This is a genomic window from Streptomyces sp. AK02-01A, from assembly GCF_033795305.1.
Taxonomy (GTDB): domain Bacteria; phylum Actinomycetota; class Actinomycetes; order Streptomycetales; family Streptomycetaceae; genus Streptomyces.
The window spans coordinates 57,672-173,014 of record NZ_JARBAE010000011.1; the positions used below are offsets into that span (position 1 = coordinate 57,672).

The 115,343-nt window shown below is 69.1% G+C and carries 100 protein-coding genes and 2 pseudogenes (2 of these 102 cut by a window edge); 46 read left to right on the top strand and 56 right to left on the bottom strand.

The features are described from left to right. Positions 1-439 carry the 3' portion of an alkyl hydroperoxide reductase gene (locus PV679_RS13605; RefSeq protein WP_319680439.1) on the top strand. Its footprint begins 95 nt before the window's first position, so 439 of the gene's 534 nt are visible here — the last part of the coding sequence; its start codon lies beyond the left edge, outside the window; its stop codon occupies positions 437-439. A gap of 63 nt (positions 440-502) precedes the next feature. Here PV679_RS13605 and PV679_RS13610 read toward each other — a convergent pair whose 3' ends face one another. The 4 genes from PV679_RS13610 to PV679_RS13625 form a co-directional block, all read right to left on the bottom strand. Further along, complete coding sequence (locus PV679_RS13610) at positions 503-1,864, bottom strand: AI-2E family transporter (protein WP_319680440.1); 1,362 nt, start codon at positions 1,862-1,864, stop codon at positions 503-505. Between the two features lie 162 nt (positions 1,865-2,026). Continuing rightward, complete coding sequence (locus tag PV679_RS13615) at positions 2,027-2,725, bottom strand: transglycosylase SLT domain-containing protein (protein WP_319680441.1); 699 nt, start codon at positions 2,723-2,725, stop codon at positions 2,027-2,029. A gap of 386 nt (positions 2,726-3,111) precedes the next feature. Then, positions 3,112-4,434: a PhoH family protein gene (locus tag PV679_RS13620; RefSeq protein WP_319680442.1), complete on the bottom strand. Its 1,323-nt coding sequence runs from the start codon at positions 4,432-4,434 to the stop codon at positions 3,112-3,114. A 499-nt stretch (positions 4,435-4,933) separates the two neighbouring features. Next, the gene (locus PV679_RS13625; RefSeq protein ID WP_319680544.1) at positions 4,934-5,695 is read right to left on the bottom strand and encodes an isoprenyl transferase; all 762 of its coding nucleotides are present in this window, start codon (positions 5,693-5,695) and stop codon (positions 4,934-4,936) included. 147 nt (positions 5,696-5,842) lie between these two features. Between PV679_RS13625 and mgrA the strand changes: the two genes are divergently transcribed. Continuing rightward, positions 5,843-6,880: an L-glyceraldehyde 3-phosphate reductase gene (gene mgrA, locus PV679_RS13630; protein ID WP_319680443.1), complete on the top strand. Its 1,038-nt coding sequence runs from the start codon at positions 5,843-5,845 to the stop codon at positions 6,878-6,880. 458 nt (positions 6,881-7,338) lie between these two features. Here the strand turns inward: mgrA and PV679_RS13635 are convergent, their stop codons facing one another. After that, on the bottom strand, positions 7,339-8,217 hold the full coding sequence (locus tag PV679_RS13635) for an A24 family peptidase (protein WP_319680444.1): 879 nt from the start codon (positions 8,215-8,217) through the stop codon (positions 7,339-7,341). 67 nt (positions 8,218-8,284) lie between these two features. On the opposite strand from PV679_RS13635, the gene PV679_RS13640 reads away from it, so the two are divergent. Beyond that, complete coding sequence (locus PV679_RS13640; RefSeq protein ID WP_319680446.1) at positions 8,285-8,653, top strand: DUF192 domain-containing protein; 369 nt, start codon at positions 8,285-8,287, stop codon at positions 8,651-8,653. Here the strand turns inward: PV679_RS13640 and PV679_RS13645 are convergent. From PV679_RS13645 to PV679_RS13730, 18 genes are all read right to left on the bottom strand, one after another. Beyond that, positions 8,646-9,416, bottom strand: coding sequence for a hypothetical protein (locus PV679_RS13645; RefSeq protein WP_319680448.1), 771 nt, complete (start codon positions 9,414-9,416; stop codon positions 8,646-8,648). The two genes, PV679_RS13640 and PV679_RS13645, sit on opposite strands and share 8 nt — an antisense overlap. Positions 9,417-9,545: 129 nt before the next feature. After that, the gene (locus tag PV679_RS13650) at positions 9,546-10,583 is read right to left on the bottom strand and encodes a phosphotransferase (protein ID WP_319680449.1); all 1,038 of its coding nucleotides are present in this window, start codon (positions 10,581-10,583) and stop codon (positions 9,546-9,548) included. Then, positions 10,580-11,494, bottom strand: coding sequence for a hypothetical protein (locus tag PV679_RS13655; RefSeq protein ID WP_319680450.1), 915 nt, complete (start codon positions 11,492-11,494; stop codon positions 10,580-10,582). The genes PV679_RS13650 and PV679_RS13655 overlap by 4 nt, the downstream gene beginning before the upstream one ends. After that, complete coding sequence (locus PV679_RS13660; protein ID WP_319680451.1) at positions 11,491-13,158, bottom strand: Hint domain-containing protein; 1,668 nt, start codon at positions 13,156-13,158, stop codon at positions 11,491-11,493. The genes PV679_RS13655 and PV679_RS13660 overlap by 4 nt, the downstream gene beginning before the upstream one ends. Before the next feature lie 170 nt (positions 13,159-13,328). Continuing rightward, on the bottom strand, positions 13,329-13,979 hold the full coding sequence (locus tag PV679_RS13665; RefSeq protein WP_416069714.1) for an OmpA family protein: 651 nt from the start codon (positions 13,977-13,979) through the stop codon (positions 13,329-13,331). After that, positions 13,979-14,575, bottom strand: a complete 597-nt coding sequence (locus PV679_RS13670) for a hypothetical protein (RefSeq protein WP_319680452.1) — start codon at positions 14,573-14,575, stop codon at positions 13,979-13,981. The genes PV679_RS13665 and PV679_RS13670 overlap by 1 nt, the downstream gene beginning before the upstream one ends. Positions 14,576-14,604: 29 nt before the next feature. Next, on the bottom strand, positions 14,605-15,240 hold the full coding sequence (locus PV679_RS13675) for a pilus assembly protein TadG-related protein (protein ID WP_319680453.1): 636 nt from the start codon (positions 15,238-15,240) through the stop codon (positions 14,605-14,607). Then, entirely contained in the window at positions 15,237-15,467 is a 231-nt protein-coding gene (locus PV679_RS13680) for a hypothetical protein (protein WP_319680454.1), read from the bottom strand. Before PV679_RS13680 ends, PV679_RS13675 begins: the two co-directional genes overlap by 4 nt. Before the next feature lie 221 nt (positions 15,468-15,688). Then, entirely contained in the window at positions 15,689-16,762 is a 1,074-nt protein-coding gene (locus tag PV679_RS13685; protein ID WP_319680455.1) for a response regulator transcription factor, read from the bottom strand. A 19-nt stretch (positions 16,763-16,781) separates the two neighbouring features. Further along, positions 16,782-18,125, bottom strand: a complete 1,344-nt coding sequence (locus PV679_RS13690) for a sensor histidine kinase (protein ID WP_416069715.1) — start codon at positions 18,123-18,125, stop codon at positions 16,782-16,784. A gap of 81 nt (positions 18,126-18,206) precedes the next feature. Beyond that, positions 18,207-19,088 carry a DUF5936 domain-containing protein gene (locus PV679_RS13695; protein ID WP_319680456.1) on the bottom strand — a complete coding sequence of 294 codons (882 nt, stop codon included), beginning with the start codon at positions 19,086-19,088 and terminating at the stop codon, positions 18,207-18,209. Between the two features lie 15 nt (positions 19,089-19,103). Beyond that, positions 19,104-20,045: a type II secretion system F family protein gene (locus tag PV679_RS13700; protein ID WP_319680457.1), complete on the bottom strand. Its 942-nt coding sequence runs from the start codon at positions 20,043-20,045 to the stop codon at positions 19,104-19,106. A gap of 61 nt (positions 20,046-20,106) precedes the next feature. After that, the gene (locus PV679_RS13705; RefSeq protein WP_319680458.1) at positions 20,107-21,447 is read right to left on the bottom strand and encodes a CpaF family protein; all 1,341 of its coding nucleotides are present in this window, start codon (positions 21,445-21,447) and stop codon (positions 20,107-20,109) included. A 68-nt stretch (positions 21,448-21,515) separates the two neighbouring features. Beyond that, positions 21,516-21,881, bottom strand: coding sequence for a TadE/TadG family type IV pilus assembly protein (locus PV679_RS13710; protein ID WP_319680459.1), 366 nt, complete (start codon positions 21,879-21,881; stop codon positions 21,516-21,518). 3 nt (positions 21,882-21,884) lie between these two features. Beyond that, the gene (locus tag PV679_RS13715; protein ID WP_319680460.1) at positions 21,885-22,292 is read right to left on the bottom strand and encodes a TadE/TadG family type IV pilus assembly protein; all 408 of its coding nucleotides are present in this window, start codon (positions 22,290-22,292) and stop codon (positions 21,885-21,887) included. 25 nt (positions 22,293-22,317) lie between these two features. Continuing rightward, positions 22,318-23,565, bottom strand: coding sequence for an AAA family ATPase (locus PV679_RS13720; RefSeq protein WP_319680461.1), 1,248 nt, complete (start codon positions 23,563-23,565; stop codon positions 22,318-22,320). A 7-nt stretch (positions 23,566-23,572) separates the two neighbouring features. Then, on the bottom strand, positions 23,573-24,280 hold the full coding sequence (gene cpaB / locus PV679_RS13725) for a Flp pilus assembly protein CpaB (protein WP_319680462.1): 708 nt from the start codon (positions 24,278-24,280) through the stop codon (positions 23,573-23,575). A 145-nt stretch (positions 24,281-24,425) separates the two neighbouring features. After that, entirely contained in the window at positions 24,426-25,307 is an 882-nt protein-coding gene (locus PV679_RS13730; protein ID WP_319680463.1) for a hypothetical protein, read from the bottom strand. 458 nt (positions 25,308-25,765) lie between these two features. On the opposite strand from PV679_RS13730, the gene PV679_RS13735 reads away from it, so the two are divergent. The 3 genes from PV679_RS13735 to PV679_RS13745 all read left to right on the top strand — a co-directional run bounded on the left by PV679_RS13735 (position 25,766) and on the right by PV679_RS13745 (position 28,216). Further along, positions 25,766-25,888, top strand: coding sequence for a hypothetical protein (locus PV679_RS13735; protein WP_319680464.1), 123 nt, complete (start codon positions 25,766-25,768; stop codon positions 25,886-25,888). Beyond that, complete coding sequence (locus tag PV679_RS13740) at positions 25,885-26,328, top strand: hypothetical protein (RefSeq protein ID WP_319680465.1); 444 nt, start codon at positions 25,885-25,887, stop codon at positions 26,326-26,328. Before PV679_RS13735 ends, PV679_RS13740 begins: the two co-directional genes overlap by 4 nt. Positions 26,329-26,503: 175 nt before the next feature. After that, the gene (locus tag PV679_RS13745; RefSeq protein WP_319680466.1) at positions 26,504-28,216 is read left to right on the top strand and encodes a glycoside hydrolase family 18 protein; all 1,713 of its coding nucleotides are present in this window, start codon (positions 26,504-26,506) and stop codon (positions 28,214-28,216) included. Between the two features lie 125 nt (positions 28,217-28,341). Here PV679_RS13745 and PV679_RS13750 read toward each other — a convergent pair whose 3' ends face one another. Then, positions 28,342-29,775, bottom strand: a complete 1,434-nt coding sequence (locus tag PV679_RS13750) for an Nramp family divalent metal transporter (RefSeq protein WP_319680467.1) — start codon at positions 29,773-29,775, stop codon at positions 28,342-28,344. A 153-nt stretch (positions 29,776-29,928) separates the two neighbouring features. Beyond that, entirely contained in the window at positions 29,929-30,801 is an 873-nt protein-coding gene (locus PV679_RS13755; protein WP_319680468.1) for a serine protease, read from the bottom strand. Positions 30,802-31,007: 206 nt separating this feature from the next. Between PV679_RS13755 and PV679_RS13760 the strand changes: the two genes are divergently transcribed. Beyond that, positions 31,008-33,065, top strand: coding sequence for a serine/threonine-protein kinase (locus PV679_RS13760; protein WP_319680469.1), 2,058 nt, complete (start codon positions 31,008-31,010; stop codon positions 33,063-33,065). Between the two features lie 82 nt (positions 33,066-33,147). Here PV679_RS13760 and PV679_RS13765 read toward each other — a convergent pair whose 3' ends face one another. The 4 genes from PV679_RS13765 to PV679_RS13780 all read right to left on the bottom strand — a co-directional run bounded on the left by PV679_RS13765 (position 33,148) and on the right by PV679_RS13780 (position 36,969). Beyond that, the gene (locus tag PV679_RS13765) at positions 33,148-34,620 is read right to left on the bottom strand and encodes a gluconate:H+ symporter (protein ID WP_319680470.1); all 1,473 of its coding nucleotides are present in this window, start codon (positions 34,618-34,620) and stop codon (positions 33,148-33,150) included. A 128-nt stretch (positions 34,621-34,748) separates the two neighbouring features. Beyond that, the gene (locus PV679_RS13770; protein WP_319680471.1) at positions 34,749-35,159 is read right to left on the bottom strand and encodes a RidA family protein; all 411 of its coding nucleotides are present in this window, start codon (positions 35,157-35,159) and stop codon (positions 34,749-34,751) included. Continuing rightward, entirely contained in the window at positions 35,156-35,917 is a 762-nt protein-coding gene (locus tag PV679_RS13775; protein WP_319680472.1) for an IclR family transcriptional regulator, read from the bottom strand. The genes PV679_RS13770 and PV679_RS13775 overlap by 4 nt, the downstream gene beginning before the upstream one ends. Beyond that, positions 35,914-36,969 carry a sugar kinase gene (locus PV679_RS13780; protein WP_319680473.1) on the bottom strand — a complete coding sequence of 352 codons (1,056 nt, stop codon included), beginning with the start codon at positions 36,967-36,969 and terminating at the stop codon, positions 35,914-35,916. Before PV679_RS13780 ends, PV679_RS13775 begins: the two co-directional genes overlap by 4 nt. A gap of 152 nt (positions 36,970-37,121) precedes the next feature. On the opposite strand from PV679_RS13780, the gene PV679_RS13785 reads away from it, so the two are divergent. After that, a complete protein-coding gene (locus tag PV679_RS13785) occupies positions 37,122-38,441 on the top strand; it encodes an alanine racemase (protein WP_319680474.1) in 1,320 nt (439 codons plus the stop codon). A gap of 10 nt (positions 38,442-38,451) precedes the next feature. Then, the gene (locus PV679_RS13790; RefSeq protein WP_319680475.1) at positions 38,452-40,092 is read left to right on the top strand and encodes a D-aminoacylase; all 1,641 of its coding nucleotides are present in this window, start codon (positions 38,452-38,454) and stop codon (positions 40,090-40,092) included. A gap of 35 nt (positions 40,093-40,127) precedes the next feature. On the opposite strand, the gene PV679_RS13795 is transcribed toward PV679_RS13790, so the two are convergent. Continuing rightward, entirely contained in the window at positions 40,128-40,475 is a 348-nt protein-coding gene (locus tag PV679_RS13795; protein WP_319680476.1) for a DoxX family protein, read from the bottom strand. A 186-nt stretch (positions 40,476-40,661) separates the two neighbouring features. Between PV679_RS13795 and PV679_RS13800 the strand changes: the two genes are divergently transcribed. The 7 genes from PV679_RS13800 (at position 40,662) to PV679_RS13830 (ending at position 48,140) form a co-directional block, all read left to right on the top strand. Further along, on the top strand, positions 40,662-41,522 hold the full coding sequence (locus PV679_RS13800) for a helix-turn-helix transcriptional regulator (RefSeq protein ID WP_319680477.1): 861 nt from the start codon (positions 40,662-40,664) through the stop codon (positions 41,520-41,522). Positions 41,523-41,718: 196 nt separating this feature from the next. Next, positions 41,719-42,930 carry a pyridoxal phosphate-dependent aminotransferase gene (locus tag PV679_RS13805; protein WP_319680478.1) on the top strand — a complete coding sequence of 404 codons (1,212 nt, stop codon included), beginning with the start codon at positions 41,719-41,721 and terminating at the stop codon, positions 42,928-42,930. An 88-nt stretch (positions 42,931-43,018) separates the two neighbouring features. Continuing rightward, complete coding sequence (locus tag PV679_RS13810; protein WP_319680479.1) at positions 43,019-43,423, top strand: hypothetical protein; 405 nt, start codon at positions 43,019-43,021, stop codon at positions 43,421-43,423. 143 nt (positions 43,424-43,566) lie between these two features. After that, on the top strand, positions 43,567-44,643 hold the full coding sequence (locus tag PV679_RS13815; RefSeq protein ID WP_319680480.1) for a hypothetical protein: 1,077 nt from the start codon (positions 43,567-43,569) through the stop codon (positions 44,641-44,643). A gap of 83 nt (positions 44,644-44,726) precedes the next feature. Continuing rightward, positions 44,727-45,923: a toxic anion resistance protein gene (locus PV679_RS13820; protein WP_319680481.1), complete on the top strand. Its 1,197-nt coding sequence runs from the start codon at positions 44,727-44,729 to the stop codon at positions 45,921-45,923. Further along, positions 45,920-47,533, top strand: coding sequence for a VWA domain-containing protein (locus PV679_RS13825; RefSeq protein WP_319680482.1), 1,614 nt, complete (start codon positions 45,920-45,922; stop codon positions 47,531-47,533). The genes PV679_RS13820 and PV679_RS13825 overlap by 4 nt, the downstream gene beginning before the upstream one ends. Then, positions 47,520-48,140 carry a hypothetical protein gene (locus tag PV679_RS13830; RefSeq protein WP_319680483.1) on the top strand — a complete coding sequence of 207 codons (621 nt, stop codon included), beginning with the start codon at positions 47,520-47,522 and terminating at the stop codon, positions 48,138-48,140. Before PV679_RS13825 ends, PV679_RS13830 begins: the two co-directional genes overlap by 14 nt. 247 nt (positions 48,141-48,387) lie before the next feature. Here PV679_RS13830 and PV679_RS13835 read toward each other — a convergent pair whose 3' ends face one another. Next, positions 48,388-48,759 (bottom strand): ATP-binding protein, encoded by a 372-nt coding sequence (locus tag PV679_RS13835; RefSeq protein WP_319680484.1) that lies wholly within the window; start codon positions 48,757-48,759, stop codon positions 48,388-48,390. 277 nt (positions 48,760-49,036) lie between these two features. Between PV679_RS13835 and PV679_RS13840 the strand changes: the two genes are divergently transcribed. The 3 genes from PV679_RS13840 to PV679_RS13850 all read left to right on the top strand — a co-directional run bounded on the left by PV679_RS13840 (position 49,037) and on the right by PV679_RS13850 (position 51,839). Then, positions 49,037-49,912, top strand: a complete 876-nt coding sequence (locus PV679_RS13840) for a helix-turn-helix domain-containing protein (RefSeq protein WP_319680485.1) — start codon at positions 49,037-49,039, stop codon at positions 49,910-49,912. Continuing rightward, positions 49,909-50,160 carry a DUF397 domain-containing protein gene (locus tag PV679_RS13845; protein ID WP_319680486.1) on the top strand — a complete coding sequence of 84 codons (252 nt, stop codon included), beginning with the start codon at positions 49,909-49,911 and terminating at the stop codon, positions 50,158-50,160. Before PV679_RS13840 ends, PV679_RS13845 begins: the two co-directional genes overlap by 4 nt. 173 nt (positions 50,161-50,333) lie before the next feature. Further along, the gene (locus tag PV679_RS13850; RefSeq protein WP_319680487.1) at positions 50,334-51,839 is read left to right on the top strand and encodes a substrate-binding domain-containing protein; all 1,506 of its coding nucleotides are present in this window, start codon (positions 50,334-50,336) and stop codon (positions 51,837-51,839) included. Between the two features lie 133 nt (positions 51,840-51,972). Here the strand turns inward: PV679_RS13850 and PV679_RS13855 are convergent, their stop codons facing one another. Then, positions 51,973-53,808, bottom strand: a complete 1,836-nt coding sequence (locus PV679_RS13855) for a phosphoenolpyruvate carboxykinase (GTP) (RefSeq protein ID WP_319680488.1) — start codon at positions 53,806-53,808, stop codon at positions 51,973-51,975. Positions 53,809-54,071: 263 nt separating this feature from the next. Between PV679_RS13855 and trhA the strand changes: the two genes are divergently transcribed. Then, complete coding sequence (gene trhA / locus PV679_RS13860) at positions 54,072-54,785, top strand: PAQR family membrane homeostasis protein TrhA (RefSeq protein WP_319680489.1); 714 nt, start codon at positions 54,072-54,074, stop codon at positions 54,783-54,785. Between the two features lie 518 nt (positions 54,786-55,303). Further along, entirely contained in the window at positions 55,304-55,954 is a 651-nt protein-coding gene (locus PV679_RS13865; RefSeq protein ID WP_319680490.1) for a TetR/AcrR family transcriptional regulator, read from the top strand. 503 nt (positions 55,955-56,457) lie between these two features. On the opposite strand, the gene PV679_RS13870 is transcribed toward PV679_RS13865, so the two are convergent. Next, positions 56,458-56,631: a hypothetical protein gene (locus PV679_RS13870; protein ID WP_319680491.1), complete on the bottom strand. Its 174-nt coding sequence runs from the start codon at positions 56,629-56,631 to the stop codon at positions 56,458-56,460. A gap of 1 nt (position 56,632) precedes the next feature. Between PV679_RS13870 and PV679_RS13875 the strand changes: the two genes are divergently transcribed. The 8 genes from PV679_RS13875 to PV679_RS13910 all read left to right on the top strand — a co-directional run bounded on the left by PV679_RS13875 (position 56,633) and on the right by PV679_RS13910 (position 64,752). Next, the gene (locus PV679_RS13875) at positions 56,633-56,938 is read left to right on the top strand and encodes a hypothetical protein (protein ID WP_319680492.1); all 306 of its coding nucleotides are present in this window, start codon (positions 56,633-56,635) and stop codon (positions 56,936-56,938) included. Between the two features lie 235 nt (positions 56,939-57,173). Beyond that, a complete protein-coding gene (locus PV679_RS13880; protein WP_319680547.1) occupies positions 57,174-58,043 on the top strand; it encodes a hypothetical protein in 870 nt (289 codons plus the stop codon). Continuing rightward, entirely contained in the window at positions 58,040-59,266 is a 1,227-nt protein-coding gene (locus PV679_RS13885) for a hypothetical protein (protein WP_319680493.1), read from the top strand. The genes PV679_RS13880 and PV679_RS13885 overlap by 4 nt, the downstream gene beginning before the upstream one ends. Continuing rightward, on the top strand, positions 59,263-59,967 hold the full coding sequence (locus tag PV679_RS13890; protein WP_319680494.1) for an ABC transporter ATP-binding protein: 705 nt from the start codon (positions 59,263-59,265) through the stop codon (positions 59,965-59,967). The genes PV679_RS13885 and PV679_RS13890 overlap by 4 nt, the downstream gene beginning before the upstream one ends. Then, on the top strand, positions 59,964-61,214 hold the full coding sequence (locus PV679_RS13895; protein WP_319680495.1) for an ABC transporter permease: 1,251 nt from the start codon (positions 59,964-59,966) through the stop codon (positions 61,212-61,214). The genes PV679_RS13890 and PV679_RS13895 overlap by 4 nt, the downstream gene beginning before the upstream one ends. Before the next feature lie 123 nt (positions 61,215-61,337). Next, a complete protein-coding gene (locus tag PV679_RS13900) occupies positions 61,338-63,563 on the top strand; it encodes a glycoside hydrolase domain-containing protein (protein WP_319680496.1) in 2,226 nt (741 codons plus the stop codon). Between the two features lie 62 nt (positions 63,564-63,625). Beyond that, on the top strand, positions 63,626-64,339 hold the full coding sequence (locus PV679_RS13905; protein WP_319680497.1) for a M15 family metallopeptidase: 714 nt from the start codon (positions 63,626-63,628) through the stop codon (positions 64,337-64,339). Between the two features lie 68 nt (positions 64,340-64,407). Next, positions 64,408-64,752, top strand: a complete 345-nt coding sequence (locus tag PV679_RS13910; protein WP_319680498.1) for a hypothetical protein — start codon at positions 64,408-64,410, stop codon at positions 64,750-64,752. Positions 64,753-64,834: 82 nt separating this feature from the next. On the opposite strand, the gene PV679_RS13915 is transcribed toward PV679_RS13910, so the two are convergent. From PV679_RS13915 to oxc, 8 genes are all read right to left on the bottom strand, one after another. Further along, on the bottom strand, positions 64,835-67,273 hold the full coding sequence (locus tag PV679_RS13915) for a galactose oxidase-like domain-containing protein (protein WP_319680499.1): 2,439 nt from the start codon (positions 67,271-67,273) through the stop codon (positions 64,835-64,837). Next, positions 67,270-68,517, bottom strand: coding sequence for a glycosyltransferase (locus PV679_RS13920; RefSeq protein WP_319680500.1), 1,248 nt, complete (start codon positions 68,515-68,517; stop codon positions 67,270-67,272). Before PV679_RS13920 ends, PV679_RS13915 begins: the two co-directional genes overlap by 4 nt. Next, entirely contained in the window at positions 68,514-70,160 is a 1,647-nt protein-coding gene (locus tag PV679_RS13925; protein WP_319680501.1) for an ArnT family glycosyltransferase, read from the bottom strand. The genes PV679_RS13920 and PV679_RS13925 overlap by 4 nt, the downstream gene beginning before the upstream one ends. Next, the gene (locus PV679_RS13930) at positions 70,157-71,413 is read right to left on the bottom strand and encodes a glycosyltransferase (RefSeq protein WP_319680502.1); all 1,257 of its coding nucleotides are present in this window, start codon (positions 71,411-71,413) and stop codon (positions 70,157-70,159) included. The genes PV679_RS13925 and PV679_RS13930 overlap by 4 nt, the downstream gene beginning before the upstream one ends. A gap of 202 nt (positions 71,414-71,615) precedes the next feature. Then, positions 71,616-73,649, bottom strand: coding sequence for a thioredoxin domain-containing protein (locus PV679_RS13935; protein ID WP_319680503.1), 2,034 nt, complete (start codon positions 73,647-73,649; stop codon positions 71,616-71,618). Between the two features lie 203 nt (positions 73,650-73,852). Further along, complete coding sequence (locus PV679_RS13940) at positions 73,853-75,442, bottom strand: AMP-binding protein (protein ID WP_319680504.1); 1,590 nt, start codon at positions 75,440-75,442, stop codon at positions 73,853-73,855. 8 nt (positions 75,443-75,450) lie between these two features. After that, positions 75,451-76,665 carry a CaiB/BaiF CoA transferase family protein gene (locus PV679_RS13945; RefSeq protein ID WP_319680505.1) on the bottom strand — a complete coding sequence of 405 codons (1,215 nt, stop codon included), beginning with the start codon at positions 76,663-76,665 and terminating at the stop codon, positions 75,451-75,453. 26 nt (positions 76,666-76,691) lie between these two features. Continuing rightward, the gene (gene oxc, locus PV679_RS13950; RefSeq protein ID WP_319680506.1) at positions 76,692-78,419 is read right to left on the bottom strand and encodes an oxalyl-CoA decarboxylase; all 1,728 of its coding nucleotides are present in this window, start codon (positions 78,417-78,419) and stop codon (positions 76,692-76,694) included. 402 nt (positions 78,420-78,821) lie between these two features. Between oxc and PV679_RS13955 the strand changes: the two genes are divergently transcribed. Both PV679_RS13955 and PV679_RS13960 read left to right on the top strand, forming a co-directional pair. Further along, the gene (locus tag PV679_RS13955; RefSeq protein WP_319680507.1) at positions 78,822-79,202 is read left to right on the top strand and encodes a YciI family protein; all 381 of its coding nucleotides are present in this window, start codon (positions 78,822-78,824) and stop codon (positions 79,200-79,202) included. Positions 79,203-79,271: 69 nt separating this feature from the next. Then, on the top strand, positions 79,272-79,865 hold the full coding sequence (locus PV679_RS13960; RefSeq protein ID WP_319680508.1) for a DoxX family protein: 594 nt from the start codon (positions 79,272-79,274) through the stop codon (positions 79,863-79,865). 292 nt (positions 79,866-80,157) lie between these two features. Here the strand turns inward: PV679_RS13960 and PV679_RS13965 are convergent, their stop codons facing one another. The 4 genes from PV679_RS13965 to PV679_RS13980 all read right to left on the bottom strand — a co-directional run bounded on the left by PV679_RS13965 (position 80,158) and on the right by PV679_RS13980 (position 84,515). Beyond that, positions 80,158-81,159, bottom strand: coding sequence for an alpha/beta fold hydrolase (locus PV679_RS13965; protein WP_319680509.1), 1,002 nt, complete (start codon positions 81,157-81,159; stop codon positions 80,158-80,160). 19 nt (positions 81,160-81,178) lie between these two features. Beyond that, on the bottom strand, positions 81,179-82,132 hold the full coding sequence (locus PV679_RS13970; RefSeq protein WP_319680510.1) for a hypothetical protein: 954 nt from the start codon (positions 82,130-82,132) through the stop codon (positions 81,179-81,181). A gap of 49 nt (positions 82,133-82,181) precedes the next feature. Beyond that, the gene (locus PV679_RS13975; protein WP_319680511.1) at positions 82,182-83,216 is read right to left on the bottom strand and encodes a cupin domain-containing protein; all 1,035 of its coding nucleotides are present in this window, start codon (positions 83,214-83,216) and stop codon (positions 82,182-82,184) included. A 738-nt stretch (positions 83,217-83,954) separates the two neighbouring features. Continuing rightward, positions 83,955-84,515, bottom strand: a complete 561-nt coding sequence (locus PV679_RS13980; protein WP_319680512.1) for a DUF308 domain-containing protein — start codon at positions 84,513-84,515, stop codon at positions 83,955-83,957. A gap of 149 nt (positions 84,516-84,664) precedes the next feature. Here PV679_RS13980 and PV679_RS13985 point away from each other — a divergent pair, with 149 nt between their 5' ends. From PV679_RS13985 to PV679_RS14000, 4 genes are all read left to right on the top strand, one after another. Then, positions 84,665-85,300, top strand: coding sequence for a TetR/AcrR family transcriptional regulator (locus PV679_RS13985; protein ID WP_319680513.1), 636 nt, complete (start codon positions 84,665-84,667; stop codon positions 85,298-85,300). A gap of 541 nt (positions 85,301-85,841) precedes the next feature. Next, entirely contained in the window at positions 85,842-88,097 is a 2,256-nt protein-coding gene (locus PV679_RS13990; protein WP_319680514.1) for a TOMM precursor leader peptide-binding protein, read from the top strand. Between the two features lie 127 nt (positions 88,098-88,224). Continuing rightward, positions 88,225-91,383 carry a lantibiotic dehydratase gene (locus tag PV679_RS13995; RefSeq protein WP_319680515.1) on the top strand — a complete coding sequence of 1,053 codons (3,159 nt, stop codon included), beginning with the start codon at positions 88,225-88,227 and terminating at the stop codon, positions 91,381-91,383. 190 nt (positions 91,384-91,573) lie between these two features. Beyond that, on the top strand, positions 91,574-92,140 hold the full coding sequence (locus tag PV679_RS14000; RefSeq protein WP_319680516.1) for a Uma2 family endonuclease: 567 nt from the start codon (positions 91,574-91,576) through the stop codon (positions 92,138-92,140). Positions 92,141-92,264: 124 nt separating this feature from the next. Here the strand turns inward: PV679_RS14000 and PV679_RS14005 are convergent, their stop codons facing one another. Continuing rightward, the gene (locus tag PV679_RS14005; RefSeq protein ID WP_319680517.1) at positions 92,265-93,851 is read right to left on the bottom strand and encodes a phosphodiester glycosidase family protein; all 1,587 of its coding nucleotides are present in this window, start codon (positions 93,849-93,851) and stop codon (positions 92,265-92,267) included. 277 nt (positions 93,852-94,128) lie between these two features. Here PV679_RS14005 and PV679_RS14010 point away from each other — a divergent pair, with 277 nt between their 5' ends. Next, the gene (locus tag PV679_RS14010) at positions 94,129-97,368 is read left to right on the top strand and encodes a tetratricopeptide repeat protein (RefSeq protein WP_319680518.1); all 3,240 of its coding nucleotides are present in this window, start codon (positions 94,129-94,131) and stop codon (positions 97,366-97,368) included. Between the two features lie 223 nt (positions 97,369-97,591). Here PV679_RS14010 and PV679_RS14015 read toward each other — a convergent pair whose 3' ends face one another. The 3 genes from PV679_RS14015 to mca all read right to left on the bottom strand — a co-directional run bounded on the left by PV679_RS14015 (position 97,592) and on the right by mca (position 101,083). Then, complete coding sequence (locus tag PV679_RS14015; RefSeq protein ID WP_319680519.1) at positions 97,592-99,640, bottom strand: cell wall-binding repeat-containing protein; 2,049 nt, start codon at positions 99,638-99,640, stop codon at positions 97,592-97,594. Positions 99,641-99,954: 314 nt separating this feature from the next. Then, positions 99,955-100,200 carry a hypothetical protein gene (locus PV679_RS14020; RefSeq protein ID WP_319680520.1) on the bottom strand — a complete coding sequence of 82 codons (246 nt, stop codon included), beginning with the start codon at positions 100,198-100,200 and terminating at the stop codon, positions 99,955-99,957. Between the two features lies 1 nt (position 100,201). Next, the gene (mca, locus tag PV679_RS14025; RefSeq protein WP_319680521.1) at positions 100,202-101,083 is read right to left on the bottom strand and encodes a mycothiol conjugate amidase Mca; all 882 of its coding nucleotides are present in this window, start codon (positions 101,081-101,083) and stop codon (positions 100,202-100,204) included. A 96-nt stretch (positions 101,084-101,179) separates the two neighbouring features. On the opposite strand from mca, the gene PV679_RS14030 reads away from it, so the two are divergent. After that, entirely contained in the window at positions 101,180-101,581 is a 402-nt protein-coding gene (locus tag PV679_RS14030) for a DUF4307 domain-containing protein (RefSeq protein WP_319680522.1), read from the top strand. Between the two features lie 218 nt (positions 101,582-101,799). After that, complete coding sequence (gene greA / locus PV679_RS14035; RefSeq protein ID WP_319680523.1) at positions 101,800-102,297, top strand: transcription elongation factor GreA; 498 nt, start codon at positions 101,800-101,802, stop codon at positions 102,295-102,297. A gap of 173 nt (positions 102,298-102,470) precedes the next feature. On the opposite strand, the pseudogene PV679_RS14040 reads toward greA, so the two are convergent. From PV679_RS14040 to PV679_RS14055, 4 genes and pseudogenes are all read right to left on the bottom strand, one after another. Beyond that, a pseudogene (locus PV679_RS14040) lies at positions 102,471-102,560 on the bottom strand (ABC transporter permease); the annotation flags it as partial. Between the two features lie 48 nt (positions 102,561-102,608). After that, positions 102,609-103,805 carry a methyltransferase domain-containing protein gene (locus PV679_RS14045; protein ID WP_319680524.1) on the bottom strand — a complete coding sequence of 399 codons (1,197 nt, stop codon included), beginning with the start codon at positions 103,803-103,805 and terminating at the stop codon, positions 102,609-102,611. A gap of 230 nt (positions 103,806-104,035) precedes the next feature. Next, entirely contained in the window at positions 104,036-104,614 is a 579-nt protein-coding gene (locus PV679_RS14050; protein WP_319680525.1) for an HD domain-containing protein, read from the bottom strand. Between the two features lie 17 nt (positions 104,615-104,631). Then, positions 104,632-105,303, bottom strand: a complete 672-nt coding sequence (locus PV679_RS14055) for a hypothetical protein (RefSeq protein WP_319680526.1) — start codon at positions 105,301-105,303, stop codon at positions 104,632-104,634. Between the two features lie 684 nt (positions 105,304-105,987). Between PV679_RS14055 and PV679_RS14060 the strand changes: the two genes are divergently transcribed. The 6 genes and pseudogenes from PV679_RS14060 to PV679_RS36190 all read left to right on the top strand — a co-directional run. Continuing rightward, complete coding sequence (locus tag PV679_RS14060; protein ID WP_319680548.1) at positions 105,988-106,389, top strand: ATP-binding protein; 402 nt, start codon at positions 105,988-105,990, stop codon at positions 106,387-106,389. A 218-nt stretch (positions 106,390-106,607) separates the two neighbouring features. Continuing rightward, positions 106,608-107,063, top strand: coding sequence for an NUDIX hydrolase (locus tag PV679_RS14065; RefSeq protein WP_319680549.1), 456 nt, complete (start codon positions 106,608-106,610; stop codon positions 107,061-107,063). 10 nt (positions 107,064-107,073) lie between these two features. After that, complete coding sequence (locus tag PV679_RS14070) at positions 107,074-108,300, top strand: hypothetical protein (RefSeq protein WP_319680527.1); 1,227 nt, start codon at positions 107,074-107,076, stop codon at positions 108,298-108,300. A 98-nt stretch (positions 108,301-108,398) separates the two neighbouring features. Further along, positions 108,399-109,733, top strand: a complete 1,335-nt coding sequence (locus PV679_RS14075; RefSeq protein WP_319680528.1) for a UDP-glucose/GDP-mannose dehydrogenase family protein — start codon at positions 108,399-108,401, stop codon at positions 109,731-109,733. 45 nt (positions 109,734-109,778) lie between these two features. Then, on the top strand, positions 109,779-110,114 hold the full coding sequence (locus PV679_RS14080; RefSeq protein WP_319680529.1) for a hypothetical protein: 336 nt from the start codon (positions 109,779-109,781) through the stop codon (positions 110,112-110,114). Between the two features lie 134 nt (positions 110,115-110,248). Beyond that, a pseudogene (locus tag PV679_RS36190) lies at positions 110,249-110,506 on the top strand (NUDIX domain-containing protein); the annotation flags it as partial. Between the two features lie 185 nt (positions 110,507-110,691). Here PV679_RS36190 and PV679_RS14085 read toward each other — a convergent pair. The 3 genes from PV679_RS14085 to ilvA all read right to left on the bottom strand — a co-directional run bounded on the left by PV679_RS14085 (position 110,692) and on the right by ilvA (position 114,087). Next, entirely contained in the window at positions 110,692-111,540 is an 849-nt protein-coding gene (locus PV679_RS14085) for an ABC transporter permease (protein ID WP_319680530.1), read from the bottom strand. After that, positions 111,537-112,601: an ATP-binding cassette domain-containing protein gene (locus PV679_RS14090; RefSeq protein WP_319680531.1), complete on the bottom strand. Its 1,065-nt coding sequence runs from the start codon at positions 112,599-112,601 to the stop codon at positions 111,537-111,539. Before PV679_RS14090 ends, PV679_RS14085 begins: the two co-directional genes overlap by 4 nt. Before the next feature lie 256 nt (positions 112,602-112,857). Further along, positions 112,858-114,087, bottom strand: a complete 1,230-nt coding sequence (gene ilvA / locus PV679_RS14095; protein ID WP_319680532.1) for a threonine ammonia-lyase — start codon at positions 114,085-114,087, stop codon at positions 112,858-112,860. A 144-nt stretch (positions 114,088-114,231) separates the two neighbouring features. Between ilvA and PV679_RS14100 the strand changes: the two genes are divergently transcribed. Both PV679_RS14100 and PV679_RS14105 read left to right on the top strand, forming a co-directional pair. After that, positions 114,232-114,840, top strand: coding sequence for a MarR family winged helix-turn-helix transcriptional regulator (locus tag PV679_RS14100; RefSeq protein WP_416069716.1), 609 nt, complete (start codon positions 114,232-114,234; stop codon positions 114,838-114,840). Positions 114,841-114,871: 31 nt separating this feature from the next. Next, positions 114,872-115,343: the 5' portion of a sigma factor-like helix-turn-helix DNA-binding protein gene (locus PV679_RS14105; RefSeq protein ID WP_319680534.1), read on the top strand. The gene runs 11 nt beyond the window's last position; the window shows 472 of its 483 coding nt (coding positions 1-472); the start codon lies at positions 114,872-114,874; the stop codon falls past the right edge of the window.

Consider the following 115,343-nt stretch of genomic DNA (forward strand, 5'->3'; position numbering starts at 1 on the left):
GCAGCGCCTCTGGGGCACGGTGCTGGCCTGCGCGATCGCCTCACGCTCGGCGACGGTACTGCGCGAGCTGGCGCCGGAGGCGAAGGCCCGGCTGAGCGCCGAGGCGTACACCGCCGCCAAGTCGGCCGCCGCGATGATGGCGATGAACAATGTCTTCTACCGGACCCGGCATCTGCTGTCGGATCCCGAGTACGGCTCGCTGCGCGCCGGACTGCGGATGAACGTCATCGGCAACCCGGGCGTGGAGAAGATCGACTTCGAGTTCTGGTCGCTCGCCGTCTCCGCCGTCAACGGCTGCGGACAGTGCCTCGACTCGCACGAGCGGGTGCTGCGCAAGGCGGGCATGGACCGCGAGACCGTCCAGGAAGCCTTCAAGATCGCCTCGGTGATCCAGGCCGTGGGCACGACGCTCGACGCCGAGGCCGTCCTCGCCGAGTGAGCGCCGGGTGTCCGAGTGGGCTCCGTGGAATGTCCGCGGAGCCCACTCGGACAGCGGACCGGCTCACTCCTGGTTCTCGCGGCCCTCCGGGTCCACGACCGCGCCGGACGGTGCCACGACCGCGGACACCGGAGCGGGCGCCGGTTCGGGCGCACTGTCGGCCGCTGCCTCGACGGGCGGCGGAGGTGAGCTCAGCACGTGCTGTCCCTGGCTGTACGCGCGGAGATAGCCGACGACGGTATTGGTCACCGCCACCAGCGGCACCGCCACCACCGCGCCGCCGATGCCCGCGACCAGTCCGCCGGCCGCCACGGAGAGGACGACGGCGAGCGGATGCACTCGTACCGCGCGGCCCAGGATGAAGGGCTGCAGTACATGGCCCTCGATCTGCTGGACGGCGAGGACGACGGCCAGGACCATCAGCGCGGTGAACACGTCCTGCGTGACCAGCGCGACAACCACGGCCAGAGCGCCCGAGATCACCGCGCCGACCAGCGGGATGAAGGCGCCGAGGAAGATGAAGACGGCCAGCGGCACCGCCAGCGGCACATCGAGGAAGTAGAGCCCCAGACCGATGAAGGTCGCATCGATCAGCGCCACGATGACCGTGCCGCGCACATAGGCGGTGAGAGTGCGCCAGGCACGCGGCCCGGCTCCCGCCACGCCTTCCCGGGCCTGCGCCGGGACCAGCTTGAGCGTCCACTCCCAGATCCGCCTGCCGTCGTACAGCAGGAAGAGCGTCGAGAACATCGCCAGCAGCATGCCTGTCAGGAACTCGACCATCACGGTCACGCCCTGCAGGCCCGCCGAGGTTATCTCCTCGGTGTTGGTGCCGACGGCGTCGCTCAGATTCTTCGCGATGTCATTGATCTGATCCTCGGTCACATGGAACGGGCTGTTGAGAAGCCAGTGCTTCAGCTCGTCGATACCGTCCGTGACCCGGTTGGAGAGATCGTCGAGATTCTCCATGACCTGCCACACCACGAACCAGCCGACCAGTCCCATGAGGACGAATCCCGCTATGGCGGTGAGGGAGGTGGCCAGTCCGCGCGGCACCCCGTAGCCCTTGAGCCGGGCGACCGTGGGCTGGAGCAGGGCCGTGATGAGCAGCCCGGCGACAAAGGCCAGGACGACCAGTTGTACGGCGCTGATCACGCGCATCAGCACCCAGAGCGTGCCGGCCAGCACAAGCAGCCGCCAGGCGGCCTCGCCCGCGACGCGGATGCCCCACGGGATGGCGGCGACGGGGTCGGGTTTGGCGGACACGGCGGGCGCGTGGGCGGGCGGCGGAGGCACACTCTTCGGCGCCGCCGGGGACCCGAGGGGCTCTTCGGCCTCCGCCTCGGCCCTGCGCTCGTCCAAGCGCTCTCCGATAAGGGTCAGTTCCGCGCCCAGCCGACCCAGCCATCCTGGCACTCTTGACATGATGTTCCCTCTTCCCCCCGGGGGGCTCTCCACTCGCTCCCCCGGGAGCCGTCCGAACCGACCGTACACGTACGAAACCCCCCGCCGTAGGGACGGCGAGGGGCTTCGCGAGGTTGAGTACCGATCAGGCCCGATGCGGGCCGGACGGGGCTTTCAGTACCTCTAGTACCAGTTGTTGGCCTGCCAGAACGACCAGGCGCCACAGGGGCTGTCGTAACGGCCGTTCATGTAGTTCAGGCCCCACTTGATCTGGGTGGCCGGATTGGTCTGCCAGTCCGCGCCGGCCGAGGCCATCTTCGAGCCGGGGAGCGCCTGGACGAGACCGTACGCGCCGGACGAGGCGTTCTGCGCCGTGTAGTTCCAGCCCGACTCGTGGCTCACGATGTTGCTGAAGCACTGGAACTGGTCGGCCGGGATCATCTGCCGGGCGATCGCCTGGACCTGGGCGATGGAGTAGGAGCTCTGCGGCGCGAAGGCGCTGGCGGAACGCACCTCGTCGCGGCTCGCGCGCTCTTCCGCTTCCTTGGCCGCGCGCTCGCGCTCGACCTTGTCGTCAGCGGCTTCCTTCTTCGCCTTGGCGTCCTTGGCGGCCTGGATGCGGGCCGCTTCCTCCGCGGACTTCTTCGCGGTCGCGTCGGCGGCGGCCGCCTGCACGTCGGCCTGCTGCGTCAGCGACGCGGTCTGGACCTGCGCCTGCTGGCCTGCGGGGATGTCTGCGAGGAGCGTCGTGTCGGCTGCGGTCGCCTCGAAGTTGTCGTTCGAGGTCTGAGGGTCGCCCGAGGCGACACCCACGACAGCGCCGACGGTGGTGACCGCAGTGGCAGATGCCACGGCGAATCCCCGGACCGAGATCCGGCTCACACGGTGTCCTTCCAGCATCGCCCGCATAGGTGACCTCGCGGGCGCGATCGTGCCCCTGTCACTGGCCTCCCCACTGCTGGGTCACGGGAGACACGGGCCCGCTGGACAACCCCCTTGCGGGGACTGCCGCGTGGTGCACGGGCGGCATGCGGCGGCAGTTGTTGAGTTGTGTGGTGCCACACCTGTGGAGGTGTACGTGTGCCGCATGCGGGGCCTGACGGAAGCAAGACTCTGCCGGACGGCGACACCGTGAGGCAATTCTTCCTTGCGTGTGAAAGCTCACACCCCGTTTGCCACACGAGATATATGGAAATGGCGGCGCAGCACAACGCCGCCCGGCTAAGCTCTTCGGCTTCACCGGGCGGCGCCAACTGTGGTGATACGGGCTAGATCTGGCCGTCCTCCAACATTTCGGTCACGAGCGCGGCGATCTGCGAACGCTCGGAGCGGGTGAGAGTGACATGCGCGAACAGCGGATGGCCCTTGAGCTTCTCGACGACGGCGACGATCCCGTCGTACCGGCCCACCCGCAAGTTGTCCCGCTGCGCGACGTCATGGGTGAGCACCACCCGGGAGTTCGCGCCGATCCGGGACAGAACGGTCAGCAGGACGTTCCGCTCCAGGGACTGGGCCTCGTCGACGATGACGAACGCGTCGTGCAGCGAGCGGCCACGGATGTGAGTGAGCGGCAGCACTTCGAGCATGCCGCGACCCAGCACCTCCTCGATCACCTCACGGCCGGCGACCGCGGAGAGCGTGTCGAAGACCGCCTGCGCCCAGGGGCTCATCTTCTCGGCCTCGGTGCCGGGCAGATAGCCGAGCTCCTGGCCGCCGACCGCGTACAGCGGCCGGAAGACCATCACCTTCTGATGCTGCCGGCGCTCCAGGACCGCCTCCAGGCCCGCGCAGAGGGCCAGCGCCGACTTGCCGGTGCCGGCCCGGCCGCCCATCGACACGATGCCGATGTCCGGGTCGAGGAGGAGGTCGAGGGCGATGCGCTGCTCGGCGCTGCGGCCGTGGATCCCGAAGGCCTCACGGTCGCCGCGGACGAGCCGGACATTTCCCTCGGCGGTGACCCGGCCCAGCGCCTTGCCGCGCTCGGACTGGAGCACCAGCCCGGTGTGCACGGGCAGCTCGCTCGCCTCGGGCACATGGACCGTCTCCTCGGTATAGAGGAGGTCCACCTGATCAGCGGCGAGCGACAGCTCGCTCATCCCTGTCCAGCCGGAGTCGGTGATGGCGAGTTCGGCGCGGTACTCCTCGGCGAGAAGTCCGACCGACGACGCCTTGATGCGCAGCGGCAGATCCTTGGAGACGACCGTGACGTCGTACCCCTCGGCCTGCAGATTGCGCGCGACCGCGAGAATCCGTGAGTCGTTGTCCCCCAATCGGAAGCCGGCTGGCAGGATGCCGGGATCAGAGTGGTTGAGCTCGACGCGCAGCGTGCCGCCCAGGTCGCCCAGCGGGATGGGGGCGTCGAGACGGCCATAGCGGATTCGGAAGTCGTCGAGCAAGCGCAGCGCCTGCCGGGCGAAGTAGCCGAGCTCCGGATGGTGCCTCTTGGCCTCCAACTCCGTGATCACCACGATCGGGAGCACGACCTCGTGCTCCTCGAAGCGGGACATGGCGTTCGGATCGGCCAGCAGGACGCTGGTGTCGAGAACATAGGTGCGCCTGTCGGGCATGCGGCGCTTTGTGCTGGTCACCACGGAAGGACGTACCCCCTCGGCTGAGGTCGGGGTGCGACGGCGTCGCGGGCGGGTGGGCCGGGCTCGGGCCCCATGCGCGGGCCGAACTCCGGCCCTCCATGTCGCCCGTACGTCTCACCGCACGGTCGTCCTGGTGCAAAGGGCCTCCCGGGCGGACGGCCCCATGCCGTCCGCTGAGATGCGACATCCGCTGACATCGCTGCCAGTACTTTTCGGACGTCGACCTGGAGGAGGTATGCCCTCGAACGCGCGCCGCCATGCCATGGCATATGACGGACGGTGGATGAATCCCGGGTGAAGAGACCGGGCGTACGGGGAGCGCGCGCCGGAGCGGAGGCCCGGATGCCTTACGGGACTAGGCCCCTTGCCGCGGGCCTTTACGGGATCCTGACGCCGGGCATCGCGCCCCGCCGTGTCGTGCGGATCACCCGAATACGCCGGGCGGCCCTCCGTCGCGCGACGCGGCCCGTCGGCCACGGAGGTCCGCCGGGTGCGGTGGTCAGGATCCGTAGCGGCGGTGACGTGCCGCGTAGTCACGCAGCGCCCGCAGGAAGTCGACCTTGCGGAAGGCCGGCCAGAAGACTTCGCAGAAGTAGTACTCCGAATGGGCGCTCTGCCACAGCATGAACCCGGAGAGACGCTGCTCGCCGCTGGTGCGGATGACCAGGTCGGGATCGGGCTGGCCGCGCGTGTAGAGATGCGAGGAGATCATGTCGGTGTCGACGATCTCGGCGAGGTCCTCGAAGGAGGTGCCCTTGCTCGCGTGGTCGATCAGCAGCGAGCGGACGGCGTCCGCGATCTCCTGCCGGCCGCCGTAGCCCACGGCGACATTGACGAGTATCCCCTTGTTGTCGATGGTGGCCTGTTCGGCCTCCTTGAGGACGGTCTGCGTGCGGCCCGGCAGCAGGTCCAGCGTGCCGACGTGGTGCACCCGCCAGCGGCCGTCGGCCGCCAGATCGCGGACCGCGTTCTCGATGATGCCCAGCAGCGGGACGAGCTCTTCCTCGGGACGGTCGAAGTTGTCCGTGGAGAGCATCCAGAGGGTGACGACCTCGACATTGGTCTCGGAGCACCAGCCGAGCAGTTCCAGGATCTTGCTGGCGCCGGCCTTGTGTCCTTGCTCGGTCGTACCGCCGGACGCCTTGGCCCAGCGACGGTTGCCGTCGAGGATGACGCCGATGTGCTTGGGCACCTGGGCGTGATCGAGGCGGCCTTCCACCCGGCGTGCATAGAGCCCGTACACCAGGTCGCGCAGGTTCACTGAGTCCACCTCTCGATTCCATGGGGACCGGCGCGTCCGCTGGCGGGATCCTGGGGCCGGCCCAGGACCCCGAAGCCGTCACAGTACTGCGCGGTCACCACGGTCACCCAACCCGGCCTGTCACAAGTACGTGATAAGGAATGAGACGTGACTGATTTTCCCTCTTACCTCGCAGCCGATGACCGGTACGACTCCATGGAGTACCGGCGCAGCGGTCGCAGTGGCCTGAAACTGCCCGCGATCTCGCTCGGCCTCTGGCACAACTTCGGTGACGACCGCACCCTCGATTCGCAGCGCGCGATCCTGCGCCGCGCCTTCGATCTCGGCGTCACGCACTTCGACCTGGCGAACAACTACGGTCCGCCGCCCGGATCCGCCGAGCTGAATTTCGGCAAGATCTTCGCCCAGGACTTCTCCGCCTACCGGGATGAACTCATCATTTCGACCAAGGCGGGCTATCTGATGCACCCCGGTCCTTACGGGGAGTGGGGTTCCCGTAAGTACCTGTTGTCCTCGCTGGACGCGTCCCTGGACCGGATGGGCCTCGACTACGTCGACATCTTCTACTCGCACCGTTTCGACCCGGAGACTCCGCTTGAGGAGACGATGGGAGCGCTGGCGTCCGCCGTGCGGCAGGGCAAGGCGCTGTACGTCGGTGTCTCGTCGTACACCGCGGAGCAGACCGCCGAGGCGGCCAGGCTGCTGAAGGAGATGGGTGTCCCGGCCCTTATCCACCAGCCCTCCTACTCGATGATCAACCGCTGGATCGAGGACGACGGTCTGCTCGACACACTGGAGTCGGCCGGAATGGGCTGCATCTCCTTTGTGCCGCTCGCGCAGGGGCTGCTGACGAACAAGTACCTGAAGGGAATTCCGGAGGGTTCGCGGGCCACCCAGGGCAAGTCCCTGAACCCGGATCTGCTCTCGGACGAGGTCACGCGGCGGCTGAACGGGCTGAACGAGATCGCGCGGCGTCGTGGTCAGTCGCTGGCACAGCTCGCGCTGAACTGGGTGCTCCGTGACTCGCGGATGACCTCCGCGCTGATCGGCGCGTCGAGCGTGAAGCAGCTCGACGAGAATGTCGCGGCGCTGGCCGGTGCGCCGCTCTCCGCCGACGATCTCAAGGAGATCGACCACTTCGCGGTGGACACCGAGGGCACGAACATCTGGGCCGGCCGGAGCTGACGCTCCGCGGCGGCGGGCCCGCGTAACGGCCCTCCGCCCAGTCCGCCGACTGCCGGTCGGCGGCCCGGCACAGAAAACGGGCCGGTCCGTGGGGGGGATACGGACCGGCCCGAGGGGGGGTTTCCACCATAACCCTTCGTAAGTGCTGTTGGGTGCCACAGCGGGCTTCGATGTCTCAGCGGAAGCCGCCGGGCACCGTGTGGGGCCCGGGATTCCGGGCCCCACAAGGGTTTCTGGGGCCCGGCGTGGCGAGAAGTCGCCACGCCGGGTCGTCACCCACAGGAGCGATCCCGGCGCGGAGGGGCGGTGAGCGCGCGAGGGAGGCCGCCTCCGGCACCGGCCACCACCACACACACGGCGAGCGGTGCCCGCCCGCCGGAAGCGGCGGCTCGGCGCACCGTGGAGTGCTCGGGCGCCTTTCCCGGCGGATCTCGCGCCGGCCGGTGCGAGCGGTCGCGCTACGCGGCGGCGAGGCCGCCCAGGACGATGCCGAGCAGGGCGCCCAGGATCATGAACGGGCCGAAGGGGATCGCCGACTTACGGCTCGCCCGGCGAAGCAGCATCAGTCCGAGCCCGTACAGCGAACCCAGCAGAAACCCGGCGAAGGCGCCGGTGAACAGCACCGGCCAGCCGTACCAGCCGAGCGCGACGCCGAGCGAGAGCGCGAGCTTGACATCGCCGAAGCCCATGCCCCGAGGATTGATCACGAACAGCGCGAAGTAGCAGGCGCCGAGCACCACTCCGCCGAGCAGCGCCGTCGGCCAGGAGCCGCCGTCGCCGGGAAGCAGCGCGGCCGGGCCGAGCAGCGCGGCGGCAGCGGCGGCCAGCGGCAGGGTCAGCCGGTCGGGAAGGCGGTGCACATTGCGGTCGACAAGCGCGAGAAGCAGGGCGAAGGGCGCGAGAAGCAGCCAGACCGCGAGCTCGGGGCGAGGGCCGGTGGACGCGGCGAGGGCCGCGCAGACCAGTACGGCGATGACGGTGACCGGGATCGAGGGAGCGTAAGGGACGCGGACGCCGTCGGCGGGTGCGCCCGCGCCTGGGCTTTCCTGGCCGCCGGTTCCGGTGCCCGGCCACCACCGCGTGCGAGAGGGCCGCGTAGCAGAAGGCGCGGCTGCGTCGCAGGTCGCGCATCCCGCGCCGCCGAGCCAGCCGCGAGCGGGCCCGGTGATCGGGTGCCCGGCCGGGCAGCCGTCGCGCCACTCGTCCTCCGGCTCGACCGAGAGCCGGTACGCGGCGCGCGGCAGCAGCCGTCCGGTGACAGCACCCCAGAGGACGGCGACGACGATCAGCGTGGCGTACACATCGACGACCCTAGAGCGGAGGCCGGCCGCGGTCATGGGTCCAGGGGCCCAGATCCGTCCGCCGGGGCCCGGCGCGGCACGCCGGGCGCTACGGTCTGGAGCCATGGGGAAATGGCGTGACGGACACGGGAAGTTGACGGTCGCGGGACAGGACGGATCGGTGGATCTGGAGATCGCCGCCTCGTACCGGACACGCAGGCGCGGACTGCTCGGACGCGACGGGATCGACGGCGCGCTGCTCCTCACACCGTGCAGCAGTGTGCACACCTTCCGGATGCGCTTCGCTCTCGATGTGGCCTATCTGGACAAGGAGTTGAAGGTCGTACATGTCCATACGCTCAAGCCGGGACGGCTCCCGTGGCCGCGTCCGCGGGCGCGCCATGTGCTGGAGGCGGAGGCCGGGACGATGGCGCGGTGGGGCATACGGCCCGGCGCCCGGCTGGAGCTGAAGCCGGACACGGGCGCTAGCTGAGCTTGGCGGCCTGCGCCGTGAGCAGGGCGTCCGGGATGCGCGGAGTCGTGGCGTTCTCAAGGTTGGCGGTGTAGAACGTCGCCACCGTGCCGCCCACCCGCAGGAGATGGAAGACCAGCGGCACCGGATCGCCGTCGAAGTCGCCCGTCACCTGGTAGGCGAGTGTGTCGTCGCCGGCCTCGGGCGCGCTGAGCCGTTTCACCGCGCTGTACTTGGAGGTGCTGTCACCACCGGCACCGGTGAAACCGTCCTCGCAGGCCGTGACCGCCGCGCGCAGCCGGCTGAACAGGACGGCCGCGTTCTGTGTGCCGTGCGCGGTGAGGAATTCGAAGACCGCGGGCCGGCCGTTCTCCGCGCCGATGAGCTGCCGGTACACGGCGGCCTTCGCGAGTGGCTCCGGCCGGCCGTTGATCACCGCCACGAGAGCGGCGCACTCGGGCCGGTCGGCGCTCTCGCCGCCCGGCGGCGGCGCGTCCGCCGGAGCGACCGTGAACTCCGCTACGTCGCCCGCCGCGAGGACCGCCCTGTCCAGCTCGGCCCTGCTCAGCACTCGTCCGCCGGCGCCGCCCGCGCCCGTCACGGCCGGCTGCGGCGACCGCCGGGCCGGACCATCCGCGCCGGCTTCCTTCGCCGGCCGGTCCGCCGTCGCCCGGCCGCCGGTCCTCTCCGCGCCTCCGCAGGCGCCCACGAGCCCCAGCGTGAGAGCGGCCGCCGTCGCGGCGAAGGTGATGCGCTGCGCCATACCCACGGTGCCCACCCTCATCCGTTGATCCTCTCTCCCGCGCGCCGTCCGGCGTCACCGGCCGTGACCGGAGGCGCTCAGCGGAAGCTAACAGCCGTTCTCATCGCCGCGCATGGGCCCACGGGCCCAAACCCGTTCGCCGCTCCGGCCCTACGGACGCCGCTCCGGCACCGGCCGCAGCGCCGGCCAGCGAGCGAGCATCCTGTGCCTCAGCTCCGTACTGAGCCGGCCGAGCCCGCCGAGTGCGGCGCTGTCGCCGGTCATCCGCCCGACCACGCCGAGGCGGTGCACCAGTCGCTGCCGGGCTGTCGCCGTCCCCCACGTCCAGTCCTCCCGCGTGAGCCGGGCGAGCTGGTCCACGGTCTCCCGCTGGGCGCGCTGGACGAGTGCGTCGCCGCGGATCAGCCGGCCCGCGCAGGTGTCGGCCGGATCGCCTTCCGGTTCGCGGCCGGTCGCGTCGCGCCAGGCCGCGTGGTAGGCGGCTTCCGCCGCCTCCAGCAGCGGTTCCGGAATGGCGGTGACACACCAGCAGGTCGGGAAGCCGATCCGCAGATAGGCGAGTTCCGTCAGACCGTCGCCGAGAGAAGCCTGCTCGAAGTCGACGAACCGGATGCCGTCCTCGGTGTGCAGATCGTTTCCCGGACAGGGATCACCGTGCAGCAGGGCGGCCCGGCCCGGCGGCCGACCCAGACGCTCGGCCGGCGCGCCCAGTTCGTCACGGACGGCGGGCAGGACGGCGGCGCCGAGCGCGCCGGCGAACGCGAGGAAGGGCTCGATGTCGTCGCCCGTCGGTCCCTTCCAGCGAGGCAGCGCCGCCACGCCGTCGGCGGGAGCGGCGGCGTGCAGCCGGGCCAGGGCCGCCGCGTACGGGACCTGCCATCCGCCGTCCGGCGGCCGGTGCTCCAGCCACTCCAGGACCAGCACCCGTTCGCGCTCGTCCGTACCGAGCAGCCGCGGTACGACGGAAGGCTCGACCCGGCCCGCGAGCCGCAGCCCGGCGACCTCACGCGCGTACCGCTCGGCGGCGCCGGGACCTTCGGTGAGCTGTTTGACGACGGCGGACGTGCCGTCCGCGAACTCGACCCGCCGGACCAGCGAACGCGGGCTGCTGCCGAGTTCGCGCACCCGCTCCGGGACGCCCAGCGCGGCCCGCAGCTCCGCGCCGAAGGGCACACCTGCCACTCTCATGTGCCGCTCCCAGGGCCGTCGGGCGCCGACCCGCCGGATCGCGAAGCGCCGGACGACGGCGCGCCGTACGATCCGGATCCGGCGGGCCACGGCAGCCGCCGTGGCCGTCGCCGCCACCACCAGCCACCACCGCCGGGTGCCGCCGCCGACGACGCCGCTCCGGCGTCGTCCACCGTGTATTCGCGGAACAACTCGTCCAGCTCCGCCACGGCACGCAGCAGCGACTCCCGCTCCGGGACGGCGCATTGGCCGATCTGCCGGTCGAACGCGTCGCGCGCCGACAGATCCTCCGCGTACAACTCCGGCAGATAGCGGCCGGACGGCGCCCAGCCGCTCTCCATCCGCCGGCCGAGACGCTCCCAGACGAAGAGCGACACGGCGGCCGGACTGTCCGAGCCGACGGCCTCGGCGACCGGAGCCGGGATCCGCTCGGACCGGAGGATCTCGGCGAGCGGAGTCACCTCGGCGCCGGGAAAGGCGGAGACCGGCGTCTCGACGGCGTCGACGGTGTAACGCGGCGGCTCGTCGTCCGACGCCACCAGCCGGGCCCGGGTCACCGTGCCCACCGGGTCCGCCAGCCAGTATGTCTCCGGGTCGGCCCGGTCGTCCGGATAGAGGACCGCGACCCCCGTACGCCCGGCGAAGGCCGCCGCCAGCTCCGCCTCGCTCGACGGCGCGCCGGCCGGCCGGGCACCCGGCTCGTGGCGTACCTGGATGTCCAGGCTCATCACCACGTCGCCGCGCACATAGTGATACGTACAGAGCACCGGAGCCTCCCAGTCGCGCTCGGCCTGGTCGTCGTCCTCGCGGCGGACATCCGCCTGCCCGGCCGGCACCCGTGCCGCGTCCGTGAGCCCCGCCGCGAGCGCGGCCGGCTCCAGGCGCCGGCTGAGCAGGAAATTGCAGATCACTTGTACGTTCCCTCGTAGATCTCTCTGGCCTTGGCGACAGCCTGGGGATTGTTGGTGAACTTCGGGTTCCTCTCAAGCTGCTGCAGCGACTTGGGATCGCCCTTCGCGATCAACTGGAGCGCCGAGTATTCGACACGGTCCAGATTGACGAGTCCCGGGCCGTCCTTCGGAAAGACCGTGCCGTTCGACTTCACCTCGTAGGAGCGGCCGTTGACGCGGTACGTGTTCCCGTCGGGATCCAGCCTGGCCCTGCCCTCGGCTATGGCCTTGATGTCGTCGTCGACCTGCTTCTCCATTCCCCGCAGGATGATCGTGTTCGACGGCTTCACCTCGCCGTGCGCGGCGCCGCTGACGGTGTGGCGCTTGTTCGGCCGCTTGAGGGTCTTGCCTGCGGCGGGACCCTGCACACTGTCCGCCACGGGCCATTCGCAGTCGTTGTTGTGGACGAGCGCGACGGCGGCGCCGACACCGACGTAATAGGTGTGAGTGCCGTCGACCTCCAGGTCGTAGGTCGTCCGCCGCTGCGTGTAGTGCCTGGCCGCGAGGACCTTCAGCGAGCCGCCGCGCTCGGTCCGCAGAGCGGCGCCGGGCCGGATGTCACCGGCGGCGGCCCAGCGGCGCCGGTCGGTGAGCCAGAAGGGATGGGTGTCCGTGGCGGTGACGAGCGCCGTACCGGAGCCGGTGCGCACCGCCAGCCGGGTGAACTCCTTGTCGGCGTGGGTGACGAAGGTGTCGGTCACCTTCCTGGCCGTCGTCCGACCGGTGACCGGGTCGGTGGCGCTGACCAGATCTCCGGTCCGCACCCGCTCGATGGGCAGGCGACCGCCGTCGGCGAGGAGCACCGGAGTGCCGGACGGGAAGCTGTGGCTGACGGGACAGGCCGGCGGTTTGTCACTGGTTCTGCCGTCGTCGTCCTTCGGTTTGCCCTTGTTCTCGGCGTCGAGTTTCCGCTTCGCGTCGGCGAGTCTGTCCTCGGTCTCGCCGACCTTCTTGCGGTTCTTGAGCAGCCCGGTGAGACCGTCGTACAGATCCCCGCCGTGCTTCTTGAGCTTCCTGACCAGTTCGACGGCCTTCTTCCACTTCCACGGCGCTCCGTACTTCGCCGCGAGTTTGCCGACCGCGCCGCCGATGACGCTGAGCAGCACATTGATCAGGGTCTCCGTGCAGGCGCCCATGTCGCCCTTGGTGACACAGTCCAGGGCGTCGGTGATGCCCAGCTCGTCCGCCAGGATCTTCGCCAGTTCCCTGGCCGCCTCCGCCGCCTTGTCGGCGTCCGACTTCTCGGCGGCCCGGGCGTCCTGAAGCTCCTTCAGCGCGGCCTCGTAGTCCTGCTGAGCCGGCGTCCTGCCGTCACCGGTGGCGGCGGGTTCGCCGGTGGCGGCGGGATCGCCGGTGGCGGCGGCGTCACCGGGACCGTCCTCGCCGCGCCTGTCCCCCGCGGCCTCGGTGTCCTGGCCGCCACCGCAGTCGCCGCCGCCCGTGATGCGGCACACCCGCGTACTGATGCCGTCCGCCAGCGCGGGCCCGATCCCCGTCGCGACCAGCGCACCGACGATCGCGATGACGACCGCGAGGAGACCCACGTACTCCACCGCGGTCTGCCCCGACTGCGCCCCGCGCAGCCCCGGCAGACGCGTACCGGTGCGCGGAACGGACTTCCGCACACGACGACAGAACCGGCCCACAACCCCCGTTGGCGACATGACCACGACGCTAGGCGGCGGACCTCGCGCCGTCGTGGGCCCCAGGACCCAATCCCGGGCTCAACCGCGGGCGCGCGGAAGGGGGCCCGGTACGCGTCGACCACCGCGGAACAGGCCCCTTCGCGTATGTCTCAGTTCGCGGCGGTCTCGCTCCCGCCCCGAGGGAAGGAGATCTCCACGCGGCGGTTCTTCTTGCGGCCTTCTTCCGTGTCATTGTCCGCGATCGGATACTGCTCGCCGTAGCCACGGATCTCGTATGTGATCCCGGCGGAAGCCAGTTCCTGCTCCAGGATCCCGTGCACGGCCTCGGCACGCTGTTTGGAGAGCACGTCACCGTGTGCGGCCGAACCGAGGTCGTCCGTGAAGCCGAAGACCCGGACCCTTGTCGCGCCCGACTTCTTGATCTCGTCGGCGATGGCGGCGATACGGGAGTTCGCTGCCGGCGACAGCTTGGCGCTGTCCTTGCCGAAGAGAACCTCGGCCTGAAGCGCGAGCTTCACATTCTCGTTGGTGTCCTCGCGACGCTCCTCACCGCCCTCGGACTCGATGACCGAGACGATGTCCAGGACCTTCGCGGGCGCGAGTGTGGCGCCTTCCGGCAGCTTGAGATCCGAATCGTTGGCGTCGACCTCGACAGGTGGCGCCGCGGAGGCGGACGGATAGGGATCGTCGTCCGCCATGGCGTTCGGAACGGCCATGAGCCCGAACACGAGGACACCGGACAGAACGGCGCCCGCCGTTCGCGCTCTGGCCCGTCGGCCGCGGATCGTGGCGTCGCTCATCAGGAGATCTCAATCGGCGCGTTGGGGAAGCCGGGGAACTGGAGATCGACCTTGGTGGTCGACTGCGGTGGCGCCGGGAACTGCGCGAAGAAGGAGAGGCTCTTGCCGGCTTCGATGCTGGCGGCGTACTGACTCGTGGTCAGGGGCCGGTTGTCCGTGTCCCGCAGCACGTAGTACCGCTTCTTCTCCTTCGAGTCCACGAGGGTCATCCCGCCCAGAGAGGGGCCGGCTCCTGCGATCGCCGCCTCCTGACCACTCCACTGAACGGGCGTGACATAAGCACTACCGCCGGTGTTCCTGAATTCCCCGTTCACCGTGAGGAACCCGCCCTCGTCGCGCTTCGCCTCGTAAATAACCATCTCGATCCCCTGGTCGCCCTTCAGAGTCGCGAGGATCTTGCTGGTGTCCGGCAGTGTGGTGCCGCTGTCGGTCGGAGCCCTGTCCTTGCCGGTGTCCGCGGCCGCCGAATCACCGGCTTCCCGCTGGGGAGGCTCTTCCCCGCCGCTGCCACAGGCGACCAGGGCGACGGACAACGTCACCGCCGCGAGGGCCGACGCCGCTGCCCGACGGGGATTCGCTCCATGCCACATACTCATGAGTGATGTTCCTTTGCGTTCATTGGCGGTCAGTCCTCGGCCAGTCGAACGGCGAAGAGGTCGTTCATGTCGGGAAGGAGGTCCAGATGGGTAGGGTCGATGATCCAGTCCTTGCCGTCGCAGACGAACGTGCCCGGCGAGGGCTTCTCGTCACCCCCTTCCTCGCCGCCCTCCGGCGGCTTTCCGGCGTCCTCATTGGGCTCGAAGGCGCAACGAGGTTCGACGACGGCTGTCGCCCCGGCCTCCGCGTACATGCTCTCGGTGCCGCTCAGAACGGTGTCGCCGACCGGGTTCTGAGACTGCACACTGACTGTGACACCCCAACGGCCGTCGTTCAGTGAGGCGCACGCGGTGACCTGGGCCTCGTTGCTCGCGGCGAAGGCACCGGCCGCACCGCAGCCGGGTGGGCCGGTGACATCTCCGTCGAAGACGTCTTCCAGATAGCCGTCGTCCAGGATCTTCGAGAGGAAGTCCGCCCGGAGCTGATCCCGGGACTCCTGGGCGGCCGCCAGCGCGGCCGCGTCGGCCGCCGACTGGGCTCCATTGCGCACCACGTCGGCCTGGCCGAAAGCAAAGAAGACGAGCGCGACAAAGAGCAGGCCCACGACCGTTGTGATGTACAGCGGCGTGGCCTGCCCTGTCTCGCGTAAGGTCCTGCGGCTCACTTGCTCAGGATCGAGGTGATCTTCGTCTTGAAAGCGTTCGCAATATCTGTACCGATGTTGGTGTTCAGCAGCGCGACGACGATCGCCACCACGAGGATCGTGATGCCCACGTACTCGATCGCGCCCTGGCCCACGTCCCGGCGGCGCTTCATGTGCGCAACCGTGGCGTTCGCCCAGCGGCCCACATAAGTCTTGGTGGCGGCGGCCTTCGTCGTGATGTTCGACATGGTGTTCCCCTCCAGTGTCGGCCGGCCGCTTGCCGGACGACTCGTATGAGTCTTTGTCGTCACTCGCGCTTCCGGCTTCCTCCCGGCCGGAGTCACTGGCGACATGAGAACCGTACGGCGGCGAGGCGCTCCGCATCATGGGTCTCAGGACCCAAGTGCGGTCCCAGTTACCGAGTTGGGCCCCCGGTGGAACTCTGCGGGCCCGCGGCCCCGTTACCCGTTCAGACATTCCTTGCCGACCCCCCTCGGGTCATGCCGTGCCACAGAGCGATGGCCTCGCCGCGACTCCCGGCATTCAGCTTGGCAAAGATGCGGTTGATGTGGTTCTTGACGGTCTTCTGACTGATGAAACAGGCGGCGGCGATCTGTTGATTGGTCATTCCTGACGCGATCAGGTCCATGATCTCCACCTCCCTCGCACTCAGCTCGGAGTACGGGGCACCGGACTGCTGCTGCCCCTGAGAAGAATGTGCCATGTCTGCTTGCGAATGCGAAGCGAATCGCGAAGATTCTTTTGCGCTCGATCCCGGGCCGACTTCCCTTTCCTGAACGCCTCTTACCGAGAACCGCCCTGAATGGCCCGGCGTCGAGGTATGTGCGGATGCAGATGATTGCTCCGGCAGCACGGGCAGAGGCTCGGGCGCTGTGAACGCCGCGCCCACACCCTCCGGAAGCTGTCCGGTCCCGCCGTCGGGGCCCCGGCCGCGTACGGTCGCCAGCAAGGCGCTGGACGCGGAGTACGTGAAGTGCGGCCGCCCCTGTTTGATGTCCCGTACCGCCGCTACCAGCTCGTCGGCCGTGAACTCGCCGTGGACGAGGTAGCCGCCCGCGCCCAGTCGCAGCGCCTCGTGGACGATCTCGGTCTCCCGGCTGTACGTCATCATCAGCACGGGCGCCAGACGAACCAGGTGCGGCAGTGCGGAGATCCCGTCGACTCCCGGCATCCGGACGTCCAGCAGCACCACATCCGGTCGGTGCTGGACCGTGGCCTCGTATGCCTGGCGGCCGTCGGCCCCTTCCGCGACGACCTCGATGTCGTCGCGGCCGGACAGCAGGACCGTCAGGCCCGCGCGGACGACAGGGTTGTCGTCGGCCACCACCACCCGCAGCGGCGGAGCGAGGGCCGTGTCGTCGGCGAAGACGGGAAGTCGCTGGGATGCCGCGGGCGGCACGGGTGCGGCGAGTCCCGGCGTGCGATCCGAGCCGGGCAGTGTGGGATGCGAAGACGTGTGCTGTGAACCATGGTTCCGCTGAGCCCGGTGCTGCCCGGAGCTGTGCGAGATCTCATCCGTCATGGTTGCGGCCTCCTCTCTGTCAGGGAGTGGCGAAGGGAAGGGAAGGTGGAGCGGCGTGCCGGACTGTGGGACGGGACTGAGCGGGGCCCAGCGCGGAGACGGGCAGATCCAGTCGGACTTCGGTGCCGTTCGCGGCGCGGCCTCTGCCGATCCTGATGCGGGCACCGATGGACGCGGCGCGTTCGACCATTCCCACCAGGCCGAAGTGACCCGCGCGTTTGAGGTCGGTCAGGGAGGTGCCCGGCGGCAGGCCCGCTCCGTCGTCGTACACACTGATCCGGAAGGCGTCGCCGACGACACCGGCCGAGACATCCACATACGTGGGATGCCCGTGGCGGTGGGCGTTCTCCATGGCCTCGGTGGCGATGGTCAGCGCGTGCCGGGCGATGGCGTGCGGCATCGGCGGGACAGGACCTTCGCCGAGCCGGCGGAAGGTCGCCTTCAGACCGTGGCGGCGCATGAAGTCACCGGTCAGGGCGCTCAGCTCGGTCTGGACGTCGACGCCGCCGTCCAGGCCCGAGTCCCGGCGCAGGTCCGAGAGGAGTTCCCGGGACTCCGCCGCCGCTCTGCGGGCGGAGCGTGCGACGAGGGCCGCTTGGTGTTTGACCGCGAGCGGGTCCATACGGTCGGCCGTGCCGGCGAGACCGTCGGCGGCCAGAGCGATGCCGTGCAAGGTCTTGGCCACCGAATCGTGCATCTCGCGTGCGAGCCTGGCACGCTCCTCCTCCACCGCCCCGGTGACGGCCAGCCGGGCGCGGGCCTCGGTCAGAGCATGGGACGCGGCGCCGAATCCGAGCAGCAGATTGCGCAGCGTACTGCCGACCGCTCCGGCGATCACGCACAGACCCGCTGTCAGCAAGGACGAGGCATCCATCTCGACGTGAGCGTTGACCGCGTACGCGGCGCCTATCAGCAGCGCCTGGAGAGGCGCGAACACAGCGGCTCCGCGCCAGCCGTACACGAGGCCGGCCAGCAGCGGAGTGCAGACGGTCACATAGGTCAGGGTCGAGCCGGGAGAGGCGCTGAACAGCAGCAGCGCTCCGAAGGTCATGTCGACGGCGAGCAGCGTGGGATGGCGGAGCAGAACCGGACCGAAGCGCTCCCAGTCCCGCAGGAGCGCGTAGGACATCATGACCGTGACGAGCACCGCGGCGCCGACGAGCCAGCCGCCCAGTTCGGTGTCGACACCGGCGAGAGCGAACGGCGCGGCGAGCGTGGTCATGGCCAGACGGAATCCGAAGACCTGCCGGCACAGTGCCTGGAGGGCGTTCACCTGGATCGGCAGCGCGGGCACGTGACCCGGAGCGCTTTCGGCCGCGCCCGGGCCACCGGTCAGGGCCGTACGGTTCATCCATGAGGGCATTGACGCGGTCACCTCCTCTCAGCCTTCCGTTCGTCCGCGGTGTGGTCTCATTTCGTCCGCTGCGCTGCCGGTTCCTCAGCCTCAGAAGATGCTGTTGAAGTCGACTCCCGACGCGTAGTAGAAGCCGACGGTGATCAGGATCATCGTCCCGGGGAGCATGAAACTGGTGACGATGAGCGTGGCCTTCGGGACAGCTTTGGACGCCTTGCGACGTGCGTTCTGGGCATCGGTGCGGCGCATGTCGTTGGCGATCTGGATGAGGGTGTCGACAATGGGCGCGCCGAGTTCCTCGCCCTGCTGGAGAGCGCTGACGAACATGGAGACCTGCTCGGAGTCATTGCGCCGCCGCAACTGGTCGAAGGCGTCACGACGGCTGACTCCCATGTCCATCTGGCGCAGTGTGATACGCAGTTCGTCGGCCCAGGGGCCCTGGTACTTCTCCGAGACACGTTCGAGTGCCTGGCGGAATCCGAGCCCCGCGGAGACCACGACCGCGAGCACATCCAGAAAATCGGGCAGGGTGCGCTCGATGTCCTCCTTCCGCCGGCCGATGGCGACCCGGATCAGGGCGTCGGTCCACAGAAAGCCATAGACGAGAAAGATGACCGCGAGGACGACCTGCCCGTTCATGAGCATGGTGAGGGCCGTCAGGGAACCGAGTCCGGTGTACACGGCGCGCCGCGCGGCGTACCGGTCGACCGTCATACCGCCCGGGTTGCCCGCCATGTCGAGCTTCCGCCGGACCTTGTCGACGCGCTTCGGCCCCATCATGCGGAGGACGGAGGGCGCGTACCGCATGCCCAGGCGGTCGATGGCGGAGCCGGTCGCGGTGGTGCGGCTGGCGCCTACTTCGAGGGCCACCGCCAGATCGCCGGGAAGCTTGGCGTCGGCCCGGTACATACGGAGACCGTGGAAGACCCCGTACACCGCGAGTGCGGCGACGGCGGCGAGCAGCAGTTCCATGTGCGGGCCCTCCTTTCAGGCGCGGACGCGGGTGAGTCTGTTGATGAGGAAGAATCCGAGGGCGTAGAGGGACGCGGATACGATCACCGCGATCTGCCCGACGGTGGCGCCGGTCATGTCGTCGAGGGCACCGGCCCGCATGCTGTTGATGATCAGCAGGAAGCCGAGGCCGAGGACCGGAACCATGACGGCGGTGACCTTGACCTGGGAGAGCAGCGTGCTGACCTCTCGCCGGGTCTCCTTGCGCTCCTCCAGCGTCTCGGTGAGATTGCGCAGCGAGGAGACGATGGTGCCGCCCGCCCGGTTCGAGAGGATGAGGGTGGTGACCAGAACGGTCAGTTCGCGTGACGGCAGCCGCCCGACGAGTTCGTTCAGGGCGTCCTCCAGCGAGTGGCCGACGGCCAGTTGGTCGGCGACCCTTTTCAGTTCCTCGCCTGCCGGGTCGTCCAGCTCTTCCGACGCCATGGCGAGGGCCGTACGGAGTGCCAGGCCCGCCTGGGTGGCGTTGGCGAGGATGCGGGTGAGCTCGGGAAGCTGGTTGATGAATCCCTCGGTGCGCTTCTGGATCTGCATCGTGAGGAAGGCGTTTCCGCCCCAGAGTCCGGCGATGGCCGCGAGGACGCCGAAGAACGGGGCGAAGACGGACCCCGCCACAAAATAGAGGCCGATCAGCGCCGCCACGAGATAGACGAAGTACTCGCCCGGTGTGATGTCCAGGCCGGTGGCCGAGAGCTTGCGCTCGATGCGTTTGCCGAGCCCTGTCCGGCGCAGTCGGCGGTCGACCGCGTCGAACCGCCTGCGCCGGTACCCGATGTCCTCCAACTGCCCGGTCTGGGCCATGCGCTGGACGAGCGCCTCCCGCTGGGCCCTGCCCGCGGAGAAGACGTGCACGCCGACGACGGCGAGCACGCAGGCGAGCAGCGTGACTCCGACGGTCAGGAGCGGGAGATTATCCATGTCGGGCGGGACCTTCTCGGTGAGCGGCGGACGGGGACGGGCGGGCGGTACGCGGAAGTGGTCAGGCCGCGGTTCTGCGCAGTACGAGCTGCTCCTCCGAGTGAGCGACGCCGAAGGCCGCGGGGATGGCCTCGCTCCGCAGGTAGAGGCGCTCGGCGACACGGCGGGGCAGCGGGTAGTACTCGAAGTTTCCGTAGATCCGGCCGTCGGCGGCCATGGGCAGGGCGTTGTACCGGCAGACGGTGACAATGCGGTACTCCTCCCGGCCGTAGGAGTCGACGATCGCCATTTCGGTGATCCGGCGGGTGCCGTCGGCGTGCCTGGTGAGCTGCACGATGACGTCGACGGCGCTGTTGATCTGGTCCTTGATCGCCACGAACGGGATCTCGACCTCCGACATGGAGGCCAGGGTCTGAAGTCGCATCAGCGCGTCCTCGGCGCTGTTGGCGTGGACGGTGGCGAGCGAGCCGTCATGACCGGTCGACATCGCCTGGAGCATGTCCAGCGTCTCGCCGCCGCGGACCTCACCGACGATGATGCGGTCCGGGCGCATACGCAAGGAGTTGCGTACGAGGTCGCGGATGGTGACCTGTCCCTTGCCCTCGACGTTCGCCGGGCGGCTCTCCAAGGTGATGACATGGGACTGCTGGAGCTGGAGCTCGGCGGAGTCCTCGATGGTGACGATGCGCTCGCCGTCGGGGATCAGCCCGGAAAGGGCGTTGAGCAGGGTCGTCTTGCCGGTGCCGGTGGCACCGGACACGATGACGTTGAACTTCGCCCTCACGAGTCCGGCCAGCATCATCATCATGTGCTCGTCCAGCGAACCCAGGCTGATCATCTCGTGCAGGGTGAACGCGCGCGGGAAGCGCCGGATCGTGAGGACGGGCCCCGTCAGGGAGAGCGGCGGGATGATGACATTGACCCGCTCTCCGGACGGAAGGCGTGCGTCGACCATCGGATTCGCCTCGTCCACCCGGCGGTTGACCGTGGAGACGATCCGCTCGATGGTCTGCATGAGCTGTTCGTTGGAGGCGAACCGCATCGGCAGCAGCTCCAGGCGACCGCCTCGCTCCACGAAGACCTGGTCGGGGCCGTTCACCATGATCTCGCTGATGGACGCGTCTTCGAGCAGGGGTTCCAGGATGCCGAGGCCGAGGGCCTCGTCGACGACCCGCCGGATGAGCTGGGACCGTTCGGCCGTGGAGAGAACGGGGCCCTCGCGGCTGATGATGTGGCCCAGCACCCGTTCGAGGCGCGCCCTGCGCTCGGCGGTCGCGAGCGCCGACATCTCGGCGAGGTCGATCTCTTCGAGGAGCTTGGCGCGGTAGACCCCGACCAGCCGGCTCTCCTCGCTGTGCCCGTTCGCCGGCTCGGGGCTGGTGATGCGCGCCCGAAGGCTCATGTCCTCAACTCCCTGGTGATACTGGCGTGCTGCTGCTCACCGCACTCTGATGGATCACGTGGACTCTGTCAGTCGCGCGGCATGGTCGCGCTCCTCTCCGCGTCTCCCAGCGTGACCCCCGGGAGGAGGGAGGGGATCTGCACCCGGGCCGTCACCGTGACCGCGTCACCGGCTGTCGGCGCTGTGAACTCCGCGTCCTGCGCGAGCCAGTCACTCATGGCGGCCCTGCCCGCGGTCTCGTAGTCGACATCCATGTAGTCGCTCTGGGAAGCCACCCGGGCCGCGGCCCGTGAAGCCGTACCGGCCTGTTGTACGGCGAAGATCGCAAGCCCTAGCTGGACCGCCGCCAGAGCGACGAGAAGCAGCAGTGGAATCCATCCGACCAGTTCCACGGCGGCCTGGCCACGGTCCCTGTCACGGGTACGGTTCCGCATGATTCAGCTCTCCCTCGCCGCGGCGGACCTGCCCTGGACATCGAACGGGAAATTGAGTCCGCCGGGAAAGAGGACGGGAACCGTGAGCGTGAATTCCGCCTTGACCAGATCGCCGTCGGCAAAGCACTCGATGGTGGCCGACTCGTCCCAGGCGGCCGGAAGATCCTCACGGCCTGCGGCCTCGCAGGCGGCGTCCCGGTCGCCGCTGTCGGTCGCCGCGGCCGCGTGTACCGCCTTGTCCGCCGCGTTGCCCGCGAGCGAGAAGGTATATCCGACCAGAGCGGCCTGCCAGAGCAGGATGAGAGTCACCAGGATGAGCGGAACCACACCGGTGAACTCGATGACCGCCTGGCCGTGATCGTTCCACGGTCGTGGTTTTCTCTTCTTCGGGAGTGTTCCAGGTCCTTTCATGGTTCAGATCTCCCCCTCAGCCATGTCACTTCGCCCGTCCCCCGCGCAAGCGGACGGACCCCCGGTCGCCCTTCATCTTGCGCTGTCCTTCGCCCGCCGGGGGCGCCTTCACCAGACCCAGTTCTCCCGCCAGAGCCCACAACGCCTGTTTCACCGTCGACTTGGCCTCCAGGTCCTGCATCCGCCCCGCGTCGACCACGGCCTGGAGCTCCTTGAAGTTGGCGGGAACGACCACCCGGGAGACCCGGGTGGCCGTGATCCGTTCGATGAGAGGCGGCTGTATCTCGGTCCCGCGCGTATAGCGGTTGACCACGACGACGGTCTCCTCCGCCTTGCGGATCTGGAGCCGGTCCCAGAGCCGGACCATGCGCTTGGCCGCCCGGACGGACACCACGTCCGGTGTCGTCACCAGCAGAGTGGTGTCGGCCATTTCGATCGCCGCCGCGTTCGCCGTGTTCATCTGCGTGCCGCAGTCGACGACCACGACCTCGTACCGGTTGCGGAGCGCGCTGAGGATCTGCCGCGCGGCCCGGTCGTTGATCTCCTCGCCCCGCTCACCCTCTCCCGGTGCCAGCAGCAGCCCGATACCGCTCTCGTGGATGAAGACCGCGTCCTGAAGCACTCTGGGAGATATGTCCTGGATGGACGCGAGGTCCACGATCGAGCGGCGGAACTGCACATCGAGGTACGAGGCGACGTCTCCGGCCTGGAGGTCCAGGTCCACCAGTGCGGTGTTCATGCCGGACGCCCGTGCCGCGAGCGCCAGTTGGACCGCGGTCAAGGTGGTGCCGACGCCGCCCTTCGACCCGCTGACCGCGACGACGGTGCCGCCGGGACCGGTGAAGACATCACCGCCCTGGCCGAGATGGCGCCGTACACCCACGGACCAGCCCGCCGCGGCCTGGACGCGCTGGGCCAGTTCCTCGTACGAGAGCGGAAGTCCGACCAGTCCGCGGGCACCGGCGTCCATCGCGGCCGAGAAGAGGCCGGGGCTCGCGTCCACGGTGACGAGGACGACCCCGACCGCGGGAAAGCGCAGGGCCACCTCCCGGATCAGTTCCAGGGCCGGCACGGGACCGATGCGCTCATGGACCAGTACGACCTCGGGCAGTTCGTCGATCGACTCGGCGGCCAGGCGTGCCAGGGTGTCGATCAGCGAGGTCGAGTCACCGATCGGCGCGGCCGGCTCCGCGTCGGGGAGCTGGCTGAGCAGAGTGGTGACGGACCGGGCCGCGTCGGCGTCGCCGACGACCGGGAGGATTCGGGTGGTCATTCGTCCCTCACTTGTCCCCTTCGAGGGTGTAGGTGTTCTCTCCGGGGCGCAGCGTGGACGGGCTGCCGTCGGCGAGGAGCGCGAGCCGTACGTGCTCCGCGAAGGATTCGGCATAGGCGACGCGCTGGGCGTCCTTCGTCTTCAGCGCGAAGGTGATCGGCACCGCCTGCTCGGGTCCACTGCTCCTGTTGTTGTCCTTCGGCTCCAGTGCGGTGAGCCGGCCGACGTCGATGACCTTGGCGTTGGCGACGATGATCCGGGACTGGGCCCTCGCGCCTTCGTCCTCGGCCGCGAACGTCGCGAAGATATTGACCAGGGCACCGGGAGTGATCTTGCCGGCGACGCCGGTCGCGGCGTCGATCATGATGGCGATCTCCTGCTCGTCACTGGCGAGCGCGGGGCGCTTGACTATCATGTCGTCCTGCAGCAGCGAGCCCTTTTTGAGCTGGGTGACCGCGATCTTTCCATTGACGACGGACAGATCGGTCACGGCGTTCTCGGAGAGCCAGCGCTTGGGCATCGTGATCTTCACGAACTGGCTTTCGCTCAGCGGTGTGTACGGCGCCACATCAGACCTGAGCTGATAGGCGGCCACCTCCGGCCCGACCTTCGAATTCACGTCGCTGATAACGGAGAGCACGCCCGCGAAGGCACCGAAGGCACAGAGGACCGAAAGAAGAAGGAGTATGATGCCGCGGCGCTGCCGTGAATTCATGAGCGGGACAACCTCGTTCGGGGACGTGGGACGGAGACATCGGACAGGTCGCGGGAGATGGACGAGCGGAGCGGTCGCGGTGCAAGGCCGGTGGTGCCGGCTTCACCCGGAAGCCTCATCGGTCCATTCGGACCGGGCCGGCGTATTACGGCCCGTGGCGCACGGATTGTGTTCCGGTGCTCAGGGCACGGGGAGCGCGGGTTTGGTTCTCGGGCGGCACGAGCGGTGCCAGACAGAATCCGCAGCGGTCACCTATGAGTTCGAAACCGCACCAGGAACACACCTCCCGTCGGACGGAGGAGACCAGTTGGTAGAGGACGGAGATGTCCGGCAGGAACGCGGCGAACTCGATCATCCTGGAAGTCCCCCACCAGCCCGGCGAATCTCCCGGCAGCGCGCTCTCCTGGATTCCCTGGACGCGCCAGGCGGGCGCGAGAGTCGCGGTCACCCAGTCCGATTGCAACTGGCCTTTCGCGACGATCAGTTGCGTGCCGAACTCGGGTCCCGTGAGTTCGGCGCTCCCGACCTTGATCAATTCAGGCGTGGGGTTGGCGAGAACGCCGAACTGGGAACCGGGCACCCACGATTTCGCGTGCGCCTTGAGGCTCACCGGTACGCGGTCGAGCTTGGCGACGGAGTTGAGCAGAGCTCCGGCGTAGATGTAGTGGGAGAGCAGCCGGGCGGCGGAGGCGACGATCCCGGCGCTGAAGTCGCAGATCGACAACTGCCTGAGCTGGCGTACGAGTACGGCGATGCCGAGAGGCGGCAGATCGAGCTTCAGGAGGGCGATGCGATCGCTCTCCAGGACCGAGCGGACCGTGTGCAGCCGACGCTCATGGGCCACGGGGATGGAAGCCGGATAGAGGGCGATGACATAACCGTGCTGCTCCACGAGGACCTGCGTGTCGGCGAGCGCGGCGTCCAGCGACTGAACGTCGGGCGACTGCAGCAGCGCCGCGGTGGGCGTCTGGTGGTCCGTCGGTGGTAGCACCAGATCAGGGCTGGTGACAGCAATCGCGGTCGGCACGCTGGTTCCCCGTTCAGCTCCGGCCGCCGGAGTCCCGGCGACCGCAGATCTCTCCTGCTCCGTGCTCCTGCCCCAGCACTTTATCCGCGTCTGTACGGTACGGAGAACACCTTTCGGATGCCGGTACCGCGGTCTCCACGCGACCGGCGCAGGCAAAGCCGGGCGAAGCAGTCAGGTGTTGACTCGCGTTTCAATAAACGTTTGTTTGGCCGAAATCTTGACCCAACTACTCCGCTTTGGGTCCGGGTCGGGTCACGGGACAGCCCTCAGGCTTCCATGCCGATTCCGTGTGCGAAATACATACGGTCGCCGAGGAGACGTCGGACGAGTCGTGAAACGGTGCGGACCCGAGCGGGACCGCGGTGCCACGGCCGCGCGGGAGGCCGTCGGAGAGCCACGGCTCCGTTCCCGCTACCGCTACGGTGCGACCCGGTCCCGACGACAGGAGCACACACGCCATGAGCACCACCGCCAGCGGCATGCGGACCACCGGACGGCCGCCCTCGGAGGCGGTCTCCACGGCGGCCACCGCCCGGCTCGGGCCTTCGCTCGGGGATCTGATCGGAGGCGAGGAGCGATGACGCGATACGACGGCCCCGGGGCGCCCGCTCCGCCGGCCGAGGGGCGCGGGGCGGCGGTGTTCGCGCTCGTCCGGTGCTGGGCGGCCGGCCTCGTCGTGCTGCTCTTCACGGAGTACTTCCAGGCGACGCTGGTGTACGGCCATCTCGCCTCGGAGGACAACCTGGAGACGTTTCCGGGCCGTCTGCTGCTGATCCATCTTCCGAACGCCGTGTGCCTCGGCCTCACGGCCTGGGTCGCCGGCCGCCTCCATCGCGAGCCCTTCCGCGATGTGCCGTTCCAGCACTTCGCCGCCGCGTTCGCGGTCCCGGTGGCCGCGCAGGCGGTGAACATGTCGCTCCAGTGGAGCGCACTCGCGGCGGAGGGCCTGCTGATGTCGAACGCGGTGCTGGTGGTGGGCTGCGTCTCGGGCTACGCGGCGGACCGGCTCCAGGAGGAATGAGCGGCCCGGTCCGCCCGTGCGGGCCGGCGCGGCGGCCGGCGGAGCGGCGCCGCCGTATACGACCTGCTGCCAGAGGTCTTGACAACTTGATTGGTCTGGACCAGTTTTACGCCCGACGGTGGCCACCGTTCCCCTCATCCCGTACCTCCATCCCCAAACCCAGCGGAGGCAGCAAGTGGAACGCGCACCAGGCGGCAGAGGACGCATAAGGACCTGGATCGGCGGGGCGGTGGCTGTGGTGGCCGCCGGTGCGCTGAGTCTGACCGGGCTGGTCGGGACCGCACAGGCCGCCGACATCAATGTGGCCAAGAACGCGGGCTTCGAGTCCGGGCTCGGCAACTGGACCTGTTCGGCCGGCAGCGGAGCGACCGTCGGATCGCCTGTGCACGGTGGCGCCGCCGCGCTGCGCGGCACGCCGCAGGGACAGGACAACGCCAAGTGCACGCAGGCCGTGGCCGTGCAGCCCAACTCGACCTACACACTGAGCGCCTGGGTGCAGGGCGGCTACACATATCTCGGCGCCGAAGGCACCGGGACGACCGATGTGTCGACCTGGACTCCGGACAGCTCCGGCTGGAAGCAGCTCACCACCAGCTTCAGGACCGGCGCCTCGACCAGGTCGGTGACCGTCTACACCCACGGCTGGTACGGGCAGAGCGCCTACTACGCCGACGATCTCTCCGTCTTCGGCCCCGACGGCGGCGGAGGCACCGACCCCGGCCCGCAGGTGCCCGGCACGCCCGCCGGACTCGCGGTCGGTTCCGTGACCTCGTCGTCCGTCACGCTCAACTGGAGCGGCGTGTCCGGCGCGACCGGATACAACGTGTACCAGGCGGGCACGAAGGTCCAGTCGGCGAGCGGCACGTCCACCACCGTGACGGGACTGGCCGCCAACACCTCGTACCAGTTCCAGGTGAGCGCGACCAACTCGGCCGGTGAGTCCGCCAAGTCCGCGGCGGTCACCGGGAAGACGGCCACCAGCGGTGGCAACCCGGGCAACCCGGCGGTCCCGAGGCACGCGCTGACCGGCTACTGGCAGAACTTCAACAACGGCGCGGCCGTCCAGAAGCTGCGTGACGTTCAGTCGCAGTACGACATCATCGCCGTGTCGTTCGCCGACGCGACGACGACGCCCGGCCAGATCACCTTCAATCTCGACCCGGCCGTCGGTTACGGCTCCGTCGCCGACTTCAAGGCGGACATCGCCGCGAAGAAGTCCGCCGGCAAGTCCGTGATCATCTCGGTCGGCGGCGAGAAGGGCAGCGTCTCGGTCAACAGCGACGCCTCCGCGACCGCCTTCGCCAACAGTGCCTACGCGCTGATGCAGGAGTACGGCTTCAGCGGTGTCGACATCGACCTGGAGAACGGCCTGAACTCCACCTATATGACGAAGGCGCTGCGCCAGCTCTCCACCAGGGCCGGATCGAGCCTGGTGCTCACGATGGCGCCGCAGACCATCGACATGCAGTCCACCGCCGGTGAGTACTTCAAGACCGCGCTGAATGTCAAGGACATCCTCACCGTCGTCAATATGCAGTACTACAACAGCGGTTCCATGCTCGGCTGCGACGGCAAGGTCTACTCCCAGGGCTCCGTCGACTTCCTCACCGCACTCGCCTGCATCCAGCTCGAAGGCGGCCTCGACCCGTCCCAGGTCGGCATCGGCGTCCCCGCCTCCACACGAGGCGCCGGCAGCGGCTATGTGGCGCCGTCCATCGTGAACAACGCGCTGGACTGCCTCGCCAAGGGCACCAACTGCGGTTCGTTCAAGCCGTCCAGGACCTATCCCGGCCTGCGTGGCGCCATGACCTGGTCCACCAACTGGGACGCCACGGCCGGCAACGCCTGGTCGAACGCCGTCGGACCGCACGTCCACAGCCTTCCTTAGCCACCGCCACCATCCGGCCGGCCGCACCGCGTGCCGGTCACCGAGACCCCCCACAGGGCCGGCAGCGCCGTCGAACCCCACCCGACGGCGCTGTCGCGCGTCCGGCCCCACCGGAGCGGGTCCGGCTACCGGGCCAGGTCCCGTACCTGCTGTACGCACAGCACGACGAACAGCAGTCCGGCCGCCGTGAGCATCACATTGCTCACGATGCCGTTGCGCCACCGCGCCGGAGTGCGCGAGGAGTTGAGCAGCCAGAGCAGCGTCAGCGCCAGGAACGGCATGAAGAAGGCGCCCAGCACGCCGTAGACCACGACCAGACCGAAAGGCTGGTCGAGGAAGAGCAGGCCGATCGGCGGGAAGGTCAGCCAGAGCAGATACGCGCGGAACGGCAGCGAGCGCTCGCGCTCACCGGCCGCGACCTCCTCGACCATCCCCGTCGCCTCGTCCACCGGCGCGCCCGCGCGCTCCTTCCTGATGCGCTCCACGAAGTCCGCGAACATCAGGCTCACGCCGTGCCACACGCCCATGAGCGCGCCGAAGGACGTGGCGAAGAAGCCGATCAGGAAGAGCTTGGCGGTGACCACGCCTAAACGGTCCTCCAGGACCGAGCCGAGATCGATGAGTCCGCGGTCGCCCGAGGTGAGCGCGGTATGGGAGGAGTGCAGCAGCTCGGCACCGATGATCAGCATGGCGACGACGAACACGCCGGTGGTGAGGTACGCGACGCGGTTGTCCAGGCGCATCACGCTCATCCAGCCGGAGTTGGTCCAGCCCTTGGCATTCACCCAGTAGCCGTACGCGGCCATGGTGATGGTGCCGCCGACGCCGCCGATCAGTCCGAGAGTGTAGAAGAGCGAGCCGTCCGGCAGCGCCGGCACAAGGCCCGCGAAGGCGGCGCCGAGGTCGGGCACGACGCGGACGGCGACATACACGACGATCAGGAATTTCATCCCGATCAGCACCGTCATGACCTTCTCGAAGACGGCGTACCGGTTGAACCAGACGAAGACCAGACCGGTCAGCCCGGTGATGACCGCCCAGGTCTTGAGACCTGGCCCGGCCGGGAAGAGCGCGACGAGCGGCAGCGCGCTGGAGGACATGGCCGTCGCGCCGTAGACAAAGCCCCAGACGACGACATAGATCGCGAAGTAGACGCTGGTCCAGTGGCCGAGGCTGCGCCAGCCCTCGAAGAGCGTACGGCCGGTGGCGAGATGCCAGCGGCCGGTGGCCTCGGCGAGCGAGACCTTGACGACACAGCCGATGATCGCGGCCCACAGCAGGGTGTAGCCGAACGTGCTGCCCGCGATCAGGGTCGCGACCAGGTCGCCCGCGCCCACGCCGGTCGCCGCGACGACGATTCCGGGGCCGATATACCGCCAACTCGCCTTGCGCGGACGGGACTCGGCCCTGTCCTCGGGCCGGCCCGGCTCGCGCGCACCGGACGCCCGGGAGCCCGGCTCGCGCGCAGGGCCCGGGCCCCTCTCGTCCGTACCGGCCCCGGGCGGGCCCGGTTCGCGCGTCTCCGCCGGCTCCGTACCACGGTCCGCGGTGTCAGCCATGCGCCATCGCCTTTCCACTCGTCCCCCTACGTGACCCACGTCACCAAAGCGGGGCCCCGGTGATCGCGCAAGAGGGCGAACGGGACGACGCCCCGGACGGCGGGTCCGGGGCGCCGGTGGATGACGCCGCCGTCGGTGCCGGTTTCCCGGTGGTTACGGCTTGGGCAGCGTGCAGCCCGCGCGGCTCAGATCGATCCTGCTGCCCGTGCCGACGCACGGCACGATCAGATAGGTCTCCTCGGCGTAGTTGATGCCCTGCCGCACGGTGACGGTGCCGTTCTCGTCGACCTCGCACGGGTTGTTGAGCGTGCAGCGGCCGCCGTCCTCATTACCGGTGTTGTTGACGGCGACGACCTTGCCCGTGGCGTCGTCGATCACCGGCGAGCCCGAGGTGCCGCCGATCGTGTCGCAGGCGGAGGTGTAGCGGATCGAGTCCTTCCAGGTCCACTCGCCTTCCTTCAGCCGGTGGACGAAGCCGTCGATGGCGCAGGTGTAGATGCGGTTCCAGTAGCCGGAGACGACCTTGATGGCGCTGCCCTGCACCGGGCGGGTGGCGTTGAGCTCCAGCGCGGTGATCCCGTACGAGCTCTGGATCTGGGCGTAGGTGCTGGTCAGTTGGTACAGCGAGATGTCGGTGTCGGTCATCGTCGCGTACGCGACCTTGCTCGCGCGCAGCGTCGCGACCCTGCTGCCCGCGGAGTTCAGCAGGCCGAAGGTACGGGTGGAGCGCTGGTCGACGACGACCTCTCCGGCGCCGGGAAAGCCGCTCTCCAGGCAGTGACCATTGGACAGGACCAGAGCGGGGTCGCTCGGCTGCGACCCTGGCACACGTACAACAGAGCCGGAACAGTTGCTGAGCGCCACCGTTCCGGCGAAGTCGACCGCCTTGGCCCGGACAGGGGTCGTCCGGTCGGCCTCGGTGGTCTGCGTGGACGCGGTCGTCCGATGGCTTGTGGCCATCGCGGGCGCCGCTCCCGCTCCGAGGAGCAGGACGGCGACGAGCGCGCCGAGGAGAGGCTTTCTCATGTGGGGTCCCCTCTGTGGCCGAAGTTTCTTCGGCTTGTCATGCGCATGTTTGACGGTCATGCGCATTGTTGACGCAAGCCGGACGACCGGCAACCATGCCTCGTGGATTCCGGACGCGCGGGCGGGAACGGGGCGGCGGTGCCCGGCGTGTTATCCATCGCGCGGGGAACGCGGCGGGGTCGCGGTGCGGCAGGGGGAGCTGAGGCATGTCCGGGGCGAAGATCGAGCGGCTGGGTACGGACGACCCGGCGACGCTGGGGCCGTACCGGATCATCGGCCGACTCGGCTCGGGCGGAATGGGCCGGATATATCTGGCGCGCTCCGCCGACCGCCGGCTGGTGGCGGTCAAGACGCTGCTCGCCGAAGGCACCGTCAGCACCACCGACCGACGGCGGTTCGCCCGCGAAGTGGCCCTCGCCCAGCGGATCGACAGCGGCCACACCGCGCGCGTGCTCGACGCCGACGCCGGTGCGCCGCGTCCCTGGATGGCGATCGAGTACATCGCCGCGCCGTCGCTGGCCGAGCTGGTACGGACGGCCGGACATCCGCCGGCCTCGGCCGTCCGGTGGGTCGGAGCCGGAGTGGCGGCCGCGCTGGTCGCCCTGCACGACGCGGGCATCGTGCACCGGGACATCAAGCCGCCGAACGTACTGCTTCCGCTGACCGGCCCGCGCGTCATCGACTTCGGGATCTCGCACGCGAGCGACTTCACCCGGACCAGCCTCACTCTCGGCACGATCGCCTTCACCTCGCCCGAGCAGGCCAGAGGCGAGCCGTCCACGGCGGCCTCCGACATCTACTCCCTGGGCGCGACGCTCTTCCATCTCGCGGTCGGCCGGCCGCCGTACGCCGACAACGGTGACACGTTGGGGCTGCTGGCCCGGGTGTCACGAGTCGAGCTGGAGCTGGACGGACTGCCGCGCGAGCTGGAGCAGTTGATCCGCGCCTGTCTGGCGGCGGACCCGGCGGGCCGGCCCCGGCCCGCCGATGTGCTCGCCCAGTTCAGGTCCGGCCTCGTCGGACTGCCGGTGTCGCAGAGCGGCGCCCGCTGGCTGCCGCCGCGCTGGACGGCGCTGATCGAGGAGTACGAGCAGCAGGGCCGGGCGTTGCGGGAGGGACCGGGTCCGGGCTCCGGCGCGAACGCCGACGCCGACGCCGACGCGCCGACCGTGGACCAGCGCACACGCGCGCTGCCGGACCCGGGACCGACCCGGCAGTACACCCGTGCGCGCGCCGAAGGTCCCGCGCCGGACGACGCCGACCGGCGGCGACAGGAACGGGAAGAGCGAGAAGAGCGAGAAGGGAAGGAGAAGGAGAAGGAGAGACGGGAACGGGAACGGCTGCGGGCAGCCCGCGAGCACGACCGCGCGGAACGCGAACGGGCCGAGCGGCGGGCCCAGCGGGAGCAGCTCGCACGTGCCGTGGCCGCGAGGCGGGCCGAGCAGCAGCGCGCCGAGCGGGAGTCGCGGTCGGCGTCGGCCGCCGGTCCCGCCGCCAACGCGCGGCGCGCCTCGGCCGGTTCCTCCTCCGGCCCGCGCGCCTCGGCGGGCTCCTCGACCGGCTCCGCGGCGGGCACGCGTCCGTCGTCCGGCGCCGCCAAGAAGTCCTCCGGCTGCGGAGGCACCTTCCTGGCCGTCCTGGCCTTCTTCGTCTTTGTGATCTGGCAGCCCTGGGACACCGAGGACGCCGGCGGTGACGCGCCGAGCGGCGGCAGTTCCTACGCCGCCTCGTATCCCGGCACCAGCCTGCCGGACACGCCCGCGCCGAATCCCACGGATCTCGCGTTCCGCGCCGTGGCCACCGGAGACTGCCTCAGCTCGCACGACGACGGACGCGGCGGCTGGAGCGATGCCGTACCGGAGCGTGTCGACTGCGAATCGGCCGACGCCTACAACCGTGTCGTGTCCGCCGTCTCGGACAGCGACCAGGACTGCGGCTCGGACGACGAGGAGAGCTGGACGAACGCCGGCGACGACGGCGTCGTCACCAGCCTCTGCCTGACGCGTAAATACCGGACCGGTCAGTGCTTCATCGCCAGGGCCGACGGCGACGGCGTCGGCGTCGGCAGCCTGCGCACCGTGTGGAGCTGCGCCGCCGACACCGTGCCCGAGGGCTACACGTACGTCATGCAGATCACCAGCTACTTCGGCATGCCGTCGGACGGAAGCGATCCCGAGTGCCGTGCGTTCGCGGGCGATTCCACTCGCTATTACTGGTACGAGGTCGACGACGGTGAGAACTACGTCTGCGCGAAGGCCGTCTGAGCACGGCCACCGCGCGGGCCGGGAGGTCGCGTCCCGCCGCGGCCTCCCGCCCGTACCGTCCGGCCCCGTCCCGGCACGGCCCTCAGATGATCAGGCTGAGCAGCGCCGCGACCACAAAGCCCGCCACCGACAGGACGGTCTCCAGGACCGTCCAGGACTTCAGGGTGTCGCGCTCGGAGATGCCGAAGTACTTCGCGACCATCCAGAAGCCGCCGTCGTTCACATGCGAGGCGAAGATCGAGCCCGCCGAGATCGCCATGATGATCAGAGCGAGATGCGCCTGCGAGAGGTCCTGGCCCTCGACCAGCGGCACGACGATGCCCGCCGTGGTGACGATCGCGACCGTCGCCGAGCCCTGTGCGACCCGCAGCACGACCGAGATCAGCCACGCCAGCAGGATGACCGGCAGGCCCACGTCGTTGAAGGTGTCGGCCAGGGCGTCCGCGATACCGCTGCCCTTGAGGATCGCGCCGAAGACTCCGCCGGCTCCGACGACCAGCAGGATGTTGCCCACCGGCTTCAGCGAGGCGGTGGAGACCCTCTCCAGGGACTTGCGGGACCAGCCGCGGCGGACGCCCAGCAGGTAGTAGGCGAGCAGCAGCGCGATGGTCAGCGCCACGAACGGGTGGCCGAAGAACTCGATGACGGAGCGGCCCGTCGACGGGTCGAGCGCGATGGACGAGAAGGTCGCCAGCAGGATCAGGACCAGCGGCGTCCCGATGATCGCGAGGACCGTGACCAGCGAGACCGGTGTCTCGCGCGGAGTGACACCCGAGGCGCGCTGCTCGGCGGCGACCGCGCTCTTCGCCTCCGCCGCGGCCTCGACCATGTCCTGCGGGACCTCGACGAAGATGCGCTTGCCGATCCAGGCCGCGTAGGCCCAGGCGGCGAGGACGGACGGGACGCCGACGACGATGCCCATCAGGATGACCCAGCCGAGGTCCACCTTGAAGAGTCCCGCGGCGGCGACCGGGCCCGGGTGCGGAGGCAGGAAGGCATGGGTCATCGAGAGACCGGCCAGCAGCGGCATCGCGTACAGCAGGATCGATTTTCCGGAGCGCTTGGTGGCGGCGTAGACGATCGGCGCGAGTACGAAGATGCCGACGTCGAAGAAGACCGGTATACCGAAGACGACACCGGTGACGCCCATGGCGAGCGGCGCGCGCTTCTCACCGAAGAGATTCAGCAGCCGGGAGCTCAACACCTCGGCTCCGCCGGACACTTCGAGGATCGCACCGAGCATGGTGCCCAGCCCGATGATGATCGCGACATGGCCGAGGATGCCGCCCATCCCGGATTCGATCATCGAGACGGCGGCGGACTTCTGGACCGTGCCGAAGAGTTCGGTGACGGAGAGACCGGCGGCGAGGCCGACGGCTATGGAGACGCCGAGCAGCGCGACGAACGGCTGCAGCCGGACCTTGATGATCAGGATGAGGAGCAGAGCGATACCGAGAGCGGCGACGGTCAGCAGACCGGCGGTGCCGTCGATGAGAAGCAGCAGTCCACCGGTGTGTGGTGGGGTTTCCGGTGGCGCGTCAGCGGCGAGCGGCATGAGGAGACCTTCTGTTCTGGGCAGCGGGAACCGCGGCGCGGCGCCCCGGAGGCGGGCGCGCCGTGCCGAGCGGCGCGGGATGCGGGAAAATGGCGGGCTGAGTCCGGCGGTGCGGGCGCGCGGGAAGGTCAGCCGAGCACGGCGAGGGCGTCGATCTCGATCAACAGGCCCTTGGGCAGACCGACATAGACCGTCGTCCGCGCGGCGGGAGCTTCTTTGAGTCCCTGCTCCTCGAAGTACGCGTTGTAGATCGCGTTCATCTCGGCGAAGTGGTCGACGTCGGTCAGGTAGACGCGCATCATCATGACGTCGTCCCAGCTCGCGCCGCCCTCCTCCAGGATCGCCCGGACATTGGCGAAGGTCTGCAGGGTCTGCTCACGCAGGGTCGGGCCGGCCGTGGTGGGCGCCTGGCCCTCGACGGCGGGGAGGAAGCCGACCTGGCCCGCGACCTGGAGGATGTTGCCCTTGCGGACGCCGTGCGAGAACTTCGCCGGCGGAGTGGTGTGGGTGGCCGGGGTGAGTGCGGTCTTGTCGCTCATGAAGCTTCCTTGGGGTGGGTGCTGCCGGAGTACTCTCCGCTGATCGCGGCGGCGCTGCGGCGCAACAGCGGGAGGAGGGTGAGGAGTTCCTCGGCGGTGACGACGACATTCGGCGCGGAGACCGACATGGCGGCGACGACCCGGCCGTCCGCACCGCGGATGGGAGCCCCGATGCAGTTGATGGACTCCTCGTGGCCGCCGAGGTCGGTGGCCCAGCCCTGTTCGCGTACGGTCGCCAGCTCCTTGAGGAAGGCGGCCGCGTTCGGGATCGAACGGGACGTGTACATGGGGAATTCCAGGCGCTCGGCGAGTGCGCGGCGCTCCGCCTCGGGAAGGTCCGCGAGCAGCAGCTTGGCGACGGCGGCGACGGTGATCGCGACCGGCTTGCCGATCCGGGAGTACATCCGGACCGGATAGCGGCTCTCGACCTTGTCGATGTAGAGGACTTCGTTCTCCTCGTACACCGCGAGATGGACCGTGTGGCCGCACTGTTCGTTGAGCGCGACGAGATGAGGATGCGCGATCTCGCGTATGTCGAGGTTCTCGACGGCTTCCTGGGCGAGCGCGAAGAGCCGGGCGCCGAGGCGGTAGCGGTTGTCCTGCTGGCGGTAGACGAGCCCGTGCTCGTGGAGCGTGCGGAGCAGCCGGAGCGCGGTGGACTTGTGGACGCCGAGCCGGTCGGCGACCTGCCCGAGGTCGGCGGGTCCCTGGGCGAGCAGCGGAAGGATGCTCAGCGCTCGGTCGACTGTCTGGCTCATGGGGTACGTACCTCCTGCTCCGTGGCCGCCGTCCAGCCGGGGCCGAGACGAAGTCTCTCCCAGCCGGCCGCGGAGAGGCCGGCGAGCCGGTCGGCGTGTGCCCGGGAGGGCGGTGTACCGAGATCACCGGGAGCGGTGAGGGCGGCGGCGGCCATGAGATGGCCGTGCCGCAGCCGGGCGGCGGCGGGCAGTCCGCGCAGCGTCGCGGAGAGGAATCCGGCGGCGAAGGCGTCTCCGGCGCCGACGGGCGCGACGACCTCGACGCGCAGCGCGGGGACTGCGGTGACCGTGTCCCGCCGGCCGTGCGCCGCTTCCCGCGTGTACAGGGTCGCTCCCGCGCCGCCGCGCTTGACCACGAGCGTGCCGGGCTCCGGAAGCGCCTCCCGGATCGCGTCCGCACCGCGCAGGTCCCACGCCTGCGCCGCCTCGTCCTCGCCGACGAAGACCAGATCGGCGCCGCGCGCGAGGTCCAGCAGCACGCGTGCGCCGGACGCGTCGCGCCACAGCCCCGGCCGGTGGTTGACGTCGAAGGAGACCAGCGGGCGGCCCGGCCGGCGGGCCGTGAGCTCCCGCATCAGCGCGAGGCAGTCGTCCGAGAGCGCGGCGGTGATGCCGGACAGATGCAGGACGCGGCCCGACCACAGATCGGCGGACGGCATGTTCTCCGGAGACATCGCGGAGGCCGCGGAACCGGCCCGGTAGTAGGCGACCTCATGGGCGTCGGTGGCCCGGTCCGTCGCCGTACGGAAGTAGATGCCGGTCGGCCGGCCGGGATCGCGGCGGACGCCCGACGTATCGACGCCGTACGCGGCGACCGCGTCGACGAGATGATCACCGAAGCCGTCGGCGCCGACCCGGCTGATCCACTTCACCGCGTGTCCGGCGGCGGCCAGCGCGCAGGCGACATTGGACTCGGCGCCGCCGATCGTCCGGGCGAAGGACGGGACATCGGCGAGGCGGCCCGGCCGGGAGGGCAGGAAGGTGACCATGGACTCACCGAGGCAGACGACCTCCACGCGCGGGTGGATGTCCGCCTCTACGGTTCCGGTCACTCCACAGCTCCTCGCGCTCGGCGGTCGACGGACGGGTCACCATTGACCTGGTGTCGGCTCGGATGTTAGACAGCGACAAGCAATACGCGCAATGGTTGTTGCAAATGTTGCAACGCCTCGGCATCGCAACGCCACAGACAAGGGGAGGGCCCATGGCCGCCGACCGACGCCAGGACGAGCGACAGGACGAGCCACTCGGCCCGCGACCGGCCGACCGGCTCGGCGACGAGCGTGTCGACCACCGCTTCAAGGCGCTGCCGCCCGACGCCGAGGGCCTGACGGTCTCCGCGCTCGCCGCCCAGCGCCGCGATCTGTTCACCGGTGGCTTCACCACGCCCGTCCTCGCGCTCTCCGCCGAGTCGGTCGAGCACAACCTCGCTCTGCTGGAGACCTACTCCGAGCGCCACGGTCTCGCCTTCGCGCCGCACGGCAAGACCTCGATGTCGCCTCAGCTCTTCGACCGCCAGCTCGCGCGCGGCGCCTGGGGCATCACGGCGGCCGTGCCGCACCAGGCCCGTGTCTACCGCGCGTTCGGCATCGGACGGATCTTCCTCGCCAATGAGCTGGTCGACGCGGCGGCGCTGCGCTGGGTCGCCGCCGAGCTGGACCGCGATCCCGGTTTCCGCTTCATCTGTTACGCCGACTCCGTGCGCGGTGTGGAGCTGATGGACGAGGCACTGCGCGCGGCGGGCGCCGGCCGCGCGGTGGAGGTCGTGGTCGAACTGGGCGCGGGCGAGGGCGCCCGCACCGGAGCGCGTACGGAGGCCGAGTGCGCCGCCGTCGCGGACGCGGTGGCCGCCGCACCGACCCTGCGCCTGACCGGAGTCGCCGGATACGAGGGCGAGGTACCGGCGGCCGACGGCGCCGGCGTCCGCGCCTGGCTGCGCCGGCTCACCGCGCTGGCCGCCGAGTTCGACCAGGCCGGCCGCTTCGCCGCCACGGACGAGATCGTGATCAGCGCGGGCGGCAGCGCCTGGTTCGACGCCGTCGCGGACGTCTTCGCCGGGATTCCCGCGCTCTCCCGCCCGGTACTGAAGCTGCTGCGCTCCGGCGCGTACGTCTCCCACGACGACGGCCACTACCGCCATCTCACTCCGTTCAACCGGGTGCCCGAGGAGGGAGCCCTCCAGCCCGCGTTCCGGCTCTGGGCGCAGGTCGTCTCGCGTCCGTCCGCCGGACAGGCCTTTGTCAACGCGGGCAAGCGGGACGCGGCCTACGATCTCGACCTTCCCGAGGTCCAGGTGATCCGGGACGGCCGTACCGGCGAGATCCGCCCGGCGGCGGGCGTCACCATGACGGCCCTGTCCGACCAGCACGGCTGGCTGTCCACCTCGGACGAGGCGGAGCTCGCGGTCGGCGACTGGGTCGGGATGGGCCTCTCGCATCCGTGTACGTCCTTCGACAAATGGCAGCTCATCCCGCTGGTGGAGGCGGACGGCACGGTCACGGACTTCCTCCGCACCTTCTTCTGAGAGGCCGGACATGGATCTCGTCATTCGCGACGTACGCGTCATCGACGGCACCGGGGGCGCGTCCTGTCGCGCCGATGTCGGCATCACGGACGGCCGTATCACCGCGATACGGAGTGAAACCGGCACTCCGGCCGGGACCGGCGGTCCTCGGCTCACCGGCACCCGTGTCCTGGACGCCGCCGGCCTCGCCCTCTCACCGGGCTTCATCGACATGCACGCGCACAGCGATCTCGCGCTGCTGCGCGACCCCGACCACTCCGCGAAGGCCGCGCAGGGCGTCACTCTCGAAGTGATCGGCCAGGACGGCCTGTCGTACGCGCCCGTCGACGACGCGACCCTCGCCCAGGTCCGGCAGACGATCACCGGCTGGAACGGCGGAGCGCCCGGAGACACCGGCGTCGACTTCGACTGGCGTACGGTCGGCGAGTATCTGGACCGGCTCGACCACGGCTTCGGCGGCGAGGGCATCGCGGTCAACGCCGCGTATCTGATCCCGCAGGGCACGGTCCGTATGTACGCGGTCGGCTGGGACGACCGCCCGGCGACGGAGGCCGAACTGGCGCGGATGAGGCGCCTGGTGGCCGAGTCCATGGAACAGGGCGCGGTCGGCATGTCCTCAGGACTGACCTACACGCCCGGGATGTACGCGGACGACGCCGAACTGACCGAGCTGTGCCGGGTGGTGGCGCGCTACGACGGCTACTACTGCCCGCACCACCGTTCCTACGGCGCCGGCGCGCTCCAGGCGTACGAGGAGATGGTGACGCTCACCCGGCAGGCCGGCTGCGCTCTCCATCTCGCCCACGCCACCATGAACTTCGGCGTCAACGAGGGCCGCGCGCCCGAGCTGCTCGCGCTGCTGGACAAGGCGCTGGACGCCGGCGCGGACATCTCTCTCGACACCTATCCCTACACTCCGGGCTGCACCACGCTGGTCGCGATGCTGCCGAGCTGGGCGAGCGAGGGCGGGCCGGACGCGATTCTCGGCCGGCTCCGCGACGACGCGACCGCCGAGCGGATCCGCCATCATCTGGAGGTCATCGGCTCCGACGGCTGTCACGGCGTGCCGATCGAGTGGGACACCATCGAGATCTCCGGTGTCTCGGCGGCGCCGGATCTCGCGGACCATGTCGGCAGGACGGTCGCCGAATCGGCCCGGCTGCGCCACGAGACGCCATGGGTCACCGCTCGCAGGCTGCTGATCGAGGACCGGCTCGGCCCGACGATCCTCCAGCATGTCGGCCACGAGGAGAACGTCCGGCAGATCATGCGCCACCGGGTCCACACGGGCGGCAGCGACGGCATCCTCCAGGGCGCCAAGCCGCATCCGCGCGCCTACGGCACGTTCCCTCGCTATCTCGGCCGGTACGCGCGGGAGTTGGGCATCCTCACGCTGGAGGAGTGCGTGGCCCATCTGACCTCGCGTCCGGCGGCCCGCCTCCGTCTTCCCGACCGTGGTCTGGTCCGCGAGGGCTACCGCGCCGACCTTGTCCTCTTCGACCCGGACACGGTCGCGGCGGGCTCGACCTTCGAGGCACCGCGCACGCCGCCGACGGGCATCCCGCATGTCCTGATCGACGGCCGCTTCGTGATCGAGGACGGCCGCCGCACGGATGTCCTGGCCGGCCGCTCCGTCCGCCGGACCGGCTGAGGGCCGTCCCGGCCTCGCGAGCCTGGCCGGACGCGTCAGGCCGAAGCGAGGCGCAGCACCAGGGCCGCGACAGCCACCAGGAGGATGACCACGACCGGAGCGATCGCGTAGTCCTTGGCGCGCAGATGGAAGATCGCGGCGCCGATGAAGTAGAGGATCACGCCGATGGCGGCGGCCACGCCGATCGGCGTGATCCACAGCCCGGCCAGCAGACCCAGCGCGCCCAGCGCCTTGAGGGTGGCGAGACGCGGAAGCCACGAGTCCGGGACGCGCACGGCACGCATCGACGAGACGATCTTCTCCTGGCGGGTGAAGGTGCCGATGGCGGAGAACGTCAGCAGTGCGGCGAGCAGGATGCCGACGACGGCGTAGGCGATGAACACGAATGACCCTTCGGAAGGTATGAGCGGAGGCCGCCGAGAGTGCCGCGACCGGCCGAGCGGATACGGGTACCACTGGTCATGGCCCCGGCACAGGCTGCCGCAGCCGGGCGCACGGAGGAAGACCCGGGCCAGGCTGGTACTGGCAGGGCTACGATCCGGCGGCCCCGTGGCGGGTACATTCCCTGGGTGAGCGACAACGAGCTGGGCCTGTTCCTGCGCAGCCGCCGCGAGGCCATGACGCCCGCCGAGGCCGGTCTCCCGCCCGGCAGCCGGCGCCGTACGCCCGGTCTGCGCCGGTCCGAGCTGGCCATGCTCGCCGGGATCAGCGTCGAGTATCTGGCGCGGCTCGAACAGGGCCGGGACCGCCATCCGTCGCCGCAGGTGCTCGCGGCGCTCGCCGACGCCCTGCGGCTGACCACCGACGAACGGCTGACCCTGCTGCACGCCGAGAAGCTCACCACCGGCACCGGCCAGCTCTGCCCCGGCGCCGGACTGCCGCCCGCGCGCGTGGCGCGGCCCACCGTGCGCGCGCTGCTCGACCGGCTGGAGCCCACTCCGGCCGTCCTGCTGAACAGGCTGAGCGAGGTGATCGCGTACACGACGGGTTACGAGCAGCTCGTCGGTCCGCTCGGCGTGCTGGAGGCTCCCGTACCGAGCCTCGCGCGGTATCTCTTCACGGATCCCCGGGCCCGCGCGGCCCATCCGGAGTGGGACCTCACCGCCGATGAACAGATCACCCGGCTCAAGGCCGACTCCATCCCGGACGATCCGCATCTGGCGGACCTGGTCCAGGAGCTGACACTCACCGCCGGAGCGCCCTTCGGTGACCGCTGGTCGACCGGGTCCCGGATGTCCCGGCATCCGGGAGTGCAGCGGCTGACGCACCCGGAGGCGGGCGAGCTGCGGCTGGCCCGCGAGACGCTCACGCTGCCCGACGCCGACGGCCAGCGCCTGCTGGTGCACCTTCCCGCCGACGACGCCACGGCGGCGGCGCTCGACTCCCTCACCGGCCGCCGTCCCGGCGCGCTGCGCGCGGTGGCGGGCTGACGCGAGCGCGGTCCCACCCATGAGCGCGGTCCCACCCATCGCGGTCTCACCCATAAGGATGAACGGGAAACCGGGCCCGTGGACGGGCCGGGGACGGCCTGGGCCGCACCGTGGCGCGCGTACGGCACGCGCGGAACCGGATGACGTGGCCGAAAACACCAGGCAGCGCGCGTTACGCGGTCGTAAGCTCGCGGACATGCAGGTGATCCAGTCCACGAAGCTCGCCAATGTCTGTTACGAAATCCGGGGCCCGGTCCTCGATGAGGCGATGCGGCTGGAAGCAGCAGGCCATCGCATCCTCAAGCTCAACACCGGCAACCCGGCCGCCTTCGGCTTCGAGTGCCCGCCCGAGATCCTTGAGGACATGCTCCGCAATCTCGGCGACGCGCACGGCTACGGCGACGCGAAGGGCCTGCTGTCCGCGCGGCGCGCGGTCATGCAGCACTACCAGACCAAGGGCATCGAGCTGGACGTCGAGGACATCTACCTCGGCAACGGCGTCTCCGAGCTGATCCAGATGTCGATGCAGGCGCTGCTCGACGACGGCGACGAGGTGCTCGTACCGGCTCCCGACTATCCGCTGTGGACCGCGTCGGTCTCGCTCGCGGGCGGTACGGCCGTGCACTACCGCTGCGACGAGCAGGCCGACTGGATGCCGGATCTCGCCGACATCGAGCGGAAGATCACCGATCGGACCAAGGCGATCGTGATCATCAATCCGAACAATCCGACGGGCGCGGTGTACGGCGAGGAGATGCTCCGCTCGCTCACCGAGATCGCCCGCCGCCACCATCTGATCGTCTGCTCCGACGAGATCTACGACCGGATCCTGTACGACGGCGCCACGCACACTCCGACCGCCGCCGTCGCTCCCGATCTGCTCACGCTCACCTTCAACGGCCTCTCCAAGAACTACCGGGTCGCCGGATTCCGCTCCGGCTGGATGGCGGTCTGCGGCCCCAAGGAGCACGCTGCCTCGTACATCGAGGGCCTGACGATCCTGGCCAATATGCGGCTGTGCGCCAACATGCCGTCGCAGCACGCGGTGGCCACGGCCCTCGGCGGCCGGCAGTCGATCAACGACCTGGTCCTGCCGGGCGGCCGGATCCTGGAACAGCGGAACGCGGCGTACGACCTGCTGACCCAGATCCCGGGTGTGACCTGCGTCAAGCCCAAGGGCGCGCTCTATCTCTTCCCACGGCTCGACCCGAAGGTCTACAAGATCAAGGACGACCGGCAGATGGTGCTGGACCTGCTGCGGTCCGAGAAGATCATGGTCGTGCACGGGACGGGCTTCAACTGGGCCGAGCCCGATCACTTCCGGATCGTGACACTGCCCGCCGCGCAGGATCTCGTGGACGCGGTGACCCGGATCGGGAACTTCCTCGACGGCTACTCCCAGCCGTAGGCCCGGCACCTCAGCAGATCGCGACTTCACTCAACTTTAGACTCGATCCAAGGTAGGATGGTCTCCTGACCACGCCAGGAGGCCATCCATGTACGAGCCGATCCGCACCAAGTCGGTCCACTCGATGGCCGACGCCGACTTCCCGCACCGCAGCCGCGAGGAGGAGCTGGACATCCAGCTCGCCGGACATCTCTCCGCGCTCCTCGCCGTCACCGACGAGCTCGGTCTCGACACGGCGGCCGAGTGTCTCGCGGGACAGATAGCCAGGCTGCGCGGCGCCTCGCCGGCGCGCCGTCCTGGCGTCACCACCGGCGCCGACCCCGCCGAGCTCCACCGCCGCGCGCTCGCCCTCGCGGGCCGCGCCCTCGTCGTCGCCGCCTCACGCGCCGACACCGCCGCCGCGATCATCTCCGCCGAGCGGATGGACGCGCACACCGCCGCACTCCAGGAGCTGTCGGACCTGCCCGGCCAGCGACTGATCGGCGCTCTCTGACGGCCCCGGTCCGCGGGCCGCGGAGGCGCGTGGACCGGGCGCCACTGAACGTATCCTTCCGGTTCCTTACCGGGATGGGTACTTCACCTGCCGTCCACCCAACTCCGCCCGGAATGTGGGTTTCCGCGAGCACGCTCTTTCCCGTGAGACGCATCGTGGGAATAGTCCTGGCGGTGCTGCTGATCGGCGGAGTGGCAGCAGCCGTCGTGGCAGGCCGGCAGAACCAGGGCACGAGCACGGCAACGAAGACCGTGCGCGGAGTGATCGGATCGGAGAAGGCCGAGTTCTTCTCCGACCCCGACGTGGTGAAGGCCCTCGCTGCCAAGGGCTTCACAGTGAAAGCGGAGACCTCCGGCTCCTGGGCCATGGAGGAACTGCTTCTGGACGGTTCCGACTTCGCCTTCCCGGCCTCCAAGGCGCCGGCCGACGGACTGGTCAAGAAGTACAAGGTCCAGGGCGGACCTCTGCGGCCGTTCTACTCGCCGCTGGTCGTCGTCGCGCACCGCTCCGCGGCCGAGGTCCTGGCCGGCAACGGGCTGGCCACACTGGACGGCAAGTCCCGTGGCACGCTGCGGATGAGCGCCTATCTCGACGCGGCCCGCGCGAAGCGCACCTGGCAGCAGCTCAAGGGGTCCTCGGACCACACCGAACTGACCGGGACGGTCTTCGTCACCAGCACCGACCCGCTCGCCTCCAGCTCGGGCGCGCTCTATCTCGCGGCGGCCTCCTATGTCGCCGACGGCGGACAGGTCGCCGTCGACGACGCCGCCGTGGCCCGCACGGCTCCGCTGCTCAAGCGGCTGATCTCGGTGCAGGGCGCACAGCAGCCCGGCTCCGACGCGCCGTTCAGGGACTTCATCAGCGGCGTCGGAAACCCGCTGGTGCTGGTGTACGAATCGCAGGTGGCCTCGCTCCTGCTGCGCGGAGAGGACACCGGTGACCTGGTGGTGCTCTATCCGGACACCACCGTCAGCAGCGACCACACCCTCGTACCGCTCACCGAGAACGGCCGTGCGCTGGGCGAGCTGCTCTCCACCGACAAACGGCTGCGCGAGCTGGCGGTACGCCATGGCTTCCGTCCGCAGGGCGCCGCCGCCGAGTTCACCGCCGCGACGGCTTCCCTCACGGCCTATCTCAACCAGACGCTCACCGGCGTCCGCCAGGCACCCGTGCCCACCACCGAGGTGCTGCACGCGATGGCGCGGCGGGCCCGGTCCTGACGCCGCATCAGGAAAACCCGGTCCGGTACGGCACACCAGCCCCGTCGGGGCACCAGAACTTTTCACGTCCCAGGGGGAACCGCATGCCCACAGAGAACAGCCTGGAGCCCGGAGGGCCCAGTGAGCTGATCCTCACTCCACCAGAGCCCGTCGCCCCGGTCCGCGCCGAGCAGGCGGCGGGACTGGTGCCGCTCGACGACTCCGTACGCGCGGAGATGACACAGCGCGCCACGGACTATGTGGGGTCGCTCGCCACGCTCGACGTCCGCTCACCCGAATTCACCTCGCGCATCGGCGAGATCGCCGCACTGGGCTCCGGTGACATCCGCGCCGCCGCCCAGCAGTCCAACAGGATGCTGGACCGCACGGTCCGCTCACTCGGATCCGGCGGCGAGGACGCGCAGTCCCGGGTGTCGTCCTCGCTGGTCGAACTGCGCCGTACGGTCGAGGACCTGGACCCGCGCGACACGCCGGGCAAGGGAGCCCGCCGCTTTCTCTCCAAGCTGCCGGGCGGCAACAAGCTCCGGGACCACGCCGCCAAGTACGCCTCCTCGCAGTCCACCTTGAACAAGATCGTGGGATCGCTCAGAGGCGGCCAGGACGAACTGCGCCGTGACAACGCCGCGCTGCACACCGAGCGCAGCCGCCTCTGGGAGACGATGGGCAAGCTCCAGGAGTACGCGGTCCTCACCGAGGCGCTCGACGTGGCGATCGAGGGACGCGTCGCCGAGATCGACACGACGGACCCGGTCCAGGCCGACGCGCTCCGCGCCGACGTGCTCTTTCCCGTACGGCAGAAGCACCAGGATCTGCTGACCCAGCTCGCGGTCTGCGCGCAGGGCTACTTGGCGATGGATCTCGTACGCCGCAACAACGATGAGCTGATCAAGGGAGTCGACCGGGCCGCGACCACCACGGTCTCGGCGCTGCGCATCGCGGTGATGCTGGCCTCGGCACTGGACAACCAGCGCAAGGTGACCGAGCAGGTGAACGTCCTGCGGACGACGACGGAGGATCTGATCCGAGGCAACGCGGAGATGCTCGCCACCCAGAGCGGCGAGATCCAGCGCATCGCCGCCGACCCGGCGGTCGGAGCGGAGACGCTGCGCACGGCGTTCCAGCAGATCTACCGCACGCTCGACGCGATCGACACCTACAAGGTCCAGGCGACGGAGTCGATGGCGGCGACCGTCGAGTCCCTCACGGCGGAGCTGCGGACGGCCGGCACCTATCTGGAGCGCACCCGGTCGGCCGGCGCGCTGGAAGGCGGCCTCCAGTGAGACGACCGCTGGGCCGACCGCGGCTCGCCGCCGTACTGATCGCGGCGCTGCTGACCGCCACCGCCTGCTCACCGGGCGACGGACCGGACCAGGACAAGGGCGGCGCGGACACCACCTACCGCAAGGGCACCCTGCGGGTCCTCGCCTCCAGCGAACTCGCCGACATGCGGGGCGTGCTGGACCAGGCGGAGCAGCGGACCGGTGTCACGGTACGGGCCACCTGGACCGGCACTCTGGACGCCGCCGAGCTGATCGCGTCCGGCGGAGCGGACGGAAAGTACGACGCGGTGTGGCTGTCGTCCAACGACTATCTGCGGCTGCATCCCGGCGCCGCCAAGCGCCTCACCAACGAGACGCCGGTGATGTCCTCACCCGTCGCGCTCGGTGTCAAGGCGTCGGCCGTCGACCGGCTCGGCTGGCAGCCGGACCAGGTCACCTGGTCGCAGGTGCACCAGGCGGTCGCGGCCGGAAAACTGACATACGGAATGACCGACCCGGTGCGCTCCAACTCCGGTTTCTCCGCGCTGATCTCGGTCGCCTCCGGACTGTCGGGCGCCCAGTCCGCGCTCACCGACGCCGATGTGCGCCGGGCCGCGCCGAAACTGAAGGAGTTCTTCACCGGCCAGAAGCTGACCTCGGGTTCCTCCGGCTGGCTGGCGACGGCCTACACACGGCGCGGCAGCGTCGACGCGCTCGTCAACTACGAGTCCGTACTGCTCTCCATGAACCGGGACAGCGACACCGGCCTCACCGTGATCCGGCCGAAGGACGGCGTGGTGACCGCCGACTACCCCTTCACTCTGCTGACCTCGGCGCCCCGGGAGGCACGGGAGGCGGGCCAGGCCCTCACGGCGTATCTGCGCGGCCCGGAGGCCCAGCGGGCGCTGACCGAACAGACCTTCCGCCGGCCGGTCGTGCCGTCCGTGCGGCCGGCGGCCGGCCTCGCCACCGACAAGCGGCGCGAGCTTCCCTTTCCCGGTACGCGCTCGGTCGCGGACGGCCTGCTCGACTCCTACGAGAACCAGCTTCGCCGGCCCTCCCGCACCGTCTATGTCCTGGACACCTCGGGCTCGATGAAGGGCGAGCGGCTGTCCCGGCTGAAGACGGCACTCGCCGGGCTCACCGGGACGGACGACTCACCCACCGGCGACCGCTTCCGGGACCGGGAAGAGGTGACGCTGATGCCGTTCGGCTCCGAGGTGAAACGGATCAGAACGCATACGGTCGACCCGGCCGATCCGGCCGCGGCGCTGGACGCGATCCGCGCGGACGCCAAGTCCCTGACCGCGTCGGGCGACACCGCCATCTACAGCAGCCTGCGGGACGCCTACGCGCATCTCGGCGCGGGCGGACGCGACGCCTTCACCTCGATCGTCCTGATGACGGACGGCGAGAACACCACGGGTGCCAGCGCCGGCGCCTTCGACAGTTTCTACGCCGCACTGCCGCCCGCGCAGCGCGCCACTCCCGTCTTCCCCATTCTCTTCGGCGACTCGGACCGCGCGGAACTGGAGCACATCGCCGCACTCACCGGCGGACAGCTCTTCGACGCGACGGGCGGGCAGGAATCGCTGGACGGAGCCTTCGAGGAGATCCGTGGCTACCAGTAGGACATCCGGCAGGACCCTGGCGTATCTGGAGTCCCGCAAGAACCTCACCGGCAGCGCCTGCGGTCTGGCGGGCCTGGCGCTCACCTTCACCGGGCTCGCCGGCGCGTACTGGCCCGTGGTGATCGCCGGGCTGTACGCCGCGGGCGCGCTGATCGCTCCGCCCGAGCGGCCCGGCGCACCGGAATTCACCGATCCGAACGAGCAACTGGACGCGCTGCGCGGTGACTTCAGCACGCTCAAGACCTATCTGACGGAGGTCGAGCTGCCTCCGGCGGCGGCCGGACGGCTGACCGAGCTGGACGATGTGCTCGCGGCACTGCTCGAACCGGGCTGGGTCGCCGACGCGCTGGCCCTGGACCCGGAGGCGGTGCACGCGCTGGGACGGGCGATCCGCCAGGACATCCCGGAGTCGGTGGACACCTATCTGCGGACGCGGTGGTGGACCCGGCTCCAGCCGGGCGCCGAACCGCCGGAGCGCCATCTCGAACGCCAGTTGACCGTGTTGTACGACGAGGCCCGCGCCTACGCCTCCGCGCTGCGCGAAGCGGAGGCCCGCCGCCAGGAGACACACACCCGCTACCTGGAGGAGCGTCACCGCCCGTCCTGACGGCGCGGGCCGGAGGCGGGTCGATGTGAGTCGATGCTTGTCGATGTGGGAGAGGGCCGACGAAGCTTCGTCGGCCCTCTCCGCCGTCACCGCCCGTCTTTCCCCTTGCGCCGGGCGGCGGCCCTACGCCCCGGGTTTTCACCGGAGTTGTCTTCGGCGGAGGTCTCCTCGACGGCCATACGGACGCTCCCGCCCAGACCCGCCAGCAACAGCGTGAGCAGTCGCAGACAGGCTGGGTCGTCAGGCGTCACCGGGTGGTCGGAGGGGGAGAGACTGTCTCCGTGCACGGCTTCGCCTCCAGACTGAAGATCAGGCCCTTTCCGGTCAGGGTGGAAACCACGGACCAGCCCGGGGCGAGAAGGTCAAGCAGTTCCAGGCCCCTGCCATGGCTGTCCCACACTGTGTGCGGGCGCCGCAGTGGTTCGATCCTGCTCCGGTCGTGCAACTCGATCTGGATCGAACCACCCATCGGGGAGTGGCAGATCAGGTCGAATCCGCCACCGCCGGCGTGTAGCACCGCGTTGGTGGCGGTCTCGCTCACCAACAGTTTGACGACCTCGTGGTCGATCCAGGGGAAGGGCGCGTAAGCGCGCCCCGCGAAGGCTCTTGCCTGACTCACGGCTGTGGCCGTACAGGGATAACGCTCAACTGCCAGGACATGACCACGCGGATCCATAACCCACACCTCCGGACGCGGTCCCGGAGAGCACCGGCCGCGCATAACTAGGACTACACACCGCAGCCAGTCGCTTTCGCAGCGTGCGCAGCCCAGTTTGGGTCACGTGACCTGTCACGCGCAACCCAAAGTGCGAACCTCGGCCCGGAGAGTCATGGGGCGGATCGGCTGAGCGATACCCTGACGACATCGGGAGACCGCCCCACTCGGAGGGAAAGCCGTGGTCGTCAGCGTCAATGCGAACGCGATCTTTGCCATGCGACGCGTCGGCGAAGAACTCCAGCGCCTGCGTACGGAAGCCGGCCTCAAACAGGAGGCGGCCGGGGAGGCACTTGGCGTCTCGCGGTACACCGTGGGCAAGATCGAGCGCGGCAAGGCCTTCCCCACTGACGAGCAACTGCCCACGCTGCTCAAGCTCTACGGGGCGACCCCGGAGGAACGCGCGGGAATCGTCGCGACGATCGAACAGGGAAGGTCGTACGGTCGCACCTGGTACGAACGCCCCGAGATTCAGGCACTGTTCACCGGAGATTCCTACCGCTACCTCTCCCTCGAAGACGCCGCAGAACGCATCTCGACGCAATCGGGAACGTATGTACCAGGACTACTTCAGACGCGGGAATACATCGAAGCGATCGTCGCCTTCGGCCAGAAACACGAAAGCGCGGAGCACCGAGAGGCATTCGTGGAAGCCCGGCTGCGGCGGCAGGAAGTCCTCACCCGCCGAAACCCTCTCACTCTGGATGCCGTTTTCCTGGAGTCCGCGCTTCGAGCCACCGTAGGTGGCTCCGAGGCGATGCGCGCGCAGCTTCGGCACCTGGTGTCGTATGCCAACCAGCAGAACATCACTCTGCGAATGATCCCTTTCACCGCTGGAGCCGCAAGCATCTCAAGCGCGCTGTTCACCATTATCGACTTTCCTGGTGCCGACAACCGAAGCGTCGTCTCGCAGGAGCAGTCCCGGGGTGAGACTCTCCAGGACGACCCGGCCGAGGTGCGGCGCATACGCCGGAAGTTCACGGACCTGACCGACCACGCACTGAACGCGGAAGAAACCGTCCGTCGCATCGAAGAGATGGAGAAGGAACTCACATGAACGACCCGAAGGACACGCTCTACGCCGTGCCGCTCGACGGCGCATGGGAGAAGTCCTCATTCAGCGCCGGCTCGGGAAACGACTGCGTCCTGATCATGCCGATCGCCGGCGGCGTCGCCTTCGGTGACTCCAAGCGCCGGGAGCTGGACGGTGCCCTGCGGTTCACGGACAAGGAGATGCTCGCCCACATCCTTGCCGTCAAGGCCGGTCAGTACGACCACCTGATCCCCGAGGGCACCGAGCTCTGAGACCCGTCGGCCCGGCTCCTCGAACCGGCGTGAATCGGCACCATGAATGGTGACGCCACGTTGGCGTGGCGTTCAGGCTTTCGCCTTCCGGCGGTTTCCCGATGTCTCGACACTTCATCCTCACGCGTGAGTCGGGTCCATACGCGTGCGTCGGTTTCACACGGGGGAAAGCCATGGGTTCTGCCATGCACACTGAGGCGTCCGGATTACTGACTGATCTCAATACGGTGATCGACAGCCGGGAGATGCTCACCACTCTGGTGTGCGCGTTGCTCACCGGCGCGATCGGCCTGTTGATCGCCGCGGTCCGGCGGCGCCGCCGGCTGAGCTGGAGCGTTCTTTTCGACGAGCCGATCAACCGAGGTCCGGCGCCGCCCAACGGCCTCAATATGTGGGAGATCAGTTCGCAGGGCCGGGAGATCGAGGACGGCAGTCTCGTCGTACTCGACATACGGAACTCCGGCGGCCAGGACATCGAGGAAAGCCACCTCGCCGTTCCTCTGCATTTCACCTTTCCCGGGCGGGAGGTCGTGCATTTCAAGGTGCGCGACTCGGATGATCTGCACGATCTCATCGAACGCAGCACCGACACGCTTCCGCCGGACGACGCGTCAAAGATCGCGCTGCCGGCGCTGCCGCTCAACCGGCGCGAGGGATTCAAGCTGCTGGTGCTCCTCGTCGGATCCGGCAGCGGCGTGCGACCCGGCGGCATCGTACGCAGCGGCCGCATCGTCCAGCGGACCAAGCGCTCACTGCTGTACCAGGTCGCGGCGGCCGGTGCCGTCATGGCCCTTCTGATCGGCGTCTCCGGCGGAGTCTGGCTGGCCAACCAGGCGCTCAACCCGGTGGCCGCCTGCGCCAACGGAACACTCCGTGTCGAGGGATCCACCGCTTTCGCGCCGATCGCCACGCAGGTCAAGAACGCGTACGAGCAGAGCTGTCCGAACGCGACCATCGCGGTCGTGGCCAATGGCAGCGGAACCGGCCTGCGGAACCTGAGAGCGAGCAAGAGCACCGCGATGGTCGCCATGTCCGACGGACGGCCCGCGCAGCTCACCGAGGACGCCGGCCTCACCCGCCGCGCGGCCGGAGTGGTCGTGTTCGCCGTGGTGGCCAATCGTCAACTGGAGAGCACTCACCCGGGACTGTTCAACGAAGGACTGACCACCGAGGAGTTGCGGGCGGTCTTCAGCGGCGCGAATGGCTACAAGGCCGTCGGCCGCTCCGCCGACTCCGGTACCCGCGCGGCCTTCGACAGCGCCTTTCTGGGCGGGACATCCTCGTCGTTCGACACAGCGCCCGCCTGCGACGCCGTCCCCGCCGGTAAAAGCGCGACAACGGCGTGTACCGCGGAGACGACGATGGACCTGCTCAACTACGTCAACGCCACCGACAACGCGATCGGTTACGCGGAAGCCGACGCGCTGCCCTTCTTCCCGAATATCGGAGTCGTGCCGGTCAATGGCCATGAGCCGATCCGCGAAGACGCCCTGAGCGGGAAATATCCCTTTGTCGCGACGGAGTATCTGTACACGGCGGGCGCGGCGACGGGCCTGACCGCCAACTACCTTGAGTTTCTGACCAGTGACGCGATGACGGCCCAATTGCGCGGCCATGGCTACATCGGCTGCTCCGACCTGGGCGACACAAAGCTCGACGGCGCGTGTACCGACAACTGACGGTGCGCGTCGTGTACCGCCAACTGACGGTGCGCGTCGCGGGCCGGCCGGACGGTGACGTCCGGCCGGCCGGGTTCACCACCGGCCCGTCCCCGGCCCGCGAGCACACGCCGTCCGGGGCCGGGCGGGAGCCTCACCGCAGGCGTTCGACCAGCGCGTGGTATTCGTCCCAGAGTTCCTTGGGCGTGTGGTCGCCGAAGGTGTTGAGGTGCTCGGGGACGAGCGCCGCCTCCTCGCGCCAGACCACCTTGTCGACCGAGAGCAGGAAGTCCAGCTCGGCTCCGGACAGCGCCAGGCCGTCGGTGTCGAGTGCCTCCCTGGTCGGCAGGATGCCGATCGGTGTCTCGACGCCTTCCGCGCGGCCCTGGAGTCGCTCCACGATCCACTTCAGGACGCGGCTGTTCTCACCGAAGCCCGGCCACACGAACGCGCCCGCCTCGTCCTTGCGGAACCAGTTCACGTAGTAGATCTTCGGCAGCTTCGACTCGTTTCCGTGCCGCGCCGCCTCCTGGCCCAGCTTGATCCAGTGGCCCATGTAGTCGCCCATGTTGTAGCCGCAGAACGGCAGCATGGCGAACGGGTCGCGGCGCAGCTCGCCGACCTTGCCCTCGGCGGCCGCGGTCTTCTCGGAGGCGACATTGGCACCGAGGAAGACGCCGTGCTGCCAGTCGAAGGACTCGGTGACCAGCGGTACGGCGGAGGCGCGGCGACCGCCGAAGAGGATCGCGGAGATCGGGACACCCCTCGGGTCCTCCCACTCGGGCGCGATGATCGGGCACTGGCCGGCGGGCACGGTGAAGCGGGCATTGGGATGAGCGGCCGGTGTGCTGGACTCGGGCGTCCAGTCGTTGCCCTTCCAGTCGGTGAGATGCGCGGGCGGCTCCTCGGTCATGCCCTCCCACCAGATGTCGCCGTCGTCGGTGAGCGCGACATTGGTGAAGACCGAGTTGCCCCACATGGTCTTCATCGCGTTGGCGTTGGTGTGCTCACCGGTGCCGGGCGCGACGCCGAAGAAACCCGCCTCGGGATTGATCGCGTAGAGCCGGCCGTCCTCGCCGAACCGCATCCAGGCGATGTCGTCGCCGATGGTCTCGACGCTCCAGCCGGAGATGGTGGGCTCCAGCATGGCGAGATTGGTCTTGCCGCAGGCGGACGGGAAGGCCGCGGCCACGTACTTCGGCTCGCCCTGCGGAGGTGTGAGCTTGAGGATCAGCATGTGCTCGGCGAGCCAGCCCTCGTCCCGGGCCATGACGGACGCGATGCGCAGCGCGTAACACTTCTTGCCGAGCAGGGCGTTGCCGCCGTAACCGGATCCGTAGGACCAGATCTCGCGGGATTCCGGGAAGTGCGAGATGTACTTGGTCGAGTTGCAGGGCCACGGGACATCGGTCTGACCGGGCGCGAGCGGTGCGCCAAGGGTGTGGACGGCCTTGACGAAGTCGCGATCGTCGCCGAGCTCTTCGAGTACGGCCCTGCCCATACGCGTCATCGTGCGCATTGAAACGGCGACATACGCGGAGTCGGTGATCTCGACACCCATCGCGGAGAGCGGCGAGCCGATCGGACCCATACAGAAGGGCACGACATACATGGTCCGGCCACGCATCGAGCCGCGGAAGACGCCGTCCTCGCCGGTGAAGATCTCTCGCATCTCCGCCGGGGCCTTCCAGTGGTTGGTCGGGCCCGCGTCCTCCTCCTTCTCGGAGCAGATGAAGGTGCGGTCCTCGACGCGTGCCACGTCGGAGGGGTCGGACGCGGCGTAGTAGGAGTTCGGCCGCTTGACCGGATCCAGCTTGGTGAAGGTGCCCTTCTCCACGAGCTCACCGCACAGGCGGTCGTACTCGCTCTCGGAACCGTCGCACCAGACCACGCTGTCCGGCTGCGTTATTGCCGCGATGTCGTCAACCCAGGAAATCAACTCCTGATGGCTGGTGGGAACGGTGCTGGGAGCCGCGATGTCGCGCGCCACGATTGCTCCTTGATGAGGGTTTTGGGTTTGTGCCCCTTGGGGGCCGCGACCCGGATGCTTCGTAGCCGCTCATCCGGTGCCGACCGCACTCATTTGATCATCCGACTCCCGCGCCCATCTGTCCAGAGGGCCTCACATGTGAGCATGGACACGCGAAAGTGACCACTATGAGATACGTATTCCGCATCCGCACGGCGTACAGACACCATTCATGGTGATTTGCCCGGAAATTTAACCTACGGTCGCGTAGGTAGCATGAACCTATGACTCCTGCCGCGCCCGACCCGCTCGCCCACCCCCAACAGCCCGAAGGGGGGCCGGTCGAGATCGAGTTGCCGAGCCCGGTCAAGCCGAAGTTGCGCGGCTGGCTGCACGCGGGAATGTTTCCCGCCGTACTGGTGGCAGGAGTGACACTGATCGTCCTCACCGACTCGGCTCGCGCTCGAATCGCTTGCGGCGTCTATGTCCTGACGGCCTGTCTGCTCTTCGGAATCAGCGCGATCTACCACCGAGGCACCTGGGGTCCGCGCGGCGAAGCGGTGCTGCGCCGGCTCGACCACGCCAATATCTTTCTGATCATCGCGGGCACCTACACGCCGCTGACCGTGCTGCTGCTGCCCGACTCGACCGGCCGGAACCTGTTGTGGGCCGTATGGGCCGCGGCCGCCGCCGGCATAGCGTTCCGGGTGTTCTGGGTCGGCGCGCCCCGCTGGCTCTACACGCCCTGCTATATCGCGATGGGCTGGGCCGCCGTCTTCTATCTGCCGGACTTCATGCGCGCCGGCGGGATCGCCGTGCTCGTGCTGGTGGTCGTCGGCGGCGTGCTCTACAGCGCGGGTGGCGTGATCTACGGGCTCAAGCGCCCCAATCCGTCACCCAGGTGGTTCGGCTTCCACGAGGTGTTCCACTCCCTCACCCTGGCCGCGTTCGTCGTGCACTTCGTCGGCATCGCGCTCGTGGCCCAGCAGAGCTCCTGAGCCATGGCGGCCGCTGCGCCAGGACGGCGATCGCAGCCGCGGACGTGACCGCGGCAGCGATGCCGTCGCCACACTCCAGGTCACGCCGGCGACCACCAGCAGGACCACGCCGGCCACCGCGGCGGCGCCGCCCAGCAGAAATCCGCCGATACACAGCGCCGCCACGACCGCGACCAGCGCATGAATGACATTTCGCATTCCGGTCTCCCCTCCGCATGCCCCCGTACGCGCCCCGCCGCGCGGTCCAGCGCGACGACGCGATCACTTTCCGTCCGGTCAACCACACTCATGGTGACACGCGCCTCCGACAATCGGCCTTCTGTCCGGGAGATACCGAGGGCCGCTGTCTTGTGACACCCACTGGCCTTTGCTGGTGGATGCCATGTCGGGCCCACCGCCGATTGACGTACACCACAGGCGCCCACCGCCGATTGACGTACACCACCGGCAAGGAGGCACGACCCGGCCCGGAATCCGTACGCGATCTCCGCGCTCACCGATGCCCGACAATGAGCACCATGGCCGCCACCTCACCCAGCTCCGTCGGAGAACACCAGCCCCAGCCGGGCCTGCGCGAGCGGAAGAAGATCAAGACGCGTATCGCGATCCGCCGGGCGACCTGCCGGCTGATCGCCGAGCAGGGATACGACGCGACGACCGTCGAACAGATCGCGGCGGCGGCCGAGGTCTCACCGTCCACCGTCTTCCGCTACTTCCCGACGAAGGAAGACATCGTCCTGTCCGACGAGCACAGTCCGGCCATGGCGGCCATGCTGCGCTCCCGCCCGGCCGGCGAATCCGCACTGGAGTCGCTCCGCCTTCTCATGGTCCAGTCGCTGAGGACGGTGCCGGCCGGCGAGTGCGGTGAGACGGTCCAGCGCGCCAAGCTCATGGTCGAGATCCCCGCCGTCCGTGCCCGGATGACCGAGAGCCTGTCGGTGACGGCCGGAATGCTCACCGAGGTCCTCGCGGAACGCACCGGCCGGGATCCCGGAGAACTGGAACTGCGGGTGTTCACCGCGGCCGTGCTGAGCGCGCTGCGCGAGATCACCCTGTACTGGGGCGAGCGCGGCTGCCAAGGTGACCCGCTCGCGCTGGTCAATCGCGCGCTCGCCACCCTCGAAACCCTGAGCAGCGGCCCGCGTCTCCAGGACACGTCCCCGGAGTAAGGGCTGTCCCGTCCCGCACGGACGGCTCCGCTCTCCCAGCGACGCGAAGGGCCGCCGGACAGATCACGCCATCCTGATCATCCAGGCGCATCACCGTCACCGGCGGACGAACATATGCGGGCCGGTTCTTGAACGGCAAGACTCCTATCTCCGCATTTTCGGTCGCTTTCCACGCCGCTTCCACGCCGACGTTGCGCGCTCACGCAAAAGCGGATTCACATCTACCGCTTTACCGGACCTTTTCAATCCGGCCCAGGATCTTCGCTTACTTCTGATCAAAATCCGCAAACCACCCGCCACACTTCACAAGATCGTGACATGGGTAACACTTCGAGACAGCCGTTTTGGCGCTCTCCGATACCTTTGCCCCAAAAGAATCTCCTGGCTCGATCTACCGGCTTCGCTTAGTGTCTTGCTGCTCTCAGAAAGAAATAGAGACCCGCCTATACACGGGTCTCTCAGGGCTGCGCCCACATGTATTGATTCATGGCACACGCCGTGATTCAGTCCGCAGTGAAGCGACCGAGGGGATGCAAACACATGAGGTTTTCCAAAATCGCCATGGCGGCCACCGGAGCCATTGCCATGTCAATCGCCGTCACATCGCCGGCGAGCGCCATGGGCGATGACGAAAACATGATCAGCTCGGAGACCTGTAAATCGAGCTCGACCTTCAAGATGCGCTTCCACTACAACTCGAACTACAAGGGCGCATACCGGAACCTCGGTTACAGCCAGTACGACATCGGCGCTGCCGTCGGCAGCCCCGCCCTTGGCGTCATGGCCCTCAAGTACTGCAGCGGAACGGGTGCGGGTGCCGGCACGGGCGTGAAGAACAACGCCGCTTCCGTCACGAACTCCCACCCGACATACCTGGGAGTCATCTACTACAACAGCGGCTACAAGGGCGTCGCCGACGTGTGCGCCTGGTCGATGAACCTCGTCAACACATACAACAACAACGCGTCTTTCCGCTGGGAATAACACAGCCGCCCACCGGAGCCGGTCCGGAGCTTGCCTGATCATATTTCGCGCCCCTCTTCTCCGGTGCGCATTACTGAACAGAGGGGCGCGAAATATCAAAATCCTCCGTCGCAGTCAGCCCTCCGTTGCATCCCATGCGATAAAGCGGACAGATTTGAACGCCGAGTGGACCATGGACGCAGTTTGGTATCAGCGGTACACGATAAGAAGGGCCGTTCCGACAGCCCTGCTTGTGATGCTCGCCGTTGGCGGATGCTCGCCGCTGGCCCAGAACGCCGCCGTAGCGGTTCGAAAGCCCGCGGCCGGAACGACGTTCGACAAGAACGATCCCGGCACCTGGGTCCTGCCGATTCAGGCCTATCTGCCGACAGACAGTGAACTGAAGCAGATATCAGGAGCCCGGAAGACACTGGTGCAGGAATGCATGAAGAGTCTCGGCTTCAGTTGGAATCCCGTGCCCGACCTTCCGCAGATAGGCCCCAAGACACTGACGGACTGGCGTTACGGCATTCACGATCTGCCGCTGGCCGAAAAGCGTGGCTACAAGCCGGACGCCGGGGAACAGGCCGCCTACGACGCCGCGGCCGAGCGAGGAGCGGCCGACGAGGCGGCGCTCACCGAGGCCGAAACCAGCGCGCTGAACGGCGGCGGCACGCCGTCCGGCGGGAAGAAACCGCCGTCCGGCGGATGCGTCGAGCAGGCGAACCGGAAACTCTCCCTCTCGGCCACCGACGCCGTCAGCGCACGGAAGATCAACGCCGACGAGTTCAACAGGGCGAAGCTCGAACCGGAGGTGGTCAGAGCCTTCGCGGCCTGGTCCGCCTGTCTGAAGGAAGGCGGCTATTCCTACAAGGAGCCGCTGGACGCCAGTGACGACGAGCGTTTCGCGTCCGCCGAGGTGACACCGCTGGAGAGGGCGACGGCCACCGCGGACATCCGCTGCCGGCGGCGGACCCAGGTGGCCAAGATCTGGTTCGACGCCGAGGTCCGGCTTCAGAAAGCCGCCATCGAGGACCAGGCCGAGGCGCTTGAGCAGGAACGCCGCCGGCTCGACGCGGCGGTGAAGAAAGCCGCGGAGGCAGTCGCGCAAGGGAGCCCACAGTGAACGGGACCACCACAACGGAAGAGGACGAGAGTCCGCCTCCCGGCCACACCGGACTGGGCGGTCGCCGGCGTCTGCTGCTTCTTGTCGTCGTCGGCATGGTCGGACTGACCACCGCCGGAGCGACCGCCGCGGCATTCGTCAGATCTCCGGCCCAAGCGGCGGCGGAAACCGCTCCACCGGCTCCCGGAGTCCTCACCGCACCGGTCGAGAAGCGCGTCCTGAACGAGACCCTGGTGACCCGGGGCCAGGTCGTACCGGCCCAGCGCGTCACGGTCTCCCCGGGCGGATCGGCCGACAAGGACGTCAATCGCGCCGTGGTCACCAAGGTGAAGGCGAAGGCGCAGACCTCGCCCGCGTACGGCAGCGTGCTGCTGGAGGTGTCCGGCCGCCCGGTGTTCGTGCTGCCCGGAGACATCCCGGCCTACCGCGATCTCAGATCCGGCCTGCACGGCGACGACGTGAGGCAACTCCAGCGCGCTCTGGCCCAATTGGGCCACGCCACCGCCCCCGATTCCCCGGGCGTCTTCGGCGACGGTACGGACAGGGCGCTCAGCGCGCTCTACGACTCGGCCGGCTACGAAGCCCTCTCCGTGGAGTCCCGGCACACACTGCCGACGTCCGAAGTCGTCTATGTGGCCGCGCGGCCCGTACGAGTGGACTCTGTCGCCGTCGGCATCGGGGACGACGCCACCGGGGAACTGATGACGCTCACCGCCGGCCGCCTCATGGTGCGCGGCTCCCTCGAAGCACACCAGAAGAATCTCGTCAGCACCGGCGACAGGGTCCAGATCCTCTCCGACAGCACCGGCGAAGAGGCCACCGGAATCGTCACCTCCGTCGCCACGGAGCCCACTTCGGCCAAGGACGGCGAACACGGCGAGGCTCCTCAGGAGGCCGGCGGCGGATACTCCGTACAGATAAAGCCGGAGAAGCCGCTGGCGGCCCGCCTCACCGGAATGGATGTCCGGCTGACCGTCGTCGCGGCCTCGACCACGGAAGCGGTGCTGGCCGTGCCGACATCCGCCATCTCCCTCGGTGCTGACGGCCGCACCACCGTCACCCTCCTCCAGACCGGTGGTCACCAGCGGCGCGTCGAGGTCGGCGTCGGGATGAAAGCCGACGGATACGTCCAGATCACTCCGCGCTCCGGAGAGCTCAGCGCCGGCGCCAAGGTGATCGTGGGCGTCGGCGCGGCCGGCTCCCCGGGCGGTGCCGCGTCGTGAGCCACTCACCGCGACCGGTCATCGACTTCCGGGCCGTGGGCCTCCAGTACCCCGGGCCGCCGCCGGTGCGGGCCCTGGACTCCTGCGACCTGACCGTGCACAGCGGCGACTACCTGACCGTCGTCGGCCCGTCCGGATCCGGAAAATCGACGTTCCTGAATCTGGCCGGCCTGCTCGACACACCGACCAGCGGCCGCTATCTCCTCAACGGGATCGACACACGCACCCTCAGCGACAGCGGGCGCGCCGGTCTGCGCGCCCGCCACATCGGTTTTGTCTTCCAGGCCTTCCATCTGCTCGGGCACCGCAGCGCGCTGGAGAACGTGGAGCTGTCCATGCTGTACCAGCGCATCCCCGCCCGGCGCAGACGGGCGCAGGCCGCGGAGGCGCTGGACCGCGTGGGAATGTCGCACCGGAGCCACGCGACTCCCGCGCGGCTCTCCGGCGGCGAACGCCAACGCGTCGCGATCGCACGGGCGTTGGCGGCGCGGCCCTCGCTGCTCCTGTGTGACGAACCGACCGGAAACCTCGACACCCGCAACAGGCAGGCGCTGCTTGACCTGTTGGACCGACTCCACCGGGACGGCATGACCCTCGTTGTGATCACGCACGATCCGTATGTCTCCGACCGGGGACAGCGAACCGTCACCATCCAGGACGGACGGCTGACCGAAGCCTCCGGGTCCCGGACGTCCGTATGAACGGCCTCCGCCTCCGTTCCGGCGCGCCCGAGCGGCCAGACGCGCCGTCGGCCATGGCCCTGCGGGATCTGCTCGGTGAAGCGCTCATGGGCGTGCTCCAGCGGCCGGCGCGTTCGGCGCTCACCGCCGTGGGTACCGTGCTCGGCGTCGGAGCCTTTCTGGCCGTCCTCGGTCTGACCGGCACCGCGGCGTCTCAGATCGACGGCCGCTTCAACGCTCTGACCGCCACTCAGGTCACCGTCGAGGACACCGGCGGCCAGGACGCCGACCGCGTGCCCATCGCCTTTCCCGACGACGCGGACCGGCGTGTCGCCGCTCTCGGCGGAGCGCGCGCGGCCGGCGTGTACTGGAAGGTACGTCTCGGTCCCGGGCAGACCGTGCGGTCCTCGCCCGTCCAGAGCGGCCTCGGTGACGGATATGAGGTCGTCTCCGCCTCTCCCGGCCTGCTGGAGGCCGTCGGCCCGAGCCTCGCGCAGGGCCGCACCTTCGACGGCTTCCACGACAGCGAGCACCAGCGGGTCGCCGTGATCGGAAAGGCCGCCGCGGCCAGACTGGGCATCACCACACTGGAGACCGGTCCGGCGATCTTCGTCGGCGACACCGCCTTCACCGTCATCGGCATCCTCCAGGACGTCGACCGTAAACCGGACCTGCTCTCCGCCGTACTCATCCCGCGCTCCACCGCCGAACGCATCTGGGGGACGCCTCGCGACGAGCGCGCGCACATGCTTGTCTCCACACGCCTCGGCGCGGCCAACCAGATCGCGGACCAGGCCGCGCTGGCCCTGTCACCCGCCCATCCCGAATACTTCAGGACCATTCCTCCGCCCGACCCTCGCGCGCTGCGCTCCGGTGTGGGCCAGGACCTCGGCCGGCTCTTCTACGTCCTGGCCGTGGTCTGTCTCGTCATCGGCGGGGTCGGTATCGCGAACACGACACTGGTCGCCGTCATGGAGCGCACCTCGGAGATCGGACTGCGCCGTGCTCTCGGCGCCCGCGGCCCGCACATCACCGGCCAGTTCCTCGTCGAGTCGGCGGTCCTCGGGCTGCTCGGCGGGCTGGCGGGCACCGCTCTCGGGACACTCACCATCGTCTCGGTCTCCGCCGTCCAGCACTGGACGCCCGTCCTCGACACCACCGCCGTGGTCGCGGCCCCGCTGCTCGGGCTCATGACCGGGCTCCTCGCCGGGATCTATCCCGCCTGGCGTGCCAGCCATGTCCAGCCGGCGGACGCGCTCCGCCGCTGACGCCGGCCGCGAGCGGACCGCCGCCGGTCCGTCGAAGCGGCCTCCCGTCCGTTCCGCGTTCGCGCATTCCTCACGCACCTTCCCGACGCACGGAAACAGCGTGCACAACAGAAAGGAACCACCATGGCCGACGATATGGTGAAGCAGGCGCAGCGTTTCATCAACACCACGTACGGCACCTACCCCGGCATCCCAAGGGTCGAGGAGGACGGCAAGACCGGCTGGTCGACGATGTACGCGCTGACCCGGTGTCTCCAGTACGAACTCGGCATCAGCGCGCTGTCGGACAGTTTCGGTCCGACCACCCTTTCGACACTGACGTCGAGATGGCCGTCCATCAACGCGAGCACCGCGCCCTCGGCCAATGTCGTCCGCATCATCCAGTCGGGTCTCTACTGCAAGGGATACGACGGCGGAGAGATCGACGGCATCTACAACTCGCGGGTGTCCGCCGCCGTGCAGAAGCTGAAGTCGGACGCGGGTGTCGCCGGTGCCTATCCCGGTGACGCGATGGTGCCCAAGTTGTTCAAGGCGCTGCTCAACATGGACCCGTATGTCACCGTCAGCGGCGGCAGCGACACCGTCCGGTCCATCCAGCAGTGGATGAACTCGAAGTATGTGAACCGGCTGAACTACTTCATCGTGCCCTGTGACGGCTTCTTCTCGCGAGACGTCCAGAAGGCGCTCATGTTCGCCATCCAGTACCAGATCGGTATGACCGACGACGTGGCGAACGGTGTCTTCGGCCCGGGAACACAGTCCGGTCTCAAGGCGAATACGCTGTCGGTCGGCTCTTCCGGTACGTGGGTGCAGTTGTTCTCCGCCGCGATGGTTTTCAACAAGCGCAGCGGTGTCGCCTTCACCAGCTCGTTCGACTCGGATCTCTCCTCCCGGGTCAGCACCTTCCAGAGCTTCGTCAAGCTGCCGGTCACCGGCCAGGGCGACTTCCAGACATGGGCCTCCCTGCTCGTGTCCACGGGCGATCCGACCCGCCCGGGAGCGGCGCTGGACTGCGTCACCGAGATCACCCCGGCGCGCGCGCAGTCACTGAAGGCAGCCGGTTTCCAGGTCGCCGGCCGGTATCTCTGCAATGTGGCGGGCACGGACCTCGACAAGATAATCAAGCCCGGCGAACTGTCGGTCATCGCCGACAACGGCATGCGGGTCTTCCCGATCTACCAGACCTACGGTGGTTCCGCGAGCTACTTCAACGGTCCGCAGGGAGCGTCCGACGCGCTGGACGCCATGTTCTGGGCCAACTACCACGGCTTCAAGCCCGGTTCGCGCATCTATTTCGCGGTTGACTTCGACGCCCTGGACTACCAGGTGACCGACAGCATCCTGCCGCATTTCCGGGGCATCAAGTCCACGATGGACTCGTACACCAGCGGCTACCAGGTGGGTGTCTACGGGCCTCGTAACATCTGCAGCCGCGTGGCGGCCGAGGGCCTGACCTCCGCCAGCTTTGTCTCCGACATGTCCACCGGCTTCTCCGGAAACCTCGGTTATCCGATGCCGGAGGACTGGGCGTTCGACCAGATCGCGACCATCACCGTGGGCAGCGGGAGCGGCTCGATCCAGATCGACAAGAACGTCTACTCGGGACGCGACGCGGGGCAGAGCAGCTTCAACCCGCCGGCGCCCTCGGACCAGCTCGACGTCGGGTTCGACAAGACGCAGAAGGGCGCGTTGCTCGCGGAGATCCAGCACTATCTGGAGAGCAAGGGAATCCCGGAAGAAGGCGGGAACATAGGCGAGGACGCCATCCAGGTCAACACCACGACGGAAGCCTTCAATGTCGTCATGGGATATGACGCGGTGTTCACCGGACTGGCCAGAGCCCTCAGAATGCGTAAGGCATTGATCATGATCCCGGTCTTCTGGGAGTTCCGTAAGTGGAGCACCCTGGACGCCCTCGCGGACACGGGCGTGGAGACCTATTACACCAGTGGCGACTGGGACCCGTTCGACATATGGATCAAGAACGACAGCAGCACCGGTATCGCTCAGATCTTCGCGAAGACGGCCATCATCGCCCGCAATTACGCCATTGGTCAGGGAATCATCAACGGCACGATCATGGATGAGACGAAGGACGCCGATCTCTGGAACATCTGGCAGAAGCTGCACGACGACGACGCCTTCAGCATGGGCACCACCGCTCATGTCCTCATCCAGGGCGCCAACGACGTCGGTATTCCGCGCCCGAATCTGACATACAGCCAGGAAAATTCGCGGCTGGTGCTGAAGCGATTCCGCGGATTCGGAGAAGAGGCCGAGACGGACAGCCAGATCCAGATCGGCCTCTACCAGATCCTGGAGAAGTACTTCGCTCCGCTGCGCGGCTGAACCGTCTTGAGCTGCGGCAACCAAGCCGCCGTCAATCCGCATGACACGGAAGGAAAAGTTACATGGCAACATCACGACGTGTATTTCTGCGTTCCGCTGTGGGTGTCGCTGTCGCCGCCGGTGCCGGTATGGAGATCCTGACGGGAACGGCCACCGCGGACAGCCGCGTGCCCAAGCGCGTGCCCAAGCCGCTGCCCGAGCCCCGGAAGATCATTCCTTCCGAGAATGGATGGCCGGTCGACACCGCGCCCAATTCCGGTGGCAGCGTGTGGACACGCCCGGTTCCCGGTGCGAGTTTCGACGTGGACGTCGCCATCGGCGATGTGGAGACCGTACTCGTCCACGTCGTCCGCCGCTTCAACTACGAAATCGACACCCTGCGCCCCGGTGATGTCGTCGGATTCAGACCCTTCGGAAAGGTCAAGAAGGGTCTGGAATACCAGACGAACCACTCCTCAGGTACAGCGATCGACATTCGCCCCGACTGGTATCCGGTCGGCGTTGCCGGAGGATTCTATCCCCAGGAACTGGCGGTGATCCGTGACATCCTCGCGGAGTGCGAGGGCGTGGTGAAATGGGGCGGTGACTTCCCGACGCCCGATCAGTCGCACTTCCAGATCGATGTCCCGCCCTCCTCCGACCGGCTGAAGCTCCTCGCGGCCAAAATCAGGAATTGGAACGGCGTGCCCGGGCTGGGCGCCGGTGTCATCCAGAACACACAGGACAAGACCCGCCTGAAGGCCGCCGAGGCACTGAAGCGCCTCCAGACCGCGTAAACCGTGCCGCCGTGTGGCCCCTTCCGGCGGAGAGGGCCGCACGGTCGCGGCGAATGCATAATGCTGCAATGACACAGAAGAGGCTGACTCTCCTCCGGACCGGCGCGGCGGTGCTGTTCCTGGCGGCTTTCCTCGCCTACGGCGTCGGACTCTCGGCGGTCTTCGTCTCAGAAGAAGGCGAAATGTGCGAGAAGGGGCTGATTCACAGCGCCTCGCACCTTCGCGAACTGCGGGAAAGCTTCCTCCCGATCCGGCAGACCTGCGTATTCGAGGACGGCGCGACCCACGAGGTGGTCCCGTCCTGGGTGAATGTGGTCCTTTTCGGCGGCGCGGCGGGGTCGGTGGCGTGTGCCGTGACGGCCCGCCGCGCGGAGCGCTCGGCCCGCGCGTCCGCCGCCTCGGCCGGCGACTGACACGCGCGGGCCAGGACCCCGCGCGGCGGCTTCCACCGGCCGGCCACCGCTGCCGCGCACCTCACGGCCGCCATGACCGCGCTCAGCCGCTGCCTCGTTTCAGGTCTCCTTTTCCGCAGGCCACACCGTCCCGGTCGGGATCGAGCCGCAGCGGGTCGTCCTTGCCGTTGACCTTCAGCCGGCCGTAGGCGTTCGCCGCGAGCCAGTCGCAGCGCGCCTTGGCCGTCGCCTTCACCATCTCCGGGAAGGCCGTGGGAACACAGACGTTCGCCGAGCCGTAGTGCCGGTCGCAGCCCGCGACCCGCGGGCTCACCGGCGCCGAAGTCCGCTGCTGCCGCGGCTTCTTGGCGGCCCGCGTCAGATCTCCCGCGAAGTCGTGGACATGCGCGGACACCGCCGAATCCTTCGCGAGCGCCGTCGGACCGCTCAGCCGCACCCACTCGGCCACCGACGGCACGCCATTGGCGTCGACCGCGAACAGCATGTACCAGCCGGGCGGCGCCAGATTCGGATTGCTCGTCACATTGAGATCGATGGTGTTTCCGTCCACCGAGAGCGGCAGATCCACGAACCGCTGGTTCGGGTCGGAGGAATGGGTCACGGCGGCCGGCCGGATCAGCTCCGCCTTGGCGATGGGCCGGTCGACCGTGATCCGCTGCGTATCGCCGTACAGCCACTGGTTGTCGATCACCGAAGTGATCTTCGGCCGGGGGCCCTTGAGCAGATAGGGCGGTGTGTAGAGCGACACATCGTGATTCCAGGAGCCATTGCCCGGGTTGTCGCCCGTCGTCATCACCCGGCCGTCCGGCAGCAGGAACGCCGACGAGTGGTAGCCGCGCGACTCGGTGTCCACCGCCACCGGATCGAAGGTGTCCGTCACCGGATCGAACAGCGAGGACTCATAGACCGGATTGGCACGGTTGTGCAGCGCGCCGCCGGTCTCCAGCACCTTGCCGTCCGGCAGCAGCACCGCCGAGCCGTACATCTTGCCCTGCTCTCCCGTCTCCGGCCGCGGACCGTCGCCGAGATCCACCGTGCCCTGCGGCAGCGGCGGACCCGGTGTGTAGCTCGGGTCGGGCTCCTTGAGGTCGATCAGATCGGTGAGCCGGTTCGCCTCCGGGTTGGAGTCGATATTGCCGCCGCCGATGGTCAGCACCCGCTGGTCCTGCGCGGGCGGCAGCAGCACACTCGCCGACTGGTCGCGCTCGTCCTTGTTCCGCAGTCCCGGAATCTCGGTGACGGTATTGGCCTCGTAGTCGTAGACCGCCGAGCCGCTGCCCGGTGTGCCGTTGCCGAAGACATGGCTGCCCGAGTAGAAGAGGCGCCCGTCCTGCATCAGGATCATCGACGGATACAGGCCCCAGTACGACCAGGTCTGGTTGACCTGCGTCATCGGCAGCCACCTGTTCTGCGCGGCCGACCAGCGCTCGGCGGTCACCGAACCGCTGGAGTCCTCGCGCAGCCCGCCGAAGGACATCACATCGCCGTTGCCCATGATCGTGGCCGACGGATACCAGTGGCCGTCGTTCATGTCATTGGTTTTGGTGTAGGTCTCGGTGTCCGGGTCGAAGATGTACGAGTCCTTGTAGCCCTGGTAGCCGATCGTGCCGTCCGCCGACGGATAGCCCTTGTTGCCGCTCATCACCAGCACCCGGCCGTCGTCGAGCTGGACATGTCCGGAGCAGAACATGTCGTCGGGCGTGGGGATCGTGCGGTACGAGCCGTCCTCCGGGTCGTACACCGCGGAGGTGAACGTACCGGCCTCGAACATCTCCGGATCGTTGCCCGAGCCGGCGATCAGCAGCACCTTGCCGTTGTGGAGCACCACCGAGTGCATCGAACGCACCGGATTCTCCGTCGGCAGCACCTGCCATCGTCCGTCGGCGCACTCCTGCGGCGTGCCGGTGCACTCCGGTTCGGCCGGCGGCGGCGCGACCTCCTCCATGGTGTAGTCGTCGGTGGTCACACTGCCCGTGCCGTACACGGAGACGCCCCAGGTGATCCGGTCGGTGCCGGGCGGGACGACCGGAGTACGGACCTCGGCCCGCTGGTAACCGGCGCTCAGGTCAAGGGTCTTGAGGTCGGTCCAGTACTGCCAGCCCGCTGTCGTGTCATGCCGGAAGAGCGTGACCGACGCGTCCGGAGTCGTCGACCTGTACCAGAGGGACAGGTCGTACTGCCGCTCCGGCAGCACATCCGGCGCGCACTCCACGGACTCCGTGATCAGCGCCTTGCGGTCCCCTTCGGCCCGACGGGTCAGCTCGACCTTGAGCGCCTTGGTGCCGGAGTGAGCGCCGGTGACGGTGGTGAAGGTGAAGTCGTTGTCGCCCCAGCCGGACCGCTCCCAGCAGTACGGCATTCCGTCCGTGCCCGCCGTCTCGAAGCCCGGGTTCTTCACCAGATTGGCGCCCGCGGCGGCCGGGCCCTGCGCGCTGAGCAGCAGCCCGCCGGTCAGCGCGGCGACGGCAAGCAGCGCGGTACGGCGCCGGCGCCCGGCCGGCGTTCTCCGGAAAGGTCTCATCGGCTGACCCTCTCGGTCCCTCCGCCGGCCACCCGGCGCTCCGCGAGGACGACGGCACGCGCCCGCGAGCGGTCCTCCCGCCGCCTCCGCTTCGGCAGATACACCAGCGCCTCCGTCCCGGCGAACCGCAGCACGAACGTCGCCAGCAGCGCCATCGCCGTCGCGGGCAGCACACCCGTCCCGAAGCGCGACACGAACAGCGCGATGAGCGGGATACGCAGCAGCAGATCGGCGTTGGCGAGCAGCGCGAAACGGCCCACCCGGTCCGCCCAGTGGCGGTGCGCCCGTCTGCTGCGGAAGAGCAGCGTCTCGATCAGCACGAAGTTCCACGCCACGCCGAACTGGTTGGCCAGCACCTCGGCCGGCAGATAATGCAGCCCCGCCGCCGTCAGCCCGGACAGCGCCAGCAGATTCGGTACGAAACCACTGAGCCCGATCAGCCCGAACACGATCATCCGCGCGAGCGGCGCGGCCGTGCGCAGCTCCACGAGATGGCGCAGAAACCGCAGGCCCTCCTTGGCCGTCGACTTGGACTCACCGGCGAACCGGTCACGGAAGACGAACGGCACTTCGGCCGGCTGCTCGGGCCGGCAGCGCACCGCCAGCTCCAGCAGGATCTTGTAGCCGAGCGGACGCAGCGCCTCCGAGGTGACGGCGGAGCGCCGGATCGCGAAGAAGCCGCTCATCGGGTCGCTGATGCCGCGCAGCCGGCCCGGGAAGACGCCCTTGGTGAGCCAGGTGGCGGCGCGCGAGACGGCGACGCGATAGCCGCCGGCGAGCCCTGCGCGGCTGCCGCCGTCGATATAACGGCTCGCGACAACGAGATCCGCGGACTCCCGCTCGCCCGCCGCGACCAGGTCGGGCACGAGCGCGGGCGGATGCTGGAGATCGCCGTCCATGACGACGACCCAGTCCGAGCCGGCCGCCTTGAGACCCTCGACGACGGCGCCGCCGAGGCCGCCTTCCGGTGTGTCCCGGTGGATCACACCGACCGGGAACGGGCAGTCCTGCGCGGCGGCCGCGATCACCTCGGGTGTGTCGTCCGTCGAGTCGTCGACGAAGAGCACCTCACAGGGCAGCCTGGCCGGTACGGCGTCGGTGAGCTGCCGCAGCAACTCCCTGATGTTTCCCGACTCGTTGAACGTCGGGATGATGACCGTGACGGCTCCCGGCTCGGCCACGGCCGTCGCCTCCAGCTCCGGATCGCCGAGTTCCCCGGCGCCGGTGGGCGGAAGAATGCTCATCGCTCGGCTCCCACGATCTGCCGGATCTCGATCCGGTCCTCGCCGACGCCGAAGACGGCGACAGCGGTCGAGTGGTTGAGCGCGTCCCGCACATTGGGCAGGTCACGCGCGTCGCGCCGTACGGTCGGGGAGGCGACCACATAGTCCAGATCGCGCCAGGCCCGCGGCATCGTCTCCGTCACGGCCGGGTCGAGGTCGGCCTTGTAGAACCAGATCGCGCCAAGTCCCGGTTCGTACCCGGCGTGCACCAGGTCGAGCCAGAGCGCGTCGTCGACCAGCACCCGGGCCCGGGACGGGTCGCGCACCTCGTTCGCCATCCATGAGGCCGCCGCCCGGTAAGGCGCGTTGGCGTCGGTGGTCAGCGCGGTGCGGTTGCCGTCGTACCAGCGCGGTGCCACGTAGACGACCGCGGTGGCGGCCAGCGCCACCAGGGCCGTCCAGCGCACGGTCGTCAGCACCCGGCCCTCGCGCGGGCCGCGCCGTCTGCGCAGCACCGCGTGGACGACGCTCGCCGCGCCGCCCGCCAGCACCAGCGCCAGGAACGGCAGCCCCTGGATGACATACATGGCCGGCAGATAGCCGGACGGACGCATCGCGACCGCGGTGAGGATCACCACGGCCAGCGCGGGACCGGCCAGCGCCCGCGCCGTGACCGACCAGCGCCAGGTCAGCATCAGCAGGACGGCGCCGGCGATGCCGCCCAGCGGGAGCACCCGGTCGTAGTACAGCCAGGACTGGAGGACACCGTACGAGCCGCTGCCGGGATCGAGTACGAAACCGGAGCCCGGCCGGCTCATCTGGTAGATGATGCCGTCCCAGAGCGAGACATGCCCGGCGCCCGGCAGCAGCTCTCCTTTGAGCAGGGCGAAGAGCGGATAGAACAGACCGATCAGCGCGCACGCGGTGATCGCTCCGGTGAGCGCGAACTTACGGGTGTCACGATGGCCGAACCGCCACATCGTCACCAGCAGCGCCGGCAGGACGACGAGCATGGTCTCCTTGGTGAGCACCGCGGCGGCGGCCGCCAGCCCGGCCGCGAAGTGGTGCCAGAGATGGCGGTTGGGCGAGGCCGCGAAGCAGAACGCCAGCAGCATCCACATCACGGCGATGTTGTCGAGGAAGATCTCCCGCTGGAGCACCACGGACAGCGGCGAGAGTCCGAAGAGGACCATCGCCAGACCCGCCGCCCAGCGCGGCAGCCACAGCCGCCGCGCCAGCACATAGAGGAGCACCGCGCTGGCCGCGCTGACCAGCAGCATCGAGAAGCGCATCGGCGCGACCGTCATCGACTCGGGCGAGAAGAGCGACGGCAGCCAGGTCAGAAAGGCTATCTGGATCCAGCCGAGCGGCGGATGGTCGTACCAGTACGTGTAGTGGGCCAGGCCCTTGCCCTGCTGCACCGCCCAGGCCTGTGCGAGATAGGTGCCCTCGTCGTCGCTGAGCGACGGATAGTGCTGGATGTTCCAGCCCTGGACCAGCAGAATCGCGACGAGGAGCACACCGCACAGCGCCAGATCGGCGCGTGAGCTCCGGAACCGCACCACCGGCCGGACCGTCAGATGCCTGCCGCTCGGGACACGGCTGTGCCGCGCGGTGACGGCCGCTTTCTGCTCCGTCGTCACCGCGGGAAGGGTGGAAGTCACGCGTGGACGTCCTCTCGGATGAGATGCGCGCCGACATGACTGGTCAGCTCCCAGTCGCCGTGTCCCCGCTGCTCGCGCCAGACCGCGCGGATCGCCGCGCCGGCCAGCAGGAGCTGGTAGAAGGGGCCGCCGACAATGAGCTTGAGGTAGTGCACCAGACGGACCCGGAGCCCGTACTGCTTACCGAAGTCATGGAGCCCGACGATCTCGAAGACAAAGGTGACCATGGCGGTGACCAGCGGCAGGAAGGTCACGAACGCGATCGTCACCGGTACGTCGAGGAGGAGCGCGATGCCCACGTTGAGCGGGATGATCAGTCCGGTGAAAGCCTGGAAGAACGGAGTCATCAGCGTGTAGCGGGCGAGCATCCGCTGTCCGCTCGTGGGCAGTTGCTTCCAGTCCTTCTTGCGGTAGACCTGCAGGAAGCCCTGGTTCCACCGGGTGCGCTGCTTCAGCAGCGACATCAGCGAGCCCGGCGTCTCCTCGCGCGTCACCATGGCGGAGTCGTAGGCGACGACGACCTTCTTGCCGATGCTGGAGAGCCGTACGCCCAGATCGCAGTCCTCGGCCAGGCAGTTCTGGTCCCAGCCGCCGGCCGCGCGCAGCACGTCGGTCCGTACGAACACGGTGTTGCCGCCGAGCGGGATGAAGCCCTTCTGCGCGTGCAGATGCAGCCGGCTGCGGAACCAGAAGAAGTACTCCAGGCAGTTGCGCAGGCTGTACCAGCTCGAATGGAAGTTGATGAGCTGGACCCCGCCCTGGACGACATCGGCGCCGGTGGAGCGGAAGGCGTGGTCGACATGGGTCAGCAGCTCGGGATGGACCTGGTCCTCGGCGTCGAAGACGCCCACCACCTCGCCCGTGCAGTGCGGCAGCGCGGTGTTGAGCGCCTTCGGCTTGTTCTTCGCCTCGTGGGTGTCGACGACGACCCTGACCCTGCCCGGGTCGCGGGCCGCGGCCCGCTCGGCCACCGCCGCCGTCTCCGGGTCGTCGTGGCCGACGATGATGATGATCTCGAAGTCGCTGTGGCTGGACTCCAGTAACCGTTCGACGGTGTGCTCCAGCACGGCCTGTTCGTGCCGGGCGGGCAGGAGCAGCGAGAACGATCCCTCTCTGCCGCCGTCAGGACGGTCGAATCTGGTCGCGGCCAGCGTTTCAGGCGTACGCCAGGCGTGCATCTGCCACCAGAGCGTGAACGCGGCCATCCAGAAAAGTGCCAGTGAAACGGCAGCGATGAACACGGACGTGAACACACGGCCCCCCTCGGCCAGGATGAACCGCGGCAGGCCCCCCTGGCCGCCGGCTCACCCGTCATCCCCCCGTGCGCATGTCCCCCATGCGCACCTGTTGTGTCTCTTGTGAAGACAATAGGGGGGACCTGTGACGGTCGGGGGGCCGATTTGGTGAATACCGCGTTTCAGGCCGATTCACGGCGGGTCAGAAACCGGCCACGCACTACTCAAATACCGCCAACTCGCCCTTGAGCACGTCCACTTCGGTCGTCGGCGCCGCGCACACGAACCGCCGGCAGACATAGGCGGCGGCCCGTCCGCCGACCAGCGGACGATCCGTCAGCAACGGAAACTCACCGCTCCCGGCCGCGCCGGCCGCGACCACCGCGCCGGGAACCGTGGCCAGCAGCGCCGTACGGTGCAGCGCCGCGGTCCCCGACCCGTCCGCCGGTCCGACGACGGCGATCTCACGCGGCCCGTCCAGCAGAGCCTCCGCGACCGCGAGGCCCCAGCCGATGAACCGCGGAGCCCGCGGCCCCAGCGCCTTCACCACGCCCAACGCCTCCTCGGCGGCGCTCCGGTGCCTCTCCGAGCCGGTGTGCGCGGCATACGAGAGCAGCGCTCCGGCGGCGGCCGTCCAGCCGGAAGGAGTGGCGTTGTCCGTCGGATCCTGGGGCCTGCGGATCAACCGCTCGGCGTCATCGGCGGTGTCGTACAGCGCGCCGTCCTCCGCCACGAACCGGTCGAGCACAATGTCCAGCAGCAGCCCGGCGAATTCCAGCCACGCTCCTTCACCAGTGACCCCGGCGAGCACCAGGAAACCTTCCGCCACATCGCCGTAGTCCTCCAGCACTCCGGCGTTGGCTCCGGTCCGGCCGTCCTTGGAGGTACGGGCCAGCCGCGCCCTGTCGTCCAGGTGCGCGCGCACCAGCAGATCGGCGGCCTCCGTCGCCCGCTCCACCAGATCCGGCCGGTCGAAGAACGCTCCGGTCTCGGCCAGCGCGGCGACGGCCAGACCGTTCCAGGCGGCCACGATCTTGTCGTCCCGGCCGGGCCGTGCCCGCTCCGCACGCGCGGCGAGCAGCCGCTCCCGTACCGACTCGACCCGCGCGGCGTCCACCACCCCGCCGTCCCGTGGGAGTTGAAGCACCGAGGCGCCCTCCTCGAAGGTCCCTTCCTCGGTCACGCCGAAGTACCGCGCGGCGAACTCCGCGTCGGACTCGCCCAGCACCGCGCGAAGCTGCTCCGGCGTCCATACGTAGAACGCGCCCTCCACCTGCTTCCCGCCGCCGTCGTCGCTGTCCGCGTCCAGCGCGGAGGCGAACCCGCCCTCGGCCGTGCGCAGTTCACGCACCATGAAGTCGGCGGTCTCCACGGCGACCCGCCGGGCCAGACCGGATCCGGTGGCCCGCCACAGGTGGGCGTACACCCGGCACAGCAGCGCGTTGTCGTAGAGCATCTTCTCGAAATGCGGCACGGTCCACTCGCGGTCCACCGCATAGCGGGCGAAGCCGCCGCCGAGCTGGTCGTAGATCCCGCCCCGGGCCATCGCCTCACAGGTGTCGGCCGCCATCTGGAGCGCGCCCTCGGAACCGGTGCGGGCGTGATGGCGCAGCAGGAACTCCAGCACCATCGACGGCGGGAACTTCGGCGCGCCGCCGAAGCCGCCATGCTGTGCGTCGTACTCCCGGGTCAGTCCCAGGAGCGCCTGCGCCAGCTCTTCCTCCCGGGGCGCCCCGTCACCGCTCCGCGCCAGCGACCGCCCGGCCAGATCCCGGACGATCCGCCCGGCCACCTCGGCGACCTCGCCGCGCCGGTCGGTCCAGGCGGCGGACACGCCGCGCAGCACCTGCGGGAAGGACGCCATGCCGTGGCGTGGCTCGGGCGGGAAGTACGTACCGAAGTAGAACGGCTCACCGTCCGGGTTCATGAAGACGGACATGGGCCAGCCGCCTTGCCCGGTCGCCGCCTGCACGGCCTCCATGTAGACGGCGTCCACATCGGGCCGCTCCTCGCGGTCCACCTTGACGGACACAAAGTGCTCGTTCATGTACGCAGCGGTGTCGTCGTCCTCGAACGACTCATGTGCCATGACGTGACACCAGTGACACGCCGAGTAGCCGACCGACAGCAGAACGGGCACATCACGCCGCCGCGCTTCCTCGAAAGCCTCCGGCCCCCACGGCCACCAGTCGACGGGGTTGTCCGCATGCTGGAGGAGGTACGGGGATGTGGCCTGCGCAAGTCGGTTCGACATACCCCCATCCTTGCGCACCCGGCCTCCGCCTCGCCCATGCGCCACAGGGGCAGCGCACGGAGCGGAGTAGGCCCGGCTCAACCAGGAACGCGAACCGCCGGTCACCCTCGCGGAGGACGCGCTGATGCTCCATGCGCACGGCCACCGCATCGGCCACGTCGTCCACCTCCCACGTCAGTGCACCGGCCATTCGGAGAGCCTGATCACCGCGGCACCGATCCCTCGTCGCTTGTCGCTCTGGACACGAGCGCGCGGCGATCAGCGGTTCCCTTCGCCGTCAAGGGCATCCTCGGCACGATCATGATCCGGTCGGGAACCAGGATGCCGCTCCCGTGCTCTCCGCAGAACGCCCTCAGCGCATCCGGGGTGGCAGTTGATCCACCCGCCAGTGTGACCGCGGCCGCGACGCGCTCACCGTACAGCGGATCGGGAATTCCGAACGCCACCGCCTCGACTACCTGAGGGTGCTGCGCGAGAACGGATTCCACGGATTCCGGAGAGATCTTTTCACCGCCCCGATTGATCAGTTCCTTGATCCGGCCGGTGAGATGGAGCGCGCCGTCGGCGTCGACGCGGCCCAGGTCTCCTGTACGGAATCGCCCGCCGGCGAGAGCCGGGTCGGCCGAATCATCGCCGAGATATCCGGGCATAACCGACGGTCCGTGAACGACGATCTCTCCCTCTTCTCCGATGGGGACGGGAGAACCGTCCGAGGCGATGATGCCGACCTCGACACCGGTCGGCACACCGACGTATCCCTCGTCGGAGCTGACCAGGTGGTTCAACTGCGCGGACGCGGTCTGGTGGGCTGTTTCGGTCATCCCGTAGGCGCGCACCACGGGTGCGTGGAAGGTTGACGTGAGTTTTCGAGCGGTGGCGGCGGACAAGGGAGCGCTGCAGCTCCGGATGAAACGCAACGGCGCTTTGCCCGGTCCCGGATACTCCGACGACGCACGCAGCAGGAGGATCTGATGGATCGAGGGGACCGCTGTGTACCAGGTGGCTCCGAGGTCTGTCATCTCCGGCCAGAAGGAGTGGGCGCTGAAGCGCCCCGAGGAAGGCAGTGCGACGCGTCCTCCCGATGCGAGAGTGGCCAGGAGACCTCCCATCAGACCGTGTCCGTGGAACAGCGGCATGGCGAGCAACGTCGCGTCCGACGGCCCGAGCCCAAGGCTGGAGATAAGTCCCCCGACCGACGAGCCAAGGTTGGTGCCGGTAAGAGGAACCGCCTTGGGGCGGCCTGTCGACCCTGCGGTGAACAGGATCAGTTCGCACCCCGGAGGCAGAGCCGGACTTCCCTGGCCGCAGTCGGCCAACGAAGTGTGCGAATCCATGGTGAGGGTGAGGGCCAGGCCGTGGGAGTCACGATGTGCTCGCACAGGAAACGCGGGTACGGGCCAGATGCCGTTCTCGGACGGCGTCGTTGTGAGCACCGCCCGGGCACCTACGGCCTGGAGGCGTGCGCGTACTTCTCCCGGCGCCACCCGAGGATCGATCAAGGCTGCGGCGGCGCCGAGCGATGACAACCCGAACAAGGAAAGGACAAACTCAAGGCGATTGTCGGACAGCAGCCCGATGGTGTCGCCCGGTCGGACACCTGCTCCCCGCGCGTGCCTCGCGAAGTCGGCGGATGCCTCCTTCAGCTCGGTGTAGGTGACACCCGTGTTTCCGGCCGCCTCATGAATGGCGGTGCGCGCGCCGTGTGAGTCTGCGGCGGCCGAAAGCATCGTGAAGAGCCACGGCCGGCCGGCGACTGTGCGGCCCGTACGGGAGATCTCGCCGGTGGGTGGCATCGACCGCTTTACTTCTGCTCTTGGAATTCGGCGCGGATGGCGGCGCCGTGCTCGTCGAGACCGGGCGAGGGCAGCATCGTGCCCAGGGAGTTGTACCGTCCGTACTTCATGGGGCTGCCGGGCACGTCGTAGCCCCCGATGTCTTTCACCATGGCCCGGGCCTTGATCTGGGGAAGTCTGCGCGTGTCGTCCACATTGAGGACCACACCAACCGGAATACCGGCTTGTTCGAGCTTCTCGCGCCATACCGCGGCCGTGTCGCCGCCGAGCACATCCTCCATTTCCTGCTTCAGCGGTGCCCAGTTGTCGGACCTCTTCACGTTCGTGTTGAAGCGGCTGTCCGTCGCCAGTTGGGGTTTGCCGAGCGCTTCGGCCAGGATGCCGAACAGGTGGTCGTTCCCGACGGTGATGGCGAGTGGCTGGTCCTGGCAGGCGAAGGTGTCGAAGGGATACATGAAGGGGTGCCGGTTCCCGAGGCGTTGGGGCCGTACGCGTGGGCCGAGTGCGTCCATGAGACCGTGCTCAAGGAGGGCGAACGTCGAATCGAGCATGGCGATGTCGACGGTACTCCCCATTCCGGTGTTCTCCCGGGCGAGCAGTGCGGTCACGATGCCGCAATATCCGTAGATACCCGCGGCGATGTCCGAGAGGGACGTGCCGACACGGGTGGGCCCGCCGTCCGGTGTACCGGTGGCGTCCATGATCCCGGACAGGGCCTGGATGATCGTGTCGTACGCGGCTTGGTCGTGCATGGGTCCGTACTGGCCGAAGCCGGAGATCGAACACACCACAAGGCGCGGGAACTCCTTGACCAGTTCTTCGGGGTCCATGCCCAGTTTGGCCATGACACCGGGCCGGAAGTTTTCCACGACCACGTCCACCTTGCCGAGCATCCGCCTGACGAGTGCCATGTCCTCGGGATTCTTGAGGTCGATGGCGATGGACTGCTTGCCGAGGTTCGCGAAGCGGTAGTACTCGCTGCTTCCGTCTTTGAGGAACGGTCCCATTTTACGGGTGTCATCGCCCATGCCCGGCCGTTCGACCTTGATGACCCGGGCTCCACCGTCAGCGAGCATGCGCGAACAGGTCGGCCCCGCCAGCACATGTGTGAAGTCGAGTACAGTGATTCCCGCGAGCGGATAAGGTTTCTCGGGATCGAGATGTCCGGCGCTCTGTGCGTCCGTTCTCGCCCGGTCTTTTGCTGCGCGTGCGGTGACCGTCATTGAGGCCGTCCCCTTGTCATACTCGGTTACGCTGTCTGCTTCGTCTTCGGTGTTGTTTCCGGTAGCGAACTCTGCGGGTTGAGGTTCTGCAGATGTCCGCTTTCCGTGCCCAGTGCGGGATCGATGACACAGTTGATGACCGCCGGCTTCTTCGATGCCATGGCCTGGCGCAGCGCGGAGTCGAGTTCTTCGGGTGTGGTGGCGTTGTGGCCGGCGGCACCGAAAGCCTCGGCGATCCTGTCGTAGCGTGCGTCGTGCATGAGGACGGTCGGTGCCGGATCGGCGGACTCGGTGTTCACAGCGTCGCCCTTGTAGACGCCACCGTTGTTGAACACGAGGGTCACCACGGGGAGTTTGTAGCGGCAGACCGTCTCGACCTCCATGCCGCTGAACCCGAAAGCACTGTCGCCCGTAACGACGATCACGGGATCGCCTGTCTCCACGGCTGCCGCGATCGCGTAGCCCATGCCGATCCCCATGACACCCCACGTACCGGTATCGAGGCGGTGCCGCGGTCTGTGGATGTCGATGATGTCCCGGCCGAAGTCGAGCGTATTGGCACCCTCATTGACCAGATATGTTTCCGGGTGGTCCGCGATGACCTCTTTGATCACCCGGAGCGCGCCATAGAACCCCATCGGCGCATGGGGTGCGGCGAGACGGGCGGCCATCTTCTCGACGTTCTTTGCCTTATGGCCCTCGATCTCATCGATCCATTCCTTGGGCGCCTGGACCGGATATTCCTCAAGTCTTTTCACCAGCACGTCGAAGACGGACCGGATGTCCCCGAGGATGGGAGCCGCGATGGGGCGGTTGCTGTCGAATTCAGTGGCCGCGACATCGACCTGGATGAATTTCGCGTCCGGGTTCCACAGTGGCGGTTCACCGTGTCTCAGCATCCAGTTGAGCCGTGCACCGACCATGAAAACGACGTCGGCACTGCCGACCGTGAAGGAGCGAGCGGCCGCCGCGGACCGCGGGTGACCGTCCGGCAGCAGCCCCTTCGCCATGGACATGGGAAGGAACGGGATACCGGTCCGTTCGATGAAGGTCCGGATGGACTCGTCCGCCTGCGCGTACGCCGCTCCCTTGCCCAGCACGACGAGCGGCCGCCGGGCACGGCTCAGCAGGTCGAGGGCTCGTCCGACGGAGGCGGAATCCGGCGGCTGGAGCGGCGCCGGATCCACGGGACTGAAGATCGACTCGGCTCCTCTCGCCGCGTCGAGAGTCGCACCGAGGACCGTGGCGGGAATGTCCAGATAGACGCCGCCGGGCCGTCCGGCCACGGCGGCTCTGACGGCGCGCGCGGTGGCCAGTCCGATGTCCTCGGGGCGGTCGACACGGTATGCCGCCTTCGCGAACGGCTTCGCGCTGCTGAACTGGTCGAGTTCTTCGTAGTCGCCCCGCTGGAGATCGACGACGGGCCGTTCGCTGGAACCACTGATCTGGATCATGGGGAAGCAGTTGACCGTCGCCGCCGCGAGAGAGACCAGGCCATTCAGAAAGCCTGGAGCGGAAACAGTGAGACAGACACCTGGACGCCGCGTGAGAAATCCTGCGATGGCCGCGGCGTTTCCGGCCGACGCCTCGTGCCGGAATCCGATGTATCTCATGCCACGGGCCTGCGCCAGACGCGCCACATCCGTGACCGGAATTCCGACCACCCCGTACATGTTCCGCACCCCATTGGCCTGGAGTGCGTCGACAAGCAGATTGAACCCATTGGTCAATCGCCGGGTTGACCGCTCAGACATGTCCGCTCCACCCGTTACCCGCATGTTTGCATGCCACATCAATCACCCAGGAATACGAGCGACTGACTCCAACCCTCGCACCGCGGCGGCGAGCACGCTCAGCGGAAGGGGTCCATCCAGGTTCGTCGGCACGGCGTCTGCCGACGGTCCGCGGGCAGGCCAAAAGGCCGCACGTCCGTCATCGGTGCGGTCGCGGACGCGGCCAGTCCCCGGTATTCGCTCGCTCTGGGGCGGCCGCTTGTGCCGCAGCCGCACTGATCGGCTGGTGGCCGCGTGGCAGAGGCGCATCAGCGCACCGTGTTGCCTCGCCGGCCGATTCATGAGAGCCCTCGTCCTACCGGAGTTCTGTCCTGCTCAACATGCGGACGCGCCGCCGCCACCCTGATCAGAAGGAGCATTCACATGCCCGCGACGGACAAGACCGTGGAGCGACTCCTCACTCCCATGGCCAGGAAGCGGCTGTTCGCGGCGATCAACCGGAAGGTCGCCGAGGACGCTGAGATCACGCCCTACGTCGCGGACCACCTCCGGTACATGATCGATCTGGAGAGGCGCGGGCTGCTGTGGGCGTCGGGTCCGTTTGTGGAACCGGGTGTGCAGGTCGGCGATGGTCTCACCATCCTCAACACCGGCACCGTCGACGAGGCCCGCGAACTGCTCGCCGAGGACCCGCTGTGCCGGCGAGGACTGCGTACCTTCGAGGGGCCGTTCCCCTGGGAGCTGCGTGAGGGGCGTATCCCGCTCTCGCTCGACGCCTCCACTTCTTCCTTCCGCCTGCACTGAGCGCACACGACTTGCGCACTCCGGACCAGGGCCTTGTACTCAATGCGTCGAACGAGAAAGGAAGTGACCATGCGGTATCCGCGTCCCACCACCAGGCAACGCTCTCCGCGTGCGGCGGAGGCCGCCACACGCCCGGGCCCCGGCCGGACCGAAGCCGGTCTGGTCGCTCTCCGTGTCGTCGTGGGAGGGCTCGTCGCCGCCCATGGTGTGCAGAAGATGACGCACAGGCTGGGCGGAGCCGGACTGGCCGCCGGCGCCGAGGAGTTCCGGCGCGACGGTTTCCGTGGCGGCCGGCTCACCGCACTGGCGGCGGGGACCGGTCAGGCGGGCGGGGGCCTGCTGCTCGCGGCCGGGCTCCTGACACCGCTCGCGGTGGGAGCCGTCGCCAGTGTCATGACCGTCGCGGCCACGGTGAAGTACCCGCACGGGCTCTGGGTCCAGGACGACGGGTACGAGTTCCCACTGGTCCTGATCGTGACCGTGGCCGCCGTCGGGCTCAACGGACCGGGTGCCTGGTCACTCGACCGGCTGGCCGGTGTCGACTGGCCCGCGTCCGCCGGCCTCGCCGGCTGCGCGGCAGGCGTACTGGCGGGCCTGGCCACACGCCGGATGCTGTGGCGCGCGAACGGGCACGGGGTACGGGAAGCCACACACGGCCCGTGAGCCGGCCGTCAAAGCTCAAGAACTGCCCGGCAAGCTGCCCGGAGCAACCGCATCTGAAGGCTGAAAGGGTGCGTCTGATCGGGTGACTTCGCCGCAGTCGGCAGAGCCCCGCCGGATGCGCGCCGACTGCTCAGCAACTTCAGCTCGCACCCCGCCTCCGGACACTCATCGCCTGGCGCGCGCGGGTCCCGCGTTTTGCTGCCGTACGGCCGAGGTGTGGGCGGCCCGTTACCCGCGCAGGAACGGCGGGAGGCGGCTCAGTAGAGCGCGGCGCCCCCCGGGGGGGGCGAGATCAACCCCCGGTCTCCGCAAGCAGTTCGGCGAGGTGGTCGCACCACACCTCGGCGACGTGGAGCGTCTGGTGGCCTCGTGTTCGCGGGCCGGCCGGGAGTGTCATCGCCCGTCCGTGGGGAACCGCGGCGATGGCTCTTTCCAGCCCGCCGAGTTCGCCGGGGTTGAGTTCGTCGTCCTCGAAGTTGACGGCCAGCAGCGGTGCCCGTATCGCGGGGAGGCCGGGAGCCGGATCGTAGTCCCTGGACGCGTCGAACTCCCAGACCACGTCGTTGGCGTCCTCGCCCTCCAGGGCCTGCGACTCAATGCCGTCGATCTGCCCGTCGGTGTCCCTGACGGACCGCAGTTCGGTGGCCATGTGCCGTGCGCTGCCGGTCATGAGCCGGAACAGCGCCATCGCGTGACCGACTCCGGCCGGCTGCTTGCTGTAGCGGCCCCCGGCGTATCCGGGATCGGACTCGATCAGACGGATCAGCATCCTCCGCCACAGCAGGTTCCGCCCGGTGATGCGCTCGGGAAGACTGGCAACCGCCATCAACGCCTGCAGGCCCGAATACCGCTGACCCCACAGCCACGTCTGCATACCGCCCATCGAGGTGCCGAGCAGCAGCCGCAGCCGCTCGATGCCGAGCCCTTCGGTGAGCAGCCGATGCTGCCCCTCGACCATGTCGCCGTAGTCGTAGTGCGGGAAATCCGGTCCCAGCCCCTCACTGGGCCGGCTCGACCGGCCGTGACCGATCGCGTCCGGCATGATCAGGAAGAACCTGGTCACGTCGAGGGGCCGGCCGCTCGCGAACAAAAAGTCCGCGATGGACGGCTGCAGGAACTGCCGGCCGGAACCGGTCGTGCCGTGCAACAACATCACGGCGTTGTCGGCGCGCGCGTTCAAGGATCCGAGCGTGCGGTACGCCAGCGTCACATCGAGGCGGTGTCCGTCCTCGAACCGGAAGTCGCTGACGGTGTGGAAGCCTGGCTCGGCTTCGGATTCCCAGTCGGTGGTCATGAGCGGCCTCTGGAAGCCTCTAGAAGTACGAGAGGGTCTCGATGCCGACGCCCGCTTGCACGGTACGCATGACCTCGCCGCGTTCGAGGTTGCACACTGCCAGTGAACCCTCGTTGTGATTCGCGATGAGTACCGTTTCGCCGTCCTCGTGGAAGGCCATGTTCATGGGGCCCTGGCCGAGGTGCAGCAGCGTCTGTGACTTGAGGTCCTCGGAGAAGACCGTGGCCAGCGGCTCCTCGAAGTTGGTGACGACAAGGTACCTGCCGTCGGGGCTGTAGCGCGCGATCTGGGCCGCCTTCCGGTGCCCGTCGAGTGTGATCGTCGAGCGGATCTCGTCCGAGACCGTGTCGACGACGAAGAGCTGCGGCTGCTCCGCGTCGACGAGGATCACCGTCTCCCCGTCCGGGGACATACCGATCCCCGCGCACCCGTTCGGTGCGGGAATCTTCTTGACCACTTGTTTCGTGGCGAGATCGACGACCGACGCGAACGTGTCCTCCTCGTTCTCGGTGTAGAGCTTGCTGTTGTCCGGCAGCACCTCGACGCGGTGTGCCTTGTTGGAGCCCACCTCGATCACGCTCTCGACCGTGCCGCTCTCGGGGTCCATTTCGAGCACCACACCACTGTTCTCGCACACGCAGTACAACTGGCCGTCCGCACCCCAGCGCAGACCATGCGGGGCCAGATGCGGAAACGTGCTGAGGTCACCGACATGCTTCCGTTCCCGCAGGTCGAACTTGGCGACCAGATGGCCCGGATGCGGATTGTCCCCGTGGATACCGGCGCCGTAAATGGGGACATACGCGAAACAGTGATCGGGCGAGACGAGAAGCTCGTGCACCCTCGGCGCGAAACCTTCGAGCGTCAGCTCGACCTCGCAGGTCTCCGGATCGAGGAACAGAATGTGGTTCCCCAGCTTGTCGACAGCCACAAGACCGTCGCTGCCCGTCAAGAAGTTGGCGTCTGTCGTCATCACAACTCTCCTGTTCACACGCACCGGAGCAAGCCCATCGGCAGGGGCCTCAGTCCGGCGCCACCTCATCGATGTCGACTTCGATACCGAACTGACTCCCCGCCGCCCTCAGCCGGTCGAGGTCTCCCTCCGGGTCGCCGCCCGGCCCGGGGGACGGACGGCACGCGGCGCGGTAGTACTCCTCGATCCCTCCCGGCACCGTCAGGTTGAACAACCGGACCGTCTGTCCGCTGTGATTCCGCACCCGGTGACGCACGCCCCAGGGCACGAGCACGGCCGACCCCGCGGAGGCTTCGTACTCCTCCCCGTCGACCAGCACGGCCGCGGTCCCTTCCAGAACGTAGAACGCCTCCTCGTAACGGGCATGACGATGGGCGGGCATCCCGCCGCCCGGCTCAAGCGCGATCTCGGCGACCGTATAGGCACCCGCCGTCGCCAGGCCCGCCACCATGATCGTGTACGTCGCTCCGGCCGCGTACCGGCGCTCTCCCTCACCGGGCAGCACCAGAGTCGGGCCACGCCCCTCACCGATCGGAAGCGGCCTTTCACGCCCGTCGGGGCCGCTCTCCAGATAGGTGACCCCGTATCGCGGGGTCCGGGCGTTGATCTCCTCGACCGGCATCGTCCCGTGCCCACCCGGAGGCTCGTCACCCGGCGCCCCCAGTTCGAGGAAGAAGCCCTCATTGCCGCCCGGCGTGGTGAAAGTGATCAGCTCCGCGTTGTCCTCGCCCATGTTGCGCCACTCATGAGGGATTCCGCGGGGCGCCGCGAAGAACGTACCGTCACCCACGGTGGTGTGGATTCCGCCCGCCTTCAGTTCGAGTCTCCCGTGGAGCAGAAAGAAACCCTCCTCCTCGCGCGAATGCACGTGCCGGGGCGGACCCGTTCCGGGAGGCGGATAATCCAGCCAGAACGCGTACTCACTCCCCGTGTCCTCGCTGACTGCGGCGAAAGTGATCCGGTCATCACCCATCCACCAGATCGAGACGCCCTCGCCCGGCTTCACCAGCTTCCCGCGCCTGAGCAGCGGTGCGTCCCGCTCGATCGGCCTGTTGAGATTCCGGGGTGTTCCGGCCTTGGCCATCACTCAACCTTCCCGCCCAAGGCTCGCGAATCGACCACCACACGGCCCACGACTCCGCGGCCTGCTTTCGTTGGGCCGGCTCTCGCGGCTCGTAAGAGCACACCACTTCAATTTTCGCCCGCCGCGGACCGTTGTCAAAACGTGCGGATTGCACAGATGTTGGCCCGCGTCGTCAGCGGCTGTTCAGAGACAGATGACCATTCGGCCCCGTATCGCCTTCTCCACCGTGAGATACCGGACTCGAAATACGGTGTGAGCGAGTCGAGCCGCGCGCCGGATTCGGCGGCGTCGAAGCTGAGGCTGTTGCAGCCCAGGATCCGTGTTTCGTTGTGGTAGAGGCCGACATACGAGTGCGGTTCCTGAGCACCGGGCCCAAACCGAACTGACGATGCGCATCGGCTGATTTGATCTCCGTTCACAAGCCTTGCCCTCTTGCCCTGCACGGCAGCACCAGGTCAAGCCGGACAACTCACGGATCACCCCCACCGGCCGACGACTTCTCTTGCTCCCACTGTTCTGGATTCCCTGCCGAGGCGGGGGAACCCAGAACAGTGGAAGAAGATCCCGCGTGCTCGACGCTGCCGAACCCAGCACACCGGGGCCTCAGCTCCCACCCGGATCGGGCACGCCGGACAGTGGGCGACCGCTGCTCTCTTGTCCGTGGGCGTGCACAGAGCCCGCCTCTCGGGAGAGTGATTGGTGGGATTGGCCACGGCTGACGGGCTGGACGCGGGTGGGTCATGCCCCGTTGCGGGGGCGGTTCAGTCGGAATGCCGAGACAAGGAAGAAGACGCCGCCGAGGAAGGCGTAGCCGGCGAGGCTTCCCAGCGTGGGGTTGCCGCTGCCGGCCTGTGCGAAGAATGACGCGCCGGCGACCGTGGAGATGGCGCCGCTGATGATCATCGGCCATTGGCCCCCGAGCTGCCGGCGGACGGCGCCCGCGACGAGTTGGACGATGCCCGAGGCGATCGCCCAGGCTCCCCAGACCCGCAGGATGGCCGGGATGCCGGACGTGGCGGCGACAGCCAGGCCGATGGCTGCCAGTGAGCTGATCGCGATGTTCACATAGAGGGCCGGAGCCGTACCGCCGTTCGCCTTGGCGGACCGGACGTCGACGACTGCGGCCGCCACGTCGAACAAGGGGTAGATCACCAGGAGCGCCGCACTCAGCGGACCCAGGGTGTCCGCGGTCGCGAACAGCAGGGCGGCCCACACGGCGGCGAACGCGAAGCGCAGGAAGTACAGCTTGCGCAGAGTCACGGGAACGCTGGAGGAGGCGGTGCTCACAAGAGTGTCCATAGGGGTGCCTTTCAGTGGCGGCGTAGTGATGTCAGTGGCGGCGTGGCCACTGAGGGAGAACGTTCGGTCTCGTATGAGATTCAAGAGGACCGGCACGACCGCTGTCAAGACCGAACGTTCTCCCCCATCGGCTTGGTACACTCGGCCACATGAGCCGGAGCCCAAAAGGGGGCAGCACCTCCGCAGCGCGAGAGCGGCTGCTCAGCACAGCAAGCCGCATCTTCTACGCGGAGGGGATCCACTCCGTCGGCATCGACCGGATCACCACAGAGGCGCAGGTGACCCGGGCCACGCTGTACCGGCACTTCTCGGGCAAGGAAGAACTCGTCCTCGCGTATATCGGCCAGGCCGACCTGGGAATCCGGGAACAGGCCGCCACCGCCCAGGCAGGCAGCGGGTCACCGGCCGACAGGGTCCGGGCCGTCGCCAGGTCCATCGCAGACGGCATACAGTCCCCCGGATTCCGCGGCTGCGCCTTCCTCAACGCGGTGGCCGAATACCCCGATCCCGCCCACCCGGTCCACCAGGCCGTCCTGGCCCACCGGCAATGGTTCCTGGACACCGTCACCAGCCTGCTGGCACAGACCGGCGACGCACCCGCCGACGCGGCCGGCCGGCATCTCGTCATGCTCCGGGACGGCGCCATGGCGGCCGGCTGCCTCTTCGACCCCGGACTGGTCTGCGACACCTTCCTGCAGGGCGTAGAGGGAATCCTGCGGGCGCGCACCGCCCCAGCGCCGACACCGCGCGCGGACATTTCCGACACCGCAGGCGTGGCTCGCTGAACTCTCGCGTCGCTCGATTCCTGATGCTCCTGGAAACATCCCGGGTCAGAGCCAGGAGCAATTAGTTGCATATGGCACGTAAGTAGCGGGCGGGCGGCTTCCCGCCGCCCGACGAGACGGGCCCGAGCGACCTTGACCGGCCCGCCGGGACGCCGCTGGCACGGCCCCCCGCCGTCACAGGTCCGCCGGCGGGCTGAAACTACGCACGGCGGCGGCTATTTGTTCATGCCCGGCCCCACCAAACGCGCTTTCGGGGGCCGTTACCTTGATCACAGCGCTTGGCAGTTTGTCTCGGGGAAGCGGACGGCAATATTCAGCCGTATCCATTTCCCTGACACGGAGGTAAATCATGCAGAACGACATCGAGATCATCGAGGTCACCGAGGAAGAGCTCGCGATCGAGGACCTCGACGGGCGTACCGAGCGCGGTTTCTGTTCGCCCACCTGGTAGAACCGGCGGCCGATCACGGCCACGGCAAGCGTGGGCCCGCAGCCTGTCTGCGGGCCCACCCCGGTTTCCGGCAGAAAGATGCACGTTGTCATGGATGCCCCCATCCTGCGGTTCCCCCGCCACGTCCGCATGGCGACGTACTCCGGGACAGGAGTGCGCCTCGTGTCCCGGGAGCGGCACACCCTCCTGCGCGGTTCGATCGGCGAACGGCTGGCTCCGCTGCTCCGCCGGGGCGCCACCCGTGCGGCTCTGCACGAAGCGCTGGCCACCTCCTTCTCCGCGGCGGCGGTCGACCGGGCCTTGGACCAACTCCTCACCGCGGGACTGGCGGTGGAGCGGGTGGCCGGCCGAGAGGACCACGACAGCGGCCTGTGGGAGCTGGCCGGCCTCGACCCGGAGGCGGTCGGCGACGCCATGCGCAGCCAGGCCGTCCGCCTGATACCCGTCGGCGACCCCGGGCCCGGGACGGCGGCCCTCGAAGAGGCCGCACGGGAGCAGGGTCTTCTCATCGGCACCGGCAGCGGGACGGAGGCGCTCCGTGTCGTGACGGTCGACGACTTCCTCGATCCCCGGCTCACCGCCCTCCACACCGAGGCCCTCGAAGACTCCACCGCGTGGATGGTCGCCAGGCTGACCGGAGCGTCGGCGTGGATCTCGCCCGTCATGGAGGCGAACCTCACCGGCTGTTGGCTCTGCCTGACGCAGCGTCTGAGGAGTCACCGCGAAACCGACTCCCTGCGTGCCGCGGGAGCCACGGAGCAGTATCCGGTACGGGGAAGCGACATCGGATCCGCCACGGCGACCGGTCTGGCCGCGCGGCTTGCGGTCCTTCGCGCCGCCCAGTGGATCGCCGGACTGCGCGAGCGGACGCCGACCCTGCTCAGCTTCGACGCCCTGACACTGGAGACCGGCAGCCATCACGTCACACGCCGCCCGCAGTGCCCCGGCTGCGGCGATCCCGCCATGGTGGCGGCACAGGCCCACCGACCCCTGGAACTGCGCGGCCGCGCCACGGCACCGGACACCGACGGCGGATACCGGGCCAGCGGCCCCGACCACCTGCTGCGCGCCTACGGGCATCTCATCAGCCCCGTCACCGGGGTGGTCACGGGGCTGAGCAGGATGGAGACGCATTCCGACCTGCTGCACGTCTACACCGCCGGGCACAACTTCGCGACGAATCGACCGCGGGACGCCGAGTTCGTACGCCGGGTGCTGCGCACCGAGAGCGCGGGCAAGGGGATGACCGACGTCCAGGCCCGGGCAAGCGCTCTCGGAGAGGCCGTCGAGCGCTACTGCGGCGTCTGGCAGGGAGACGAGGCGCATGTGACAGCGTCCACCCGCTCCCTCGGGGACGACGCGGTACGCCTTGACACCCTGCAGCACTTCAGCGCGCGGCAGTTCAGGGAACGAGAGGACTGGCGCCGGCAGGGCACCGGCTTCAGCTGGGTGCCCGACCCGCTCGACGAGACGCGGGAGGTGTCCTGGACGCCGGTGTGGTCGCTGACCGAGAACCGGCACAAATACGTGCCAAGCTCCTATCTCTACTACCGCTTTCCCGCCGCGCCCGGGCCCGTGCACGCCGTCGCCCACTCCAACGGGACCGCGGCGGGGGCCAGTCTGGAGGACGCGGTCCTCCAGGGCTTCCTCGAACTGGTCGAACGGGACAGCGTCGCCCTGTGGTGGTACAACCGGGTCCGCCGCCCGGCGGTCCGCCTCGACGACACGACCCAGCCCTACCTGGCGCGCTGGCGGGACACATACGCCGCGCGGGACCGGGAGGTGTGGGTCCTCGACCTGACCTCCGATCTGGGCATACCTGTGGCCGCCGCGGTGTCGCGGCGCGTCAAAGGCGGCAGCGAGGACATCCTCTTCGGCTTCGGCGCGCACGTCGACCCGGCCGTGGCGGTCTCCCGGGCTCTGACAGAGATGAACCAGTTCCTGGCCCAGTTGATCGAGTTCCGCTCCGGGCCGCACCAGGCCCAGGGCGGCCCGGACGCGCACTGGTGGCACACCGCGACATTGGAGAACCAGCCCTACCTCGCGCCGGACGGCTGGTCCGACCTGCTGACGGGCCCGCACCGCCGGCCTGCCGGCGGGCACGACCTGTCGGCCGAGCTGGAGCGGGCCCGTGGCCTCGTCGAGGAGAGGGGCATGGAGATGCTGGTACTGGACCAGACGCGTCCCGACATAGCCCTGCCCGTGGTCAGGGTCATGGTGCCCGGACTGCGGAGCTTCTGGCCGCAGTTCGCTCCGGGAAGGCTGTACGACGTCCCCGTCTCGCTGGGATGGGTGACGGCGGAAACCCCGGAGGCCGGACTCAACCCGGTCTCCATGTTCCTGTGACCGAGGCCAGGGTTCGGGCCGCCGCGGAACCGCCCGGCCGATCCGGCGGGTCCGCCGCGCGTTCCCGCGGCTTGCGTACCGGACCCGGCGTGCTCCGCCCGACCCGGCCCGCCCGTAAGGAGAGCTGATGTCCGACGACGACCCGGCCGTGTTCGACGCCGGCGAAGCCTTCCTGCTGCGGGCGCCCGTCCTGCCCCGTGGGACGGCCGGCGACGACGGGCGGAGCGGCCTGGTCGCGGCCGCCCGGCGCGATCCGGTGGTGGCCGAGGCGCTGCTCGTGTCCAGCCCCTCGCTGTACGCGGCCCTGGAGGAACCGCGCGCGGGACGGCGCCCGTCTCCGGCGCGCACACGCCGGCTGTCCCGCTCGATGCTCCGCTACCACCTGCGGATGACGCGCAGGGCCACGCCGTTCGGCCTGCTCGCCGGGGTCGCGCTGGGAACCTTCGGCGGAGCGCCCCGTGCCCGTCTCACCGGTCGCCGCACCCGGCACATCCAACCCGACCAGGCGTGGCTGGGCGCGCTCCTGGACGCGCGCGACGCCGGCGCCCCGCCCGACGACGTACGCGTCGTCCTCGACAACACCGCGCGGACCCGGGGCGACCAGCTTGTCCTGCCCATGGGGCTCCGGTCCGGCCGCCCCGTGCGGCGCGCCCTCCGGCGGACCCCGCCCATCGACACGGTACTGCGCGCGGCCCGGCGACCGGTGCGCCTCGGCGACCTCGCCGAGGCGGTCCTTGAGGACTGCCCCGGCCTCACCCGCGAGAAGGCCGTCGGGCTGCTCACCCGGCTGATCGCCCTGGAGTTCCTGCTCACCGACAGCGCACCGCAGCCGGTCGATCCCGACCCGTTCGAGCACCTCGCGCGCACGGCTCCCGAACTACCCGTCCTCAGGGAGTACACGACGCGGGCCCGCGCCTACGCGGCACAGGCCGTCGGAGAGGGCACCAGTGCTCTGAGCGCGCTCCACGACGCCGCGGGGTCGCCCGAGTGCCTGCACGTGGACATGGCGCTCGACGCCGACATACGGCTTCCTCCGGAAGTGGCGGCCGAGGCGGCCCGGGCCGCCTCCGTCCTCTGGCGTTGCGCCCCGCCGCAGACGGCCGAACAGCGCGCGCTGGCCGCCTACCACCGGGAGTTCCTGGAGACCTACGGGCAGGGCGAACGGGTACCGGTGACCGCACTGCTGACTCCGGGCAGCGGCCTCGGCCCACCCGCCGGTTACGCGCTGCCGGGAGGCAGCCGCCCGCTGCCGGATCCGCCGGCGGACGCCGCCAGGACGGCCGCCCTCAACGCGCTGTACGCCGGGGCCCTTGTGTCGGGCGACACCGGCGTCGAACTCGACGAGGAGACACTGCGCGCGCTGGACACCGGCCGGGGACGTCCGCCCGCCTCCGCGGACTTCCCGGTCTCCCTGCTCGCCGACTCCCTGGCGGACGTGGCGGCCGACCGCTTCGTGCTGGAAGTGGCGCCCTTCCGCGTCTGCCGTCCGGCCGGGACGCTGTGGGGGCGCTTCTCCCATGTCCTGGGCGCTCAGGAGCACCTCGCCGAGTTCGCCCGCCGTGCCCGCGCGGCCGAAGGCGCCGGACCACGGCCCGTCCGCGTCGACTACGCGCCGCGCGAGCGCCGCATGCTCAACGTCACGCGGGTGCCCGATCCGCCGGGGCGGCCCGGCGCGCGCCTCGCCGTGGGGACTTACGGCGACCCCGGCGCTCCCGGCGACGTCGACCTGGCCGAGGTCCTCGTGCACGCGGACACCCGGCGCTTCCACCTGCTCGACGCGTCCGACGGGCGCCCGATCAGCCCCTGTGTCCCGCACGCGCTCAACAACGCGCTCGCTCCCGACGTGGCGCGCTTCCTGCTGGAGGTGCCACTGATGGGGGTCACCCAGGTGACCCCGTGGGACTGGGGACACCTCGCCACCGCTCCGTTCCTGCCAGCCGTCCGGCACGGCCGGTCCATACTCTCGCCCGCCACCTGGCGCATCCCCGCCGCCGTTCTGACGAAGGACGATCCCGGGAGACACCTCGCGCACAGGCGCGCACGCTGGCGGATACCCGACCGGGTCCACCTGGTGCGCGCGGATCTGCGCCTGGCCCTGGACCTGCGACTGCCCGAGCACAGGGAACTGCTGTACGAAGAGGCCCACGCGCAGGGAGAGGCCGTACTGCACGAGGACCTGTCGGCGGCGGGCCCGGGATGGCTGCGCGGACCCGGCGGAGCCCACGACGCCGAGCTCGTCATACCTCTCTTCGCCCGGCCGGCTCCCCGCCCGCACCGACCGCGCGCCGACGCGGTCGCCGAACCGGCCTCCCGCCCGGTCGGCCCGGCCGGGTCCGCCGGGGCCGTGGACGCTTCGACGCCGGGCACGCCGGGCATGCCCGGCACGAACCCTCCGGCCACCGTGGGAATGACCGCCGGCGAGACCGCCGGCGCGCGTGCCCACGGGCCCACGGCGCACCTGCCCGGCGGCGAGTGGCTCTCGGTCCACATCCCCTCGGCTCCCGAGGACCAGTCCCGGATCCTGACCGCGTACGTGGAGCCCTGGCTGCGCACGGTCTCCGGCGATGTCGACCGCTGGTTCTTCGTCCGCTACCGCGAGCCCGGCACCCACACACCCCATCTGCGCCTGCGCCTGCACGGCACCCCCTCCGTCCTCGCCCGACAGGTGCTGCCGAGCCTGCACGACTGGATGCGCGGCCTCATGGCACAGGGCCTGGCGCGGACCTGGTCCCTGAGGGAGTACCGTCCCGAAACCGACCGGTACGGCGGCCCGGCGGCCATCGGCCTGGCGGAACGGTTCTTCCACGAGGACAGCCGACTGGCCCTGAGCCGCCTCCCGTCGGATTCCGACCCCTTGCCCGTCGCGGCCGACCTGGTGCGCCTCGTCCGCGGGTTTCAGACCGAGCGCGGTCAGGACTGGGAGCGATGGCTGCTGGACCAGTACGCCAAGGACCCTCGGCGGCACAGGACGTTCAGCCGCAGGCGCCGTGACGCGCTGGCCCTCATCCCCGACGGCGGACCGGACACTCCGGCCGGACTCGACGACTGGTACGCGTCACTGACCGCGTACAGCGCCGCCGTCCGCGCCGGTGACGCCGACGTCTCCCGCGTCCTCCGCGCGCTGCTGCACATGCACGCCAACCGGGTCCTGCGCTTCGGCACGGACCTGGAGCAGGATGCCTACGCCCTGGCCCGGGGCGCCGTGGGCGCTCATCACGACCGGCGCCGCGCCTCGCTGAGAGCGAGGGCCCAGAGCGGCGCCGGCGGACCGACGCGGAAGGAATGAGGGCCTACGCCGGGCCCCGGGCCCGCCGCGGTTGCGCCGGACGGCGGCCGGTCGTCTCCGCGAGAAGCTCCTCCTTACACGTAGATCTCGTAGCGCTCCTCGGTCGGCGGAATCGCCGCCCCGGCAGCACAGGACAGTAGGCTGAGCCCGGCAGCGCCGGAACTGTCGAAACTCCTCGAAGGAGGTACTCATGACCGCCGAGATGGTGGCACCCGCGTGGATGCATACGCAGATCAGCGCGGAGCAGTACGACTCCTGGTCCGAGGAGCAGTGTGCCGGCATCGAGATCGTGGACGGGATGGTCTTGGTGAGCCCGAGCGCGTCCAAGCGGCACAACCGGCTCGCCCGAATCCTGGCCAATGCCCTGGACGCCGCCGCGGGCCCGGACTGGAACGCCGACACGGACGTCGACGTCCGCCTGCAGGACGTTCCACTCACCAACCGCCGTCCGGACGTCGTCGTCTACCGGGCAGAGACCATCGACCTCACGCCCACCCGCCCCGAACACGTCCTCCTGGTCGTCGAGGTCGTGTCGCCCGGCTCGGAAACCACCGACCGGATCGTGAAGGTGGACCAGTACGCCAAGGCCGGTATCGCCTTCTACTGGCGAGTCGAACAGGCCGCCACCGGTGTCCCCATCATCTACACCTACGTCCTCGACCCCGCCACCAAGGCCTACCGGGACGGCGAGATGTTCACCGGCGTGATCAAGGCTGCCGCGCCCTTCTCCGTCACCGTCGACCTGGGAGCCGTCTGACAGCGCCGGAAGACCGGTGCGCCGACCGGTGCGCCGCCGAGGCGAGGCCCCGCCGCGCGCCGGGCGGGCGCGGCGGGGCCTCGTGCGAAGGCCGGCGGTACTCCGGCGGCGTGACCGGGCCGGGTCAGCGGCGAGAGGCCGGCAGCACCTGGACGGTGTCACCCACCGCGCGCTCGCCCGTCGCGTCCGAGGTGATGTTGACGAGCTTGCCGCCGACCACCATGGCGCTGGAGCCGCCGCCGTCCAGGTTGAGGGCCTGCTTGGCGCCGAGCGAGCGCATGAAGCGCGCGCCCTCGGCGAGGGTGAATCCCTCGCTGACGCCGGGCTGCCGCCCGTCCACCGTGACCAGGATCAGCCGGCCGCGGCCGTCGATGCCCGCCATGGTGCGGGGCTGGCGCACATTCGACCAGGCGAAGCCGAAGGAGAGGTCCCGAGGATCGAGCGTTCCCTCGGCGGTGGCGTCGATGTGCACGCGCCCGTCCTCCACCAGCGTCGGCGCGGCGCTGACGATGCTGTCGTCGGAGCCGAGCCTGACCTGTCGGCCGGAGGTGTCGCGGATGACCTCCTTCACGGAGATCCGCTCGCCCTTGCGGCTGTGGGCCGACAGCCAGTCGGCCGCGCTGCCGATGCCCTGGAGCACCGAGCCGCCGGCCGGGACGGTGCCGCCGCGCGCGCCGGCGGAGACCACGCGCTGCGCGGCGTCCAGTACGACCTGCGTGCCCGCGCCCTCCGGCAGCCCGGCCCGGAACCGCGGTGTGAACTTCACCAGGTCGTTGGCCTCTACGCAGGTGAGGTCGTGGCGGGGCTGGTCGGTGGGGGTGGCGCCGGGCCGGCCGCAGTTGCGCACCTTGCCGGGCACCCGGTTGATGCCCTGCACCGCGTAACTGGACGCTCCCGCCGACGCGGTGACCGTGGTGGACAGATCGGCGATACGGGGATGCCGGCCGCCGTCCGCCAGGATCAGCGCGGCGCGCGATCCTGTGGCCATCGACTCCAGCTTGCCGTCGTAGGCGGCGATCCCGGCCGTCGTGCCCTGCACGCCGTCGCTGTCCGAGGTGATGAAGAAGCCGCCGTTGACGGCGACCAGCGAACCGGTCTTCGCCGCGACGGAAGAGGTCGTCTCGCGGTCCGCGACATTGCCGTTGTGCGTGCTGCGCACGCTGCCGCGGAACCTGGCCGGGTCGATGACCGCCACATGCACGCTCTGCCGGTCGGCGGTCTGCCGGCCGTCGTAGCCGGTCCACTCCACCGCCACCCGGAGCCCGCCCGCGGTGACCGGCTGGCTCGCGGTCTGCGCCTCGGCCTGGGTGGCGTACGAGCCGACCCGCACCTGCCATCCCATGGTGCCGCGCGGCGTGTCCGCGTACTCCTCCCAGCTCACCCGCTCCACGCGGGGCCGGAGGCCGGCGTCGCGAAGCTGCCGCGCGGTGCCGTCGGCCCAGGACCGGGTGCCCAGCGGGGCCCAGGTGGCCGCGCCGGTCAGCCGGTTGACGGCGGGTGCCTGGACGGTGACCGTCCAGACCGGTGTGACACGCGTGTTCCGGATGACCCCGGTGCGTACGGATACGCCGGGAGCCACGGTGTCCGTCGTCCAGTGGACCGCCGGAGAGGCGGCGGCGGAGACCGCGGCGGGCGCCGTCGGCGTGTCGGCTTCGGCCACATTGGAAACGGTCCAGGGGTTGACGGCCGCGAGAACGGCGGCGGTACCCATCGCGACACGTATCCGAATACCGCGGTGGGACCTGCCGGCTCCGCGCGGACGTCCGCCGTCTTCGTTGTGCATGGTTGTCCCTCAGCGGGTAGTTGTCCGAGTGATGCGTGGCCGCAAGTCCAGCCGCGCCCGGGGACCGGGACGGTAACGGCGGAGGTCGGCGCGCGGAAGCCGCGATGAAGGACGCCGCGGAAGACAGGACACCGTAACTCCTCGCGCTCGCGTGGTCCGCGCAGGACAATATCCCCAAACCCGAAGCTTTCAGAGGGGGACGTAGATGCGGGAAAGCCACCGGGCCGAGGCCGAGAGGCTGTTGGTGCGCGCCGTCGAGGAAGAGGTGCGGCGCTCCGGCGGTCGGACCGAGGGAAGCACCCTGCTGGCGCGCGGTCGAGGCGCGCTGGACACCATGGCGGCCGGCGCCGGCGAGGAGTACGCCGCGTATGTGCGGGCGCTGGACGCGGCGGAGGCGGAGCGGCGACCGCTGTCCGGCCGGTTCAGCCGGAGCACTCTGGGAACGCCGGTGCTGGTCACGGCCGTCGCCACGGTCGCCGCGATCGGCGCGGATGTGGCGCTGGGCACGGCCACCGGCACCGCGCTCGGCGCGGGAGCCGTCGTCGCCGTCGCCGGAGCCGCGACCACCGTCGCCAAGGTCACGGCGTCCCGCTGGCCGGCCGCGCACCACCGGGCGGGCGCGGCGGGCCAGCCCGGCGGGCCCGAGCAGCTTCGTCTCCAGTGGCTGACGGCGCTGGAGGTACGGGGCATCCGCCCGTTCCTGGACCAGCAGCGGGTGCTGACCTCGGCGACCAGGCGCACCACCACGAAGTCGCCGGCCGCGCCGCGGCTTCGCGGCGGGGACCGCAGCGCGGCCGCGCGCCGGCGCAGTGTGCTGGAGCAGTCCTTCGGTCATCTTCCCGAGCCGGCCGGGCCGTTCGCGGGCCGTCGTGGCGAGCTGGCCCGGATCGCGCAGTGGGTGCACGCGGCCCGCGCGTCGACGGAGACGAAGCCGACGGTGGTCGTGCTGTACGGCGATCCGGGATCCGGACGTACGGCGCTGGCGGTGCGGGCCGCGCATCAGCTCAAGGACCAGTTCCGCGGCGCGTGCGTCGTCGATCTGCGCGGCGGCGGTACGGGCGAGGCGCCACTGTCGACGCGGGACGCGCTGCTGCATCTGCTGAACCGGCTGGGCGCGCCGCGCGAGCAGCTCCTGTTCCGTGAGCGGACCTCTCCCGAACAGCAGGTACGGCGGCTGAGCGAGCTGTACCACCAGCATCTGACGGGCCTTCCGGTGACGGTCGTGCTGGACGACGCCTCCGATCCCGAGCAGGTACGGACACTGGTGCCCGAGCGGTCGGACAGTCTGGTGCTGGTGACGGCCCGGCGGCCGCTGGAGCTGCCGGCCGATGTCCCGGCATGGGTGCATCAGCTTCCGGTCGGCGTGCTGGACGGTGCGGGCGCCGAGGAGCTGCTGCGGGCCTCGGCCGAGCAGCCGCCAGGATCGGCGGCCGGTCCTTATGACGCGCGGGCGGCCGATTCCATCAGGGAGTTGTGCGGCGGTCTGCCGCTGGCGCTGCGCGTCGCGGGTTCCTCGCTCGGCACGCGTACGGCCCAGCGGCTGGCCGCGGATCTCGCCGCGTACGGTCCGGTGGACCCGGTCGAGCGTGCGCTCTGGCTGCGCTACACCGACCAGAGCGACCAGGGCCGCCGGCTGTTGCGCCGTCTCGCGCTGGCCGGCCGCGCGTCGCTCGGCGCCGCCGCGGCGGCGGCGCTGCTGGCGACCGACGAGCAGGAGGCCGGGCGGTTGCTGACGGCGCTGTCCCGGGCGGGTCTGCTCGACCATGTCCGCGCCAGCCGCTACCGGCTGCATGACGTCGTGCGGACCTTCGCGCAGGCCAGGCTGGAGGACGAGGAGGCGGCGGAGGACCGTACGACCGCGCAGGAGCGGCTGGTCCGGAACTACGCGGAGCTGGCCGACTCCGTGATCCGGCTGGTCGACGGCAAGACGTCGACGCGCGCGGATCTGTTCAAGAGCGCGGCGGGCGCGCACGGTTTCTCCTCGCTGGACGCGGCGCTGCGCTGGCTGGACGAGGAGTCGAGCTTCATCACGGCCGCGCTGCGGCATGCCGAAGGCGTGGACCAGCAGGCCGTACTGGACCTGCTGGGCGCGCTGTGCGACTACTGCCTGCTGCGCGGTGACCTCTACCGGCTCGGTGAGATCAGCGAGTTGGCGCAGGCGGTGGGCCAGGGGCTGCTGGTGCGCTCGGTCCAGTGGCGTACGGGTATCGCCGCCCGGCAGCTCGGTGAGCTGGACAAGGCGCGTACGACGCTGACCTCGGTGGTCGATCTCTACCGGGAGGCGCAGCACGACGCGGGAGCGGCCCGCGCGCTGTGTTCGCTGGGCATCACGCTGCACCACCAGGGCAATCTGACCGAGGCGTCGGCGAAGCTGCGCGAGGCGATCGAGCTCCAGTCGGTGCCGGAGCTGGCGGCGGACCGCGCCTGGACGCTGCACGCGCTGGCCGCGGTCGAGCGCGACCGCGCGAATCTCGCGGAGGCGCTCACTCTGCTCTCGACGGCGCTGGTGCTGCACCGCGAGAGCGAGTCCGTGCACGGAGAGGCGTGGACGCATTTCCAGCTCGGCCAGGTGTGTCTGCGCATGAGCGATGTGGCGCGGGCGGAGAGTGAGCTGCGCGCGGCGCTGGAGCTGTACGGCAGGGTCCAGGACGGCCGTGGTGAGGCGTGGGCGCTGACGCAGCTCGCCAGGGCGCGGCTGGTGGACGGTGAGCCGGATCCGGCGGCGGCGCGGCTCCAGGAGGCGCTCGCGCGGCACCGGGAGAACGAGGACGCGCGCGGTGAGGCGTGGACGCTGTACTACCTGGGCCAGGCGCTGGAGGAGCGCGGCGAGCGCGACCAGGCGGTGCGGGAGCTGGAGCGGGCGCGCACGATGTTCTCGCGGATGCGCGATGTGTACGGTCTGGCCTGCGCGCGGCACCATTCGGGCCGGGTCACCCGGGACCAGCGCGCCGCTCAGACCGGCAATCTGCGCAACTCGGGCTTCGCCCGTCAGCTTCTGGTCGACGCGCGCGCCGACTTCCGCCGTATCGGGGTCGCGCACGGCGAGGCGTGGACCTGCCTGGAGCTGGCCATCATCGACGCGGGCAACAACCGTCCGGCCCAGGCGCTGAGTCTGTGCGACGAGGCGACGGCGCTCTTCACCTCGTACGGCGACCGGCGCGGCGCGGACTGGTCGCGTTTTCTGCGCTGCACGCTGCTGCCGTTTGCCTCGGCGGGCGGTGTGGAGGTCGGGTCGGTCGTGGCCGAGCAGGAGCTTTCCGATCTCTCGCGCGACCGCCATACCGGCCGTGACGGCAAGCTGGAGGACTGCGTGGAGGCGTTCGCGGTGGTGCTGGCCCGTGGCATCACTCTGGAGGACGGCTGGAGTGCCTGGCAGCTCGGCATGGTCCCGAACAGGCACGCGCGCGAGGTGATGGGAGTCCCGGTAGGTGCCGGCGGCGTCTGAGGCCCGTGCCACCGGCACCTGAAACCGCGCGCCACCGGCACCTGAAACCGCGCGCCACCGGCACCTGAGGCCGCGCGCCACCGGTACCTCAGGCCCGGTGCCGGCTGGCCGGAAGCACCGAAAACGCGGCGGCGGTCCAGGCACCCGAGTGCCTGGACCGCCGCCTTCTGCTTGTCGCCCGCCGCGCGTTTCCGTCGACGGACGGCTTTCCGGACGCGCCGTCCTACGGAGCGGTGCGCCGGTCCGGTGCCGGCAGGTGCTCGCCCGGCGTCACCGCGGCGCCGGCCGCGGGCCGTCCGCCGTCGGCGGAGTCCGGAGCCGCGGCCCGGAAGGACCGCGCGGAAGCGATCGTCGGCGGAATACCGGCCTCCGCCCAGACCGTGTCCACCCAGCCGCTGCTCGCGGCGATCGCGTTGGCGATGCCGGTGCGGTTGGCGGGCGGGTACGACACGTTGCCACCGAAGGTGTGCACATACGAGATGCTCGCGGACCGCTTGGTGAGGTAGTTCTCGGCCACGGTCGAGAGGGTCGCCTCGGTGGACCAGAGCATCGGTCCGTAGGTCGCCGTGACAGCGCCACCGGCGACGGCGTTCTGCCAGACCCAGGTGTCCTCGACGACGGCCGAGGTCGGCGCCGTCCACCAGAAGTCGGCCAGCTCGGCGGCGACGTCCTCATGGGTCGCACCGCCGATCGCCCAGTAGTTCCAGCCATTGACCAGCGGCATCTGCCGGAACGCCTGCTCGGCGATCGAGCCGACCGTCACCAGGCCCGTGGTGTCCGGGTCCAGCGCGTTGATGTAGTTCTGGACGGAGGTGGAGGAGGACTTCCCGTTGGTCAGCAGCACCACGCCGGTGCCCCGGTAGCCCAGCGCGCCGGCCGCCGTGGACGCGGCGATCGGGTCGTGGTAGTCGTTGCCGTCGGCGATGAAGACCCAGCTCGGAGCCGCGGTGATCTGCTTGGCGATCCGGGCGGACATCGAGGAGAGGTCCGTGCCTTCCAGCCGCAGCGCCTTGTAGCCGAGCGCCTCCACCTGGGTGGCCACCTTGGCGGCCAGCAGATTGGTGTTGCCGGTCAGATAGACGGTGCCGCCCTTGGGCAGGACGCGCTTGAGCTCGGCGGCCGCGGAGTCGTCCAGCGAGCCGCTGGAGGTGCTCAGGACCGGGCCCTGCTTCTCCGCGCCGAGCGAGATCGCCGGGGCCGCGTAGGTGGCGTTGCCCTTGTTGATCAGGACGGCGGACTTGGCCTCGATCCAGCCGGGCTGGTGCGTTTCTCCCAGTGTGTCGAACGTCCAGCGCGACGCGGCGGCGTCGATGCCGATGGGGCCGGTGCCGTAGATCCGGATCAGTGCGTTCTTCCGCAGCGGCTGCCAGGCGGGCTTGCTGCCCGCGTCGGTGAGCGCGGTGGAGGTGCCGGCCGCCGGGTCGAGGATCCGCACCGTCTGCTGGTCGTCGGACTGTCCGGCGTGTGTGGTGTGCGCGTCGTAGGCGATCCGCCCGTTGGCCGGGTCCCAGGACGGGTTGAGATGGTCCGTGGGATCGGTGGTGATCTGGGTGACGGCGCTGCCGTCGGCGTTGGCCGTGAAGAGCTGCGTCCAGCCGTCGACCAGCCGCGTGAAGACCAGCCGGCTGCCGTCCGCCGAGTACACCGGCGAGGAACCGGAGGCGATGAGCCGCTTCACCGCGTCGGTGTCGGGGTCGTACGTCCAGATGCCCTGGCTGTCGTAGCAGCCGTAGTTGGCGCGCCGTTCGAAGGCCAGTGTGCCGTCCGGGCTGGTCGTCGGGTGCACGTCGCAGACCGTCTCCGGCTCCTGCGCGTCCGTCAGCAGCGGCTCGGGCGCATAGGAGCCGTCCGAAGGACCGTAGACGAGCTGTCCGCCCGTGCTGAACACCACATACCGGCCGTCCAGCCAGAAGGCCGGGTCTTCGTAGGCCGCGCTGGACCGCACGCCCTCCGCCCACGGCAGGGTCACGAGCGAGGTGCCACCGTTGACCCGGCCGGTCTTGATCTGGCTGCCGCCGGCCACGACCCGGCTGCCGTCCGGCGACCAGTTCGGCGTGTGACCGTTGTTCTCGATACCGGGTACGGAGCGCAGCCCGGTGCCGTCCGCGTTGATGGTCGCGATCCCGTTGCTGCCGCCGTACAGCCCGATCTGTCCGCCCGTGACATCGGCGGCGGCGGCCTGGGCGCCCGGTGCCACCGCACCGAGCAGGCCGGCCGCCATGGTGGCGGCCGACGTGAGCGCCGCGAGACCGCGGCGCGCGCGTGAATTCAAGGAAACCCCCCACAGAGTCATGAAACAGCCTGTCGCCGGGCACCTCGGCCCGCGTCGCCCCCCGGCTCACACCGCATGCGACCGCGGCGCACGCATGGCTCCGCGCGGCGCCTCGTGGCGATCAAGCACCAGCGGCATGATCGTAGGGGGGATCACTTTCACCGCTGGAACACATGTTCGAAACATTGAATGAACAGTTGGGGCCGGAGACCGGCCCGGGCACCGCGGGACCCCATGAGACCCGGTGGGTGTCATGGGGCCGGTGACGACCGGCGCGTGGAGCGGCTCGCGGACCGGTCGGCCAGGCGGTACGGCTACGGCGCGCCCTGCTCGCCGTGCGGAGCGGAGGACGCCCCGGGCGCGGCGGACGCCTTGGCCGGTGCCGGGGCCTCTTCGAAGTCGACCTTGCCCATGTGGCGGTTCATCGACTTCATCAGCAGCCACACACCGATCGCCATCACCGCGAACACGATGAAGCCGAGAACTCCCGGCGTCACCTTGTTCTTGTCCAGCTCCTGGGCGAGGGGAACCAAGTGCGTCACTGCCTGGGTCGCATACATATCAGGCATTGTCGCGGATGCCCGCGAAGAGGTCGCTCTCGGGGAGGGAGGTGTCGACGAGGGACTTCGCCAGCTCGTACTCCTCCGTCGGCCACACCTCCCGCTGGATGTCCATCGGCACGCGGAACCAGCCGCCGTCCGGATCGATCTGCGTGGCGTGCGCGATCAGCGCCTTGTCACGGATCTCGAAGAAGTCGCCGCACGGAACATGCGTGGTCAGCGTCCGCTCGGCCCGCTCGAACTCCTTCCAGCGCTCCAGCCACTCGCCGTACGGGGACTCCAGACCGCGCGCCAGCAGCGCCTCGTGCAGCGCGACCGTACGCGGCCGGTTGAAGCCCTGGTTGTAGTACAGCTTCTGCGGCTGCCAGACCGGCCCGAACTCCTCCTCCGGATACTTCTCCTTGTCCGCCGCCGCCTCGAACGCCAGCATCGAGATCTTGTGGGTCATGATGTGGTCGGGGTGCGGATATCCGCCGTTCTCGTCGTACGTCGTGATGACCTGCGGCCGGAACGAGCGGATCAGCCGGACCAGCCGTCCCGCCGCCTCGTCGGCGTCCGCCAGCGCGAAACAGCCCTCGGGCAGCGGCGGCAGCGGGTCGCCCTCGGGCAGCCCGGAGTCGACGAAGCCCAGCCACTCCTGCTCGACGCCGAGGATCTCGCGCGCCTCGGCCATCTCTTTTTTGCGGACCTCGTGGATGTGCTCCTCGATATAGGCGTCACCCTGGAGCTTGGGGTTGAGGATCGAGCCGCGCTCGCCTCCCGTGCAGGTCACGACCAGCACGTCCACCCCCTCGGAAACGTACTTGGCCATGGTGGCGGCGCCCTTGCTCGACTCGTCGTCGGGGTGGGCGTGCACGGCCATCAGTCGAAGCTGCTCAGTCAAGACTCGATCCTCAGTGATTCGTCGCATCAGGCGGCTTCTATAGTGACGGATATCGGGGGGCGGAAAATTCCGGCACCCGACTCCGGGAGGACGATCATGGCCGTGGTACGCGAGGAGCTTCCGCCGGGCCGCTACGGCCGCCCGGCGGACCAGCGCGCGGACCGCGGGCTCCGGATCGTGGCCGCGGTGCTCGGCGCCGTGCTGCTCGGCCTGATCGGCTGGTTCGGCTACCACTATGTGGTGGGCCAGGGCGTCTCCGGCGAGATCATCAAGTTCAAACGGGTCTCCGCCACCGCGGTCGAGGTGCATCTGGAGGTCCGCAAGGACCGGGACGCCACCGGCACCTGCACGCTGCGCTCGCTGGCGGAGAGCGGCGCCGAGGTCGGCCGCAAGGACGTGCGCTTCGGCCCGGGCGAGACCAGGATCGACCAGATCGTCACCGTGCGTACGACGGAGAGCGCGACCAGCACGGAGCTGCTGGGCTGTACGTCCGGCTGAATCGCCGGCTCCGCCCGCGGTGCCTGGGACCGTCGCCGGAATCCCGGCCGGAACCGCCGTACGTCTCCGCGCTGACCTGCGCCGATGTAATTCTGATGGCATTCGTCCTCCCCCTTGCGCCCTGAAATTGTTAGGCTCGTGGTTTCGCCCACCCGAGAAGGCACAATCCTTCTGAGTAGGGCGTTGCTTTGTATTCCCGGTACCTACGAGGAGCACCTGTGACCCAGACCAGCGAGAACGTCACCTGGCTTACCCAGGAGGCGTACAACCAGCTCAAGGCCGAGCTGGAATACCTGTCTGGTCCCGCCCGCACCGAGATCGCGAAGAAGATCGAGGCCGCTCGCGAGGAGGGCGACCTGCGGGAGAACGGCGGGTACCACGCGGCCAAGGAGGAGCAGGGCAAGCAAGAGCTCCGCGTGCGCCAGCTCACCCAGCTCCTGGACAACGCGAAGGTCGGCGAGGCCCCGGCGGACGACGGCGTCGTCGAGCCGGGCATGGTGGTGACCATCGCGTTCGACGGTGACGAGGACGACACGCTCACCTTCCTGATGGCCTCGCGCGAGTACGCGAGCGCCGATATCGAGACGTACTCACCGCAGTCCCCGCTGGGCTCCGGTGTGAACGGCAAGAAGGTGGGCGAGGACGCTCAGTACGAGCTGCCGAACGGCAACAAGGCCGCGGTGAAGATCCTCGCGGCCAAGCCGTACACGGGCTGACCCGACAGACAGAACCACGCTCGACAGACAGAACCACGAAAGGGCCGTACCGCGCGACAGAAATGACGCGGTACGGCCCTTTCGCCGCGCCCGAGGCCGTGCGGGACGCCCCGGGCACGGGTCCGGCAGGCACCGCACCGGTCCCGCGCACCGGTCCCGGCCACGGCCCGGACTCAGGCGGTCGCCGAGCGGTACTCGCGGACCGCCAGGGTCCGGAAGACCACGATGATCAGCACCGACCAGAGCAGCGAGGCCCACACCGGAGGGCATGACGCCACGGCCAGAAGACACACTTCAAGGGGTCACTTCGCTCAGACCAGGTCGGTGAGCCACGTTCGAGTGGGCCTGCTGCCGTCGGGGAGGTACCACACGAACGCCATACCATCCGCCTCGCGTACGTACCCAAACCGGTCCTGCGAGGGGCGGCCGGCATCGTTCCACCACTCCCATGCGGCCTCCACCTCTGACCAGAGGTCCTTACCGCCGTACGAGACGAGCCCGGTTTCACCACCTGTGAGCGGTACGCGCGCCCAGTCGCCATCCCGCTGGAGCTGGAGAGACATGGCGTCCCCGGCGCCGTCAGAGTAATAGACGATTTCGGCGTTCTGAATACGGAAAGCAAGCAATAGACGGAATGGGTAGTTTGCGCGTACGTCAGCCGCCGTGACGGAAGTTGGGCGGGTGTCCTTTTCGGGTGCGGCCTGTGCGCGCCGCCGGCGCTGGTAGGTTCGCGCGTCCGCGCGTGCGGCCATGAAACGGCCGGCGGTGCCGGTGAACCGGCCAATGGCGTCGCCATCTTCGTTGACGGCCAGGCGGACGAGTCCGCCCTCAATGCCCAGGGAAACATCAGCGACGATGATGCCTCCCGGACGTGTCTGCTCGGCCCAAGCGCCTGGGATGCTCGGTACGGAGCAGGTAGCAATGATCCGGTCGAACTGGTCCCCGGTGGGATACCTGCTTTGTCCGTCGGCCCGCACGAGCGTCGGGGCGTATCCGATTGACGACAGACGGCTCTGTGCGGTCTCGACGAGTGCGGGATCGATGTCGGCTGAGTACACAAGGTGCTCACCGAGACGAGCGCACAACAATGCCGCGTTGTAACCGGTCCCCGTACCGATTTCGAGCACTCGATGCCCGTCCTCGACACTGAGGTCTTCCAGCATTCCGGCCATGAGGCTCGGCAATGTACTCGATGACGTCGCTACGCCGGTCCACGCGGTCTCGTCGACCTGCTGAGCCGTATCAGGGTCCAAGGCGGTGACGAGAGTCGCGTCACGGTAGATCCGGGCGAGTGAACTCTCCCCGACTGCATGGGTCATGCGCCATACAGCGATGCCGCGCCCGTTGGTCTCCCGTTCGTACCAGCGGGGGACGAGCACGTGCCGGGGAACGGCGGCAAAGGCGGCTCCCCACTGACGCGAGGTGATAGCGCCGGCTTCTTCGAGTTCGGCGACGAGTGCCGCCATATATGGCTGAGCGGCTTCAACTGGCACGGCGGCGTCGGTCACGCGGGTACTCCTTGCAACTCGTCAGCGATGGCTTCGGCGACAGGCAGGCCGGTGGCGTGCTGTATCCAGTCCCATTGCCCGCACGGGTTGACTTCCAAGAACGTCCACTCGCCCGACGGCGAGACAACGAAGTCCAGGGCCCACGAGGTCACTTCGCTCAGAAGGGCAACCGCCCCGCCCCTCAGCGGTAGAGGGGCGGGGCTGTTTCGTGCGTTGCGCCGTCCTGGGGCTCAGCGGAGGTAGGTCTGCTGCCACTCCACCGAATTCATGTTCAAAGCGGCCTCGGCAAGCGCCTGGGCCGAGGCGGTCTTGAGCTTTTCAAGGCTGCTGTCGATCCACCCCTGAACGTTCGCACAGCCCTGCTCGCGGTATTCAACCGCCTGGATGAGGCATTCCAGCTTGTCCGCGTCGTGCGCACAGATGACTTCCAGGGAGTCGCCCGTCTCGTATTCCTCGACGATCTGCTGAGCGCCCGCGCGCACCGCCGGATGGGCCGCCGACACCTGGTCCGCGGTGACCTTCTCATTCGATGCCGCATCGAGGTAGCGGCGGCCGATATGCGGGATGTCGCTGACGCGAGTCTCCTGCGTGTCGTGCCAGAGACCGAGCAGCGCCGTCTTCGCCGGGTCGGCGCCTTCCATCATGGCGAGGACGGAACCGATGAGGCCGACACGGAAGGAGTGCTCGGCGATGGTCTCCGGGTCCTTGACGCCAGCGATCCACCACCCGGACCGCTTGGCCCGCTTCAGCATCCCCATCTCGAACAGAAATCCTGCGGTGCCGTTCGTCTGCTCCACGTCTTCCGCCATATCGTGCGCCTCCATTGTCACGTGCGATTTTCGCCTAGAACGTAGTGCACGGCGCTGAGTTCCCGCTGTGATCGCGAGGAGATCCGGCTGTCCCCGAGGAGCTGCTCTGTTCGCTTGGCAAGCCTTGCAGCCAGGTCCGGCAATGCCAGCGGTAGCCACCTGTGGGCCGTGAGCAGAGCCCATAGGGAGTGAACGTAGAGCTCGACGTATCCGGGTGCTTGATGAAGCCCGTTCACCAGCGAGCGCATGAGCGCCACTGGCTCCCACCCTGATAGGTCGCGGTCGCGCATGAAGCCATCGTTCGCCTGCGGCTCGGCCAACGCCCCAAGCCAATAAGCCCAGTAGTTGAGGTTGGCGGCTTCTGCGGCGTCATCGTCGACCGTGGACCGCTCGATGAAGTCGAGCAGAGGCTGAGGGTCGCCAAGGCGGGCCAGCGCCGTTGCGGTGGAGCGTGCCTCTGCCCAGCGCGGCGTCCAGCCTCGGGCCGCAAGGACACCGCGTCGATCGTGAAGCGCCTCGGCTGTCCGTGTCGACGCCTGCGGGTTCTGGTCGTACGAGGTGAGGTAGAGCGCCTGGCGGTGAAGCAGGACGCCGCCCTCTCCCGAGTGGCCGGCCGACTCCGCGGCCTCCCAGAGATGGGTGAAGAAAACGCCGCGCTCTTGCGTCCCGAGGAGCGGGGCGGCTGCCACCGGTCCTCGGCGGGGCGGAGCCGGTCGATGGGCCAAGGCGGGCGGGTCGTGCCGTTCACGGCCCAGGCGATCATGTGCGCGGTGTCGCGCGTGTGCACCCACTCGGCAAGAGGGTGGGCTCGCATCGGGATGGAGTGGCCGCCTAACGCCGTGCCGATGATGCGGTCTGCGTCCATCGCAGGGTCGAGAAGTCTCAGGACAGACGGATCTGCACCAAGCGCAGCTAAGCGACGGCGTAGGTCCAAGAGCACTCCGGCCTTCATGTTGGCAAGTGGCCGGCGCCCGGACTCCCACCCTTGCACCGTGGCGAGATCCGCCTCCAGCACTTCCGCCATCCCGGCCTGCGTGCGCGGAATGCTCTCGCGGGCAAGGCGCAACACGAACCCGGCGATGGCTCCCGTAGGAGCACTTCGCCGCGCTGGCGCCCTATCGGTCATGAGACTCCCCCGGTGCACTCATCTGTCTAACACGTACTCGCAGTCAGTCCTCCTGCACCTGGAGCAACCTTACGGTCAATTCGACGGAATCAACCAGGGACCCTTACAGCCCGATGGTTGAAGCCGCCGCCGAGCAGGGCCACAGTCCCGGGGCTCCCCCCGCCCGGCGGCTTGAAGGAGACCACCCGGCCCCGCCTCCCCCGTCAGGGCCGGGTGGCCCACCATCTCGGAGGAAGACCCCGTGATCATGACTGCGATGAGACCAGCCGCGATCGACACGCCCGACTACAGCGAGACGCTGCCCTGCAAGGCGGGGTCGGCGCATCGTGCGCGCTTGTTGGTCGACGCGGCAGTGAACGTTTGGAGGCTTGGTGGCCTCGCCGACGATGCGAAGCTGATCCGGTGTCACCTGATCCGCCTGACCATCACGCGTCCCGCCGCGCAGCTCGTACGGGTCGCTGTCACCGACAAGAACCGCAGGGCGCCCGTCCCCACTGAGCCGAAGGAGGACGGCCGCGGCCTCATCCTGGTGGAAGCCGTCGCCCATCGATGGGACACGGACGTGCATCGCTGGGGCAAGACGGTCTGGGCCGAGCTGATCGAGGAGCAAGGCCAGGACGCCGACGCGGCGGAAGCAGGGGGTGTGTGATGGCCCGGCACGCGAAGCGCAGACGCTTCACGGTTCTGTCAGGCGGCTACCACCCGGAGCCCGTTCCGGATCTCCGAGTACCCTGCGCCGCCCTCGACGGCCACCGGCCCCCGGACCTCGCGTCAGCGGCAAAGCTCCGAACCGACGACGTCACCCTTCGCTACTTACCCACCGAGGCGACATCGTGACAACCAACCCCGCGACGGAGAACCACGACTATTTCAAGAACCCGCCGCTCCGGAGCACTCGCTCTGATCGAGCGGAGTGAGGAGTTCGTCATCATTCAGCGCTCGTACTGGCAAGAGGTCTCTCGATGGGGCCTGCCCGGCGGTTCGGCGCAGCCGAACGAGCTACCGAGGCGGGCCCTAAGCCGTCTATTGGCCGAGAAGCTGGGCCTGCGCGTCACGACGGGCGCGCTCCTCGCTGTCGACCACTCCCCGGAATGGCCCGGCAAGTTCCACGAGGGCGTCAACTACATCTACCACGTAAGGGCCCCGGACTCCGCGGAGATCCAGGTGTCCGAGGCCGGCGGCTACACCGAGGCTCGATGGCTGACGCTCGACAAGATCGCCGAGCTGGCGATCGATCACGAACTTCTGCGAATCCAGCAGTGCATCGAGGCACTGCGCAGCGGCTCCGCGAAGGAGCTTCTGGTGGGCATCCCCATGATCTGAGGAGGAACCAGTGTTCCTGCCCTATCCCGTCATCGAGCAGTTATCTCCGCAGCAAGTAACCACCTGGGAGGAGCACTTCGCCGGGAACGGCCACGAGCGCCCCCGCTCGATCGAGGAAGGCATCTGGCGGCGCACGCAGGACCCCACCAACGCCGAACAGTCCGGCTGGAGCGAAGACAGCGGCGGACGCCGCCGGGTCGTCCACTATCGCTATCGGTACGACCTGGACTACACCCACCCCGTCCCCCGCCTGGTTCTCGCCGAGTTGTACCTCTTCGTCTCGCACCTCGCCCCGGCGAACGAGATCGACGCGTACGCCAAGGGCGTCAACGCCTGGCTGGCCGAGGGACGTTGGCGTGAGAAGCAGGACGAGTGGCACCGCGGCGACCTCGTGACCACCATGACGCAACACGACGTGCACCCCCAGGACGAGCGCGCCGACCGGGCCACCCCCCAGGGCTTCCGCTCCCTCGACGTGCAGATCACCTCCGAGGGCTTCCGGGCGCCCCGCGAGCTCCGGAACCTGCCCTGGGACGTGCTGGCTGGTGGGATGCGCGTCAAGGAGCAGCGTGGGAAACCCTCCTTCGCCGACGGCCTTTCCGGGCTGCTCGACTTCCTGCCGTTCCAGGTCGAGGTTGGGTGCGGCACGTCCATCGAGGCCGGCATCCCGCCCCTGCACTACCTGCACGAGGTCTACCGCGTGACGGCGCGCAAGGACAACAGCCTCACCCAGTCGCACGCATTTACGCTCAGCCCGCAGGCGGACACGCTCGTCCAGGAGATGCTTCTCGACGCCTCCGGCAAGGCTCACGAGCTGACCCGGATGTTCGCCGCGTGCTTCGTCGCGCAACCCACTCCCGCTCACGAGTCGCTGAAGGCGCTGCATGACGCCGGCCACTTGGTCGGCCCCGTGATCACCCACAACTTCGACACGCTCTCCGCTCGGGCCGGCCTGGAGGAGGTCTTTGTCCGCCGCTACGACCAGAAGATCCCGCCCGTTCCCCTGCTCGACGAAGCAAAGGCGCTGCTCGTCGTCGGACTCCACGCGGACCGGCGGGCCGTCGAGGCTCGGGCGCGCGAGAAGGGCATGAAGATCTTCTTCATCGACCCCGAGGGCCTCATGGAGAACGGCGTTTTCAAGGAGTACCCCATCGAGGGGGCAAGGGAGGGCGACGTCGTCGTCCGGCAAGAGGCGATCCCCGCGCTGGCACGACTGTGCCAGCTGCTGAACGTGTGACCGCCAACGGCGCCCTCCCAAGGAGCCGTTCGGGGCGCGATAGCGTCGTGGGGCGCACGGCAGAGGTGCGTCCCACGAACCCCTAGGACAGGACAGCAATGCGCGTTTCGGTGATTGGCTGCGGCCACCTCGGCGCTCCGCACGCCGCCGCGATGGCGGAGCTCGGACACGAAGTTATCGGCGTCGAACTCAATCCGGACACCCGCCGGATTCTGGAAAGTGGCCGCGGCCCCTTCTACGAGGAGGGCCTTGACGACCTGCTGGCCAAGCACGTGCCCACCGGACGACTGAGGTTCACTGACGACCTGGCAGAGGTTGCCGAGTGGGCCGATCTGCACTTCATCGCGGTGGGAACACCGCTGCGAGAGGACGGCCGCGGCTACGACGTTGATCAGGTCGTCGGCGCGGTCGGCTCCCTCGCCCCGCTGCTGAGGAGGCCCTGCACGATCATCGGAAAGTCCACGGTGACGGTCGGCACCGTCGCCCGGCTCCAGGAGATTGTGACCAGCGAGGCGGCGGGCGGCGTCGACCTCGTATGGAACCCCGAGTTCCTCCGGGAGGGGCATGCGGTCGAGGACACCCTCTTCCCCGATCGGATCGTGGCCGGCCTCACCTCGAACGAAGCTCGGAAGGCCGTCGAAGAGGTCTACGCGCCGATTCTCGCCCGCGGTGGGGTGGAACTGATCGTCACCGACCCTCAGACCGCCGAGGTGCTGAAGTCCGCAGCCAACGCCTTCCTGTCCACCAAGATCTCGTTCATCAACGCCATGGCGGAGGTGTGCGAGATCAGCGGCGCGGATGTGAACACGGTCGCCTACGGGATCGGCATCGACAAGCGGATCGGGCACGCCGGGATGCGACCGGGCATCGGCTACGGCGGAGGATGCCTCCCCAAGGACGTCGCAGCCTTCACGCATCGCGTAGGCGAAATGGGCGCTGTGCACGCGGCCGGACTGCTGCAAGCCGTAGAGGCCGTGAATGACAGCCGCATGGACGCCGCCGAGAGCCTGGTCGAGCAGGCGCTCGGCGGGCCCGTGGCCGGTGCCGCCATCGCCGTTCTGGGGGCCTCTTTCAAGGCCGGCACAAGCGACGTCCGCAACTCGCCGGCCCTGCGCCTGGCGGGCCGGCTGCACGCCGCCGGGGCACGCGCGGTGATCTACGACCCCGAATCCAACGACGCCGCTCGCCGCCTCCGGCCCGACTACACCTACGCAGACGACGCGACGTCAGCCCTGGACGGGGCCGAGGTCGTGGTACTGGCAACGGAATGGCCGGCTTTCTCCAAGAACGCCAAACTCCCTGCCGCTGCCGCCGACGTCGTGCGCCGCAGGGTCCTTGTTGACGTGCGCAACGCCGTCGACTCGGATGCCTGGCTGGCTGCGGGTTGGGAGGTCTGGCAGCTCGGTCGGCCCGTACAACGGCCGAGGGCATAAACGAATCCCGGCAAGTCCGCCGGGCACACCCCCGAGGAGATTCACATGGAAGACCTATGGGCCCAGATCGCCGAGCTGCGCGGTCGTGACGAGCGCCGCAGTGGGGCCGAGGAGCCGGTCAAGGAGCTCCTGTTACTCACCAAGGTCTCGGAGGAGGCGAACGAGGCCGCGGAGATGTATCGGCGCCACAAGGGCTGGGGAACCGACGGCGCCGTCACGGCAACGCTGCCGATGGTCCAAGACGAGGTGTGCGCCGCGATCATGGCCGGGATGGTCTTCCTCGACAGGATTTCGCGCGGGACCACGGCCGACGTGTGGGCGCGGTACCTGGAGTACGGCTACCTCCGCGCGAAGAGGGAAAACGCCCTCACGGAGTCGTAGAACACGACGATTTCGCCGGTCGAACGGCGAGCAGCCCTGAGACGCGGCGGCCCCGCCACCACGGTAGGGCCGCCGTTGTCGTGCGCCAGAGAGGGAGCGCCATGGGTGAGGACCGCCCGAAGAAGCCCGGATGAGTGGCCGCCATCGCTAACAGCCGCGGGGAGATCCTTCTACAGTTCCGAGACGACAAGCCCGACATTTGCCGGCCTGGCTACTGGTCGCTGCCGGGCGGTGGGCAGAAAGCGGGCGAGTCCTGGACGGACACCGTACTCCGAGTGATCAAGGAGGAGACCGGCATCACCCCGGACCACGATTCGCGAAGCCGCGGTCGACTCGCTCGAATCGCTGACCACCCCGCCACGCGTATTCATCGGCACCTGGGGGGCCACGAGCGAGACCTGGTCCTCGGAGAGGGGCCGACCCTCCGCCTCTTTCCGCTGGGCCGACTGCCAGCGAACATGCCGCTCCACATCGGTCCTACGTGCACCAGCTCGCCGGGCTCTCCTAACACTTCCAGGTCACGGCACCAACGAAGAAGCCCCCGCCAAAGGCGGGAGCCCTTCGGAACGGCCCAGCCTCAGGCGGTCGCCGAGCGGTACTTGCGGACCGCCAGGGTCCGGAAGACCACGATGATCAGCACCGACCAGAGCAGCGAGGCCCACACCGGATGCTGCATCGGCCAGGCGTCGGACGACGAGACCCCTGGATTTCCGAACAGCACACGGCACGCCTGCACCGTGGCGCTGAATGGATTCCAGTCGGCGATATGCCGCAGCCACGGAGTCAGCTTGCTGCTGTCCACAAAGGCGTTCGAGATGAACGTCACGGGAAACAGCCAGATCAGCCCGCCCGAGGTGGCCGCTTCCGGCGTACGGACGGAGAGACCGATCAGCGCTCCGATCCAGGAGAAGGCATAACCGAGCAGAAGCAGCAGCCCGAACGCTCCCAGCGCCTTCGGCACTCCCTCGTGAATACGCCAGCCGACGATCACGGCCACCACCGCCAGCACCACGACGGTGAGCGCCGTCTGCACGAGATCGGCGATCGTCCGGCCGGTGAGGACCGCGCCGCGCGCCATGGGCAGCGAGCGGAACCGGTCGATGAGGCCCTTGTGCATGTCGTCGGCGATACCGGCGCCCGCGCCCGCCGTGGCGAAGGTGACGGTCTGGGCGAAGATGCCGGCCATCAGGAAATTGCGGTAGACGGTCGGGTCCGTGGTGCCGCCGACCTGCAGGGAGCCGCCGAAGACATAGCTGAACAGCACCACGAACATGATCGGCTGGATCAGCCCGAACAGGAGCACTTCGGGAATCCGGGTCATCCGGATGAGATTGCGCCGGGCGACGACGAGTGAATCGCTCACGGACTGGACGATTCCGCCGCGCGGTGCGGGAGCCGCGATCGGGCCGGTTTCGGTGGCGGTCACTGCCCGTCCTCCTTGGTGTTCGCTCCGGTCTTTCCGGCCCTGGCCGGCTTGCCTGTCCGCGTGCCCCGGCCGGAGCCCGCGGCTCCGGAGTCCGGTATGTCGTCCTCCGCCTGCGCGTCCTCGGCGGCATGGCCGGTCAGCGAGATGAACACGTCGTCGAGAGTGGGACGGCGCAGGCCGATGTCGTCGATCTCCACGCCCCTGGCGTCGAGATCCCTGATGACCTCGGCGAGCAGCTTGGCGCCGCCGGTGACGGGAACGGTCAGCTTGCGGGTGTGCTCGGCGATCGTCACCTCGCCGCCCTTGCCGAAACCGGCCAGTACCGCGCGGGCGGGCTCGATCTGGTCGCGTTCGTGGACGACGACCTCGACGCGCTCGCCGCCGGTCCTGGCCTTGAGCTGGTCGGCGGTGCCGCGCGCGATGACCCGGCCGTGGTCCACCACACAGATGTCATGGGCGAGGTGGTCGGCCTCCTCCAGATACTGCGTGGTGAGCAGCAGGGTCGTGCCTCCGGCCACCAGTTCCTGGATGATCCCCCAGAGCTGCTGGCGGTTGCGCGGGTCGAGCCCCGTCGTCGGCTCGTCCATGAACATCACCGGCGGAGAGACGACAAGCGCGGCGGCGAGGTCGAGCCTGCGCCGCATCCCGCCGGAGTAGGTCTTGGCCGTACGGTCCGCGGCGTCGGCGAGGTTGAAGCGCTCCAGCAGCTCGTCGGCGCGGGCCTTGGCGGCGCGGCCGCTCATCTGGTAGAGCTGCCCGACCATGCGGAGGTTCTCGCGGCCGGTCAGATATTCGTCGACCGCGGCGAACTGGCCGGAGAGACCGATGGAGCGGCGGACTTCATTGGGGTGCTTCAGAACATCGATACCCGCGACGAACGCTCGGCCGCTGTCGGGCTGGAGCAGTGTGGTCAGGACGCGCACGGCGGTGGTCTTGCCGGCCCCGTTGGGGCCGAGGAGCCCGAGGACCGTGCCTTCGGGGACATCGAGATCGACGCCGTCCAGAGCCCTTACATCGCCGAAGGTCTTCACCAGACCTTCGGCATAGATGGCGCCTGGCATGTGGGTTCTCCCGGAGTGACGGTTGATGTCGGTGCGCCGTGTGCGCAGCGACAGGACGTCTGGCCCTCCCCCGCCGAGGCAGACGCGAAAGCCCGGTCACGGCAGGCCAGGACCGGAACACTAACGCGATACATCGCGACTCTCAAGCGATGGGGAAACCTCGGTGGAAAGAGGTGGAGGCCGTTCCGGAACGAGCCGCGACGGACGGAAAGAGACGGCGCAAAAGGACGGCGCAAAAGGACAGCGCCGCGCCTTGTCAGCCGAGTATGGCGTAACCCGCCGCCCGCAGCGCGGCCTCCACATCCGCGCAGTGCGCCGGGCCCTTCGTCTCCAGATGCACTTCCACGTCCGCCTCCGTCAGCCCGAGCCGCGGATCGGTCCGCACATGGCTCACATCGAGCACATTGGCATCCGCCACTGACAACACGCCGAGCAGCGTCGCGAGCGCGCCGGGCCGGTCCGTCACACGCAGCCGCAGACTCAGATACCGTCCGGCCGCCGCCATGCCGTGCCGCAGGATCCGCTGCATCAGCAGCGGATCCACATTGCCGCCGGAGAGCACCGCGACCACCGGACCGCGGAAGGCGCCGGGATCGCTCAGCAGCGCGGCCACCGGACTCGCCCCGGCCGGCTCCACCACCAGCTTCGCGCGCTCCAGACAGAGCAGCAGCGCGCTGGACAGCTCGTCCTCGGAGACCGTGCGCACCTCGTCGACCAGTTCCCGGATGAGCTGAAACGTCACATCACCGGGACGGCCCACCTTGATCCCGTCCGCCATCGTCTGCGGAGAGTCGATCACCATCGGCCGGCCCGCCCGGAGCGAGGGCGGATACGCGGCCGCGCCCTCCGCCTGCACTCCGACCACCCTGACCTCCGGACGCACCGCCTTCACCGCCACCGCGATCCCCGCCGCCAGCCCGCCGCCGCCCAGGCCGACGACGATCGTCCGTACCTCCGGGCACTGCTCCAGGATCTCCAGGCCGACCGTGCCCTGGCCGGCGATGATGTCCGGATGGTCGAAGGGATGGATGAACACCGCGCCCGTGTCCCGCGCGTACTCCCGCGCGGCGGCCATGGTCTCGTCCACCACCTGTCCGTGCAGCCGCACCTCGGCCCCGTAGTCACGCGTCGCCGCGACCTTCGGCAGCGGCGCGCCGACCGGCATGAACACCGTCGACCGGACACCGAGCAGCGTCGAGGCGAGCGCGACACCCTGCGCGTGGTTGCCCGCGCTGGCCGCGACGACTCCCGCCGCGCGCTCCTCCGGTGACAGCCCGGCGATCCGTACGTACGCGCCGCGCAGCTTGAACGAGCCGGTCCGCTGGAGGTTCTCGCACTTGAGCAGGACCGGCGAGCCGACGAGCCGCGTCAGATATCTGCTTCCCTCCATGGCGGTCATCCTGGCCACACCGGAGAGCATCTTCTGGGCCCCTCGGACGTCGTCGAGGATCAGTGGACGCGAGGGGCTGGGCCTACCGAAGCTCATGCCGGTCAGTCTCGCAGCTCAGCGCCGGGACGGCCTTCGATGTCCAACCCATGGCCACTGGTTTGGCCAGCGCCGGTACGGGCCGGGTCCCGGCCGCGTACTCTGTCCTGCACCAACCGACCACCGCACGAGAGAGCCCCAGCCATGCCCCCCATTCAGGACATGACTTCCGCTGCGTCGGCCTCCGAGGACACGGCTTCCGGTTCCTCCGGCGGCGCCCGTCTCCTCGATGCCCTCCAGCACCAGGTGGCCGTCTTCGCGCGGCGGGCCGAGCAGACCCGGCTCGGCGGTGTGGGCCAAGTCCGCAACTCGATGGACCGCGCCGCCTATCTGCTGCTCAACCGCCTCGACCAGCAGGGCCCGATGGGCGTCAAGGCCCTGGCCGCCGGAATGGGCATCGACTCCTCGACCGTCACCCGGCAGGTCGCGCCGCTCGTCGACTCCGGCCTGGTCAAGCGCGCCTCGCATCCGGAGGACGGCCGCGCGGTCGTCCTCCAGCTCTCGGCGCGCGGGGTCGCCCGGCTCGAAGAGGTCCGTTCGTCGCGGCGCGAGCTGATGGCACAGGTCACGGACGGCTGGACGGAGGAGGAGCGGGTCTCCTTCACCACGCTGCTCACCCGCTTCAACTCGGCGCTCTCGGCACGGCAGTCCGGGCTGCCGTCCACGGACGGCGGCGCGGACGAGCCGGACCGGGCGGACGGCGCCGGAAACACGGACACGTCAGGTGGCGCGGGGACGCCGACGCCCTCTTGACCCTGGCCCCTGACTGTCCTCATATGAGGTCGTGCGACAGCGGCAGGCGGTCACGGATCGCCGGCGTGCCCAGGAGTTCGAGGCCTTCGTAGCGGGCGCCGCCGGCCGGCTTCTGCATGCGGCCGCGCTGCTGACGGGCGAGCAGCGGGAGGCCACTCCGCGCGCGCAGCGCCTGCTGACCGCCGCGCTGGCGCGTACCTACGCGGACTGGGACCGGCTTCGCGCCGGTGATCCCTACGACTCCACCCGCCAGGAGCTGGCCCTGCGCTTCGCGCGCGGGGCCTGGCTGAGCCGCCGCGGCCCCTCACCGGACGGCGTCCTGGCCGGGCTCGCTCCGCAGGAGCGCGTCGTCCTGGTGTTACGGCTGTACGAAGGTGTGGCCGAGGAGCAGATAGCGGCCCTGATCGGCGTGCCGGTGGAACGCGTCCGCGCGGTCTACGCGCGTGCGGTCGCGACGGTCCGTGACAACACCGCGGCGGACCGGTCCGGAGCGTCCGAGGAGC

Bases quoted from the DNA above. Each gene is read 5' to 3' on its own strand.
- PV679_RS13770 (WP_319680471.1), bottom strand. From the start codon at position 35,159: ATGAGCGACAAGACCGCACTCACCCCGGCCACCCACACCACTCCGCCG.
- PV679_RS13915 (WP_319680499.1), bottom strand. From the start codon at position 67,273: ATGAGACCTTTCCGGAGAACGCCGGCCGGGCGCCGGCGCCGTACCGCG.
- PV679_RS13900 (WP_319680496.1), top strand. From the start codon at position 61,338: ATGGCCGACGATATGGTGAAGCAGGCGCAGCGTTTCATCAACACCACG.
- PV679_RS13695 (WP_319680456.1), bottom strand. From the start codon at position 19,088: ATGGAACTGCTGCTCGCCGCCGTCGCCGCACTCGCGGTGTACGGGGTC.
- PV679_RS13880 (WP_319680547.1), top strand. From the start codon at position 57,174: ATGCTCGCCGTTGGCGGATGCTCGCCGCTGGCCCAGAACGCCGCCGTA.
- PV679_RS13970 (WP_319680510.1), bottom strand. From the start codon at position 82,132: ATGACGACAGACGCCAACTTCTTGACGGGCAGCGACGGTCTTGTGGCT.
- cpaB (WP_319680462.1), bottom strand. From the start codon at position 24,280: ATGAATTCACGGCAGCGCCGCGGCATCATACTCCTTCTTCTTTCGGTC.
- PV679_RS14100 (WP_416069716.1), top strand. From the start codon at position 114,232: ATGCCCCCCATTCAGGACATGACTTCCGCTGCGTCGGCCTCCGAGGAC.
- PV679_RS13920 (WP_319680500.1), bottom strand. From the start codon at position 68,517: ATGAGCATTCTTCCGCCCACCGGCGCCGGGGAACTCGGCGATCCGGAG.
- PV679_RS14005 (WP_319680517.1), bottom strand. From the start codon at position 93,851: ATGGGTACCGCCGCCGTTCTCGCGGCCGTCAACCCCTGGACCGTTTCC.
- PV679_RS14090 (WP_319680531.1), bottom strand. From the start codon at position 112,601: ATGCCAGGCGCCATCTATGCCGAAGGTCTGGTGAAGACCTTCGGCGAT.
- PV679_RS13680 (WP_319680454.1), bottom strand. From the start codon at position 15,467: ATGTCGAACATCACGACGAAGGCCGCCGCCACCAAGACTTATGTGGGC.
- PV679_RS13875 (WP_319680492.1), top strand. From the start codon at position 56,633: ATGCGCTTCCACTACAACTCGAACTACAAGGGCGCATACCGGAACCTC.
- oxc (WP_319680506.1), bottom strand. From the start codon at position 78,419: ATGTCTGAGCGGTCAACCCGGCGATTGACCAATGGGTTCAATCTGCTT.
- ilvA (WP_319680532.1), bottom strand. From the start codon at position 114,087: ATGAGCTTCGGTAGGCCCAGCCCCTCGCGTCCACTGATCCTCGACGAC.
- PV679_RS13850 (WP_319680487.1), top strand. From the start codon at position 50,334: ATGGGTTCTGCCATGCACACTGAGGCGTCCGGATTACTGACTGATCTC.
- PV679_RS13720 (WP_319680461.1), bottom strand. From the start codon at position 23,565: ATGACCACCCGAATCCTCCCGGTCGTCGGCGACGCCGACGCGGCCCGG.
- PV679_RS13635 (WP_319680444.1), bottom strand. From the start codon at position 8,217: ATGACCGCGGCCGGCCTCCGCTCTAGGGTCGTCGATGTGTACGCCACG.
- PV679_RS13805 (WP_319680478.1), top strand. From the start codon at position 41,719: ATGCAGGTGATCCAGTCCACGAAGCTCGCCAATGTCTGTTACGAAATC.
- PV679_RS14050 (WP_319680525.1), bottom strand. From the start codon at position 104,614: ATGGCGGAAGACGTGGAGCAGACGAACGGCACCGCAGGATTTCTGTTC.
- PV679_RS13810 (WP_319680479.1), top strand. From the start codon at position 43,019: ATGTACGAGCCGATCCGCACCAAGTCGGTCCACTCGATGGCCGACGCC.
- PV679_RS13740 (WP_319680465.1), top strand. From the start codon at position 25,885: ATGACGCGATACGACGGCCCCGGGGCGCCCGCTCCGCCGGCCGAGGGG.
- PV679_RS13910 (WP_319680498.1), top strand. From the start codon at position 64,408: ATGACACAGAAGAGGCTGACTCTCCTCCGGACCGGCGCGGCGGTGCTG.
- PV679_RS14080 (WP_319680529.1), top strand. From the start codon at position 109,779: ATGGAAGACCTATGGGCCCAGATCGCCGAGCTGCGCGGTCGTGACGAG.
- PV679_RS13895 (WP_319680495.1), top strand. From the start codon at position 59,964: ATGAACGGCCTCCGCCTCCGTTCCGGCGCGCCCGAGCGGCCAGACGCG.
- PV679_RS13790 (WP_319680475.1), top strand. From the start codon at position 38,452: ATGGATCTCGTCATTCGCGACGTACGCGTCATCGACGGCACCGGGGGC.
- PV679_RS13665 (WP_416069714.1), bottom strand. From the start codon at position 13,979: ATGAGCGACGCCACGATCCGCGGCCGACGGGCCAGAGCGCGAACGGCG.
- PV679_RS13995 (WP_319680515.1), top strand. From the start codon at position 88,225: ATGTCCGACGACGACCCGGCCGTGTTCGACGCCGGCGAAGCCTTCCTG.
- PV679_RS13965 (WP_319680509.1), bottom strand. From the start codon at position 81,159: ATGACCACCGACTGGGAATCCGAAGCCGAGCCAGGCTTCCACACCGTC.
- PV679_RS13645 (WP_319680448.1), bottom strand. From the start codon at position 9,416: ATGAGGGTGGGCACCGTGGGTATGGCGCAGCGCATCACCTTCGCCGCG.
- PV679_RS13785 (WP_319680474.1), top strand. From the start codon at position 37,122: ATGGCCGCCGACCGACGCCAGGACGAGCGACAGGACGAGCCACTCGGC.
- PV679_RS13700 (WP_319680457.1), bottom strand. From the start codon at position 20,045: ATGGATAATCTCCCGCTCCTGACCGTCGGAGTCACGCTGCTCGCCTGC.
- PV679_RS13685 (WP_319680455.1), bottom strand. From the start codon at position 16,762: ATGACGGATGAGATCTCGCACAGCTCCGGGCAGCACCGGGCTCAGCGG.
- PV679_RS14000 (WP_319680516.1), top strand. From the start codon at position 91,574: ATGACCGCCGAGATGGTGGCACCCGCGTGGATGCATACGCAGATCAGC.
- PV679_RS13990 (WP_319680514.1), top strand. From the start codon at position 85,842: ATGGATGCCCCCATCCTGCGGTTCCCCCGCCACGTCCGCATGGCGACG.
- PV679_RS13735 (WP_319680464.1), top strand. From the start codon at position 25,766: ATGAGCACCACCGCCAGCGGCATGCGGACCACCGGACGGCCGCCCTCG.
- PV679_RS13670 (WP_319680452.1), bottom strand. From the start codon at position 14,575: ATGAGTATGTGGCATGGAGCGAATCCCCGTCGGGCAGCGGCGTCGGCC.
- PV679_RS13690 (WP_416069715.1), bottom strand. From the start codon at position 18,125: ATGCCCTCATGGATGAACCGTACGGCCCTGACCGGTGGCCCGGGCGCG.
- PV679_RS13940 (WP_319680504.1), bottom strand. From the start codon at position 75,442: ATGCCACCCACCGGCGAGATCTCCCGTACGGGCCGCACAGTCGCCGGC.
- PV679_RS13705 (WP_319680458.1), bottom strand. From the start codon at position 21,447: ATGAGCCTTCGGGCGCGCATCACCAGCCCCGAGCCGGCGAACGGGCAC.
- PV679_RS13985 (WP_319680513.1), top strand. From the start codon at position 84,665: ATGAGCCGGAGCCCAAAAGGGGGCAGCACCTCCGCAGCGCGAGAGCGG.
- PV679_RS13715 (WP_319680460.1), bottom strand. From the start codon at position 22,292: ATGAAAGGACCTGGAACACTCCCGAAGAAGAGAAAACCACGACCGTGG.
- PV679_RS13710 (WP_319680459.1), bottom strand. From the start codon at position 21,881: ATGCGGAACCGTACCCGTGACAGGGACCGTGGCCAGGCCGCCGTGGAA.
- trhA (WP_319680489.1), top strand. From the start codon at position 54,072: ATGACTCCTGCCGCGCCCGACCCGCTCGCCCACCCCCAACAGCCCGAA.
- PV679_RS13820 (WP_319680481.1), top strand. From the start codon at position 44,727: ATGCCCACAGAGAACAGCCTGGAGCCCGGAGGGCCCAGTGAGCTGATC.
- PV679_RS13980 (WP_319680512.1), bottom strand. From the start codon at position 84,515: ATGGACACTCTTGTGAGCACCGCCTCCTCCAGCGTTCCCGTGACTCTG.
- PV679_RS13775 (WP_319680472.1), bottom strand. From the start codon at position 35,917: ATGAGCCAGACAGTCGACCGAGCGCTGAGCATCCTTCCGCTGCTCGCC.
- PV679_RS13905 (WP_319680497.1), top strand. From the start codon at position 63,626: ATGGCAACATCACGACGTGTATTTCTGCGTTCCGCTGTGGGTGTCGCT.
- PV679_RS13760 (WP_319680469.1), top strand. From the start codon at position 31,008: ATGTCCGGGGCGAAGATCGAGCGGCTGGGTACGGACGACCCGGCGACG.
- PV679_RS13750 (WP_319680467.1), bottom strand. From the start codon at position 29,775: ATGGCTGACACCGCGGACCGTGGTACGGAGCCGGCGGAGACGCGCGAA.
- PV679_RS13610 (WP_319680440.1), bottom strand. From the start codon at position 1,864: ATGTCAAGAGTGCCAGGATGGCTGGGTCGGCTGGGCGCGGAACTGACC.
- PV679_RS14030 (WP_319680522.1), top strand. From the start codon at position 101,180: ATGGCCGTGGTACGCGAGGAGCTTCCGCCGGGCCGCTACGGCCGCCCG.
- PV679_RS13960 (WP_319680508.1), top strand. From the start codon at position 79,272: ATGCGGTATCCGCGTCCCACCACCAGGCAACGCTCTCCGCGTGCGGCG.
- PV679_RS14020 (WP_319680520.1), bottom strand. From the start codon at position 100,200: ATGTATGCGACCCAGGCAGTGACGCACTTGGTTCCCCTCGCCCAGGAG.
- PV679_RS13640 (WP_319680446.1), top strand. From the start codon at position 8,285: ATGGGGAAATGGCGTGACGGACACGGGAAGTTGACGGTCGCGGGACAG.
- PV679_RS14075 (WP_319680528.1), top strand. From the start codon at position 108,399: ATGCGCGTTTCGGTGATTGGCTGCGGCCACCTCGGCGCTCCGCACGCC.
- PV679_RS13845 (WP_319680486.1), top strand. From the start codon at position 49,909: ATGAACGACCCGAAGGACACGCTCTACGCCGTGCCGCTCGACGGCGCA.
- PV679_RS13975 (WP_319680511.1), bottom strand. From the start codon at position 83,216: ATGGCCAAGGCCGGAACACCCCGGAATCTCAACAGGCCGATCGAGCGG.
- PV679_RS13765 (WP_319680470.1), bottom strand. From the start codon at position 34,620: ATGCCGCTCGCCGCTGACGCGCCACCGGAAACCCCACCACACACCGGT.
- PV679_RS13650 (WP_319680449.1), bottom strand. From the start codon at position 10,583: ATGAGAGTGGCAGGTGTGCCCTTCGGCGCGGAGCTGCGGGCCGCGCTG.
- PV679_RS13935 (WP_319680503.1), bottom strand. From the start codon at position 73,649: ATGTCGAACCGACTTGCGCAGGCCACATCCCCGTACCTCCTCCAGCAT.
- PV679_RS14060 (WP_319680548.1), top strand. From the start codon at position 105,988: ATGACTGCGATGAGACCAGCCGCGATCGACACGCCCGACTACAGCGAG.
- PV679_RS13755 (WP_319680468.1), bottom strand. From the start codon at position 30,801: ATGAGAAAGCCTCTCCTCGGCGCGCTCGTCGCCGTCCTGCTCCTCGGA.
- PV679_RS13955 (WP_319680507.1), top strand. From the start codon at position 78,822: ATGCCCGCGACGGACAAGACCGTGGAGCGACTCCTCACTCCCATGGCC.
- PV679_RS13865 (WP_319680490.1), top strand. From the start codon at position 55,304: ATGGCCGCCACCTCACCCAGCTCCGTCGGAGAACACCAGCCCCAGCCG.
- PV679_RS13945 (WP_319680505.1), bottom strand. From the start codon at position 76,665: ATGACGGTCACCGCACGCGCAGCAAAAGACCGGGCGAGAACGGACGCA.
- PV679_RS14010 (WP_319680518.1), top strand. From the start codon at position 94,129: ATGCGGGAAAGCCACCGGGCCGAGGCCGAGAGGCTGTTGGTGCGCGCC.